115 protein-coding genes and 8 tRNA genes (2 of these 123 running past the window's edge) are annotated in these 111516 nt (G+C 60.0%); 55 read left to right on the forward strand and 68 right to left on the reverse strand.

Annotated features, from left to right (window positions below):
• The 4 genes from cysD to WBK19_RS03265 all read left to right on the forward strand — a co-directional run.
• Positions 1-877, forward strand: the 3' portion of a protein-coding gene (cysD, locus tag WBK19_RS03250; protein ID WP_511286906.1) for a sulfate adenylyltransferase subunit CysD. Its footprint begins 92 nt before the window's first position; the window shows 877 of its 969 coding nt (coding positions 93-969); the start codon falls outside the window, past its left edge; its stop codon occupies positions 875-877.
• Complete coding sequence (gene cysN / locus WBK19_RS03255; protein WP_511286907.1) at positions 877-2145, forward strand: sulfate adenylyltransferase subunit CysN; 1269 nt, start codon at positions 877-879, stop codon at positions 2143-2145. Before cysD ends, cysN begins: the two co-directional genes overlap by 1 nt.
• 174 nt (positions 2146-2319) lie before the next feature.
• Positions 2320-3135, forward strand: a complete 816-nt coding sequence (locus tag WBK19_RS03260; RefSeq protein ID WP_511286909.1) for a response regulator — start codon at positions 2320-2322, stop codon at positions 3133-3135.
• A 20-nt stretch (positions 3136-3155) separates the two neighbouring features.
• On the forward strand, positions 3156-4037 hold the full coding sequence (locus tag WBK19_RS03265; protein ID WP_511286911.1) for an HDOD domain-containing protein: 882 nt from the start codon (positions 3156-3158) through the stop codon (positions 4035-4037).
• Between the two features lie 99 nt (positions 4038-4136).
• Here the strand turns inward: WBK19_RS03265 and WBK19_RS03270 are convergent, their stop codons facing one another.
• Both WBK19_RS03270 and WBK19_RS03275 read right to left on the reverse strand, forming a co-directional pair.
• On the reverse strand, positions 4137-4577 hold the full coding sequence (locus WBK19_RS03270; protein ID WP_511286913.1) for an ankyrin repeat domain-containing protein: 441 nt from the start codon (positions 4575-4577) through the stop codon (positions 4137-4139).
• Positions 4574-6220: a nitroreductase family protein gene (locus WBK19_RS03275; RefSeq protein WP_511286915.1), complete on the reverse strand. Its 1647-nt coding sequence runs from the start codon at positions 6218-6220 to the stop codon at positions 4574-4576. Before WBK19_RS03275 ends, WBK19_RS03270 begins: the two co-directional genes overlap by 4 nt.
• A 163-nt stretch (positions 6221-6383) precedes the next feature.
• On the opposite strand from WBK19_RS03275, the gene WBK19_RS03280 reads away from it, so the two are divergent.
• Positions 6384-7121 carry a dinitrogenase iron-molybdenum cofactor biosynthesis protein gene (locus tag WBK19_RS03280; RefSeq protein WP_511286917.1) on the forward strand — a complete coding sequence of 246 codons (738 nt, stop codon included), beginning with the start codon at positions 6384-6386 and terminating at the stop codon, positions 7119-7121.
• A 16-nt stretch (positions 7122-7137) separates the two neighbouring features.
• Here WBK19_RS03280 and WBK19_RS03285 read toward each other — a convergent pair whose 3' ends face one another.
• Positions 7138-7398, reverse strand: coding sequence for a hypothetical protein (locus WBK19_RS03285; protein ID WP_511286919.1), 261 nt, complete (start codon positions 7396-7398; stop codon positions 7138-7140).
• 131 nt (positions 7399-7529) lie between these two features.
• Between WBK19_RS03285 and WBK19_RS03290 the strand changes: the two genes are divergently transcribed.
• Positions 7530-8093, forward strand: a complete 564-nt coding sequence (locus tag WBK19_RS03290) for a flavodoxin (protein ID WP_511286921.1) — start codon at positions 7530-7532, stop codon at positions 8091-8093.
• A 224-nt stretch (positions 8094-8317) separates the two neighbouring features.
• Complete coding sequence (locus WBK19_RS03295; protein WP_511286923.1) at positions 8318-9037, forward strand: hypothetical protein; 720 nt, start codon at positions 8318-8320, stop codon at positions 9035-9037.
• Positions 9038-9048: 11 nt separating this feature from the next.
• Here WBK19_RS03295 and WBK19_RS03300 read toward each other — a convergent pair whose 3' ends face one another.
• Genes WBK19_RS03300 through WBK19_RS03315 form a run of 4 tightly spaced genes read right to left on the reverse strand, consistent with a single transcriptional unit; the run spans position 9049 to position 11252 of the window.
• A complete protein-coding gene (locus WBK19_RS03300; RefSeq protein ID WP_511286925.1) occupies positions 9049-9453 on the reverse strand; it encodes a Rieske (2Fe-2S) protein in 405 nt (134 codons plus the stop codon).
• On the reverse strand, positions 9453-9830 hold the full coding sequence (locus tag WBK19_RS03305) for a bacteriohemerythrin (protein WP_511286927.1): 378 nt from the start codon (positions 9828-9830) through the stop codon (positions 9453-9455). Before WBK19_RS03305 ends, WBK19_RS03300 begins: the two co-directional genes overlap by 1 nt.
• Complete coding sequence (locus WBK19_RS03310; RefSeq protein WP_511286929.1) at positions 9830-10387, reverse strand: hypothetical protein; 558 nt, start codon at positions 10385-10387, stop codon at positions 9830-9832. Before WBK19_RS03310 ends, WBK19_RS03305 begins: the two co-directional genes overlap by 1 nt.
• A 28-nt stretch (positions 10388-10415) precedes the next feature.
• Positions 10416-11252 (reverse strand): SIR2 family protein, encoded by an 837-nt coding sequence (locus WBK19_RS03315; protein WP_494647827.1) that lies wholly within the window; start codon positions 11250-11252, stop codon positions 10416-10418.
• Between the two features lie 215 nt (positions 11253-11467).
• On the opposite strand from WBK19_RS03315, the gene WBK19_RS03320 reads away from it, so the two are divergent.
• Positions 11468-12652, forward strand: a complete 1185-nt coding sequence (locus WBK19_RS03320) for a CaiB/BaiF CoA transferase family protein (RefSeq protein WP_511286931.1) — start codon at positions 11468-11470, stop codon at positions 12650-12652.
• A 73-nt stretch (positions 12653-12725) separates the two neighbouring features.
• Here the strand turns inward: WBK19_RS03320 and WBK19_RS03325 are convergent, their stop codons facing one another.
• From WBK19_RS03325 to WBK19_RS03390, 14 genes are all read right to left on the reverse strand, one after another.
• The gene (locus WBK19_RS03325) at positions 12726-13373 is read right to left on the reverse strand and encodes a response regulator transcription factor (RefSeq protein ID WP_511286933.1); all 648 of its coding nucleotides are present in this window, start codon (positions 13371-13373) and stop codon (positions 12726-12728) included.
• Positions 13370-16258: an ATP-binding protein gene (locus tag WBK19_RS03330; RefSeq protein ID WP_511286935.1), complete on the reverse strand. Its 2889-nt coding sequence runs from the start codon at positions 16256-16258 to the stop codon at positions 13370-13372. The genes WBK19_RS03325 and WBK19_RS03330 overlap by 4 nt, the downstream gene beginning before the upstream one ends.
• Before the next feature lie 183 nt (positions 16259-16441).
• Entirely contained in the window at positions 16442-17818 is a 1377-nt protein-coding gene (locus tag WBK19_RS03335; RefSeq protein ID WP_511286937.1) for an OmpP1/FadL family transporter, read from the reverse strand.
• A 73-nt stretch (positions 17819-17891) separates the two neighbouring features.
• On the reverse strand, positions 17892-18908 hold the full coding sequence (locus WBK19_RS03340; RefSeq protein WP_511286939.1) for a 2Fe-2S iron-sulfur cluster-binding protein: 1017 nt from the start codon (positions 18906-18908) through the stop codon (positions 17892-17894).
• 71 nt (positions 18909-18979) lie between these two features.
• Positions 18980-19966, reverse strand: coding sequence for an aromatic/alkene monooxygenase hydroxylase subunit beta (locus WBK19_RS03345; RefSeq protein ID WP_511286941.1), 987 nt, complete (start codon positions 19964-19966; stop codon positions 18980-18982).
• A gap of 55 nt (positions 19967-20021) precedes the next feature.
• Positions 20022-20336, reverse strand: a complete 315-nt coding sequence (locus WBK19_RS03350) for an MmoB/DmpM family protein (protein WP_511286943.1) — start codon at positions 20334-20336, stop codon at positions 20022-20024.
• A gap of 160 nt (positions 20337-20496) precedes the next feature.
• Complete coding sequence (locus WBK19_RS03355) at positions 20497-20832, reverse strand: monooxygenase system ferredoxin subunit (protein WP_511286945.1); 336 nt, start codon at positions 20830-20832, stop codon at positions 20497-20499.
• A 47-nt stretch (positions 20833-20879) separates the two neighbouring features.
• Entirely contained in the window at positions 20880-21146 is a 267-nt protein-coding gene (locus WBK19_RS03360) for a toluene-4-monooxygenase system B family protein (protein ID WP_494647818.1), read from the reverse strand.
• A gap of 65 nt (positions 21147-21211) precedes the next feature.
• Entirely contained in the window at positions 21212-22717 is a 1506-nt protein-coding gene (locus tag WBK19_RS03365) for an aromatic/alkene/methane monooxygenase hydroxylase/oxygenase subunit alpha (protein ID WP_511286947.1), read from the reverse strand.
• A gap of 461 nt (positions 22718-23178) precedes the next feature.
• The gene (locus WBK19_RS03370) at positions 23179-23769 is read right to left on the reverse strand and encodes a DsrE family protein (protein ID WP_511286949.1); all 591 of its coding nucleotides are present in this window, start codon (positions 23767-23769) and stop codon (positions 23179-23181) included.
• A gap of 152 nt (positions 23770-23921) precedes the next feature.
• Positions 23922-25946 (reverse strand): c-type cytochrome, encoded by a 2025-nt coding sequence (locus WBK19_RS03375; RefSeq protein ID WP_511286951.1) that lies wholly within the window; start codon positions 25944-25946, stop codon positions 23922-23924.
• A gap of 101 nt (positions 25947-26047) precedes the next feature.
• Entirely contained in the window at positions 26048-26683 is a 636-nt protein-coding gene (locus WBK19_RS03380) for a response regulator transcription factor (RefSeq protein WP_511286952.1), read from the reverse strand.
• On the reverse strand, positions 26680-28395 hold the full coding sequence (locus WBK19_RS03385) for a sensor histidine kinase (protein ID WP_511287143.1): 1716 nt from the start codon (positions 28393-28395) through the stop codon (positions 26680-26682). Before WBK19_RS03385 ends, WBK19_RS03380 begins: the two co-directional genes overlap by 4 nt.
• 214 nt (positions 28396-28609) lie before the next feature.
• Entirely contained in the window at positions 28610-29419 is an 810-nt protein-coding gene (locus WBK19_RS03390) for an NAD(+)--dinitrogen-reductase ADP-D-ribosyltransferase (RefSeq protein WP_511286954.1), read from the reverse strand.
• A 305-nt stretch (positions 29420-29724) separates the two neighbouring features.
• On the opposite strand from WBK19_RS03390, the gene nifH reads away from it, so the two are divergent.
• From nifH to WBK19_RS03435, 9 genes are all read left to right on the forward strand, one after another.
• The gene (gene nifH / locus WBK19_RS03395; protein WP_511286956.1) at positions 29725-30606 is read left to right on the forward strand and encodes a nitrogenase iron protein; all 882 of its coding nucleotides are present in this window, start codon (positions 29725-29727) and stop codon (positions 30604-30606) included.
• Positions 30607-30699: 93 nt separating this feature from the next.
• Positions 30700-32172, forward strand: coding sequence for a nitrogenase molybdenum-iron protein alpha chain (gene nifD, locus WBK19_RS03400; RefSeq protein WP_511286958.1), 1473 nt, complete (start codon positions 30700-30702; stop codon positions 32170-32172).
• A gap of 137 nt (positions 32173-32309) precedes the next feature.
• The gene (gene nifK, locus WBK19_RS03405) at positions 32310-33878 is read left to right on the forward strand and encodes a nitrogenase molybdenum-iron protein subunit beta (RefSeq protein WP_511286960.1); all 1569 of its coding nucleotides are present in this window, start codon (positions 32310-32312) and stop codon (positions 33876-33878) included.
• 83 nt (positions 33879-33961) lie between these two features.
• Positions 33962-34189 (forward strand): putative nitrogen fixation protein NifT, encoded by a 228-nt coding sequence (gene nifT / locus WBK19_RS03410; RefSeq protein ID WP_511286962.1) that lies wholly within the window; start codon positions 33962-33964, stop codon positions 34187-34189.
• Between the two features lie 64 nt (positions 34190-34253).
• Positions 34254-34445, forward strand: a complete 192-nt coding sequence (locus WBK19_RS03415; RefSeq protein ID WP_226498256.1) for a 4Fe-4S binding protein — start codon at positions 34254-34256, stop codon at positions 34443-34445.
• 79 nt (positions 34446-34524) lie between these two features.
• Positions 34525-35256 (forward strand): dinitrogenase iron-molybdenum cofactor biosynthesis protein, encoded by a 732-nt coding sequence (locus WBK19_RS03420; RefSeq protein ID WP_511286964.1) that lies wholly within the window; start codon positions 34525-34527, stop codon positions 35254-35256.
• A complete protein-coding gene (locus WBK19_RS03425) occupies positions 35253-35516 on the forward strand; it encodes a DUF6129 family protein (RefSeq protein WP_511286966.1) in 264 nt (87 codons plus the stop codon). Before WBK19_RS03420 ends, WBK19_RS03425 begins: the two co-directional genes overlap by 4 nt.
• The gene (locus WBK19_RS03430; RefSeq protein WP_511286968.1) at positions 35506-36264 is read left to right on the forward strand and encodes a 4Fe4S-binding leucine-rich repeat protein; all 759 of its coding nucleotides are present in this window, start codon (positions 35506-35508) and stop codon (positions 36262-36264) included. The genes WBK19_RS03425 and WBK19_RS03430 overlap by 11 nt, the downstream gene beginning before the upstream one ends.
• A 15-nt stretch (positions 36265-36279) precedes the next feature.
• Complete coding sequence (locus tag WBK19_RS03435) at positions 36280-37248, forward strand: hypothetical protein (RefSeq protein WP_511286970.1); 969 nt, start codon at positions 36280-36282, stop codon at positions 37246-37248.
• A 114-nt stretch (positions 37249-37362) separates the two neighbouring features.
• Here WBK19_RS03435 and WBK19_RS03440 read toward each other — a convergent pair whose 3' ends face one another.
• From WBK19_RS03440 to WBK19_RS03465, 6 genes are all read right to left on the reverse strand, one after another.
• Entirely contained in the window at positions 37363-38049 is a 687-nt protein-coding gene (locus tag WBK19_RS03440; protein ID WP_511286972.1) for a response regulator transcription factor, read from the reverse strand.
• Entirely contained in the window at positions 38046-38945 is a 900-nt protein-coding gene (locus tag WBK19_RS03445) for an FHA domain-containing protein (protein ID WP_511286974.1), read from the reverse strand. The genes WBK19_RS03440 and WBK19_RS03445 overlap by 4 nt, the downstream gene beginning before the upstream one ends.
• Positions 38946-39218: 273 nt before the next feature.
• Positions 39219-39896, reverse strand: coding sequence for a response regulator transcription factor (locus tag WBK19_RS03450; protein ID WP_511286976.1), 678 nt, complete (start codon positions 39894-39896; stop codon positions 39219-39221).
• On the reverse strand, positions 39896-41161 hold the full coding sequence (locus WBK19_RS03455) for a sensor histidine kinase (RefSeq protein WP_511286978.1): 1266 nt from the start codon (positions 41159-41161) through the stop codon (positions 39896-39898). Before WBK19_RS03455 ends, WBK19_RS03450 begins: the two co-directional genes overlap by 1 nt.
• Before the next feature lie 399 nt (positions 41162-41560).
• Entirely contained in the window at positions 41561-42178 is a 618-nt protein-coding gene (locus tag WBK19_RS03460) for a 2OG-Fe(II) oxygenase (RefSeq protein ID WP_511286980.1), read from the reverse strand.
• A complete protein-coding gene (locus tag WBK19_RS03465; protein ID WP_511286982.1) occupies positions 42175-42858 on the reverse strand; it encodes a thiopurine S-methyltransferase in 684 nt (227 codons plus the stop codon). Before WBK19_RS03465 ends, WBK19_RS03460 begins: the two co-directional genes overlap by 4 nt.
• 459 nt (positions 42859-43317) lie before the next feature.
• Between WBK19_RS03465 and nifV the strand changes: the two genes are divergently transcribed.
• The 6 genes from nifV to nifM are packed head-to-tail and all read left to right on the forward strand — an operon-like array spanning position 43318 to position 47403.
• A complete protein-coding gene (nifV, locus tag WBK19_RS03470; protein WP_511286984.1) occupies positions 43318-44457 on the forward strand; it encodes a homocitrate synthase in 1140 nt (379 codons plus the stop codon).
• On the forward strand, positions 44450-45235 hold the full coding sequence (gene cysE, locus WBK19_RS03475; RefSeq protein ID WP_511286986.1) for a serine O-acetyltransferase: 786 nt from the start codon (positions 44450-44452) through the stop codon (positions 45233-45235). Before nifV ends, cysE begins: the two co-directional genes overlap by 8 nt.
• A gap of 4 nt (positions 45236-45239) precedes the next feature.
• Positions 45240-45782 (forward strand): hypothetical protein, encoded by a 543-nt coding sequence (locus tag WBK19_RS03480; protein ID WP_511286988.1) that lies wholly within the window; start codon positions 45240-45242, stop codon positions 45780-45782.
• 10 nt (positions 45783-45792) lie between these two features.
• A complete protein-coding gene (gene nifW / locus WBK19_RS03485; RefSeq protein ID WP_511286990.1) occupies positions 45793-46134 on the forward strand; it encodes a nitrogenase-stabilizing/protective protein NifW in 342 nt (113 codons plus the stop codon).
• Positions 46131-46589 carry a nitrogen fixation protein NifZ gene (locus WBK19_RS03490; protein WP_494647802.1) on the forward strand — a complete coding sequence of 153 codons (459 nt, stop codon included), beginning with the start codon at positions 46131-46133 and terminating at the stop codon, positions 46587-46589. The genes nifW and WBK19_RS03490 overlap by 4 nt, the downstream gene beginning before the upstream one ends.
• Before the next feature lie 4 nt (positions 46590-46593).
• On the forward strand, positions 46594-47403 hold the full coding sequence (gene nifM, locus WBK19_RS03495; RefSeq protein WP_511286992.1) for a nitrogen fixation protein NifM: 810 nt from the start codon (positions 46594-46596) through the stop codon (positions 47401-47403).
• Between the two features lie 298 nt (positions 47404-47701).
• On the opposite strand, the gene WBK19_RS03500 is transcribed toward nifM, so the two are convergent.
• From WBK19_RS03500 to WBK19_RS03520, 5 genes are all read right to left on the reverse strand, one after another.
• Positions 47702-47914 (reverse strand): hypothetical protein, encoded by a 213-nt coding sequence (locus tag WBK19_RS03500; protein ID WP_494647800.1) that lies wholly within the window; start codon positions 47912-47914, stop codon positions 47702-47704.
• 330 nt (positions 47915-48244) lie between these two features.
• Complete coding sequence (locus WBK19_RS03505) at positions 48245-48565, reverse strand: DUF5710 domain-containing protein (RefSeq protein ID WP_511286994.1); 321 nt, start codon at positions 48563-48565, stop codon at positions 48245-48247.
• 57 nt (positions 48566-48622) lie between these two features.
• Entirely contained in the window at positions 48623-49306 is a 684-nt protein-coding gene (locus WBK19_RS03510) for an HD domain-containing protein (RefSeq protein WP_511286995.1), read from the reverse strand.
• A gap of 3 nt (positions 49307-49309) precedes the next feature.
• A complete protein-coding gene (locus WBK19_RS03515) occupies positions 49310-50206 on the reverse strand; it encodes a hypothetical protein (RefSeq protein ID WP_511286997.1) in 897 nt (298 codons plus the stop codon).
• A gap of 113 nt (positions 50207-50319) precedes the next feature.
• Positions 50320-50394: transfer RNA gene (locus tag WBK19_RS03520), tRNA-Val, on the reverse strand.
• A 96-nt stretch (positions 50395-50490) separates the two neighbouring features.
• Between WBK19_RS03520 and gltX the strand changes: the two genes are divergently transcribed.
• From gltX to WBK19_RS03560, 8 genes are all read left to right on the forward strand, one after another.
• Positions 50491-51885 carry a glutamate--tRNA ligase gene (gene gltX / locus WBK19_RS03525; RefSeq protein WP_511286999.1) on the forward strand — a complete coding sequence of 465 codons (1395 nt, stop codon included), beginning with the start codon at positions 50491-50493 and terminating at the stop codon, positions 51883-51885.
• Between the two features lie 64 nt (positions 51886-51949).
• Positions 51950-52025, forward strand: a tRNA-Ala gene (locus tag WBK19_RS03530).
• A gap of 24 nt (positions 52026-52049) precedes the next feature.
• A tRNA-Glu gene (locus WBK19_RS03535) sits at positions 52050-52125 on the forward strand.
• Between the two features lie 17 nt (positions 52126-52142).
• Positions 52143-52219 (forward strand) — tRNA-Asp (locus tag WBK19_RS03540).
• An 88-nt stretch (positions 52220-52307) separates the two neighbouring features.
• Positions 52308-52383 (forward strand) — tRNA-Ala (locus tag WBK19_RS03545).
• Positions 52384-52414: 31 nt separating this feature from the next.
• A tRNA-Glu gene (locus WBK19_RS03550) sits at positions 52415-52490 on the forward strand.
• Positions 52491-52502: 12 nt separating this feature from the next.
• A tRNA-Asp gene (locus WBK19_RS03555) sits at positions 52503-52579 on the forward strand.
• Positions 52580-52694: 115 nt separating this feature from the next.
• Positions 52695-54203: a transglycosylase SLT domain-containing protein gene (locus WBK19_RS03560; protein WP_511287001.1), complete on the forward strand. Its 1509-nt coding sequence runs from the start codon at positions 52695-52697 to the stop codon at positions 54201-54203.
• 1 nt (position 54204) lies between these two features.
• Here the strand turns inward: WBK19_RS03560 and WBK19_RS03565 are convergent, their stop codons facing one another.
• The 5 genes from WBK19_RS03565 to WBK19_RS03585 form a co-directional block, all read right to left on the reverse strand.
• Positions 54205-56181, reverse strand: coding sequence for a dipeptide ABC transporter ATP-binding protein (locus WBK19_RS03565; RefSeq protein ID WP_511287003.1), 1977 nt, complete (start codon positions 56179-56181; stop codon positions 54205-54207).
• A complete protein-coding gene (locus tag WBK19_RS03570; protein ID WP_511287145.1) occupies positions 56182-57561 on the reverse strand; it encodes an ABC transporter permease in 1380 nt (459 codons plus the stop codon).
• Positions 57561-58538, reverse strand: a complete 978-nt coding sequence (locus tag WBK19_RS03575; RefSeq protein WP_511287005.1) for an ABC transporter permease — start codon at positions 58536-58538, stop codon at positions 57561-57563. The genes WBK19_RS03570 and WBK19_RS03575 overlap by 1 nt, the downstream gene beginning before the upstream one ends.
• Positions 58539-58613: 75 nt before the next feature.
• Complete coding sequence (locus WBK19_RS03580; protein ID WP_511287007.1) at positions 58614-58820, reverse strand: type II toxin-antitoxin system HicB family antitoxin; 207 nt, start codon at positions 58818-58820, stop codon at positions 58614-58616.
• A 195-nt stretch (positions 58821-59015) separates the two neighbouring features.
• A tRNA-Ser gene (locus tag WBK19_RS03585) sits at positions 59016-59103 on the reverse strand.
• A 27-nt stretch (positions 59104-59130) separates the two neighbouring features.
• Here WBK19_RS03585 and mltF point away from each other — a divergent pair.
• Positions 59131-60657 carry a membrane-bound lytic murein transglycosylase MltF gene (gene mltF / locus WBK19_RS03590; protein WP_511287009.1) on the forward strand — a complete coding sequence of 509 codons (1527 nt, stop codon included), beginning with the start codon at positions 59131-59133 and terminating at the stop codon, positions 60655-60657.
• Between the two features lie 41 nt (positions 60658-60698).
• Here mltF and serS read toward each other — a convergent pair whose 3' ends face one another.
• Entirely contained in the window at positions 60699-61982 is a 1284-nt protein-coding gene (serS, locus tag WBK19_RS03595; RefSeq protein WP_511287011.1) for a serine--tRNA ligase, read from the reverse strand.
• Positions 61983-62184: 202 nt separating this feature from the next.
• On the opposite strand from serS, the gene WBK19_RS03600 reads away from it, so the two are divergent.
• Positions 62185-64347 (forward strand): 4Fe-4S binding protein, encoded by a 2163-nt coding sequence (locus tag WBK19_RS03600; protein WP_511287013.1) that lies wholly within the window; start codon positions 62185-62187, stop codon positions 64345-64347.
• On the opposite strand, the gene WBK19_RS03605 is transcribed toward WBK19_RS03600, so the two are convergent.
• Genes WBK19_RS03605 through WBK19_RS03615 form a run of 3 tightly spaced genes read right to left on the reverse strand, consistent with a single transcriptional unit; the run spans position 64307 to position 67209 of the window.
• Entirely contained in the window at positions 64307-64897 is a 591-nt protein-coding gene (locus WBK19_RS03605) for a DUF4126 domain-containing protein (protein ID WP_511287015.1), read from the reverse strand. The genes WBK19_RS03600 and WBK19_RS03605 overlap by 41 nt on opposite strands.
• A complete protein-coding gene (locus tag WBK19_RS03610; protein ID WP_511287017.1) occupies positions 64897-66216 on the reverse strand; it encodes a replication-associated recombination protein A in 1320 nt (439 codons plus the stop codon). Before WBK19_RS03610 ends, WBK19_RS03605 begins: the two co-directional genes overlap by 1 nt.
• 6 nt (positions 66217-66222) lie before the next feature.
• Positions 66223-67209 carry an integron integrase gene (locus tag WBK19_RS03615; RefSeq protein ID WP_511287018.1) on the reverse strand — a complete coding sequence of 329 codons (987 nt, stop codon included), beginning with the start codon at positions 67207-67209 and terminating at the stop codon, positions 66223-66225.
• Between the two features lie 118 nt (positions 67210-67327).
• On the opposite strand from WBK19_RS03615, the gene WBK19_RS03620 reads away from it, so the two are divergent.
• The 10 genes from WBK19_RS03620 (at position 67328) to WBK19_RS03665 (ending at position 73794) form a co-directional block, all read left to right on the forward strand.
• Positions 67328-67786, forward strand: coding sequence for a hypothetical protein (locus WBK19_RS03620; protein WP_511287020.1), 459 nt, complete (start codon positions 67328-67330; stop codon positions 67784-67786).
• Positions 67787-68266: 480 nt separating this feature from the next.
• Complete coding sequence (locus WBK19_RS03625; RefSeq protein WP_511287022.1) at positions 68267-68665, forward strand: hypothetical protein; 399 nt, start codon at positions 68267-68269, stop codon at positions 68663-68665.
• Positions 68666-68671: 6 nt separating this feature from the next.
• Complete coding sequence (locus WBK19_RS03630) at positions 68672-68965, forward strand: hypothetical protein (protein ID WP_511287024.1); 294 nt, start codon at positions 68672-68674, stop codon at positions 68963-68965.
• 491 nt (positions 68966-69456) lie between these two features.
• Entirely contained in the window at positions 69457-69873 is a 417-nt protein-coding gene (locus tag WBK19_RS03635) for a DUF4279 domain-containing protein (protein WP_511287026.1), read from the forward strand.
• A 606-nt stretch (positions 69874-70479) separates the two neighbouring features.
• Positions 70480-70824: a hypothetical protein gene (locus WBK19_RS03640; protein WP_511287028.1), complete on the forward strand. Its 345-nt coding sequence runs from the start codon at positions 70480-70482 to the stop codon at positions 70822-70824.
• 88 nt (positions 70825-70912) lie between these two features.
• Positions 70913-71200, forward strand: a complete 288-nt coding sequence (locus tag WBK19_RS03645; protein WP_511287030.1) for a hypothetical protein — start codon at positions 70913-70915, stop codon at positions 71198-71200.
• 695 nt (positions 71201-71895) lie between these two features.
• A complete protein-coding gene (locus tag WBK19_RS03650) occupies positions 71896-72642 on the forward strand; it encodes an SAM-dependent methyltransferase (protein WP_511287032.1) in 747 nt (248 codons plus the stop codon).
• Positions 72643-72745: 103 nt separating this feature from the next.
• Entirely contained in the window at positions 72746-73177 is a 432-nt protein-coding gene (locus WBK19_RS03655; RefSeq protein ID WP_511287034.1) for a hypothetical protein, read from the forward strand.
• A 9-nt stretch (positions 73178-73186) separates the two neighbouring features.
• Complete coding sequence (locus tag WBK19_RS03660; protein WP_511287036.1) at positions 73187-73351, forward strand: hypothetical protein; 165 nt, start codon at positions 73187-73189, stop codon at positions 73349-73351.
• Entirely contained in the window at positions 73348-73794 is a 447-nt protein-coding gene (locus WBK19_RS03665) for an SRPBCC family protein (protein WP_511287038.1), read from the forward strand. Before WBK19_RS03660 ends, WBK19_RS03665 begins: the two co-directional genes overlap by 4 nt.
• On the opposite strand, the gene WBK19_RS03670 is transcribed toward WBK19_RS03665, so the two are convergent.
• From WBK19_RS03670 to WBK19_RS03690, 5 genes are all read right to left on the reverse strand, one after another.
• Positions 73795-74031, reverse strand: a complete 237-nt coding sequence (locus WBK19_RS03670; protein ID WP_511287040.1) for a thioredoxin family protein — start codon at positions 74029-74031, stop codon at positions 73795-73797.
• Entirely contained in the window at positions 74025-75467 is a 1443-nt protein-coding gene (locus WBK19_RS03675; RefSeq protein WP_511287041.1) for a permease, read from the reverse strand. Before WBK19_RS03675 ends, WBK19_RS03670 begins: the two co-directional genes overlap by 7 nt.
• A gap of 63 nt (positions 75468-75530) precedes the next feature.
• Complete coding sequence (arsB, locus tag WBK19_RS03680) at positions 75531-76598, reverse strand: ACR3 family arsenite efflux transporter (RefSeq protein ID WP_511287043.1); 1068 nt, start codon at positions 76596-76598, stop codon at positions 75531-75533.
• A 9-nt stretch (positions 76599-76607) separates the two neighbouring features.
• The gene (locus WBK19_RS03685; protein WP_511287045.1) at positions 76608-77021 is read right to left on the reverse strand and encodes an arsenate reductase ArsC; all 414 of its coding nucleotides are present in this window, start codon (positions 77019-77021) and stop codon (positions 76608-76610) included.
• Entirely contained in the window at positions 77021-77377 is a 357-nt protein-coding gene (locus WBK19_RS03690; protein WP_511287047.1) for an ArsR/SmtB family transcription factor, read from the reverse strand. The genes WBK19_RS03685 and WBK19_RS03690 overlap by 1 nt, the downstream gene beginning before the upstream one ends.
• A gap of 216 nt (positions 77378-77593) precedes the next feature.
• Here WBK19_RS03690 and WBK19_RS03695 point away from each other — a divergent pair, with 216 nt between their 5' ends.
• Positions 77594-77941 (forward strand): hypothetical protein, encoded by a 348-nt coding sequence (locus WBK19_RS03695; protein ID WP_511287049.1) that lies wholly within the window; start codon positions 77594-77596, stop codon positions 77939-77941.
• A gap of 19 nt (positions 77942-77960) precedes the next feature.
• Here WBK19_RS03695 and WBK19_RS03700 read toward each other — a convergent pair whose 3' ends face one another.
• From WBK19_RS03700 to WBK19_RS03710, 3 genes are all read right to left on the reverse strand, one after another.
• A complete protein-coding gene (locus WBK19_RS03700; protein WP_511287051.1) occupies positions 77961-78482 on the reverse strand; it encodes a hypothetical protein in 522 nt (173 codons plus the stop codon).
• A 111-nt stretch (positions 78483-78593) separates the two neighbouring features.
• Positions 78594-79955: a TIGR03118 family protein gene (locus WBK19_RS03705; protein WP_511287053.1), complete on the reverse strand. Its 1362-nt coding sequence runs from the start codon at positions 79953-79955 to the stop codon at positions 78594-78596.
• 174 nt (positions 79956-80129) lie between these two features.
• Positions 80130-81539: an alkaline phosphatase PhoX gene (locus tag WBK19_RS03710; RefSeq protein ID WP_511287055.1), complete on the reverse strand. Its 1410-nt coding sequence runs from the start codon at positions 81537-81539 to the stop codon at positions 80130-80132.
• Between the two features lie 348 nt (positions 81540-81887).
• Between WBK19_RS03710 and WBK19_RS03715 the strand changes: the two genes are divergently transcribed.
• The 5 genes from WBK19_RS03715 to WBK19_RS03735 are packed head-to-tail and all read left to right on the forward strand — an operon-like array spanning position 81888 to position 88269.
• Positions 81888-82970: an efflux RND transporter periplasmic adaptor subunit gene (locus WBK19_RS03715; RefSeq protein WP_511287057.1), complete on the forward strand. Its 1083-nt coding sequence runs from the start codon at positions 81888-81890 to the stop codon at positions 82968-82970.
• The gene (locus WBK19_RS03720) at positions 82970-86059 is read left to right on the forward strand and encodes an efflux RND transporter permease subunit (protein WP_511287059.1); all 3090 of its coding nucleotides are present in this window, start codon (positions 82970-82972) and stop codon (positions 86057-86059) included. Before WBK19_RS03715 ends, WBK19_RS03720 begins: the two co-directional genes overlap by 1 nt.
• Positions 86052-86354 (forward strand): DUF3240 family protein, encoded by a 303-nt coding sequence (locus WBK19_RS03725; protein WP_511287061.1) that lies wholly within the window; start codon positions 86052-86054, stop codon positions 86352-86354. The genes WBK19_RS03720 and WBK19_RS03725 overlap by 8 nt, the downstream gene beginning before the upstream one ends.
• Positions 86351-87643: a TolC family protein gene (locus tag WBK19_RS03730; RefSeq protein ID WP_511287063.1), complete on the forward strand. Its 1293-nt coding sequence runs from the start codon at positions 86351-86353 to the stop codon at positions 87641-87643. Before WBK19_RS03725 ends, WBK19_RS03730 begins: the two co-directional genes overlap by 4 nt.
• A 59-nt stretch (positions 87644-87702) precedes the next feature.
• Positions 87703-88269 (forward strand): hypothetical protein, encoded by a 567-nt coding sequence (locus WBK19_RS03735; RefSeq protein WP_511287065.1) that lies wholly within the window; start codon positions 87703-87705, stop codon positions 88267-88269.
• A gap of 27 nt (positions 88270-88296) precedes the next feature.
• On the opposite strand, the gene WBK19_RS03740 is transcribed toward WBK19_RS03735, so the two are convergent.
• Positions 88297-88497 (reverse strand): hypothetical protein, encoded by a 201-nt coding sequence (locus tag WBK19_RS03740; RefSeq protein ID WP_511287067.1) that lies wholly within the window; start codon positions 88495-88497, stop codon positions 88297-88299.
• 138 nt (positions 88498-88635) lie between these two features.
• Between WBK19_RS03740 and WBK19_RS03745 the strand changes: the two genes are divergently transcribed.
• The 4 genes from WBK19_RS03745 (at position 88636) to WBK19_RS03760 (ending at position 90612) form a co-directional block, all read left to right on the forward strand.
• Positions 88636-89019, forward strand: a complete 384-nt coding sequence (locus WBK19_RS03745) for an antitoxin Xre/MbcA/ParS toxin-binding domain-containing protein (RefSeq protein ID WP_511287069.1) — start codon at positions 88636-88638, stop codon at positions 89017-89019.
• Positions 88979-89710 (forward strand): RES family NAD+ phosphorylase, encoded by a 732-nt coding sequence (locus tag WBK19_RS03750; protein WP_511287071.1) that lies wholly within the window; start codon positions 88979-88981, stop codon positions 89708-89710. Before WBK19_RS03745 ends, WBK19_RS03750 begins: the two co-directional genes overlap by 41 nt.
• 135 nt (positions 89711-89845) lie before the next feature.
• A complete protein-coding gene (locus WBK19_RS03755; protein ID WP_511287073.1) occupies positions 89846-90226 on the forward strand; it encodes a GFA family protein in 381 nt (126 codons plus the stop codon).
• 14 nt (positions 90227-90240) lie between these two features.
• Positions 90241-90612, forward strand: a complete 372-nt coding sequence (locus WBK19_RS03760; protein WP_511287075.1) for a VOC family protein — start codon at positions 90241-90243, stop codon at positions 90610-90612.
• Between the two features lie 69 nt (positions 90613-90681).
• Here WBK19_RS03760 and lolA read toward each other — a convergent pair whose 3' ends face one another.
• The 3 genes from lolA to WBK19_RS03775 all read right to left on the reverse strand — a co-directional run bounded on the left by lolA (position 90682) and on the right by WBK19_RS03775 (position 94342).
• On the reverse strand, positions 90682-91302 hold the full coding sequence (lolA, locus tag WBK19_RS03765; RefSeq protein ID WP_511287077.1) for an outer membrane lipoprotein periplasmic chaperone LolA: 621 nt from the start codon (positions 91300-91302) through the stop codon (positions 90682-90684).
• A 65-nt stretch (positions 91303-91367) separates the two neighbouring features.
• Positions 91368-93662: a DNA translocase FtsK gene (locus tag WBK19_RS03770; RefSeq protein WP_511287079.1), complete on the reverse strand. Its 2295-nt coding sequence runs from the start codon at positions 93660-93662 to the stop codon at positions 91368-91370.
• Between the two features lie 14 nt (positions 93663-93676).
• Positions 93677-94342: a Crp/Fnr family transcriptional regulator gene (locus tag WBK19_RS03775; RefSeq protein WP_494650220.1), complete on the reverse strand. Its 666-nt coding sequence runs from the start codon at positions 94340-94342 to the stop codon at positions 93677-93679.
• A gap of 129 nt (positions 94343-94471) precedes the next feature.
• Here WBK19_RS03775 and trxB point away from each other — a divergent pair, with 129 nt between their 5' ends.
• Complete coding sequence (gene trxB, locus WBK19_RS03780; protein WP_511287081.1) at positions 94472-95428, forward strand: thioredoxin-disulfide reductase; 957 nt, start codon at positions 94472-94474, stop codon at positions 95426-95428.
• Positions 95429-95430: 2 nt separating this feature from the next.
• Positions 95431-96177, forward strand: a complete 747-nt coding sequence (locus WBK19_RS03785; protein ID WP_511287083.1) for a Smr/MutS family protein — start codon at positions 95431-95433, stop codon at positions 96175-96177.
• An 87-nt stretch (positions 96178-96264) separates the two neighbouring features.
• Here the strand turns inward: WBK19_RS03785 and WBK19_RS03790 are convergent, their stop codons facing one another.
• From WBK19_RS03790 to WBK19_RS03860, 15 genes are all read right to left on the reverse strand, one after another.
• Complete coding sequence (locus WBK19_RS03790; RefSeq protein WP_494650217.1) at positions 96265-96603, reverse strand: P-II family nitrogen regulator; 339 nt, start codon at positions 96601-96603, stop codon at positions 96265-96267.
• 24 nt (positions 96604-96627) lie between these two features.
• On the reverse strand, positions 96628-98244 hold the full coding sequence (locus tag WBK19_RS03795; protein ID WP_511287085.1) for an NAD+ synthase: 1617 nt from the start codon (positions 98242-98244) through the stop codon (positions 96628-96630).
• Between the two features lie 7 nt (positions 98245-98251).
• Entirely contained in the window at positions 98252-98800 is a 549-nt protein-coding gene (gene ppa, locus WBK19_RS03800) for an inorganic diphosphatase (protein WP_511287087.1), read from the reverse strand.
• 60 nt (positions 98801-98860) lie between these two features.
• Positions 98861-99646, reverse strand: coding sequence for a 3'-5' exonuclease (locus WBK19_RS03805; protein ID WP_511287089.1), 786 nt, complete (start codon positions 99644-99646; stop codon positions 98861-98863).
• Positions 99643-100542, reverse strand: a complete 900-nt coding sequence (gene cysM / locus WBK19_RS03810) for a cysteine synthase CysM (protein WP_511287091.1) — start codon at positions 100540-100542, stop codon at positions 99643-99645. The genes WBK19_RS03805 and cysM overlap by 4 nt, the downstream gene beginning before the upstream one ends.
• A complete protein-coding gene (gene rfaD / locus WBK19_RS03815) occupies positions 100535-101533 on the reverse strand; it encodes an ADP-glyceromanno-heptose 6-epimerase (protein ID WP_511287093.1) in 999 nt (332 codons plus the stop codon). Before rfaD ends, cysM begins: the two co-directional genes overlap by 8 nt.
• 9 nt (positions 101534-101542) lie before the next feature.
• The gene (gene rfaE1, locus WBK19_RS03820; RefSeq protein ID WP_511287095.1) at positions 101543-102478 is read right to left on the reverse strand and encodes a D-glycero-beta-D-manno-heptose-7-phosphate kinase; all 936 of its coding nucleotides are present in this window, start codon (positions 102476-102478) and stop codon (positions 101543-101545) included.
• A 3-nt stretch (positions 102479-102481) separates the two neighbouring features.
• Positions 102482-103801 carry a UDP-glucose dehydrogenase family protein gene (locus tag WBK19_RS03825; protein WP_511287097.1) on the reverse strand — a complete coding sequence of 440 codons (1320 nt, stop codon included), beginning with the start codon at positions 103799-103801 and terminating at the stop codon, positions 102482-102484.
• Between the two features lie 8 nt (positions 103802-103809).
• The gene (gene lapB / locus WBK19_RS03830; RefSeq protein ID WP_511287099.1) at positions 103810-104982 is read right to left on the reverse strand and encodes a lipopolysaccharide assembly protein LapB; all 1173 of its coding nucleotides are present in this window, start codon (positions 104980-104982) and stop codon (positions 103810-103812) included.
• Positions 104979-105260 (reverse strand): LapA family protein, encoded by a 282-nt coding sequence (locus tag WBK19_RS03835; RefSeq protein WP_511287101.1) that lies wholly within the window; start codon positions 105258-105260, stop codon positions 104979-104981. Before WBK19_RS03835 ends, lapB begins: the two co-directional genes overlap by 4 nt.
• Before the next feature lie 70 nt (positions 105261-105330).
• Positions 105331-105615, reverse strand: coding sequence for an integration host factor subunit beta (locus tag WBK19_RS03840; protein WP_117609136.1), 285 nt, complete (start codon positions 105613-105615; stop codon positions 105331-105333).
• Positions 105616-105627: 12 nt separating this feature from the next.
• The gene (gene rpsA, locus WBK19_RS03845) at positions 105628-107307 is read right to left on the reverse strand and encodes a 30S ribosomal protein S1 (RefSeq protein WP_226404481.1); all 1680 of its coding nucleotides are present in this window, start codon (positions 107305-107307) and stop codon (positions 105628-105630) included.
• A gap of 89 nt (positions 107308-107396) precedes the next feature.
• Positions 107397-109331: a bifunctional 3-phosphoshikimate 1-carboxyvinyltransferase/cytidylate kinase gene (locus WBK19_RS03850; RefSeq protein WP_511287103.1), complete on the reverse strand. Its 1935-nt coding sequence runs from the start codon at positions 109329-109331 to the stop codon at positions 107397-107399.
• A gap of 46 nt (positions 109332-109377) precedes the next feature.
• Positions 109378-111204, reverse strand: a complete 1827-nt coding sequence (locus WBK19_RS03855) for a polysaccharide biosynthesis protein (protein WP_511287105.1) — start codon at positions 111202-111204, stop codon at positions 109378-109380.
• Between the two features lie 57 nt (positions 111205-111261).
• Positions 111262-111516, reverse strand: the final stretch of a protein-coding gene (locus WBK19_RS03860; RefSeq protein WP_511287107.1) for a DegT/DnrJ/EryC1/StrS family aminotransferase. Its footprint extends 921 nt past the window's final position; only the last 255 of its 1176 coding nucleotides appear in the window; the start codon falls outside the window, past its right edge; its stop codon occupies positions 111262-111264.

The raw sequence follows: 111516 nt of genomic DNA on the forward strand, positions 1-111516 counted from the left end.
CCACATCATGCGCGAAGTGGCCGGCCAGTGTTCCAATCCGGTGCTGCTCTTCTCCGGCGGCAAGGACTCGATCTGCATGCTGCGCTTGGCCGAAAAGGCCTTCCGTCCGGGCAAGTTCCCCTTCCCGCTGATGCACATCGACACCGGCCACAACTACAAGGAAGTTGTCGCCTTCCGCGACAAGCGTGCGGCCGAACTCGGCGAGCGGCTGATCGTGCGTTCGGTCGAAGACTCAATGAAGCGCGGCACCGTTGTCCTCAAGCATGAAGGCGAATCGCGCAACAAACACCAGTCGGTAACGCTGCTCGAAGCCATCGAGGAATTCGGTTTCGACGCCTGCATCGGCGGCGCCCGTCGCGATGAGGAAAAGGCCCGCGCCAAGGAACGCATCTTCAGCTTCCGCGACGAGTTCGGCCAGTGGGACCCGAAAAACCAGCGCCCGGAACTGTGGAGCCTGTACAACGCCCGCAGCCACAAGGGCGAAAACATCCGCGCCTTCCCGATCTCGAACTGGACGGAAATGGACGTCTGGCAATACATCGAGCGCGAAGGCCTCGAACTGCCGAACATCTACTTCGCCCACAAGCGCCCGGTCGTCATGCGCCAAGGTTCCATAGTTCCGGTCAATGTGCCGCTGGTCGGCGGCGGCATTGCCAACCCGTCCAAGGACGGTGAAGAAATCATCGACCTGCAGGTGCGTTTCCGCACCGTCGGCGACATTTCCTGCACCGCCCCGGTCGAATCGGATGCTGACAACGTCAGCAAGATCGTTTTCGAAACCGCAACCACCACCATCACCGAGCGCGGCGCTACCCGTCTGGATGACCAGACCAGCGACGCCTCCATGGAACAACGCAAGAAAGAGGGTTACTTCTGATGACCGCCCACGTAGAAGACCACGGCCTGCTGCGCTTTTTGACCTGCGGCAGCGTCGATGATGGCAAGAGCACGCTGATCGGCCGCCTGCTGTTCGATACCAAGACCATCCTGGCCGATACCCTGTCGGCCATCGCCAAGACCTCGGAAAAACGCGGCATGGGCGCGGTTGACCTGTCGCTGCTCACTGACGGCCTGCAGGCCGAGCGCGAACAGGGCATCACGATCGACGTCGCCTACCGCTACTTCTCGACCGGAACCCGCAAGTACATCATCGCCGACGCGCCGGGCCACGAGCAGTACACCCGCAACATGGTGACCGCCGCGTCGACCGCCAACCTCGCCATCATCCTCATCGATGCGCGCAAGGGCGTCCTGACCCAGACCCGCCGTCACTCGAAGCTGGCCTCGCTAGTCGGCATCCCGCACCTGATCGTCGCCATCAACAAGATGGACCTCGCCGATTACTCGCAGGAAACCTACGAGCGCATCAAGGGCGAATACCTCGAATTCGCGGCCAAGGTCGGCATCGAAGACATCCGCTTCATCCCGCTCTCGGCGCTCAATGGCGACATGATCGTCGACCGTGGCGACAAGCTGAACTGGTACGAAGGCCCGACGCTGCTCGAGATGCTCGAAACCGCCCCGGCCGCCCATACCGAGCACACCGAGAAGTTCCGCTTCCCGGTCCAGTACGTCTGCCGCCCACAGGATTCTGCCAATCCAGAGCTGCACGATTACCGTGGCTTCATGGGCCGCGTCGAAGCCGGTTCGATCAAGGTCGGCGACGCCGTCACCGTCCTGCCCTCGGGCCGCGAGTCCACCGTCAAAGCTGTGCAACTCGGCGGCATCGATATCGGCGAAGCCTTCTGCGAACAATCCATCACCCTGCTGCTGGCCGACGAAATCGACACCTCGCGTGGCGACATGATCGTCAAATCCAGCGAAGTCCCGGCGGCAGTAAAGCAGATCGAAGCCACCGTCTGCTGGATGGCCGAAGCCCCGATGGACCGCGCCCGCACCTACCTGATCCGCCACACGACGCGCGACTCCAAGGCCAAACTGGCCGCCATTGACCACCGCCTCGACGTCAACACGCTGGAAAAAGTCCCAGCCGAAAAGCTGGCGATGAACGACATCGCGCAAGTCACCTTCAAGCTGGCCCAGCCGCTGTTCGCTGACCCCTACCTGGAAAATCGTGGGACCGGGGCGTTCATCATCATCGACGAGAGCAATAACAACACGGTCGGCGCCGGGATGATTCTGTAGGCGATTCCCACGGTCAACCGGAAAAAAAAGCCAAAATTGAAAACGCCTCCATCATGGAGGCGTTTTGATTTCTGCCTGTCCAATCTCCCCATTTCGCGGCTACCATAAGCGTTGCAAGCGATCTGACCGAATCACCCGAAACCTGAATTCATGGAAACTGCTGGGAAGTTCTGAATGCGTGTTCTGATTGTTGATGACAATGCCTCGATGCGAGACCTGCTGACCACCCTTCTGTCCAGCCAGGGCTACGAGGTGGTGGGTGCGCTGGAAGATGGCAACGGCGTCATGGAAGCCGTGCGCGAGCTGTCGCCGGAAATTGTCTGCCTCGACTACCAGTTGCCGGGGCGGGATGGCCTCGACATCCTGCGCGAAATCAATTCGTACCATCCGGAAATCGATGTGCTGTTCATCACCGCGACGGAAGGCCCGGGCATCGAGAGCCAGGCCGCCGATGCCGGCGCGGCCGGCTTTCTGCGCAAGCCGTTCGGCCAGAAACAGGTGATCGATGAGTTGCAGCAGGTTTGCGAAACCCGCCGCCGGGCTTCGCCGGAAATCGAGCCGGAAGCGGCCGGCAAATCGTCGGCAGCCCAGCCAGCTCAAGCGAATCCTGCCAAAGCCCCCGGCAGGCGGCCGACAGCCGTCATTGCCGACGACAACAGCTCAATCCGCCTGCTACTCAAAGGCCTGCTCACCGAGCTGGGCCTGCAGGTCGTCGGTCAGGCGGTCAATGGCGAGGAAGCCATCCGTGCTGCCGCGACCCACCAGCCTTCCGTACTGTTTCTCGACGTCAACATGCCCATCCTGAGCGGCCTCGACGCGCTGCCCAGAATCGTCGAGGCCAGCCCGAAAACTTCCGTCGTCATGGTGACCGGCGACACCTCGCGCACCATCGTCCAGCAAGCGGCCGGACTCGGTGCTCGCGGCTACGTCGTCAAGCCGGTTCGCCCGGCCTATGTCGAGAATTTTCTGAAACAGCTGTTCAACGCCTGAGCGATGAAAGGTTTACTGCCATGACCTTGATGATCGATTTTCCCTTCCCGGGCGTCGGCCCCTGGGTCGATCACTTCAAGACCATCGAAGTCCCGCTCCTTCGCCACACTGCCCACCAGCTCGACGAGTTGCGGGCCACCGCCGAGACGATCAACACCCGCAAGCTGGCGACGATCATCGCCCATGACCCGCTGATGACCGTGCGCCTGTTTCAAACCATGCAGGCGCGTCGAACCAAAAGCCAGTCGGCCGACATCACGACCATCGAGCGTTCGCTGGTGATGATCGGTACGGAGAATTTTTACAACAGCATCCAGAACCCGCCGATCGTCGAGCAGCAAATGAAAGGCTACCCGAAGGCCATGCTCGGCCTGCTCAAGGTCATCGCCCGCTCCCGTGTTGCATCGCAATGGGCCCGCGACTGGGCCCTACAGCGGCAGAACGTCAGCTTCGACGAAATCGCCTTGGCGGCACTGCTTCACGATCTGGTCGAAATCCTCATGTGGTGCTTCGCCCCGAACCTCGCCATCCGCGCCAAGGAGCGACTAGCCAGCGAGCCGGGACGGCGGAGCAGCCAGATTCAACTAGAAGTCTTCGGTGCCTCGCTCGACGAAATCGCCATTGAGTTGATTGCCCACTGGGGGCTGCCATCACTGCTTTGTTCGCTGCTCAATCCGGCCGACGCCGAAACAGCCAACGTCAGGAACGTCAAGCTCGCCGTCGATCTCGCCCGGCACTCAGCCAATGGCTGGAACGACCCCGCCTTGCCGGACGACTATCGGGCCATCGAAACCTTGCTCCACATCGGCCACAGTAATCTGCTCGAGCGCATCGGCGCCCCCGACGAGCAGGTCCAGGCGGCCCGCCAGGCCGAAGCGGAAGGCGATCCGCTGGCCTCTTAGGGAAGTGCCGCAGTCACTCCGGCCTTGCCAGGTTTGGGGTTGAATTGGCTGGCCGACACAGATTCCCCCCTGCCCCTTTTGTCCAGGGAATACCGGCCCTCAGGCGGCCTTGCGCAGCAACTTCAAACATTCCAGCGAAGCAGCCAGATCGAGCGCTGTCGAGTCGTCGAAATTCTTCAATGTCGGGTTGGCGCCTTTTTCGAGTAGCAGTTTGACGAGATCGGGCTTGCTGTTCGACGACACGTACATCAGGGCGCTGGCGCCATTGCCGTTTTGCTGGTCGATATTGACGCCGGCGGCGATCAGGCGTTCGATCAGTTCATGGCTGCCGTTGTAGCAGGCCAGCCACAGGGCATTGCAGCCGTCGGCGTTGAGGGCATTGAGATCGACGCCAAGCGCCAGCAGTTCATCGACGATGTCGAGCCGGCCGAGCTTGGCGGCGCGCATGAGCGGCGTGAAACGGCCGTCGGCTTGCGGGGCGTTGATGTTGTCGGGCTGAAAGCCGTGTTCGGTGAGGAAGGCTGAAAGTTGGGGGGTCATGGTTTCTCTTGTCGTTGGGGGTAAGGCGGACCGGTTTCAATGCGCGCGTCGGTGACGGGCGTGCCGACCGTGAAGTGATAGACGCTCTGGTAGCGCGGGCCGCTCAGGCCGACGAGCTGATGCACCGGATCGTCGAAGAAACAGCCGATGCCGGTGCCGCGCACTTCGGCGGCTTCGGCTTCGAGATAGAGCACCTGACCGACCAGCCCGGCTTCGCGCAGCAGTTCGCGGTAGCCGTGGCCGGTCGCCGTCGCGTCTGCGAATTCGCCGAGCATGCCGAGCGAGAAGGCGCTGGTCGAAGCGATGTCCTGATGACAGGACAGCGAGCGGGCCAAACGCTGCATTTCCTGCAGGCCCATTTCGGCAAGCTGGATGAGGCCGAGGTGTGGCGGGCAATCGGGGTCGAATTCGGCGACCGGACGGCGGTTGGCGAAGCGTTCGTCGGCTGGCAGCAGCGCGGCGGGCAACTCGGTAAACGCCGCCGGCGTGCGCGGCAGCAGGTAGAGGCCGCTGGGCAGACCATCGACGCGCAGGACGAAGAGCAGCAGGTGGATGCGCGGCGGCGTGGTCTGGGCCAGCCACGGCAATTGCGGCCGGGGCAGCACGGCGTCGAGCATGCGGTAGAAGGCGGGTTTCAACAGCGCATAGTGTGGATCGAAACGCTGGCCGCTGCGGCGCTGGCGGATGATCTGGGCGGTGCCGGTCGTCGTCGGATGCGGGACGAGGGACGGCAGTGGCGCAAAGCTCGTGGATTCCAGCGCGCTGAGCACCCCGCGGCTGGCGGCAGCGACCTGATCGATGGCCGGCCAGCGGTAGCCCGGTGACGGGTCGATGCGGGTCGGTTTGCCTTGCCAGTCGGCGCCATCGAGCCAGGCGGCGAGTGCTTCGGCCGACGGCGGCGTATTCAGGCCAGGGGCGCGAATGGCGAGCAGGATTTCCGGCTCTTCGGTTTCCGTGAAGGCGTAGCGCGAGGGCGGGAAATCGTCCGGCCGATCCAGCCCGAGGCAATGCTTCAGCGCCTCGGCCGTGGCGCCAATCGGCACGACTTCCCAGCCGAGCAGCGCGGCGGCGTAGGCCAGGGCACCGACGGCGTGGCCGATGTCGAGTTGGCAGTAGCGGAAGGCGCGTTCGCCGTATTTCCACGCTTCGCGCCACATGACGCTGGTCAGGCCGATGGCCAGCCATGCCTCGCCCGCCACTGGCGCCGTCAGCGCGCGGCCTTCGAGGGCGTGCTGTTCCGGATCGTAGTGCTGCAGGCCGGCGCCGACACCGGGCAGGCCGGCGCTCAGCACCCAGGCTTCGACCGGATGCAGGTTGCCGGACGACGGGTTGCAGCGCAGGGCCCAGCGGCTCGGCCCCCAGGTCTTCCACGCCGACAGCCCGAACGACAACTCAAGCAGCGCGCCTAGGCTGTCGAGGTCCGGCGCAATTTCATTTTTCGGCTTTTTTTCCAGTTGACCGTAGCAACGCTCGAAACGGTCGGCCACCAACGGCAACTCGAACACGGGCGCGCCCGGATAGTGGCGGAAAGCGGCCGGCTGGGCGTCCCAGTCCAGTTGGCCGGGGCCTTCGGCATAGGCTTCGAAACGATGCTTGGTGCGCGCGTGGTAGGCGCGTACGACTTCTTGTGAGGTATCCGACACGATGATGGGTTTTCCTTGGCGTTGGGTGGACTTCAGCAAGCCCCATGCCCGCGTGAAATCAGGCAGTTAGCCCAGTTTCACTGGCTGGCACCATCTCTGCAAGGGAATTGGAAAAACCAAACCTAAATTTAAATCCCAACCCCAATCAAAAACGGAGAATGTCATGGAAGAAGTCAGAAAACCGCCGGTCACCCGCGAAGCCGCGCTGCGCATCGCGCTGGCGTCGCGGGCCATGCCCAACGCCAGCCTGCCGGCGCTGATCCAATTGTTGCAACGCCGGCTCGGCGAGGACATCGACGAGGAAAAGCTGCGCCAGACGACAGTGACCATGCTCAAGACCGGCTTCGCCAGCGCCGACGGAGAGGAGGATGGCGAAGATATCGGCATCGGCCTCGAGTCGATGAAACTGGCCGTGCGCATCCTGTGGGGCGAAACGCAGGGCGACGATTCGCTGCCCAAGATCGAGGCCTATGAAGACGGCGAAATGCCCGGCTCGGTGCGCATCGCCATCGCCTCCGACAAGGGCGACCTGCTCTCCGGCCACTTCGGCTCCTGCCTGCGTTTTCTCGTTTATCAGGTATCGCCGACCGAAATCCGCCTGGTCGATATCCGCGACACCATGGACGCCGAGTTCGCCGAAGACAAGAACCTGTGGCGCGCCAAGCTGATCGGCGATTGTCACGTCTGCTACGTCGTCTCGATTGGCGGCCCGGCCGCTGCCAAGGTCATCCGCGCCGACATCTACCCGATCAAGATCCCCGATGGCGGGCCGGCCCTCGACATCCTCCAGCCCTTCCAGGTGGCCATGGTCGAATCGCCACCGCCCTGGCTGCTCAAGATTCTCGGCGTCTCGGCCGAGAAGCGACTGAAGAACTACAGCGCGGCGGAAATTGACGAATGAGTCATTTAACGGCGGCTCACGCCGCCACCCGCTCCATCTGCCGCGGCGCCAGTCCAACCTGGGTCAGGATGGTGCCTTCGTCGCCGTTCCACCACAGTGCCACCCAGGCAGCGCCTTCGCCATCGATGCGCTCGATGGCGCAGATGGCGCCGACCATGTCCCTGAACATCTCCAGATCGTCCTCATCGAGATCGGGATCAACGCTGACTTCGAGAACGCGGACCTTGTCGCCCATGCTGACGATCTGTCCCTTGCAATCAATGGTGGTGGCACTCATGGCGAACTCCGTTGGGGTTGGGTCTGCTGCCCTGTCGCAAAGTCGACGTCGGCAGCCTGCTTTCACCCATCTTCGCAACGGGCGTGCCAAGTCCACGCCGCACCAACCTCCAACCTCAATCAGGAACGACCATGAATAAAATCGGAATGTTTTTTGGCACCGAAACCGGCACCACCCGCCTCATCGCCAAGAAAATGCAGAAACAGCTCGGCGACGACGTCTGCGACAAGCCGGTCAACGTCAATCGCATCACCCCGGACGACATGCTCAAATACGACGCGCTGATCCTCGGCACGCCGAGCTACGGCATTGGCGAAATTCCCGGCAAGGGCGCCTCGTCCGGCTGCTTCGAGCCGAACTGGGAAGAATTCCTCGCCCTGTTGCCGGCCGATGTGGACTTCAGCGGCAAACGCATCGCCTTCTTCGGCCTCGGTGCCCAAGAACGATACGCCGACCGCTTCTGCAGCTCGCTATTCGCGCTGGTCGAGAAGTTCAAGGGCAGGGGCGCCGAAATCGTCGGCGACTGGCCAACCGACGGCTACACCTACGACCACTCCGCCGCCGAAGTCGACGGCCGTTTCATCGGCCTGCTCATCGACCAGCGCACGCAAGGCATGTTCACCGATGAGCGCATCACGACCTGGCTGGCCCAGGTCAAACCGCTGTTGCTGGAAAAGCTGACGGCGGAAGCCTGAGCGCGGAATATCAGCCGAGCTGACCATCGTATCTCATGTGCGGTGGTCAGCGGATATCTGGCGCCTGAGCAGCTCGGCACAAAGGCAATGAAAATGTCATTGGACAGACATCAACTCGGGCCGCGGTAAAATTCGAACTAAGCCCCTTCGATCCCACGACAATGACTAGGCATCCGTTCGTTCTATCCCGAAAAATTAAGCTCTCAGTGCGAACTGGGATCGAAATGCTGAAATCCGGGCGCTTCACAGAAACCGACGTGAAGGCATTGTTGATTGACCTTCGGGAAGTTGCTAAATACATGAGAGATCGGCTCTCATCAGAGACTAACGAATTCACGAGGAAGAACAAGGAATTCATAGAAGTTTGTGACTTTATCGCCCATGCGAGCAGAGATCGCGGGATCATTGAGACAAACGTACGCAATCATGTTCAGCGTCTGCATGCAGCCCTCGAAACATCAACCCTCGAGGAATTTCAAAACATCCCAGTTGAAAATGTTATCAACGCAAATGCGTTGGTGCTCGCACTGGGAGGGCTTGCGTTCTTTTGTTTCTCATCTACGGACAAAGATATATCCAACGAATTCGTCTCCCCTCTGATCGAACGCCAGTCGGAAATTGCTCTTTGCATACTCTCGTTGCTCCAAGACTCCATCATTGAACTGAAGGACGAGGAAGGTTTTGCGGCACTTCAACTCTATCCATATGAGGGGACCTATCACGTTTATTGCAGAGTGATCAACAGCAGGATTGAACGGGAAGCCAAAAGCCGAACTGATGGCCAAGGCAGGGTGATACTTGGCTTTCCTGTAATGGTTAGTGCAGCAAAGTCTCTGTTGTCCGCTGATGATTTAGGGATTGAGGATTCGAATTTTCCGTTTCCAATATTCGAGACCTACCGAGATGAACAAGGAAACCTCGCACTACGCCGTCTGCCGGTCTAGAAAAATCTTGCTTAACGAGCCAAAGAGCAGCTTCTAACACTCGGGGTAACGATTGCGCTAACGCGGAAGTCAGCAATCCCAACCTCTCCACCATCCTCATAGCACTCCACCGCCCGCAGGCGTTCGCCTTCGCACATGGCGCTGACCGAGGCGCCGGTTTGCGGGGTATAGACGATGCCGTGCATCGAGCAGCGCAGGTAGCGCCCGGTATGGTCAAAAACTTGCGGCTCTTCGCCATCGAGCCGGCGCGGCATGTGCACGCAGAGGTTGATGTAGGCGTAGACCTGGCTTTCGAAGCGCAGGAGCAGGCATTCTTCCTCCCGCCCTTCGAAAGTCATGGTCAGTTTGCGGTGCTCGCCGTCGGCCAGTTCGGCACTCGGGCAGACGGCAAACTTGGGCGCGATGCGGTCCGCCATCACGCCTTCTTCAAACACCCAGCCAGGGCCGAGTCCATCGTCGCCAGGTGACCGGCGAACCAGGTTGGCAGGTTGCGGGCGTATTCACGCGCCGTCCCCAAGCGGCCGGCCTTCACGCCACGGGCGAAGTGGGCCAGTTCACCGAGCACCCGCAGATGCTCGCTGTTGTGCTCGCCAATGGCGGGAAAACGGCAAGACTTCATGAGCTTGCCTTCGTGCTCGAAATGCTGGCGGGTGTGCTCGTGCAGACGGACGAACAACGCCGGGAAGTCCTCGTCGGAGGCGACGAGCAGAGCATATGCAAGCTCGACGAATTCGCGATGGGTGTCGTCCATGGCGGGAACACCCAGCGCGTGACGGGACTCGTCCCAGGCCATCAGACGGCGCCGTGTACTTCGCGCTTGGCGTTGTTGGTGGTCGTGAGGGCTTCTTCGATGGTCTTTTCGGGGTACTTGTACTTGTTGCCCTTTAGCGCATTGAAGACGGTGACGATCTTGTCAGCCGGGCCCTGACCCTTGAAGTCGCCCTTGTCAAGTGCGGCGAGGTCGATCAGTTCGTTCCAGCACAGGCCTTCGGTCAGCGAGACGAAGACGACCGTGCAGCCGTTGATGGTGGATACGAAAGACTTGGGAATGTTGACCGTGAACATCACGGCGATGGTCGCCGGTGTCATGTCGACGCCGAACTTTTCCATGAAGTGCGGCCAGTGCTGAAGCTCTTCGAGGGAACCGGAGATCAGCTTGAGCTCATCGCCCTGGGCAAGCACGGTGGCCTGCTTGAAGAGGGCGACCGGCGGCTTGCGACGACCCTGGTCGTCGGCGACTTCGCCTTCGATGACGACCAACTCGCCGCGATAGCCTTCCCAGCCGGCGTCGCTGGCTGCTTCCCTGAAGTTGGAGTTGAAAAAGTATTGTTCGTAACGATCAAGCAGCATGGTTCTTCCTTACAGGTTTGAATGGGGTTTACGCAGCGATGGCCGCACCGATCAGATCGAAGACGTCGGCTTCGATCACTTCGAGCTTCTGCTTCTTGCAGAAGCGGCGTTCCTTGTCGGTCGGGTTGGCGATCAGCGCCCAGCCGGCCGGTTCGGCGGCGGCGTAGATGACATCGGACAACACCATGCGCTCGGTGTCGCGGTTCATGCGCAGGCCCATGAACAGGTATTGCTTGCCCTTGCGCAGTTCCTTGACTTCCGGCGGGATCGAGAAGCCGCCCATCAGTTCGGTGATGAAGTCGACGTAGTCGGCGTCGGAAGCGATGTAGTTGGCCTCCGGCTTCGGCGTGCCCATCGGCTTGTAGAGGATGGGCAGGGCGGCGTTGATGACTTCGGTCTTCTGGTAGGCGACGCCATCCCAGAAATACAGTTTGTAGCGGAAATCGGTGCCGCCGAGGCGGGCGATGCCGACGATCAGGTTGTGCGGCACATCGGCGTAGGAGTCCTGCAGCTGCGTGTCGCGGTTGATGTCGATGACGTAATGCGGGGCGATGCCCTTGAGCCAGTCATGCACGGCACCACGCGTCCAGGCGGTTTCGCCGTAGGTGCGGTTGAGGAACTTGGTGACGGCGCTGCGGCCGCGCTTGAGTTCGACGTTCATCGCGGCACGCGGGAATTCGTACATGAGCTTCGGCGCCATCGGCTTGCCGTCGTTCATGGCGTAGATCAGCGAATCGCTGTCGGCCGGAATCGGCGCGCCGGTCGCCGCATTTTTCACATCGGCCAAAACGCCAGGGCCGAGGTAGGGAACAATGCTGCCATCCTTGAGGCCGGCCAGCAGTTTTTCGCGCAGTTCTGGGGTCATTTTGTTTGCTCTGAAAGGGGGTGTAGCCCTATTCAGCAAATTCCACGCCTGAATGCATTTCTCGATCTGGCCTGCCTTTCCGGGCGCACTGCCATTCAATTGTCGTGTTTGCGACAGTGTTTTTCGGGGGACGACCTACACTGCAGACGACGCCCAACCAATGCCCGTTGGGTGATATGTTCTTACCCCACCTGAATCCGTCTCTCGCCAAAACCATGCCAACCAACACTCAAAACCCATCCCGCGGCCCGCTGGCCGGCATCAAGGTCGTCGAATTCGCCGGCATCGGCCCCGGGCCGTTCTGCGGCATGCTGCTTGCCGACATGGGCGCCGAGGTCACGCTGCTTGAGCGCGCCGGCGGCACTTTCGCCTCGCAACTGTTCGGCGGCGGGCGCAAGGCCGTGGCCAATCGCGGCAAGAAATCGCTGTGCATCGACCTCAAGCACCCTGAAGCCAAGACGCTCGTTTTCAAGCTGATAGAAGGCGCCGACGTGCTCATCGAGGGGTTCCGCCCCAGCGTCATGGAACGCCTCGGCTTCGGCCCGGACGAATGTCTGGCGCGCAACCCGCGCCTGATCTACGGCCGCATGACCGGCTGGGGCCAGACCGGCCCGCTCGCCCCGCGCGCCGGCCACGACGCCAACTACGCGGCCATCGCCGGCGTGCTCGACACCGGCCGTCGCCACGGCGGCGCGCCGTGGGCACCGCCGACGCTGGTCGGCGACATGGGTGGCGGCGGCCTCATGCTGGCCTGGGGCATAGCCTGCGCCCTGATCGAAACGCAACGATCGGGCAAAGGCCAGGTCATCGACGCCGCCATGTGCGAAGGCTCCGCCGTCCTCGCCCACGGGCTGTTCAACCTTGAAGCGCTGGGCGAATGGAAAGGCGAGTGCGCCATCGACTCGAGCGCCCCGTTCTACGATGTTTATCAGTGTGCCGACGGCGAGTGGATCAGCGTATGCCCGCTCGAACCACAGTTCTACAAAACCTTCGTCCAACGCCTCGGCCTCGTCAACGACCCCAATTTCAGCGGCAAGCAGTACGACACGACGACCTGGCCGGCCATGAAGGAACGCCTCACTGCGATTTTCAAAGCCCAACCGCGCGACCATTGGACGACCCTGTTCGACGACACCGACGACTGCGTCTGGCCAGTCCTCAGCATGGCCGATGCGCCAGCCCACCCGCACAACGTCGCCCGCCAAGCCTTCGCCGACGTCGCCGGCGTCCTGCAACCAACTCCAGCCCCCCGCCTGTCGCGCACCCCCGGCGCCATCCAGAGCCCGCCCCCGCTACTCGGCGAACACTCGCGCGAACGCCTTGCCGCGCTGGGCCTGTCGGCAGGAGAGATTGAACGGCTGGCGACGGCTGGCGTGGTCAGTGATCCGGTGGTTTTCTGAATGCTACGGTCAACCGGAAAAAACGGCCAAAATTGAAATTACCTTTTGGCCGTAGTCATCTGCTTCTGGCTCTTTAGCCCGCCGGGGCTTTCTTGCCGACGCTTTTTAGCTGCTGAATGGCCAGCGTCAGCTCGGCAACGGAGCGCAGGTTCATTTTGCTCATCACGTTGTGTTTGTGGACTTTGACGGTGCTTTCCGTCACCGACAAATCGTAGGCGATGGCTTTGTTCTGCTTGCCTTGGGCCACGGCGAACATGATCTGTTTTTCGCGCGGTGTCAGGCTGTCAAAACGCTCGCATAAATCGGCCAGTTCGGTGCGCTCATTGACCGCGGCGCTGACCCGCGACAAGGCGACGGCGATGGCTTTCAGCAGATCGGTGTCGTCGAACGGCTTGTTCAGGAAATCAATGGCGCCAGCCTTCATGGCGCGAACCGCCAGCGGCACGTCGCCGTGGCCGGTGATGAAGATGATCGGTATTTCGACGCCCAACTCGGCGATTCTTTCCTGCAGCGCCAGACCGTCCAAGCCCGGCATGCGGACATCGAGAACGAGGCAGGCGAAATCGCTGAGCTTGTCCTTGGCCAGGAAATCGAAGGGGGAGGCGAAGACCTCGACGGCCATTCCCGCCGAGCGGATCAGACTGCTCAGGGATTCACGAACAGAGGCGTCGTCGTCGACGACATAGACGATGGGAAGTTGCGAAGTCAGGCTGGCAGTCATTGGCTGATTGGAATATTGAAGACGAAGTTTGCCCCGGCGCCGGCCGTTTCCAGGCGAAGTCGGCCACCGTGGTTTTCGATGATCGAGCGGCTGATCGCCAGCCCCATGCCGAGACCGTCGCGTTTGGTCGAGAACAGGGCGTCGAAAATCTTCTCTTTCATCTCGGGCGGAATGCCGGGCCCGGTGTCGCTGAATTTGAACAGCGCCCCTTCCTGCTTGTTGGCCGTGACGGTAATGGTCAGGACACGCTCGGCTAACGCCTGATCGCGCATGGCATCGACAGCATTGACGACCAGATTGAGCATGACCTGCTGCAACTGAACGAGATCGGCGTGCACGACCGGCAAGTCAGGCGCAATCGCGACGTCAACCTGGACGCCGGACTCGAGAAGCATGGTTTGCAGCATCTGCAGCAAGTCACCGAGCATGCTTTTGACGTCGAGCACTTCGCGCTTGATGCCGCCCATGCGGAGGAAACTCCGGATGCGGGTGATGACCTCGCCGGCCAGGCTGGCATCGCGGTTGACCCGGCGGAGGGCGGCGACCACCTCGTCGAGGTCGGGCGTTTCCCGAGCCAGCCAGCGCAACGCCGCCTGGCTATTGGTGGCGATGGCCGAAAGCGGTTGATTGACTTCGTGGGCGATGGAGGCGACCAGCTCCCCCATGGTCGTGAACCGCGCAACCCTGGCCAGTTCTGCCTGGGTGACGGCTAGCGAGGTCTCGGCCTGCTTGCGCGACGTGACGTCTTCAACGATGACGGCGAGCCGGGGGCCTTCGCGGTCAACGGCGGGAATCAGCGATACGCTGACGTTGGCCCAGAGGAAGCCGCCATCTTTCTTTTCGTAGCGTTTCTGCACGTGATAGTTGTCGATAACCCCGTCGAACAGACCATGCACGTTTTGCTTGGTCATCGCCCGCTGGGATTCCTCGGAGATATCGACAAACGAGACGCCAACGATGTCGGCCTGGTTGTAACCGAGCATTCTTTGCAGGGCCGGATTGGCGGTCAAAATCCGCCCTTCCCTGTCGGCCAGCGCGATACCGACCGCCGTGTTGTTGTACAACCCCTGCCAGCGGCGCTCAGATATCTGCAAGGCCACGAAGCCGTCCTGCAGGGATTTTCGGCTGGCGACGAGACCGGCGGTCAATTCGCAAACGTCGGAAGCCTGCGAATTGAGTTCCTTCTGAAGAATGTCGACAGTGCGTTTGACCATGACCAGATTGCGGACACGAGCCCGCAACTCCTGCGGCGAAAACGGCTTGGTCAGGTAATCCTGGACCAGTTCTTCGAGCAGCGTCTCGCGCAGCGCATCGTCGGCGCGGGCCGAGAGGACGAGCACAGGAATATTAGGGAAACGCTCGCTGGCACGAAGTTCCCTGACGAATTGCTCGCCGTCGAAATACGGCATCATGAGATCGGTGATGATCAGATCCGGCGGACTTTCCAGCGCCAATGAAAGCGCGATTGCACCGTTCTCGGCCAGCGTGACGTTGTAGTCGTCGATCAGTACGTCATAGAGAAAATGGCGCAGGTCGGGGTTGTCCTCGACGACGAGAATCCGGCAAACGCCCGGCTTGTCATCGCGGGCCGGCTGACTTTGCGGATCGCAAAAATCGATGGGTTGATAAGCGCCCATGCCCGTCTCTTCATTGCTCTCACGAACAAAAACGCCTTTGGGCGCGCGCATGGGCATTTCGACCTGGAAAATCGCCCCGCCGCCCGGCGCATCGAGAGCCACCACCGTGCCAAAGTGCAGTTCGACAAATTCCTTGACGATGTTGAGACCGAGGCCACTGCCACTGCCCGAAAGGCCATCCTGCCCTTGGGCGAAGCGGGAAAAAATCTGCTCCTTCATTTGCGGCGGTACGCCCGGCCCGTTGTCCTGCACGCTCAGCAAAAACCGCCGATTCGCCACACGGGTGATCGAACAGCTAATACGGCCACCGGCCGGCGTGAATTTGAAGGCGTTGGAGAGCAGATTGGCCAGGACGCGCGCCAATTTGGCCCGATCGACGTCGGCATACAGTTCATCCTCCCCCTCGATCAGCAAGGCAATCGATCGCTCTTCGGCCGCTGCGGCAAAACTGGCTGCGACATCCCGCAGCATGGCGCTGACATTGGCACAGACGTAGGCCAACGGCATTTGCTGCGCGTCGATGCGCGCCAAGTCGAGCAGATCGTTAACCTGATGCAGCAAGGACTGGGCATTACGCTTGATGGTCGTCAGCCGGAAGCGTTCCCGCTCGCCCAACTGCGTGGCTTCCTTGAGGAGTTGATCGACCGGCCCGAGAATCAGGGCCAGAGGCGTGCGCAGTTCGTGGCTGACATTGGCGAAGAATTTCGTTTTAAAACCGTCGATTTCGCGCAATTTCTCAAGCGCCAACTGCAACTCGCCGTTCTTGCGCGTCAGCTCGGCCTCGATGGCGATCTTTTCGGTGATGTTTCGCCCTTCGGGAAGCAGGAAGGCGACGCGTCCCTCATCGTCGTAAATCGGGGTCAGCGAAAAATCGACGAAGATCGTTTTTTCCCCATGGAGATCGCCATAGACTTCGACATCGCAGCGCACGAATTCGCCCCGCTTGGCGAGCTCAACCATCTCCCGAACACGCTGGCTCGAATCCTCGGAAACCGCCCACCAGCGCGCCTCCCAGAAAGGTTTCCCGACGACATCGTCAAGACAGACTCCCGCCCCCTCCAGAGCCGCCTTGTTGATCTCCAGCACGGTGCCATCAACATCAAGCAACCCAAGAAACTGGTACATGGCATCGAGAATAATGCGCGCCAGCTTTTGCCGGCGAACCTCGATGCTGTCGTCAGCAGCAAGCATCACGCCCTTTACGGAAGCTTGCAGGCTCTCGTTCCGAGCCATAAATTCAGTTCTCATCCACGCTCCAAAATCCACGTTCACGGCCGGCACGAGATGTTGTGCCTGGCCATTTCTCGACTATACGAGCAAAAAGTCGGCGATGTCTTTCCTTAACGGTTTCAGGCGGGAACTGCAGCCCCGCCAGAAAGCAAAAAAGGCGAGTAAAAACTCGCCAAAAGCCATCGGAGGATGGGTAAACCGTTAGAAGCTGTAGCGGAAGTTTATCGTTGCGTTGTTCTGGGCGTGCGTCACCTCGATCGGGGCAGAGGTATTCGGCAAACTCGTGTTGTCCATGGTTTCCTTGAAGGCATGGGAATAGGCGAAATCAAGCTTGCTCTGTTTCGAGAACGCATAGGTAAAGCCGGCCGAAAGATGCTTTTTCGGGGTTGCCGGAATGACGGCAAACAGGGTCGATGAAGACAAGGCCTGGCTGGCAAAACGCAAACCACCGCGTACCGTCAGGCTATCGTTGACCGCATAGGCGGCGCCCAGCGAGACAATGGTCTGATCCTTGTAGTCCTGCGGCAAGAGAATGTTGATGTCGCCCCCGGCATCGGCAACAAAGGCGACCTTGATATCCTTCATCACGTCCTTCCAGAAGACCCGTGAAATATCGGCGGCGACTGTCCATTGCGGGGTCAGGCGGTGGCTGATACCCAGATCAACGTGGGAGGGCATCTGGAAATCCTTGATCTGGATTTTCCCGGCAAAGGCGATTTGGCCGGCGACACCATCGATGGCCGTCAGCGTTGCCCGGCCGTCCATGTCGCTCATCTGGCTCTTGAGCGTGTAGGACGCACCCAATATGGTTTCCGGCGTGGCCCGATAGATCATCCCCAATTTGCCACCGTAGCCCCAGGCATCGACACCGCTGGCCAGGAACTTGTCCTTGGTCAGGCTGAAATGCGCGCCGCGCAGGTCCGGCAAGCCGCCCAGGGCACCGACCAGCGAACCAGTGGCCCGTCCGGCGCCGATCAGGCTGCCGACTTGATCGGCACCGAGCAGCAAATCAAGATTGAGGCCCTGCCACATCGCATCGACGCTGCCGCCGATAGTCAGCTTTTCGGTAACCTGAAAGCTCGCCGCGAATGGAATGTTCAGCACCAGCAAGCGACTCGAATTGTCGAGCCCGGTAGCCAGTCCGCCGGTGGCGCTGGACAGGAAGCTGCCATTGCCATATTCAGTACCCAGCCCACCCTGAGCAAAGGCGCCGACACCAAAGGACCAGCCGCCGATCCGTTTGGTGAATGCCGCCTCGGGTGCGACATACGGGCCCCGGTTGTTGGAATGCGTGTCGGAAGAAACGCTTTCGCCGGTTGTCTTGTTCGTGACCTTGATATCGGTCGTCACCAGATCCAGGCCAATCATGGCCTGGTCGCCGTCCGGCATCAGCGACAGCGTGGCCGGATTGGTCATCATGCCGGCCGGGCCGACGTCATGGGCTACCGCGGTGCCACCCATGCCGCGCGATACTGCGCCGAAACCTTCCAGGCGAAATACATCGGTCGCCTGCGCCAGTTGAGTTCCACCAGCCAGCGCCGAAACCAGCGCCGATACAACGAATTTTCTTGTAGTCATCCCTGTCATCTCCTCTGTTGTTGGAATGTGAAACAGTTGAATCCCCCCCGGTGCTAACCGGATGAAGCACGCTTCAGAAGAAGCGATCGAAATGAATCTGCTCGAAGGGCACCTTGTGGCCAACCATGAGCAGTTCCTGCAAGGCTTGGGTCATCGGTGGCGGCCCGGCGAAATAGAACTCGTAGCTCGCCAGTTCGGCTGGCAGGGAACGCGCCACGGCGTCATGGACAAACCCGGTCTCGCCATGCCAGTCGCCGTTGTCGCCGGGCAGCGATACCACCGGGACATAAATGATCCGGTCGCCGAAGCCGGCAAGGACGCGCAGCATCTCCTCGCCGCAGACATCACGTGGCGTGCGTGCGCCGTAGAAGAAATACAGTTTCCGGTCAGCCAGCAGCCCGGCCTCGACGGCTCCGCGCGTCAGCGAAATCATTGGCGCCAATCCTGAGCCCCCCGCGACGCAGACAATGTCGCGCGGCGATTCGGTGCGCAGGTAAGCCACACCGTAGGGCCCATCAAGGCCAATCTCGTCGCCCTCGGCCAGCTTCTCGAAAAGTGCGTGCGTACCCTGGCCATGCAGGACGCGGCGAATCTGGAAATGCCACTCGCGCTTTTCATTGGCCGTGTTCGACAAGGAATAGGCACGCGAGGCACCAAGGCCGGGCAGATCGAGCATGGCGAACTGGCCAGGCAGGAACTCGGCATCGTCCTCGGAGCGAAAGCGGAACTCGCGGATGTCGTGGGTGATATCGCGCGTGCCGATCAAATGGGCGCGTTGTCGTTTGGGCAGAACCTTCGGCTTGTATTCTGGCGCCGTCGCTGCCTTGATGGTCACCGGACCAAGCGCCCGGCATTGGCAGGCGAGATGGCGGCCACGTTTGCGGTCCCGCTCGGTGAGGCCCGGAGCATCGACCCACAGCGTCTCGACTTGGCCCTCAACGAGTTCGAACTTGCAGGCACCGCAGCCGCCCGAGTTGCATTCGTACGAAAACCCCAGCCCGGCGCGCAAGGCTGCGCGGACGATGGTGTCGCCGTCCTTCTGCTCGCAGACAGAGCCGTCTTTTTCATTACGGATAGTTGGATTGGTCATGGCAGCGCCAATGTATAGGTAGAGTTTGGCCCGCGCCAACGGGCGCTGGCCAAACTCAGGTTGCTTGACGATTACAGGCCGATGGAACGACGGAAGTCGCGCGTTGCCGCTTTGGCCGCTTCCGCGCCCGCTGCAACGTCGGGCAGGGTTGAGCAGTAGGCATCAATGGCCTTGTCGGCCAGCGGCTCCCATTTGGCGATCCAGCCCTGGATCAGTTCCAGATTGCCCGGGGTTTCCAGTGCCATCTTGACCATCGCCGAAATCCACCGACGATGGCGCGCTGCATCGAGCAGCTGAGCATCGGTCAGCAGGCCGAGCAGGGTGTCGCCGTTGTGGCGGGCGGATTCGCCGAGCTTGCGCAGCACGGCTTCATCGATTGCCGGCTTGGCGACGAGGTTGAGGACGACAATTGCCTCGCCCCAATCCCAAACGGTCATCGCCTTTTCCATGAGCTCGCGGAAGCCTTGCCAAACCGGATCGGTTTCCCAATAGGTGCGCTCGTCGACCGCAAAACCCTTGTCGGGGAAGGCGATTGACAGCTCCTTGGTGCGGTAGGCGGTGTGGCTGAGCCAGCGCAGGCTGTCGGCCATCTGGAAATAATTGCAGTTGGTGATGGTACTGGCCGGCGAAACCTGCCCGACGTAGGCCGAAGCCATCTGGATGGTATGGAACAGGTAGCGGGAAGGCGTATAGAAACGCGCCAGGGTGCCCGCCCAGCGGGGATCGAGCGCCTTGTCGTTCTCGCGCTGGTTGAACTGGTCGAAGAGGCCGAAAACATAGGTCTCCTGGCCATCCTGCATCATGTTGTAGGTGCGGTAGACGACTTCTTCCGGATCGCGGAAGGCGTTCCAGTCCGGGTGCTTGAGGGCGGTACCGAAGGTGTTCTTCTTGTACCAGGTGTTCATGAACATGTTGGGATCAAGCTCGTACGGCGAATTGGCATCCCGGTCGTTGTAGTGCAGGTTGGCACTGACGATTTCGTATTCGCTCGGCTTGCGACGGCGGGCGGCGAGATGGCTCCACGTCTTGAGCGGCTTCAGTACTTGAACTTCCGACATTCTTGTCTCCTTGAGTTTTTGGTGTTGGCTGGCCGGTGTTGCGTCCGGGCCGCCCTTACATCTTTTTCACGAAATAGAAACGGATGGAGTTGTCACCGCTTTCGATCTGGCCGGCGAAGGAACTCAAGTCCACTTCCAGGTCATTCATCTTGAACGGGCGACCCAGCTCGTCCTCGATGGTTGCGCGGTGCAGCACCATCTCGTGTTCGGTGTGGATGCGGATATAGGCGCGCTTGTCGTCAACAAAGACTTCCTTGCCCGGGTTATCGACCCTGGCTGCCTCGATGACCGCCATGGCCAGGTCCCCGGCACGCATGACCGGCCCGACCAGATTGTTGTGATAAGCCTGCGCGGAACTGGTAGTGCTCATTTTTTTCTCCTCGATTTCTTTCAAGTCTGGCGCGCCAATGTTGCTGGCCAGCCCGGAAGGGCAAGCCAGTTTCGGCTGCGCTTGTCCGCCGCCCAGTAAGCTTCCCAACCAATTCAAAATTCCCATGCGACTCGTCCTCTGATAAGTGAAGGAAGCCCGGTCAGGAATGGGCAAACAAAGCCTCGACACCTGCCGTCTCGACCAGGACATCGTCCCCGTCAATCTTGACTGGATACTCGGCCAGGGCGCAGTCATCGGGATTGATGCCCTTGCCGGTGCTGGCATCGAACTGCCACAGGTGCGCCTTGCAGATCAGCTTTTTGCCGTCGAAACTGCCTTCAATCAGGGGAATGTCCTGATGCGGGCAGATGCCCTGGAAGGCCTTGATGTCACCGCCCTCGGCACAGACCAGCAAAATTTCCTGGCCATCGACTTCGAACGACTCCATTTCCCCTTCCCAGAGGTCGTCGAGCGTGCATACCTTTTTGAAACCCATTCCTGACTCCTGATAATTCCTGTTTCGGGTGGCGACTCCGCAAGCACTCAGTGCTTCGGGGCCTCCCAGATGATTTCGACGGTCTCCGTCGGCTTCAGGCCGGATTCGGAAACCCGCATGGTGCGCGGCAGAAACTCGTCACTGTCCTGCCGACGCACGCGCAGGATCTGCCCCGGCCGCGCCCGGACGCGGCGGCCGACCGAATGCACGGCAGCAGCAGCAGCCACCTCGTCCATCGTGTTTTCGCTGTCGACCGCAACGAGTTGCAGCACGAAATCGCCTTCGAAGTTGGAAGTAATTGGAAACAACGCCATTTCTTGAATCTCCTTTGTTCTCTGGAAGCGGCGTCCGCAGACGCCGGCTTGCATGGCAGCTGCGATCAGCTGGCCTTTTTCTCAGCCCGCAGGGCCCGGTAGACTTCGGCCCAGGCGTAGTTGTGGGCATCGTCGCCACACTCGCCGGGAGCCAGGTTCATGTAATTGAGCGCCCCGCCCAGATCCATCGGCTGGATCATGCCGGCCAGGAAGCGGTCGACAATGCTCATATGGCCGGCGTAACGCTCCGGTTCCTGCTCGAAGCACCAGCGGTCAACTTCGGAACCGAAGTGATACAGGCGGCCGTTGTACTCGAGCGGGTAGTCCTTGACGTTCCATTTCTTGCCTGGCGTACCGATAATCGGCAGCTGGCACTGGTTGCAAACGTAAGGCAGGGTTTCCGGATAAGCCATGGCCATATTGCCGTCAACGACGTTGTCGATGATGACGTCCCAGCATTGACCGTAGGTGTCGTTCCAGCCGGGATACTTTTCTTCCAGCCAGGCCCGCTCGTCCGGCGTGACGCCGGCGGCCGGGTTCCACCACAGGGTCGGGCGCCAGAAATAGGAACCCATGTGCATGCCGTGATGGGTCTCGCCCAGGTCAGCGAGGAACTTGTCCCAGTACCAGGGCAGATCGAGGCCCATGTCGGTCAGGGCGCGCTCGAACTGGGCAACGATCCATTCCTCCATGAATTCCTTGAACGACTGCTTGCGGTGCTCAAGCGGCGTGTAGTAGTCCATGATCGGACCGGTCAGCACCGAGAACAGCTTCCAGGCGCCCCAGACAGCGATATCGACGCGCTTTTGCGCTTCGGCCTTCTGGCCGTTCTCGATGAGAATCTTGAGCGCCGGGCCGCCGATCTGGGCATGGCGGGATTCGTCGGTCTGGATGCTGGAAATCAGGTTGGCGAAGGTATGGTCGCCGGCCTCGGCTGCGTCAGCTGCCAGCCCGAGGAACTGCATGTTGGTGAAACCGGTCTCGAAGCTGAAGGTCAGCATGATGGAGACGCTGATCGCGTCGCGGGTCATCATGATGTCGTCAAAGAAGTGACGCGCCGCGATCATCGCCCACTCGTTGGTGTCGTAGGCCTTGAAGGCCCAGTCCATCTGGCGGTCCTTCGAAACGTGTTCGTGCGGGAAATACAACTGCATCTGGCCGTGACGGATTTCATCCAGGCAACCCAGCGTGGACATGTTGCGCATGCCCGGCGCCTTGGAGAAACGCATCATGCGCGCTTCGGCACTGGCGGCGGCGTATTCGCCGCGGGCGATGGCGCCGTAGTGCGCCTTCATCACCGACTTCCAGCCCGGATCGGCGTTTTCGAAAATACGGCTGCGCTCCAGCGCGGCCTTGACCGAATAAGCACCGGCATCCTTGTCGCGCTGGACTTTTACGTATTCCGGATAGGTCTGTTTGTAAGGCTCGTCGTATTTTTCCCAGGCATCCTGGGGCAAGCCGAAATCACCTGACATCAGCGGCGGAAACAGTTCATTTTCCGTCACATACGTGGGGGTCCAGTTCGTGGTCCTGGCCAGGTCATACCAGTCCATTCTGTTTAGTACAGCCATCAATGTCTCCTTCTTTGTAGCAGGATTGGGGATCCCGCACTTCCCGAATCAAAGCGATCTCTGTCGCCAGGGGCACGCGGCAAATTGAAAAATATCGAGATTCCGCATATGGCTAAAGTTACAAGGAATGAAAGAAGGGGAGTATTAGACTTTGGTTTAGATGGGGTGCTTTTGCGGGTGCTGATGGCGACCTGTCGACAAGACGCCATGCCTTGGCTGGCCTGCTTGGCGAGCCGATTTCGCGTTGCAGCCTGGCCTGCGTATTGCCACGGTCAACCGTAAAAAACGGCCAAAAATGAAATCGCAGGGAGGCTGTCAGCGCTTGGCTACGACACCTTCAAAAAACAACAGGCGCCCCGCGGCGCCTGTTTCTCTCCCTGCTTCGTGCCCTGCCCCGACAACGATCAAATCATGGGCATGGACAACTGTTTGCTGATCAAACGGTCAGTCGGCAGAGGTGTTCAATCGAGAATTTCCGGATGTTTTTGCAGGAATTCGCTGCGCTTGCTACGGTTGATAACCGAACCGGAAATGTAGGAGTAACCCTTCTTTTGCCACATCGCGAGATCGGTCATTGCCGCTGGAACGACAGTGACCAGATCATAGAAATCGCCCGGTTTGTAACCCCGGAAATTGGCTGCATTGCGGCAGACGCGCAACGTTACCCCCTGGTCAGTCAGCGCCTTGAGGCGATCATAGATGTCGGGATAAGCGGCTCGATTCAGGCGTGACAGCATGTGCAGCTCGTTGCCATGGGCCACCATCACGATATGGGATTGCTTGATATCGCCAAACTCTTTGAGGCCGTTCAGCTGGTTGTTGATGTAACCCAGTGCCTGATACATATCTTCGGGTTTTTCAAAGTTGAATTGATAAACCGTTTTTTGCGCCCCGAGCGGGGAATCGTCAAACTTTGACGGTGTATCCGGGCCAGCCCACGCGACAGTTGCGCAAAGCAAAAGACTACCAAGCAATTTTTTTAACATCCTTATCTCCTTTATTCCCTCGTTGGTCGGTTCTTGTCGTCTCCAAAATTCAAAGCGACGAAGCAAGTATATGGTCAGATTGCTGCCTGGTGAAAAGCAATGGCCAGTTGCTGAAAAACGCCAATTCAGCCCGAAAAACAGTGCATTTTTAACCGTTCGACGCCGGCCTGGTCAGACTCATGTCCAAAAAAAACGCCCCGTTTTCCGGGGCGTTCAGATCAGTAACGAGCGTCGGCCGGCTTCGGATCCTTTGGCCAATCCTTGACCTTGTCCGGGAAGTCCGGACGCGGCTGGTGGCTGAAGTACTCGGCCACATCAACCGCTTCCTGGTCGGCCAGCCCACCCTGACCGAGCGGGAACTTGCCGTGGAAGCCAATCGGCATGTTGCGCTTGACGAAGGCGGCGGCGGTGTAGGTCCGGGCCATCCCAGCGCCGATATTGAACGACTCATCACCCCACAGCGGCGGGTAAACCATCTTGCCGGCCGCGTTCTTCAGGCCCTCGCCGCTCTCGCCATGACATACCGCGCATTGATCGGCGTAGATCTTCTTGCCGTTGTCCGGGTCAGGCTTGATCGAGCGGTCGATCTTGCCCACGCCACGCCCGGCCACCTTGTCTTCCGGCTTGGTTTCACCCTTCATCCAGTCGAAGTAGGCGACCATCGCCTTCATGTCATCGGATTCCTTTGGCAGTGGCTTGCCGTTCATCGAGCGACGGAAGCAACCGTTGATGCGCTCCTCCAGCGTGATGATCTTGCCAGCCCGCGCGCCGTAGCTCGGGAAGAAGGCCGACACGCCGACGAAAGGCGATCCCTCGGCCACCGTCCCGGCATTTAGGTGGCAGCTCGTGCAATTGAGCTGGTCACCGACATGCTCGGGAAGCAAATCCTTGGTTTCCAGATGCAGCCGCATGCCGCGGACCAGTTGCAGGGCATTCTTGGCGATCAGCATATTGGCCAGACGCGGCGTTTCGAACTTGCTCGAACCCGTGGTCTTGGGGTCAAGTTCAGCCCGCATCTTGGCCACCATACCGGTATCAACAACAGGCGCACCATTGCCCCAGCTGGTCCGCACGAAACTCAGTATCTCGGCCAGTTCCCGGTCGGCCAGACGGGCAAAGGCCGGCATCACGAAGACGCGCGGATGGGTTGTCGTCGAGGCTGTCTGGCCGCCGGTCAGGATAATGTGCACCAGCGTCGAGGCATCCTTCGAACTGACCGTCGGATTACCTGCCAGCGGTGGGAAAACCTTGTCGACGCCACTACCATCGGCACGGTGACAATCTCCGCAGAACTGGATGTAACCCAGGCCGCCGCGCGTGCTGAACAGGTCGTCCGGCACTTTGGCGACAACTGCCTTCGGAGCGGGATGTGCCGCCTTGTCATGCGGCCCGGCCGGCAAGGACTTCAGGTAGCTGGCAATGGCCAGCAGATCATCGTCCCGGACATACTGAGTGCTGTGCATGATGACATCGGCCATGTTGCCGGAGGCCGTTGCATAGCGGTTTTGCCCGGTCTTCAGGAAGGTCTTGGTGTCCTCGACTGTCCATAGGTCACGCAGACTCAGGGCGCGCCAGGACTCCACCGTCTCGCCAGCAAGGAAAAGCGAACCGTTGCGGCCAGACTCGCTCATCGCCTTTTCCTGGAACAACAGGCCGCGTGGGGTATGACAGGCGCCGCAGTGCCCGAGGCCTTGTACCAGATAGGCGCCACGGTTCCAGCTGGCGTCCTTGGTGCTGTTCGGCACGAATGGCTCGTCGTCGAGGAACAGCCAGTTCCAGATCGCCAAACCCCAGCGCATATTGAAAGGCCAGTGCATTTCGGATGGTTTGTTGACCTGCTTGAGCGGTGCCAGCCCCTGCATCAGGTAGGCGTAGAGGGCCTGCATGTCATCTGCCGTCATCTTGGCATAGGACGGATAAGGCATCGCCGGATAGAGATTGTGGCCATCTGCCGCGACACCCTTGCGCATCGCCCGGTCGAACTGTTCGAAGGTGTAATTGCCGATACCGGTTTCCTTGTCCGGCGTGATGTTGGTGGAATACAACTTGCCGAACGGCGTTTCGAGCGCCCGGCCACCTGCCATCGGCGTTCCCTTTTCGGTCGTGTGACAGGCGACACAGTCGCCGAGCTGGGCCAGATAGCGACCGCGTTCGACTGCACCTGCGTCATTTTCGGCCAATGCCAGACTGCTTGCGGCGATTGCCAGCAGTGCCAGAAAGCCGCGTAGATAACCAATTTTCATGCTGTTCTCCCCGTAAATCATGTCAGCCTGAGTCTAGGGAGAGTTGCCCGGCAGCGCTATTCGGACATTGGGCTAGGGTAATAGCCGAAATCGGTTAACGCTTAGTCCAGCCCGCCGGGGTCGGCACGCAGGATGAGGCGGGCCAGTTCGGCTGCGCTGCTCGTGCCGGTTTTTTCCATGACATGCTGGCGATGGACGTGAACGGTGTTGTCGCTGATGTTGAGGATGCCTGCCACTTCCTTGTTGGCCAAGCCTTGGGCAAGCAGGCGAGCAACTTCCGATTCGCGGGCCGAGAGGCGGCCGAGAGTTGCCTGCGCCTCCTGGTGGCGCCGTGTCGTGGCGTAGCGCTCGCGGCTTAATTGCACTGCGCGCTCGACGGCGTCGAGAAACAGATGGTCCTTGAAAGGCTTCTGGAGAAAATCGACTGCGCCAGCCTTCATCGCCTGCACAGCCAGTTCGACATCGCCATGGCCGGTCATGAAGACGATGGGAAAGGCCGAATCGACCGCCTGCAACCGCCGTTGGAGCTCAAGGCCACTGATCCGCGGCATGCGGATATCGAGGACGAGGCAACCACCGCCGGGAGGAAACAGTGGCTGAGCCTCGAGAAAAGCTTCCGCCGATTCGTGCCCCACTGCCTGCCAACCCATTGATTCGAGCAAGAACAGCAGAGAACGGCGAAAGGGCGCTTCGTCGTCAATGACGTGAATGACCGGCTGTTCGACTGGAGAATTCATGTATTTCCTTCATTCGCACTTGGCGACATCCGAGCCAGAGGCAGACTGAACTTGAAAACCATGCCGGTCCCCTCCTCGGCCATACGCGCCTGCAATTCGCCGCCATGCGCCTCGATGATGGTCTTGCAAATCGACAACCCAAGGCCGAGACCGTCAGGCTTGGTCGTAAAAAAGGCTTCGAACAGGTGGTCGCGCACCTCTTGCGCTAGGCCAACGCCATGGTCGCGCACAGCGACTGCACAACGTCCCGCCTCGATGGCAAGCGATACGACAATCGGTTGGGCCACACCCATCGCCAGCTGGGCATCCCAGGCATTCTTGAGCAGATTGAGCAGGACCTGCTGGATCTGCAGCGGATCCACATCAACTCGCCTTGCTGTTTCGTCGAGCGTGTCGTTCAGCACGACCTCAGGTGCCCCGGCCAAAATTCCACGCATCAGCGCTGCCGTATCGCGAACCAGCGTCGCGATGTCACAAACTTCACGCACCCTGCTGCGTTTTTTGGCAAAAGCACGAATGCCTCCGAGAATCCCGGCGGCCCGCTCCGACTCCTCGGCTATTTCCTCTGCCGCCTGGCGCAGTGCTTCCGGTGTCAGCTGTCCACGATCCTGCCTGAGCAACAGGCTGCGCGCGTAATTGCCGATGGCTGCCAGCGGCTGATTCAATTCGTGCGCCAAAGTCCCTGAGAGTTCTCCGAGGATCGACAGACGGGATAAATGGTCCATTTGTTGCTGCCCTGATCGAACCCGTGCTTCCAGGCTGCGCCCCTCGTCAAGCGCCAGGGTCAGCTCTCTGGTTCTCCGCTGCACGATGTGCTCGACATGCAAGGTGTAGCCGCCCCAAGCGATCAAAACCAGCAACAATCCTCCCAGCCACGGCCAATAGAGGCGGAACAGCGAATTCCAGCTGGTTTCGCGGAGAAAAGCATAGGGGCCGATCTGCAATTCCTGGAACAATTGGTGGACCGGGTGATAATCCGCCGGAACGCTCCATGACTCACCATCTGCGTCAGTTTTCAGTGACAACAGGGCAAACAGCACGTCACGCGACAGCGCTGCCGGTGTGCCACTCGCTGCCGCGAAGGCCCACCCTGGGAACAAACTCGACGACACGCGACAAGTTGAGGCGCTCTGGCGTGGAGACAGCACCCGCAACACGCCGACAGGCACCACGCCGTCCCGCTCAAGGCTTTCGAGCAGGCAAGCCCGGAGTACGCCGGCATCGGCTCGACCACTGCGCACCGCCTCGACCACCTGCGTCATCGGAAAATCGGTGAATAGCGGTTTCACCCCACCACGCTCCGGATCGATGCCTAGCCGCCGCAATTCCGCCCATATCAACTGGTAGCCGCCAAAAGCATCGGGCGACACCGCCGCAAGGGTTTTCCCCTGCAATGCATCGAGCGATTGCAAGTCCTGCCGCTGATCAAGAACGATAACCGCCGAACCAACCACATGCCCAGGATCATTGGAGGACTCAGCCACCTGCGTGGCAATTCTGGAAATACCGCTTTTCGCCTCCAGCGTCACGTAGTGGCCTGGATTGGTCACGACGAAATCGAGCGATCCGGCATTCAAGGCCGTCGCCATGCCCTCGAGATTGAAATGCTTCAGAACAATGCGCTTACCCGGCAGCTTTTCTTCCAACCCATGGGCCAGCGATGACCAGTGGAACTCCGCCTCCTCCAGCCCTTGCCAGGCCAGAACGCCAATGCGTACATCCTCTTCGGCATGCGTCAGGCCGGCTATCAGGCAACAGCAGAGGCCAATTAATCTGAGTACAATTTTACGATTGGGAATTACCATCGCCCGATTCTAGCAATCCAAAGTTCTAATCGCTGCCCGCAAAACGCTTCGTTCCATATTTGCAGCAGCGGTTCCAGACAGGCCAGAACAAAGTCTGCGTGAACCGGAAACCGGCAAGGCGTCAAATTGTCGACAACGTGACATCGACAACCCCGCCGATCACCAGAAACTCATCCTCGCCCTGCAGCACGCCGGGTAGCAGGCCGCACTGGAAAAAGATCTTGGTCAGCGGAATATTCACTTCAAGTATGTAGTCGCCGAATTCGCAGGCGCGTTCGCGGCTGCAGGTGAATGAATTGAGGTTGTTGAGGAGGACCACGTGTTGTCCGCCCCGCCCCTTGCCCAGCACCTCATGGTCGGCCAGGCGATTGACGCCGCGATAGAGCGTGACGTGCCGGGCCCCTTGATGGCGTTGCGCCAGTTCAAATTGGCAGAAGGTGTACAGCAGATCGAACTGCGCTTCGAGTGCACTGGTGCCGTACAAGCCATGCGAGCGCATTTCCTGGTAGCGCCGGTAACCTTCACCGGCCGGATCACGCAGGGGCTGTCCGTGGTAACGCGGCATCAGGCCGAAGCGTGACTCGACCCAGCCTTTGAGCACGGCGCCCTCGCGGCTGTCGGAATCGAAGCTCCAGCCGCGAATCATCCGGATGTAGTTGGCCTTGGCCCGGCTTTTCCGACGCCCGCGCAGTTCACCGCTCAACCCCATTTCTTCAGGCCACTCGAGCTGGAAATGGACAGTCAGGTAATCGCGAAAGACGTCGGCCCGCGCGTCCGGTGCAGCTGCATTGAGGCGCCGGAACAGATCGCTGTGCAGCTCGGCGACGCCATCGATCAATAAGGGGCTGGGGTATTGCTGGTAAGTCAGGCCACCGAGGACGACGGCAGGCAGATTACAGCGATTGATCGGCAGGCGAGCCTCGCGCGGCAACGTCGCTTTGTGAGTTGATCCGGCCTGAAGGCCGGGACTGCCTGGCAAAGAGTCAGATAGGAGACTGTCGTCTCCTGAGGGTGGTTTTGTCTCGCTTGCGCTCGACGCTTTGTCGTCACCCCTACAAAGCGTAGGGATATTGTCGGATGTACCCGCCCCGACAATCACCGGCTCATTTTTTATTTTCATTTAATAATCAATCGATTACGGTCTGCCAGTCGACCTGGCACGCTACGTGCAAAAGGTGAGGTGCGACTCTCAAAGATTCCTTCGCAAATCGACTGACAGACTAAGGAGATTACACCATGGCTAAACTGCGTCAATGCGCCATCTACGGCAAAGGCGGCATCGGCAAGTCCACCACCACTCAGAATCTGGTGGCTGCACTCGCTGAATCCGGCAAGAAAGTAATGATTGTTGGCTGCGATCCGAAAGCCGACTCAACCCGCCTGATCCTGCATAGCAAGGCTCAGACCACCGTAATGCACCTGGCTGCTGAAGCCGGTTCGGTGGAAGATCTGGAACTGGAAGACGTCCTCTCCGTCGGTTTCGGCGGCATCAAGTGCGTTGAATCCGGTGGTCCGGAACCCGGCGTCGGCTGTGCCGGCCGCGGCGTTATCACCGCCATCAACTTCCTTGAAGAAGAAGGCGCGTACGACGAAGATCTCGACTTCGTGTTCTACGACGTTCTGGGTGACGTGGTCTGCGGTGGCTTCGCCATGCCGATTCGCGAAAACAAGGCTCAGGAAATCTACATCGTTTGCTCCGGCGAAATGATGGCCATGTACGCTGCCAACAACATTGCCAAGGGTATCGTGAAGTACGCGAATTCCGGTTCTGTCCGTCTGGCCGGCCTGATCTGCAACAGCCGCAACACCGACCGCGAAGACGAACTGATCATGGCCCTGGCTGGTCGCCTTGGCACCACGATGATCCACTTCGTGCCGCGTGACAACGCTGTTCAGCACGCTGAAATCCGCCGCATGACCATGGTTGAATACGATCCGAAGCACAAGCAATCTGACGAATATCGTCAGCTCGCCAACAAGATCGTCAACAACACCAACTTCGTCATCCCGACTCCGATCGAGATGGAAGAGCTGGAAGACCTGCTGATGGAATTCGGCATCATGGAAGCGGAAGACGAGTCCATCGTCGGTCAGACCGCTGCCGAACTGGCTGCCTAAGCAAGACCCTGCAAGCTACGGCGGGGGCATCGCTCCCCGCCACTTTCAACCAGTACGTCGGCCACAGATTGGTGGCGACGTCAGGAGGAAAACATGACAACTCTGTCTCGCGAAGAAACCGACGCCCTCATTGCCGAGGTGCTTGAGGTTTATCCGGAAAAAGCTCAGAAGGATCGCGCCAAGCATCTCGCGACCAATGATCAAACCGTTGAACAATCGAAGAAGTGCATCACTTCCAACCGCAAGTCCCTGCCGGGCGTCATGACCATTCGTGGTTGTGCCTACGCTGGCTCCAAGGGCGTGGTCTGGGGTCCGATCAAGGACATGATCCACATCTCGCACGGCCCTGTCGGCTGCGGTCAGTATTCCCGCGCCGGTCGCCGTAACTACTATGTCGGCACGACCGGCATCGACACCTTCGGCACGATGAACTTCACCTCCGATTTCCAGGAGAAGGACATCGTCTTCGGCGGCGACAAGAAGCTCGCCAAGCTGATCGAAGAAGTCGAACAACTGTTCCCGCTGCACAAGGGTATCTCGGTCCAGTCCGAATGCCCGATCGGCCTGATCGGTGACGACATCGAGTCCGTCTCCAAGAAGGCTGCCGCCGCCATCGACAAGCCGGTTGTCCCGGTTCGTTGCGAAGGCTTCCGCGGTGTTTCCCAGTCCCTCGGCCACCACATCGCCAATGACGCGATCCGTGACTGGGTTCTCGACAAGCGCGACGGCGCCGCCTACGAATCGACCCCCTACGATGTAGCCATCATTGGTGACTACAACATCGGTGGCGATGCCTGGGCAACCCGTATTCTTCTCGAAGAGATGGGCCTGCGTGTCGTGGCTCAGTGGTCCGGCGACGGCACCATTGCTGAAATGATGAACACGCCGAAGGTCAAGCTGAACCTGCTGCACTGCTACCGTTCGATGAACTACATCTCCCGTCACATGGAAGAGAAGTACGGCATTCCTTACCTGGAATACAACTTCTTCGGCCCGACGAAGATCATCGAATCGCTGCGCAAGATCGCTGCCTTCTTCGACGATTCCGTCAAGGAAAAGACCGAAGCTGTCATCGCCCGCTACAAGCCGATGATGGACGAGATCATCGCCAAGTACAAACCGCGTCTCGAGGGCAAGAAGGTCATGCTCTACGTCGGCGGCCTGCGTCCGCGTCACGTTATCGGCGCCTACGAAGACCTCGGCATGGAAGTCATCGGCACCGGCTACGAATTCGGCCACAACGACGACTACGACCGTACGATCAAAGAAATGGGTGATGCCACCCTGCTCTACGACGACGTCACCGGTTTCGAGCTGGAAGAGTTCGTCAAGCGCCTGAAGCCCGACATGGTCGGCTCCGGCATCAAGGAAAAGTACATCTTCCAGAAGATGGGCATTCCTCTGCGCCAGATGCACTCCTGGGACTACTCGGGTCCTTACCACGGTTACGACGGTTTCGCGATCTTCGCCCGTGACATGGACATCGCCCTGTCCAACCCGACCTTCAAGAACCTGACGCCCCCGTGGAAGAAGGTTGCTGCTGAAGAAGTCAAGAAGGCTGCCTAAGTTTCAGGAATTGGGAAAAAGTAGCGGCGGTGGGTGATTGCGGACTTCGCGTCCTTCACCCACCCCTCTACCGGAAACCCTGATCATCAACCTTTCGCCTGGCACCGCAGATGAGCGGACCGGGCAAGGAGATAGCAATGCAAACCGCAGACAACATCAAGCCCTGTTACCCGCTGTTCCGCGACGACGACTACAAGAAGAACCTCGCTGAAAAGCGCGAACTCTTCGAAGAAGGCCATGGCCCCGAAAAGGTCTGGGAAACCTTCGTCTGGTCGACGACCAAGGAATACCAGGACCTCAACTTCAAGCGCGAAGCCCTGACCGTTGATCCGGCCAAGGCCTGCCAGCCGCTCGGCGCCGTCCTCTGTGCCTCCGGCTTCCACAAGACCCTGCCTTACGTGCATGGTTCGCAAGGCTGTGTCGCCTACTTCCGCACCTACTTCAACCGTCACTTCAAGGAACCGTGTTCCTGTGTGTCCGACTCGATGACCGAAGATGCAGCCGTGTTCGGTGGTCAGAAGAACATGATCGACGGTCTGGAAAATGCCAAGGCCATCTACAAGCCGGACATGATCGCTGTTTCCACCACCTGTATGGCGGAAGTTATTGGTGACGACTTGAATGCCTTCATCAACAACACCAAGAAGGCCGGCAACATTCCCCAGGAATACCCGGTTCCTTACGCCCATACCCCGTCCTTCGTCGGTTCGCACACGACCGGTTGGGACAACATGGAAGAAGGCATCCTCCGCTACTTCACGCTGAATTTCATGGATGGCAAGAAGGTCGGTTCGAACGGCAAGATCAACATCGTTCCGGGCTTCGAGACCTACCTCGGCAACTACCGCGTCATCAAGCGCATGCTGACCGAAATGGGCGTCGATTACACGATGCTCTCCGATCCTTCCGAAGTCTTCGACACCCCGGCTGACGGCGAATTCCGCATGTACTCGGGCGGCACGACGATGGACGAAGTCAAGGACGCACCGAACGGCATCACCACCCTGCTGCTGCAACCGACCCAGCTGGAAAAGACGAAGAAATTCGTCGAAAACACCTGGAACCATGACATTCCGAAGCTCAACGTCCCGATGGGCGTCGAATGGACCGACGAGTTCCTGATGAAGGTCTCCGAAGTCACCGGCAAGCCGATCCCGGCCTCCCTGGAACTGGAACGTGGTCGCTGCATGGACTTGGTTTCCGACAGCCACGCCTGGCTGCACGGCAAGAAGTTCGCCATCTACGGTGATCCGGACTTCGTCATGGGCGTCGTCAAGATGCTGCTCGAAGTGGGTGCCGAGCCGACCCATATCCTCGCCCACAACGGCAACAAGCGTTGGGCCAAGGTCATGGAAAAGTTGCTCGCCTCCAGCCCGTTCGGCGTCAATGGCAAGGTCTATGCCGGCAACGACTTGTGGCACATGCGCAGCCTGTGCTTCACGGACAAGCCGGATTTCCTGATCGGCAACTCCTACGGCAAGTACATCCAGCGCGACACCCGCCACCTGGGTGAAGAGTTCGAAGTACCGTTGATCCGCCTTGGCTTCCCGATCTTCGACCGCCACCACATGCACCGCGCCACCACCATGGGCTACGAAGGCATGATGTCTGTAGTTACCCAGCTGACCAACGCTGTCCTTGAGCAACTCGACAAGGAAACGATCGGCATGGGCACCACCGACTACAACTTCGACCTGGTTCGCTAATCGGTCTTCGCAATGCCCCGCTACCGGCAACGGTAGTGGGGCATACGCGCGAACCTTGGCGACAACATCATTAGGGAGCCGAAATGGCCAACATCATGATCCAGCAAGGCAGCAGCGGTGGGCTGGTGTTCTACCTTCCGAAGCGCGACCTGGAAGCGTCCATCGAATCCATCGAATTCGACACCTCAGAAAAATGGGGTGGCGAACTCAAACTGGACAACGGTGGAACGTACTACATCGATCCGATCGCCAAACCGGCTCGCTTACCGATTTCGCTGAGAGCAAAGCGCCTCGGCGCTGCCGAAGACTAAGCCCGTTGAAACCTGCCCGCCCAGCCAGCCAAAGCCAGCCAGGGCGGATTTAAAGGAGAGCATCATGGCAATGAAAATCGACCCCGACATGTGCACCGCCTGCGGTGACTGCAAGCCGGTTTGCCCAACCAAGGCCATCAGTTCCGGCAAGATCTTCTTCAAGATCGATGCTGCCACCTGCACGGAATGCGACGGCCACAACGATTCACCGTTGTGTGTCGACGTTTGCCCGTCGGGTTGCATCAGCCCGGCCTGAGCCAAAGAGTCTTGAGCCGAACACCGGGGCAGCGAAACCTGCACCGGTGTTCCACTGAAGACCCTCTGTGGAGCACACCATGTCGAATACGCCAATTGCCTCTCGTGAAGCTGCTCTGCGCATTGCGCTCGCGGCCCGCGCCCTGAACGGTCTCGATGTTCGTGCCCTGGTCGGCGCGTTGATCGAGAAACTCGAAGCCCCGCTCACCGAAAGCAAGCTCGGTACGCTGACCGTCGAAGACCTGCGCGTCATCCTGGCCGGCGACTTTGCCGAACAAGGCTGCCACGTCGGCGTCGAAGGCGAAGCGCTCAAGGAAGCCGTCCGCCTGCTCTGGGGCCAGGGCGTCGAGAACAGCGATTTCCCGGCGGTCGATGCCTATACCGATGGCGACATGCCCGGCTCGCTACGTGTCGCCATTGCGGCCAATCGCGGCGAGACTCTGGACGGCCACTTCGGCTCCTGCGAACGCTTCCTGGTCTATCAAGTCAGTCAGGATGCCATCCGGCTGATCGACATCCGCACGACGGTCGAAGCCGATACGGCCGAAGACAAGAATGCCGCCCGCTCGGCGCTGATCAACGACTGCCAGATCGTCTACGTGCAATCAATCGGCGGCCCGGCAGCGGCCAAGGTCGTTCGCGCCGGCGTCCATCCGGTCAAGAAGCCTGAAGGCGGCAAAGCCCGCGAAGTGCTGGTCGAGCTGCAGGCTCGCCTGGCCAGCCCGCCGCCTTGGCTAGCCCAGATCATGGGTGTGCCATCCGCCTCGCTGGCGCGCTTCGAGGAAGATTTCGAAGAAGAGGAATCAGCATGATTACCCCGACACTCCTCGCCCGGGTCGGCGAAGCCGCCCTGCTGGATGGCACCGCCGCCGCGCTGCGCCAGCGCTTTCCCGAACTGCATTTTACCGAATGCAGCGAAGACGACGTTTCGCCACGCTATCGCCCGGCTTTCAGCATCGAAGGCTACGAACTTTTCTACATCTCCGGCGCCACCGGCCATTGCCTGGAAATCACCAACAACGCGGAAGCCGCCACCGGCATCCTGATTGCGTCCAAGGTCGATGACGAGTGAAAAGACCGCCGCCGATGCCGGCGTCGGAAAACTGGGCCTGTGTTCCGGCTGCCGTTTTTTCCCGGAATACCTGAACGGCCATCGATGCACACCGGGCGATGCCTGCATCCGCGCGCACAGCGGCCGGCAGATCGACCGCTTCCTGCGTGCCAACCCGGAACTGGCACACGAATACCTGAATGACATTTTCTGGGAACGGCGGGCCATTGCCACCCGATATGCCACGGTCGACGCCATTTTGGGGCTGAAAATGGACCCCGATGAAGTGGTCCGCCGCGTCGTCGCCATGCGTCTGCCGGTCGACGAGTTGATCGACATGGCCGCCGACCGCGACCGCGAGGTCCGGCTTTCCGTCGCCGCCCGCCTGCCCGAGGCGCTGCTCATCCGCCTGATCAACGACCCGGACTATTTGATCCGCGCCACCGTCGCCCGCCGCCTACCGCACGGCCAGTTAGCCAAGCTGACCAAGGATCCGGAACGCGAAGTACGCAAGGTCGTCGCCTCCCGTCTGCCGCCTTTTGCCCTGCACCTGCTGGCCGAGGACGACGAACCGGAAGTTCGCGCCATTGTCGCCGAGCGCGCCCTGCCCGGCCTGGCCGCCGCCATGCTGCAGGACAGCGAGTGGTGGGTTCGCCTGGCTGCCGTCGGCAACGCCCCCATCGAATTTTTGCGGCCACTGACCGCCGACCCGGAAATTGAAGTCCGCGAAGCCGCGCAAGCCCGGCTCGCCGAATCGGAAGCTGCCTGACCACAAGGGAAAGTCATGAAACAAGACCAGGGTTGGACCGAATACTGTAAATCACTGTCACCGGCGATTGTTGAAACCTGCGCCAAGACGCCGGTCAGCGCCGGCCCGGCCGCACTGGTCAAAGCCCTGAGCAACGCCCTGCCCGAATGGAAATTTCGCCACGCACTTGGTCGCGGCGGCTGGTACCGTCTCGGCGGCATCGTCGACGCCGCCGGCCAGCGCGTCAGCGACAGCCTTGAGAGCTGGGTCGAAAACGCCATCGACGAGCGCGACGGCGACATCAATCGACTGATCGATGACTATGCCAGTCAGCAACTCTACGCCACGCGACTGGTCGGCCAGACGCACTACCTCGTCGCCTCGGCCGGTGAAGGCAGCGACGACTTCCTGCAACTGGAAATCGAAGACCTGCAGGAAATGCGCGTCCATCAGCTTTTCGTCAACGAGCCGACGACGCTCGAAGAACTTGTCGATCCGCGCGGCGGCAATGACGCTCCCATTCCGGTCGGCCTGCCCTTCTACGCCTTCCGCCGCATCCAGCACGTCGGCAATTTCCTTAAGCGCATGCTGGCGCAAAAGCCGGAACCGGCCTCGATTCACCGCATGGTCGACGACTGGAGCAAGAGCAGCGCCGGCAGCGCCACGACTTTTTACAACCACTGGGTCATCGCCACCCGCGAACACCTCGACCGCTATCACCAGCCGGTCTTTCGCGCCCAGCCGATTGCCACTCTGGCTGGTGAACCACCCGAATTCGAAGCCAGCGCCGGAACCAGCGGCCTGAGCCTGCAGGAAGCATTAACCCGCTTCGACCGCGAAATCGGCTACCCGCTCGCCTGGTATTTCCACATGCTGAGCACCAAGGCGGTTCCCCACTGGGTAGCCCAGACCGTCGTCGAAGACGCGCTGGCCGGCTTCGCTTACCTGCCGCAACGCGATGTCGATGTCGTGCGTGGCTGGCTGCACCGGCCGTATTCGGTTTGAGGCTTCCGGAGAATTGGCGCAAACGGGTATTTCCAGCCTAGCGGAATCGGTACCTGCTTTGCGCCACAGGTGTTCCATTTCCCTGTCGCAACACCTCAGGATGCCAATGAAACCTCAGGCTCCCCTGATGGAATCCAGACGATATCCTTTGCCATAAACAGAAGAAAGGACAAGACCCATCTCGCCGTCCAGGGAAAGCTTTCTGCGTAGCCGACTCAGATGGGTATCGATGGTGCGAGTATCCACGAGCAATTCGCGCGACGAGATGCTCTTGAACAACTCTTCCCGACTGAATACCCGACCGACGTTCTGCAGCAACAAGGTAGCCAGATCGAATTCGCGCTGCGTCAACTCGACATCGCTGCCGTCCAGCCTGATGCGCCGCCCCTGCAAATCGATATCGACCTTACCCACGAGCAGGCGCTCACTTGAATGCGAAGGTCGGCGACGCAGCAGGCCGGCAACCCGCGCCATGAATTCCATGTAGCGAATGGGCTTCGGAACGAAGTCGTCAGCGCCCATGCGCAGAATATCCGCAGCGCTCTCCTCTTCAGCTCGTGCGGTGCAGAACATGATGGGCACATCCCAGCCGCAATGCTCACGAATGTATTTGAGCACCTCATCGCCGCTTATGTCCGGGAGAGTCCAGTCGATGATGAAAAAATCGTAGGTACTGGTTTGCACGGCGTTCAGGCAACTGCGCCCGTCCGCAAATACATCGACCTCGTAACCCTCGCTCCTTAACAGAGCCTCAAGTACCGCAGCCTGACTGCGGCTATCCTCGACAACGGCAAATTTCATAACGCTCCGCATATAACTTCAAATTTGACTGCATGGGACTCATCCCGGCGAAATTGATGACCGAGGGTAATCCAGCCATTCCCCCGGAGTCCGGCAAGTTCGCGCTTGATAACAATGACACTCCCTTCGCTGGGCGTGATGACTGTTCCGTTCGTGCTCTGGTCAACGAGCACGCAACGGCCACGTTGATTGATGATCCGACAATGACTGCGCGATGCTTTCGGGTCGTTGATGACGATATCGCTCTGCGGATTGCGGCCAATGCTGATGACGGGATGCTCATCGCCAAACTGAAACAGCCGACCGCCATGGTGCAGAATAATGCTCGGTTTGGCTGGCCGGGTAGTTTCCGTCCTGGATGGATCGATGGAAACACTGGCAACAGAAGCAATGGCATTGCCCTGCCAATTGATGGCATGGGCTGACGTTCCGGCAGCGGCATCGGGCACGGGGTAAAGTTTCTGCCGCAGTGGCGGTGACAAGCCTTTGAGCACTGCCCCGGATACCACTACACTTCCATCACCCAACATGCCTGCCAATCGGGCGGCAGTTGCTTCAATGGCATCCGTATTGCCATTGGAAATCTGCTCAGCTGTCCCGGCATGAATGCCTATCTGGACCCCCACCCGTGTTCCCGACATTTGGGGGATAACCGCGCAGCGCCGCTGCATCTCGCAGGCGCCCAGCACGGCCGCCTCAGCTGTCTCGAAAGCCGCCACCAAGCTTTGCGGTGCGCGGCTTATGACCTTCCCCTGATAGGACTCGGTGGCACGCTCCAGCCGATTGATGCGGCGACGAACCGGTTCGCCCTGCATCATGATCGCCGACGCCGAAATGTGTTCTGAATGCCCAAGGATGTCGGCCCGCACCAGATAAACGGGCCGCACCTTTTTCATCGGGATGTCCCTTGCGCCTTGAGATCGGAGATTGCTTTGCTGAAAGGATGTGACCACATTCGGTACCTGCTTTGGATGTCGATTCGCTCGGTCACATCGCAGATCTGACAACGTCAAGCATCGCCATACCCACGCCCACACTATGGGGCGATGACCAATTTTCAGTACGATGGTATAGAGCTGACCGAGGAGAGCAATTGCCCCAAAGGGCAAAATGGCGCAAAAAGTCCGGTCGACCGTGAGTTTTCACACACACCGGTGCTTCTTGGTTTCCTAAAGATGTCCTTCGTCGGCAATGCGGACAAGATCCGCCATCCCGCTGGCTCCAAGTTTTTCCATGGCGCGCTGCCGATGCAGCTTTACGGTGCGCAAAGCAATGGCAAGCTCTTCCGCGATCGCTGGATTGGTCTGGCCAGACACCACACGCCTTACGATGTCGCGTTCCCTGTCGGTCAGGGAATCAATCCGCGCCAGCAGATCGGTTTTCCGTTCACGCTGTATATGCCGCGCGGCGCTCACGCTCAAGGCACTGACCAGCGCGGCAAGCAGAATGTCAGCATCGATCGGTTTGATCAGAAAATCCAGCGCACCGGCCCGAAACGCGCTCACCGCCTCACGAGCACCGCTATCCCCACTCATCAGCAGCAAGGGCGTTTCGTCCAGCCCGGCAAGACGGCTTTGCAGTTCGAGCCCGTTTAGCTCAGGCATCTTTACATCGCACAGTACGCAGCAGGGGCCGGGAAAAGATGGCCGGTTGCTGGCCAATACCTGAAGATAGCTGAGCGCCGACGTATGCGTTTCGCAGGCGTAGCCCTCCATTTCGATCAAGGCTGCCAGTGCCGACAGTATTTCGGTGTCGTCGTCGATAACGACGATACGGCCACGAGCGCAGCGTGCGGCAAGCTTCTCGTCGCTCATCGTGACGGGCTGGCGGGAACGATTCTGAACCATCAATATTTCGCTTCAGGCAGGGCCGGCAAGTTGAGCTCAAATACCGCCCCGCCACCATCTGCATTCGCCACCGACAATGTGCCGCCATGCTGCACGGCAATGCTTCGGGAAATCGATATCCCCATGCCGAGCCCTTTCGGTTTGGTCGTAAAAAATGGCCTGCCGATCATGCTGAGTATTTCCGGGGCAAGAGCTGGCCCGGTGTCACGAATACGCAGAACGGCACGCCCATCTGCGCTGCTGCACGAGACCTGGATCTCGCGCCGAGGGACTTGCGAAAGCACCTCGATAGCGTTGCGAAACACATTGAAGACGATCTGTGACAACTGGATTGGGTCGCCCATCACCAGAACCTTTTTGGCATCCGCTTGAAACACGAAACTGACCTGACTGTTATCAGCCTCATGGGCCACCAGTTCGGCGATTTCGACGGCGATTCGGTTCAGATCAACCCGGACGTTACGCGATATGGATGGCCGGATGAAGTCGCGAATGCGCTCAATAATCTGCGTGGCGCGCTGCGTGTTATGGACTATTTTGTCGAGAAAATCGGTTGTTTGGTTGCTATCGAAGCGTCCCGCCTGCAGCCCACGCTTCGCCACCTGGGCGTTGGTCAGGATTGCAGTCAGTGGCTGAGTCAATTCATGACCCAGCGATGCCGACATTTCGCCGAGGCTGCGCTGACGATCGAGATGGGCGATCTGCTCGCTAAGTCGGCGATTTTCTTCATCGCGAGCCCGTTCTGCGGCGGCTTTCAGTTCGCGCCGCATCGAACGATCCAGCGCCAGGCCAACATAGCCGAAATGCCCGATCACCGAAGAGAGCATGACGGACAGCACGAGCAGTTGCGAACTGAGCCCTTGCGTCAACACGTTGACGCCAACCGTACTGCTCTGCACCGAATAGGCGCGAAACAGCCAGGCACAAGCCACCACAGCGTAGACCCAGGCGATCCATTTGGCGCTTCGGCTCTGCTCGTCACGTCCAATGCGCCAGGCGAGAATGGCAATGTAGCCAAGCAAGCTTGCCCCGACACAACTGTTGTATTGGGCACGTAGCAAGGCGTTCTGCAAACCCAGATGAATACCTTCGAAGATAAGGAACAGGATCACGATCGCAGCCAGAATCGAGCCTGGCCGCAGAGGTTCGCCAAGATCCAGACGCAAGGACTGGATGCGGGCAAAGTGGGAACACAGGATCATCAGGACGCCCAACGACAAGCTACCCCACTCCGGAAGAAATCCTTGCAAGCCCGACAGCACCATTCCGCCACCAGCCAGCAGACCGCCGCCACACCACAGGGCAACCTGGCGGGAGTGTTGTCCGGCCAGCACAACCCAGGTGATGGTGGGCAGAATCAGGTAGAGCAGCCCGACCATCAGCAAAGCGGTTCGAATATCAAGGAAAGTCATCTGGCTCAGGCGCTCAGCTCAGCGTAGCGGCGCAAACAAATCGTGGTGGTTTTCCAGACGGCAGATCACCGCAAACGCTCTTAGCGCGCTGCTGTCCAACCGGACCTGATTTTCCCATTGCCGCCTTCCCCATCCGCCGAATCACCACAACCTGCCACAGAAGGGATGGTAGACGGTTTATGCGGGGCGACAACTGCACCAAAGGGCAATACCAGAAAATTCCATACACATGACTTTACAGAGCAGACAACCTCAGGCCATACCCCTGACGCGAAACCAGCCGGCGATGCTGCGGCGTGAATGGCGGGCGGCGAGCACCTGATGCGGAAACGATTCGCTCAGGAAAATGATCATCGTGCCGAATTCCGGGTTGACCGTGGCGAGGACTGCATCGCCGGTTGGGGCAAAGAGGAGCAATTCGCCGCCGTCGGCAGCCTGCCAGGCTTCATTCAGATAATAAACAGTCGACAGAACGCGGTTCCGTGCCCCGGCCAGCACATCCGAATGCCGGGCGTAGCCGGCGCCTGAGCCGTAGATGGCGTAGTGGCACTCGTAATCAAACAAGCCGAGAAAAAGCGCCGCGTTCAGCCCGACGCGCAGCTCTTCCATCCACGCCAGATAGGCTTGATCGACGCTGTCCTGGCCATCGAGCCAGCAGATAACGTCACCGCGAATGGCGTCGATCCGCTTTTTGGCCAGACCGCGGCCAATCTTGGCAGCATGAAAGCGCCCGCAATCGTCATCCTGGCAACGGAGCAGCAATTGGGCGGAGAGTTTTTTCAGTAACGGCGCCCGCAGGACGATGTAGCCAACACGTTCCAGCTGCTCGGCAATGAGGCTCAGGTTGATCGTCGAACCGCATTCAGTCACCCGGGAGACAATTCGCGTTTTGGCGTCAGAACATAGACTTTCTGCTCGACTCGAATCGGCTGACAGATTGCCGAATCAGGATCAGGCTCGAAGATACTTTCAACATGGCTGAGCTCGATGTCGAAAGCGTTGGTGTACAGACTGGCAATTTCGTCGGCCACGGCAAAGGGCTGCCCTTGCGTTTCGCCCTCGTCCGGCTCCTCGGTGGTCAGCAGCAGCATGCGGCAACTGGCGGGCAGAATGCGCCGAAGTTGGGCGATGTAGTCGCCGCGAATGTCGTCAGGCAGGGCTGTCAGCGAGGCGCGGTCGAAAACGACGGAAATATCGCCCAGATCGGCCGCCGTCAATTTGAAGAAATCGCCGCACAGAATCTCGATTCGCCCATGTTCCCACAGCGTAAACTTGCCGACTTTCCGGCACGTCGGCTGCAGCTTGTTTTCACGGAAAAAAGCGCGGACAGCCAGCGGGCTGAGTTCAACGCCGATCACCTTGTGGCCTTGCTTGGCAAGCCAGAGTAGATCGAGGCTTTTTCCGCAAAGTGGGACAAATACCCGGTCTTCCACGGTCAACCGGAGATTTGGCCAAAATTCGACAAGATGCGGATTCACCGCCAGCTGATGAAAAGCGATCTCGTCGTCGCGCCAGGATTGTTGCCAAAGTTCGTTGTCACGCCCGGTCATGGCGGATTCTTCCCTTCAAATACAGCGTTGTTGAATCAGGAAAATGTTCTGATCGAAAGACACAACGCTTCATTGGTGGCCTGCTTCGCAATTGGCGGAACAAAATGAAAGCGCCGGATTTGTGTTCCTGGCTAGGCGCGAACCGGAGCGATAGCCTAACTATCGCGAGGATGGGCAACAACGCCAGGGACGCAAAGACCAGCTTTCATGTTTCGAAAATTGCGAAGCAGGCCACTAAAAGAGCCATGCAGGCCGAAAAGGCACTCGTGCGGTTGGGGTATTTTGGCTACCCGGTGACGACTAGCCTATCACCGAAATTGCCGGCACGGCGCGACGAAACAATTTGTCGCATTCGCTACATTGGCCCCACACCATCGCCAGCACAAAAAAACTTCTCCGTATTTTCAATAACTTGCAAATTGGCACCATCCTTGCTGAAAAGAAGCCGAGGAGATTTCCATGACCCAAGCGGCTTTCGTCACCATCAACGACACCACCCTGCGCGACGGCGAACAGTCAGCTGGCGTGGCGTTCTCGCTGGCCGAAAAACTGGACATCGCCCGCCAGCTCGCCGCCATCGGCGTGCCCGAACTGGAAGTCGGCATCCCGGCCATGGGCGACGAAGAGCGCGACTCCATCCGCGCCGTCGCCGATCTCAAGCTGGCCCCGCGCCTGATGGTGTGGAGCCGCATGCACCCGACCGACATCGCCGCCTGCGCCGATCTCGGCGCGCACATGATCGACATTTCGGTGCCGGCCTCCGACCAGCATCTCTCCTACAAGCTCAAGCAGGACCGCGCCTGGTTGCTGCGCGAACTGCCCAAGTTCATCGGCGCTGCGCTCAGCCTTGGCCTCGAAGTCGGCCTCGGCTGCGAAGATGCTTCGCGCGCCGACATGAATTTCCTCTGCGCCCTGGCCGAAACAGCCGAACGCGCTGGCGCCCGCCGCCTGCGTTTTGCCGACACCCTGGGCATCCTCGAGCCCTTCGGCACCTTCGACAAGATCAGCACCCTGCGCCGCAACACCGGCCTCGAAATCGAAATGCACGCCCATGACGACATGGGCCTGGCCACCGCCAACACGCTGGCCGCCTGCAAGGCCGGCGCGACGCATGTCAATACGACGGTCAACGGCCTCGGCGAACGCGCTGGCAACGCCCCACTCGAAGAAGTCGTCCTCGGCCTGCAAAAGCTTTACGGCATCGAAACCGGCGTCAGCCTCAAAGGCTTCCCCGCCCTCTCCAGCCAGGTCGCCAGCGCCTCCGGTCGCGCCGTGCCCTGGCAGAAGAGCATCGTCGGCGCCGGCGCCTTCACGCACGAAGCCGGCATCCACGTCGATGGCCTGCTCAAGCACCCGGACAACTATCAGGGCTACGACCCGCAGGAAGTCGGCCAGTCGCACCGCATAGTCCTCGGCAAGCATTCCGGCTCGCGCGCTGTGCAAGTGGTTTTCGCCGGCCTCGGGATCGAGCTCGGCGAGCGAGAAGCGCAGGCCATGTTGCCGCGCGTCCGCAACTTTGTCGCCGAACACAAACACGCACCGGAAACCGCCGATCTACGCGATCTTCTGACCTCCGTCCGGAGCCAACTCCATGTCTGAAGCGATGACCATGACAGCAACTGCACTGGCAGTCCCCGGCCTGTGGGCGACCCTCAAGGAAGACCTGGCCTGCGTTTTCCAGCGCGACCCGGCGGCCCGGTCGACACTTGAAGTACTGACAACCTATCCCGGCGTCCACGCCATCCTCACCCACCGGCTATCGCACCGCCTGTGGCTGGGCGGCTGGCGCTTTCCGGCGCGCCTCCTGTCCTTCGTCGGGCGGACGCTGACCAATGTGGACATCCACCCCGGCGCCACCATCGGCCGCCGCTTCTTCATCGACCACGGCGCCTGCGTCGTGATCGGCGAAACGGCTGAAGTCGGCAACGATGTCACCCTCTACCACGGCGTCACGCTGGGCGGCACCTCATGGAACAAGGGCAAGCGCCACCCGACGCTGGCCGACGGCGTCGTTGTCGGCGCCGGCGCCAAGATTCTCGGCCCGATCAACATCGGCGAACGTGTTCGCGTCGGTGCCAACTCGGTTGTCGTCAAGGACGTGCCGGCCGACCGTACCGTCGTCGGAGTTCCCGGCCGGATCGTCGACACCCGGGTCGGTACGGCACGCCCTGAAAACGGCATCAGCCTCGATCACAATCTGATGCCTGACCCGGTCGCCAAATCGATCGCCTGCCTGATCGAACGCATCGAAATCCTCGAAAGGGAACTGGCGGAAGTCCGCCATGAACCGGCACCACCCGATCATAGTGGCCAATGCAATACCTGCTCGGCCGGCGACCTGTGCTGCGAGCACGAGTCCATGCACTTGGTGAATTGAACCCATGGACCTTCTCGACTTCTCCGACTGCAAGCTGTATTTCGAGGACGAACTGCCCGCCGAGGCCGAACGTCTGATCGCCCAGGCCGCGCAGGACTACGGCGACCCGGCGGCCGAACTGGCCCTGCTGCGCGCCCATCTCCTGGCCCCCGAACATCTCACCGTTCTGGTCAGCCTGTATCGCTACTATTTCTATCAGCATCGCCTTGACGATGTGCTGATCGTCGCCGACCACGCCAAGCGCATCTCGGCCCGCCATCTCGGCATTCCCAACGACTGGCGGCTGATTGACGAAACCCGCCTCGGGTCAGCCGCGGCGACATCCTTCGGCCTGCTCCGCTTCTATTTGCTCGCGCTCAAGGCCGAAAGCGTCGTTCTGCTGCGCCTTGGCCGCATCACCGAATCGCGCGACCGCCTGACCAGGCTTGCTGCGCTGGACAGCCGCGACCACCTTGGCGCCGCCAAACTGCTCGAAGTCATCGACGAGTTCCAGAGCGAAAACCCGGCCCCGGCCGAAGAACCTTCATTAACCCTAGTTGCTGCCTGAGGAAACCATCATGGACGATACCCTGACCCTTGCCGAAGCCATGGAAGACCTGGTTTCCGCCGAAGACTTTCTCGACTACTTCGCGGTCCCCTACGACCCGGCTGTCGTTCACGTGAATCGCCTGCACATCCTGCAGCGCTTCCACGATTACCTGACGAAGCAGGCCCCCAACCTGCCGCCGGAAGAAGAGCTGCAGCGTGGTATCTACCGCCTCTGGCTGGAACGCGCCTATCAGGACTTCGTCACCTCGGATTCGCTGACCGAAAAGGTCTTCGCCGTCTTTCAAACCGTTTCCAAGCCTGATGGCGGCATGAGCTCCTTCGTGTCACTCGACAAGGTATTCCGCTCATGATGAACGCCAAGTGGGAGTACGGTGAGGCCGTGCGCCTCACCCGCAACGTCCGCAATGACGGCACCTATCCCGGTCTTGATCCGGGGGACTTTCTGGTGCGCCGCGGCAGCATTGGCTATGTCGTCGATGTCGGCACCTTCTTGCAGGACCAGATCATCTACTCGGTGAACTTCCTCGAGGAAGGCAAGATCGTCGGTTGCCGCGAAGAGGAACTGATTGGCGGGGACGATGAATGGACCCCGTCGCGCTTCGAATTCCGCGAAAAAGTCCGCGCCGCCAAGCAGCTATCGGTCGGCGGCCAGGTGCTGGTCGAACTCGGTGCCGTTGGCGAAGTCATCAAAGTGATCCGCGATGCCGCAAACGGCGTGACGTATCACATCCACTTCGACAGCCTGCCAGGGCGCGTCCTGCAGATACCTGAAGCCATCCTCGAACCGCACAAACCGGCGGAGTAAGCAAATGCAACACGGCTACCTTGAACTCAAGCTTGCCCACGAACTGTTCAAAAAAGCGCCCGACACGCTGAGCGAGGCCGAACAGGCTCGCCTTGATGAAGTCGCCAGCAAGCAGGCTCGCCTTGAACAACGCATTCTGGCCAGCGCCACCGCTGCCCAGGTCGTGGTTCCGGCTCCAACCATCGCCACCCGGCTCGACGAAATCCGCCAGCGCTATGCCAGCCCGGACGACATGGCGGCCGACCTCGAACGCAACGGCCTCAACGCCGACAAACTGGCCGAGGCCGTCGAACGCGATCTGCGCATCGAAGCCGTGCTCGACAAAGTCGCCTCAGCCGTTCCGGCGGTCACCGAAGTCGATGCAGAGATCTACTACCGCCTGCACCCGGAAGCCTTCGACCGCCCGGAAGCCCGCCGCCTTCGCCACATCCTGATCACCTTCTCGAATCCGATAGAGAAGGCAATCGCCGCGAAAACGCTTGATGATCTACGGTCAACCGGAAAAAACGTCGAAAATTTCAGTCAGGCTGCGCTCCGCCATTCGCAATGTCCGACCGCGATGGAAGGCGGAAAGCTCGGCACCGTCAAGCGCCAGCAGCTCTTCCCGGAGCTCGAACCGGCGGCCTTTGAACTTGCGGTTGACGAAGTTTCCGAAGTACTCGAATCGCCGATGGGCTTGCATATCCTGCGCTGCGACGAAATCCTGCCCTTCGGCATGATGCCCTTCGCTGAAGCCTGTCCGCGGATCATCGAAAAACTCACCGAAAAACGCCGCCGCGAAGCCCAGCGCGACTGGATCAAGGAACAACCCTAGCCGTGCCCCCGGCTGACCGACAAACTCGGTAGCCACAAAGCATGAAGCCCATGCGTTTTAGACATGGGCTTCTCAGATCTTTGACCAAGGCTCTCATGGCCTGGGTGTTCGGCGTTTTGCCGTTGGGATGCTACTCAGACTTCTTATCAAACTGCGGCGGACTATCAACCATAGAACCTCCAGTCATTTAACAAAAACTCCGTTCTGGTGAAACCTGTTACTACCCAGAACTCAACTTCAGAATACGCCTCTGATTTGGAAAGTCCAGTCTATTTCTTGGCCTTTCAAGCAAATCTTCCTAAGCCGGACTTCCTGCTCCGGATAGCTGTTGCGGCACCAGCGAACGCTCCGAGACAATCAGCCGCTTCCTTATTCCGGCCCCTATCTTTCGCTCGACTTCCCACATGGCCAAACCCTTGACCACTGCGACTTGTTCAATGGCGGTTACGACATCACCCAGTTTGGTGCAGAGATACTCAGCACCGCGTTCGATTGAAGACTTCACTTTCATTCGGCCAAATCTCCCGTGTGGTTTTGCGTCAATAATCCTACTAAAGTTGCATCGCGATTAAAACCAGAAAATATTGATCGACTCCCCGGCCAATCGTGAATCATAACGAAGCGCGGATGTACCGAGCTTCAGCAGCCTTGATGGGAACAATCGAGGGCGGACTTCTGGCTCGATCAGCGTCATCAATTGGTAACCATATTCACATTTACGGCGCCCCGCGAGTTGATGTGCATTGCAACGCTTTGTACCAGTTTGTAGCGATCACCCAGAACAGGCATGTTCGATGCTGGCATCGCACCGGGCGCCAGTGACAACCTCGTCAGACGCCAATTAGCAGATATTTTTCAGGAGCATAGGCTCACATTTTTGGCAAGAGTCCCACGGCAGACAATCGCAGACTTTCGGCTGCTCGACGTAATCGGCACCGACATGCACTTTGCCGCTCCCCTGTTGCCTGGGTGCCGAGATTTTTTTCTGCGGCGGCGCTTCGTCGCCACCAATACCGTCGTGGGCAACAGGTGACCATTTGGCAAAAGGCGCCATGTCAGCCTGCTGCTCGATATACCAGATCTTCCGGGCAGCATCCCAGCGCGCCCCCAGCTTCTTGGCTTGTTCCTTCTCTGCGAAGGGAACCTTCAAATTGATACGCATTTTGCTCCCGGTTCTGTGGCGTGTTGGGCGCGAATTATAGTGACCACATCGGAACCATTACACCGATCCGGAACCCGGTCCCCATTCTTCGAGGAATCGGTTAACAAACTCCTCCATGTAACGATGACGACTTTCTGCCAGCTCCTTGCCCGTCGTCGTATTCATGCGCGCCTTCAGCAAGAATAGCTTCTCGTAAAAGTGATTGAGGCTGGTGCCTTTCGCGGCTTTGTAGGCCTCTGCCGTAGCATGCATGACTGGCGGCACATCGGGATCGTACATCAGACGATTGGCGTGTCCGCCATAGGCAAAGCAGCGGGCAATGCCGATGGCTCCGATTGCATCCAGTCGATCAGCATCCTGCACACACTTGCCCTCAAGACAGGCCATCTCCGTCTTCACCCCCGCCCCTTTGTAGGAGATGGTTGCAACGATTCCGACGACCTGCTCGATAACGCTCAATGAAGCCCCCTCGTCGGCAAGCAGGCGCCCGGCTTGGCGGGGACCGACGGTATCGTCACCATCGTGGAATTTCCAGTCGGCGATATCGTGCACCAGAGCGCCCAACTCCACGACTTCCGGATTTGCCCCCTCGCGCTGAGCAATCTGTCTTGCCAGTTGCCAGACACGACGGATGTGGTGCCAGTCGTGTCCGGAGCTCTCTGCCTCAAACTTGGCTTTGATAAAACTTGCGACGCGCTCGACCAAATCCGACGCGTTGTATTGAGATGCATCGCCCGACATTCCCTAAACCCCAAGACTTTCGAAGTATGGCAAAAGCGCCTTGGCCGCCTCAATCCTGTCACGAACGCTGCTATCCGGATCATTCATGACAGCCATCAGGAAGCTCTTTGGATCTTCAAAATTACTGCCCAGACCAAGCGACGACCGCAGGCGATTTGCCGCGAAGTTTTGCGGACCCGCGTCACTACCTGAACGTGTGTTGCCATCCATTGAAGCGGAAAGAGCTGCATCCGCCTGAAGGAGAGTCAATACCCTCCGGAAATCCTCAGACTTGATACTTTCAAGACTAGCCAGCATAGCCGCCTGCTTATCCAGATTTGGCGCCATTTCCAACCATGTTTCCTCGACGAACATGCTTCCCATGCTGGGGTCGATGAATGCAGACCAGCGCTCAGCGGGTTCGTCCAGGGTCTGCATCAGCGGCAGGACCGTCAGCGCGTCAGCATTCGCACACGCTTCAGCAGCCGGCCGAAATTTCAGTCTCGACAAGGGGATATCGGCAAGATATTTAACCCGGAGCGCATTCAAGAAAAACTGCGCCTGCTGACATGGCACGGGCTCAGCCAGCGAAAACCAGATTTGATAACCATCCTCAACGGAAACGGAGATGGCTGGCGCCGGCAAGTCAAAATCTTCCTGAACACCTTGATAGAGGACAGCCAAATGATCCCAGTAGCTGCCTCTTTCAACGCTGATGACCATCGTGCGGAGCATTCCAGCCGGACTGACGAGGGTGAGTCCGACATTGCTTCCAGCCGTCAGTCGCTCGGCGAGGATATCTGGCGTCAGCTTCCCTTCGCCAACATAATCCCGTTCACCGTTATCGTTCCGCTGCCAACTCAGCCACTCCTGCTCAGGAAGAAAATAGAGCCGCGTCAGTTCCGCAATCAGTCTGTTCATGAATCACCTTAAAGGGATATCCCAAATGCGGATGCGGGACGCTGGAGTCACATCTACAAGCAACAAAAAACCCGCAAAGCATTGCGCTGTGCGGGTCTTTGGCTTCTCAGACTTGGTGGGCGGTACTGGGATCGAACCAGTGACCCCTGCCGTGTGAAGGCAGTGCTCTACCGCTGAGCTAACCGCCCACTTGAGAGGGGCGCATTTAACCATAAGTCGCCAAGCCGGTCAAACGCGGGTCGGCTAGAATAGCACCCTTTGTTTCCGCATAGATCACGCATCCCATGAAGCCTGTCCGCACTCGTTTTGCCCCCAGCCCCACCGGTTATCTTCATATCGGCGGCGCCCGCACTGCACTGTTTTCCTGGGCCTATGCCCGACGTCACGGTGGCACCTTCATCCTGCGCATCGAGGACACCGACGTTGCCCGCTCGACGCCGGAAGCCGTGCAGGCGATTCTCGATGGCATGCAGTGGCTTGGACTGGAACATGACGAAGGTCCGTTCTATCAGATGCAGCGTATGGAGCGCTACAAGGAAGTCATCCAGCAAATGTTGGCTGCCGGCAGCGCCTATTACTGCTACACCAGCCGCGAAGAACTCGACACGCTACGGGCCGAACAGGAAGCGAAGAAGGAAAAGCCGCGCTACGATGGCCGCTGGCGGCCGGAAGCAGGCAAGACCTTGCCGACGCCGCCGGCTGATGTCCCGCCGGTCATCCGCTTCAAGAATCCGAAAGATGGCGTCGTTGCCTGGGACGACCAGGTCAAGGGCCGCATCGAGATCGCCAACGCAGAGCTCGACGACCTGATCATCGCCCGCGCCGACGGCACGCCGACCTACAACTTCTGCGTCTGCGTCGACGACTGGGACATGGGCATCACCCACGTCATCCGCGGCGACGACCACGTCAATAACACGCCACGCCAGATCAACATCCTCGCTGCCTTGGGTGCCGAAGTGCCGACCTACGCCCACCTCTCGATGATCCTCGGCGACGATGGCGCCAAGCTATCGAAGCGCCACGGTGCTGTTTCCGTCATGCAATACGATGAGGATGGCTTCCTGCCCGAGGCAGTCATCAACTACCTCGCCCGCCTCGGCTGGTCGCACGGCGATGAAGAAGTATTCTCGCGCCAACAGTTCGTCGAATGGTTCGACCTCGACCATATCACCGCCTCGGCCGCCCAGTTCAATACCGAGAAGCTGTTGTGGCTGAACCAGCACTATATGAAACTGACACCGCCAGCCGAACTCACCGCCCGGGTCAAGGCCATCCTGTCGGCGCGCGGCGTCGACACCAAGGCTGGTCCTGATCTTGAAAAAGCCGTTGTTTTGTATGTCGACCGCAGCAACACGCTGAACGTGCTGGCCGATGCCGTCGAGGTTTTCTACACAAAGGTCAAAGCCAATCCGGAATTGCTCGCCCAGCACCTCTCGGCAGAAGCCCTTCCGGCCCTGGCGGATTTTGTTTCCGGCCTCGCCACCGTCGCCTGGGAAACGCCGGCGATCAGCGCACTGGTCAAGGAAGTCATTGGCAAGCACGGCTTGAAAATGCCCAAGCTGGCGATGCCGCTGCGCGTCATTCTGACCGGCCAGGCGCAGGCGCCGTCAGTTGACGCCCTGGTTGAGATGATCGGTCGCGACCACGTTGTCATGGCTCTGTCGAAACATCTCTGAAAAATCGCGAAAGGCCCTTTACAAGGACCAAGCAGGTCCCTATAATGCGGCCTTCTTTCGCGGCGGGGGTATAGCTCAGCTGGGAGAGCGCTTGCATGGCATGCAAGAGGTCCGCGGTTCGATCCCGCGTACCTCCACCAAAAGTGCGAAAGAAAATAGTCCGGGTCCCCATCGTCTAGAGGCCTAGGACACCGCCCTTTCACGGCGGTAACCGGGGTTCGAATCCCCGTGGGGACGCCAAGGTTTTGGTAGTAAATGGAGTGGTAGTTCAGTTGGTTAGAATACCGGCCTGTCACGCCGGGGGTCGCGGGTTCGAGTCCCGTCCACTCCGCCAACATTGAAGAGAACCGGATAAGTCCGGTTTTTTTTCGGGTAGGAGGCAAACGCCTCGTATCCAGATAGTTCGGCTGTCTCTCGAATGTGGGGGTATAGCTCAGCTGGGAGAGCGCTTGCATGGCATGCAAGAGGTCCGCGGTTCGATCCCGCGTACCTCCACCAAGCGCCGAACTAGGTAGTACTGAAAGTCCGGGTCCCCATCGTCTAGAGGCCTAGGACACCGCCCTTTCACGGCGGTAACCGGGGTTCGAATCCCCGTGGGGACGCCAAGGTTTTAGCGCGGAGTGGTAGTTCAGTTGGTTAGAATACCGGCCTGTCACGCCGGGGGTCGCGGGTTCGAGTCCCGTCCACTCCGCCAACTTCTTGAAGACCAGCCCAGGCTGGTCTTTTTAGTTCACCTGCGAAAAATGGACTTTCCCCACCGGGGTATAATCGCCGGCTTAGTCGACTCGTCAGTGCCAGGAGCCCAATTCATGCAGCATCGCAGCGTCCTGTCGCTCGTCCGCCAAATCTTTGCCGCAACGCTTGGCACAGCACTGTTGACGCTTTCTGCTCCGGCGCTGGCCGAAGACATGGACGTAACGAGCTTCCCCTCGCTGAGCATGCCGTCGCTGGCCGAACCGGGTCTGGTTGCCGACGACGTGCTGACTGTCCATGAAATACACTCGGTGCCGCCATTGCCGGCCACCATCGACCTCACGCAGCACTCGACCAATTTGTGGGAGCGCATCCGCAACGGATTCGCGATGACCGACCTCAACGATGATCTGGTCCTTTATTACCAGCAGTGGTACCAGAATCGTCCCGATGCATTGCGCCGGATGGTCACGCGCAGTCGCCCCTACCTGCACTACATCGTCGAGGAACTCGAGGCGCGCGGCATGCCGACGGAACTGGCCCTGCTGCCGATGGTGGAAAGTTCGTTCAACCCGAACGCCTACTCGCCGGCGCACGCGGCCGGCCTGTGGCAGTTCATTCCGGCGACCGGCAAGCGTTTCAATCTCGAGCAGAACTGGTGGCGCGACGAGCGGCGCGACATCGTTTCGTCGACCGGTGCCGCGCTCGACTATCTGCAGGCCATCTACGAGATGCACGGCGACTGGCATCTGGCCCTGGCCTCGTATAATTGGGGCGAAGGCGCCGTCAAGCGGGCTATCGGCAAGAACGAGTCGCGCGGCCTGCCGACCGACTACCCGAACTTGACGATGCCGAACGAAACCCGGCATTACGTGCCGAAGCTGCAGGCGCTCAAGAACATTCTCGGCAACCCTGCGCTGATGGCCCGCCTTGATCTGCCAATGATCCCTAACGAGCCCTACTTTGCGACGCTGGAAACCCGGCGCCCGATGGACGTCAAGACGGTGGCCCGCCTAGCGAACATGACGGAAGAGGAATTCCAGCGCCTCAACCCGTCGCACAACCGACCGGTCATCAAGGCGGCGACCCCCGTCGTGATTCCCGCCGACAAGCTCGACGCCTTCCGCGCCAACCTGCAAAACACGCAGTCCCCGCTGACGCAATGGCAGGCCTACACGCTGACCGCTCCGGAAAGACTGGACCGCATCGCCGCCAATTTCGACACAACGCCCGGCGAACTGGCCCGCGCCAACGGCCTCTCGGAACGAGTCCGACTCGGTGCCGGGTCGACCTTGCTGGTACCGGGCAGCGGTAGCTCGGCCAGCCTCAACATCCTGCTCAACACATCAACGCCACAGCACATCATCGAGCCGGAGCCCTCGGCGCGTTGCGGCAAGGCTGGCAAGGGCAAGCGCGTCGCGAAGAAGTGCAGCAAGGCTGAATCGAGCGTCAAAGCCTCGCCGATGGATGGTGGGAAGCAACGTGGAACTGGCGTCAGACAGGGCAAGACAGGAAAGTCAGTGACCAGGGCCGCCAGCAATGGCAACGCGAAAACCGGCAGCGCCAAACCAGCCAAAGGTGGCGCGACAAAACCAGCGAAGCCAGCGAACGGCAAACGCCGCTAAATTAGCCGGCGAGATGGCAATTGACGGTGTGCGTTCCTGAAATGCCGGTAACGGCTGGATAGCGTAGTCGGCAGACATCCATCGCCTGTGCGCAACGCGGATGGAAGTGGCAACCGCTCGGCGGATTGGCCGGCGATGGCGTTTCGCCGGGCAGACGGATAACCGTGCTGTGACTATCCAGATGCGGTGCCGGAACGGCCGACAACAAGGCTTGCGTGTAGGGATGCTGCGGCGAACGCAGGATTTCTTCCGCCCTGCCCTGCTCGACGATGCGGCCGAGGTACATGACGGCAACGTCATGGGCCAGATATTCGACTACGGCGAAGTTGTGGGTGATGAACAGGTAGGCAACGCCAAGTTCGGCCTGCAGTTTCTTGAGCAGATTGAGGATTTGCGCCTGCACTGAAACGTCGAGCGCCGAAGTCGGCTCGTCGCAAATGAGCAGTTCTGGTTGCACAGCCAGGGCGCGGGCGATGGCGATGCGCTGGCGCTGGCCACCGGAGAATTCGTGCGGGTAGCGGTCGATGGCTTCGCTCGCCAGGCCGACCTGCTGGAGCAATGCTGCGACCGCTGCCGCCCGCGCAGCGGAATCCGTCTCGACGCCGAGCGCGCCCATGCCTTCGGCGATGATTTCGCCGACGCGCAGACGTGGATTGAGCGAGGCGAACGGATCCTGGAAAATCATCTGCATGTGCCGGCGCACGGCACGCAAGCGCCGGCCTTTGAGGCCGACCAGTTCACTGCCGCCCAGCTTTACGCTGCCGGCCGTGGGCTGGATCAGCTGCAGCAGCGCCTTGCCGACTGTCGTCTTGCCGCAGCCTGATTCGCCGACCAGGGCCAGTGTGCGCCCGGCGGAAATGGCCAGCGAGACGCCGTCGACCGCACGGACGTGGCCGACAGTGCGCTGCAGGAAGCCCTTGCGGATCGGGAAATGGACTTTGAGGTCGCCAACTTGCAGGAAAGGCTTGCCGGGATCGATGTCGAGTTCGGTGACGGCATGGCGGGTTCCTTCGTCCGCTTCCGCCTCGCCTTGCCAGTGGCAACGGACGGTGTGGCCATCGGCGACCTCGCGCCACGGCGGAGAAACTTCACGGCAGACCGGCATGACGTGGGTGCAGCGGTCAGCAAAGCGGCAGCCGCTGGGCATGGCGGCGAGCGATGGGACCTGGCCGGGAATGGTAGTCAGCTTGAGGCCGCGCCGCGAGATTTCCGGCAGCGCCTCGAACAGCGCTTGCGTGTAGGGATGGCGCGGCTGCGTGAAGAATTCTTCGCGGCTGGCCACTTCGACCAGTTCGCCGGCGTACATGACGCCGATACGGTGGGCCATGCGGGCGACGACGCCGAGGTCGTGGGTGATGAGCAGCATGCCCATGCCACGGTCAACCTGAATTTTGGCCAATAAATCGAGGATCTGGGCCTGGACGGTGACATCGAGGGCAGTGGTCGGCTCGTCGGCGATGAGCAGTTCCGGCTCGCCGGCCAGGGCGATGGCGATCATGACGCGCTGCTTCATGCCGCCCGAGAGCTGGAACGGGTATTCGGTCAGCCGGCGTTCGGGATCAGCGATGCCGACCTGACGCAGCAGGTCGACCATGCGTTCGGTTGCCGCCGCGCCGCGTAGGTTCAGGTGGCGTTCGAGTACTTCACCGATCTGGCGGCCGACGGTGAGCACCGGGTTGAGGCTGGTCGCCGGTTCCTGGAAGATCATCGCCATGCGGCCGCCGCGGTAGGCGCGCATGTCGGCTTCGGAGAGGCTGAGCAGTGGCTCGCCTTCGAGGGCAACGCGGCCTTCGAGAATGCGCCCGGCGGCGGGCAGCAGGCGCATGACGCCCTGCGCCGTGGCCGACTTGCCGCAGCCGGATTCGCCGAGCAGGGCGAAGGTTTCGCCTTTGGAAATCGAGAAGGAAATGCCGTCGACCGCAGCCAGCGTTTTCTTGCCGGCAGTGAAGCCAAGACGGAGGTTGTCGACCTTCAACATTTACGCAGCCCTCGGGTCGAATGCGTCGCGCACGGCGTCGGCGAACAGGTTGGCGGCGAGGACGAGAATGAACATCGCCGCGAAGGCGGCGACCAGCGACCACCAGACGACCGGTTCGCGGCCGAGTTCCATGCGGGCGTTGTTGATCATGGTGCCGAAGCTGGTCATCGTCGGATCGACGCCGATGCCGACGTAGGACAGCACGGCCTCGGCCAGCACGAGCCCGGAGAAGTCCATGACCAGCGCGATGATGACGATGTGCATGAGATTGGGCAGGATGTGGCGGACGATGATGCGCCAGTTCGACACGCCGAAGGCCTGCGCCGCCTGGATGTATTCGAGTTCGCGCAGCTTGAGCGTCTCGCCGCGCAGCAGCCGGCACAGCCCCGTCCAGCTCGTGATGCCGAGGATGAAGCACAGGGCGAGCAGACGCAGATCGGCGCGCTCGGCGGCGGTCGAGAACCATTGCGGATGCGTGTCGATGACGACCTGCATCATGAGCACGGCGGCGGCGATGAGCAACACGCCGGGGATCGAGTTGAGCACGGTGTAGATGTACTGGATCACGTCATCGACCCAGCCGCGGAAATAGCCGGCGACGATGCCGAGCAACACCGCCATGGGCAGCATGACGAGCGTCGTGACGAGGCCGATGATGAGCCCGGTACGCACGCTTTTGAGGATTTGGTAGAGCACGTCCTGGCCGACCTTGTCGGTGCCGAAGACGTGGTAGTAGCCGGACAGCCAGAACAGCGGGACAGCAAAAACCAGCATGAGCAGCAGCGTGAGCAGCACGGCATCCCAGGCAAAGGCCGATTCACGCAATTTCAATTTTGGGTTTTTTTTCCGGTTGACCGTGGCAACCGCGCCGAACACGCCCAGCCAGCCGATAAAGGCCAGCGCGCCGGCCTTGAAGGCCGTCATGCCGGCATCAGCCGCAACGTCATCCTCGCGTTCGCCGAGATGCTGGCCGCCGTGCTTCAGTCGCGGATAGTCGCGCACCGTTCCCTGCCCCAGCACGTCGATGGTTTCCTTGGCGTAGAGCCGGGTGGCAAACGGTTCGGAATAAGTCTTCTCGTTGCGCGAACGCAGCGGCGCGGCCAGCGCATCGAGCACCGACAACACCTCGATCGCATAAACCGCCTTCTGCCCCGCTTTGCTTTCCAGCTGCGCCCGATAATGAAGCGAATCGAGCAGGCCGATCAGGATGAAGGCGAGCAGTACCGTTGCCGAGGCCATGCCGATCCGGTTCGCCCCGACCCGGCGCCAGGCGGCGAGCAGCGGTGGGCTTTTCGCGATCAGCACGCCAACGCCCAGCCCTGCAACGACCAGCAACCAGATCAGCATATCCGACCAGAGCACGACGACCTGAAAGCCCATCATTCGAAGCGTATCCGCGGATCGACCAGCGTGTAGGAAATGTCGGTCAGGATCAGGCCGACGATGTAGAGCACCGAGCCGATGAAGACCATGGAGCGCACCACCGAGAAATCCTGCGCGTTGATCGCGTCGATGGTGTAGCTGCCGAGGCCGGGGATGCCGAAGAAGGATTCAGTCAGCAGCGAGCCCATGAAGAGCAGCGGAATAACGACGACGACACCGGTCAGGATCGGAATCAACGCATTGCGCAAAATGTGGCGGAAGAAAACCAGCGTCTCGGGCAGGCCCTTGGCGCGGGCGGTACGCACGTAATCCTTGCTGACCTCCTCGAGGAAGATCGTCCTGTACCAGCGCGTCGACGAGCCAATGCCGGAAACGACCCCAATCAGCACCGGCAATATCAAGAAACGCCACGCCTCGAGCCCGGCCCCAAAGCCTGAAATCGGCACCAGCCGCCAGACTTTGCTGATCAGATACTGCCCGCCGATGATGTAGAACAGCCCGGAAATCGACATCGCCGCGACGCACAAAACAACGCCCCAGAAATCAAAGGCCGTGGCGCGGAAGAAGGCCAGCGTCAGCGCAAAGGTGATGGTCACGAACAGGCCGAGAATAAAGGTCGGCAAGGCAATGGCCAGCGAGGGCAGCATCCGGTTGCCGATTTCGCGGGCGATGTCGCGGCCATCCTCGGCCCGTCCGAAATCGCCGACGAACATGCGCGCCGATTTCTCGAAGAAAATGGTGTTGGTCACGCTGGCCAACCCGCCAGCTTCGGCGTTGATCAGCAACGGCTTGTCGTAACCGCGCTCCACCTTCCATTTTTCGATCGCCTCCGGCGTCACTCGCTTGACGCCAAGCTGCATGCGCGCCATGTCGTCCGGCGTATTGACGACGAAGAACAGCGCGAAGGTAACGAGGTTTACCCCAATCAGGATGGGGAGCGCGTAAAGCAGGCGGCGGATGATGTAAGCGAGCATTGGCCCGATTATGCCAAGAGCCGGCGAGAAGTGCTAAAACAAAGCTGGGCCGGGCAAATCGCCCGACGTGGCCGTCTACCGGGCACCGTCCTCATCGTCAGCGCCCTGCAGACGCTGATCGAGTCGTTCATCAGGATTGGCGAAGTAGCAATCCAGCGCCTCCTTGAGGTTTTCGATGGCTTCGGCCTTAGTCAGGCCATCGGTCACAATGTCCAGTTCGATGCAGCGGGCGACAAAGACGCCATCCTCAAGATCGACGGTGAAGTTCAGTTTTTCAGCCATGAGTGTGATTCTGAAATGGTTTCCGGATACCGCGACACAGCCCGGCCGTGCCATGCGTTTTACATTTCTTAATTTTTCTTGCCTTTGCAGACCAGGGTCGTAACGGTAAAGTGCGCGTCTCGCCGGGCTTCAATCAAGCGTATTTCGTGATGGACCAATAAAAAAGCGCCCCGAAAGGCGCTTGAAATTAGGTGCTGGCGGAGAGGGTGGGATTCGAACCCACGGTACCTTGCAGTACGCCTGATTTCGAGTCAGGTACATTCGACCACTCTGCCACCTCTCCGCAGCGGCCGGCATAATAGCACAACAGATGAACTGGATAAAACGCCTATCACTGCTCGCTGTCTGTTTTTTTGTCGCTACCTGCGGCTACGTCGGGTCGCGCCTGCCGCTGCCCTTTCCGACGCCGGCCCAGCACGACCTGGTGGTACTGATCCAGCCGGGTCTGCTGACCTATGCAACCGACGACAACGGTAACCCGACCGGGCTTGAATATGATCTGGCCCAGACCTTTGCCCAGGAACTTGGCGTCGCCGTCAAATTCGAGGTTGTCGAACCCGATCAGCTTGATGACCGTCTGGCCAGCAATGAATATCACCTTGCCGCCGCCTGGTTGCCCCCGGGAACCGACCCCGATGTTCAGGCCACCCCACCGATCTTTCTGACCCGCGACATCCTCGCCCAGAGCGATGCCTCGCTGCCGCTCACCGAGTTGCAGCAACTGGCCGACCAGACCGTCCACGTCATCGCCGGCTCGCGCCAAGCCGCCACGCTGAATCGGCTGGCCAAGGAAATCCCCGGGCTCAGAGTCGTTGAATTCAGCACGGGAGACATCCTCGAACTGCTCGAAAAGCTGGGCAGCCAGGGCATTCAATACGTCGCCATCGACGAAAACTTCGCAGACATCGCCAACCAGTTCGTCCCCAACCTGCGCACCACCCTGCCCCTCAGCCAGACGCAGCCGGTTGTCTGGCAGTTGGGCAAGCATCCAAACCCGGAATTGCGCGAACGGCTCAACACCTTTATCGAACGCGTCCAGCACGACGGCACGCTGGCCCGGCTGGAGGACCGCTATCTCGGCCATGTCCGGCGACTGACCCAGGCCGATGTGATCAAGTTCCTCGGCGAAGTCGAGACCACGCTGCCCAAGTTCCGCAAGTCCTTTCAGGCTGCCCAGGCATTGACCGGCATCGACTGGCGATTGCTCGCCGCCGTCGCCTACCACGAGTCGAACTGGGATCCGAACGCGACCAGCTACACCAATGTGCGCGGCATCATGATGCTCACTGAAGAGACAGCCGATCACCTGCAAGTCAGCAACCGTCTCGATCCGAGCGAAAGCATCCTGGCCGGCGCCCGCTACATCAACATGCTCAAGGAAGCGTTGCCGGAGGAAGTCAGCGAGCCGGATCGCACCTGGCTGGCGCTCGCCGCCTACAACATCGGCCCCGGCCATTTCAACGGCGCCCGGATGCTGGCCAAACACCTGAAAACCGACCCCAATTCGTGGTACGAGATGAAACGCGTGCTGCCCAAACTGGCCCAGCCCAAGTATTTCAGCATGGTCAAAACGGGCCGGGCGCGCGGTGGCGAAGCGGTCATTCTGGTCGAGAACATCCGCAGCTATTACGACATCCTGCTGCGCAACGCCTCACCCTTTGCCCCAACGCCGTCCGCCGCCGCTGGTCTGACGCGGCTGGTGCTTGAAATTGAAGAGCGGCGCAAGGCCTACGTCAAGCGGATTGCCGCCGCCAAGACGATCTCGGCGACGGAACAGGAAGAGACGGGGGAGGCTACGCTGCGTCTGCCGACCATTGGACAGGAAGTCAAAGACTGAACCTCTCCCCCTCTCAGGGGAAGGAGGCTGATCCAGTCAGCTTAGCTGGCGGAAATGACTTCCAGCCCGCCCATGTACGGGCGCAGCACGGCCGGAACGGTCACGCTGCCATCGGCCTGCTGATAATTTTCCAGGATGGCGACCAACGTGCGACCGACAGCCAGACCTGAACCGTTCAGCGTGTGGCACAACTCCGGCTTGTTCTTGTCGTTGCGGAAACGCGCCTGCATGCGCCGAGCCTGGAAAGCACCGAAGTTGGAGCACGACGAAATCTCGCGGTAGGTATTCTGGGCCGGCAGCCAGACTTCGAGGTCGTAGGTCTTGGCGGCGGAGAAACCCATGTCGCCGGAACAGAGGGCCATGCGGCGATACGGCAGCTCGAGCTTTTCGAGGATGACTTCGGCGTGGCGGGTCAACGCCTCGTGCGCTTCGGCCGATTGCTCGGGATGGACGACCTGGACCAACTCGACCTTGTCGAACTGGTGTTGGCGGATCATGCCGCGCACGTCGCGGCCGCCCGAACCAGCTTCGGAACGGAAGCACGGCGTGTGGCAGACGAACTTCAGCGGCAGCGCCTCGGCGGCGAGAATTTCGTCGCGCACGATGTTGGTCACCGGCACTTCGGCCGTCGGGATCAGGTAGAGCGGGTCCTGGTCGCCGCGCAGGACCTTGAACAGGTCTTCCTCGAACTTCGGCAACTGGCCGGTGCCGTACAGGCTGGCGGCATTGACGAGATACGGCGCGTAGAGTTCGGTGTAACCGTGGTCGGCCGTGTGAGTGTCGAGCATGAACTGGGCGAGCGCACGGTGCAGGCGGGCCAGGCCGCCCTTGAGCAGCGAGAAACGCGAGCCGGCGATCTTGGCGGCGGTGGTGAAATCGAGCTGACCGAGCTGCTCGCCAACGTCGGTGTGGTCCTTGACCGGAAAATCGAAGCTGCGCGGCGTGCCCCAGCGCTTGATTTCAACGTTGCCGGTTTCGTCGGAACCGACCGGCACCGACTCGTCAGGAATATTCGGCAGCGCGGCCAGAATGGCGTTGAACTGTTCGAGCAACTCGCCGAGGCGGGCTTCGGAAGCCTTCAACTCGTCGCCCAGGGCTCCAACCTCGGCCATCACCGCTGAAGCATCCTCGCCCTTGCCCTTCAACATGCCGATCTGCTTGGACAGCGAGTTGCGCTGGGCCTGCAGTTCCTGCGTGCGGCTCTGCAGCGTCTTGCGCTCGGCTTCGAGCGTCTTGAATTCGGTGAAATCGATGGGCTTGCCGCGCTTGGCCAGGCCTTCGGCCACGGCGTCGAGGTTGGAGCGGAGTTGTTGGATGTCGAGCATGGGGTTTCCTGAATTGCGGCGGCGGACCGGCATTGCTACGGTCAACCGGAAAAATCGGCCAAAAACGAAATTATACGCGAGGGACATGGGAAGCCGTGCCGGGCCGGCCAACGCATTTGAGCCCCCGCCCAGCCAAAATTAGGTACCATCCAAGCCATAAGAAAACACATCCGACCTTGCCCGCGCATTTTCGGAGGCCGCAATGGAAAACCCCGTTGCACGGCATTTGCCCAGCAGAGCCGTCTCGTTCTTTTGCCGTATCGCCGCTGCCGGCCTGATTGCCGGCGCCGGACTCTTCCCGGCTGCCCACGCCGGCGACCTGAGCAAGGCCGATATCGAACGCCGCTTCGAGCCGCCCCTGCACGTTCAGGACAAGCTCACGCAGATTCCCGCCTGGCCATTGACCAGCGAACTGGAGCCGGAAGCCGGCCCGGTCGGCTACGTTTTCGAATCGATCGATCTGGCGCCAGTCCCGGGTTTCGAAGGCACACCGATGAATTTCCTGGTCTCCATCGACCGCAAGGGAAATTTCATCAACGTCGAGCTGCTGCGCCAGCATGAACCAGTCTTTCTCGGCGGCCTGGGCGAAGCGCCCCTGCGCGAATTCGTCACCCAGTACGCCGGCCGCAACATCAAGCAACAGTTCCTGATTGCACTCAATGCGGCCCGCAACCGTACCGGCCCGGCCGACACGCGCAGCAGTCAGACGACGCTGGACGGCGTTTCGAAAGCCACCGCCTCGGTGCGCATCGTCAACCAGAGCGTGCTCGGCGCCGCGCTTGAAGTCGCCCGCGCCAAGCTCGGCTTTGCCGACCGCAGCAAGCACGGCCCGGCGGCGCAAGTACGCACCGATGTCGACGACCCCGTCGCCTTTGCCGAGATGCTCAAGAACGGCATGGTCGGCCGTTTGCACCTGAGCAACGCCGAAGTCGAAAAACTGTTCGTTGGCACCGACGGCGCCGAGGTGGACGAAGAAGGCCTGGCCCAGCCGGAGGCAGTGTTCACCGACATCTACATCGCCTACCTCAACACGCCGGGCATCGGCCGCGCCATTCTGGGCGACGCGCAATACAAGGAGGCCATGGCGCGCAATTTCGAGAACCGCCACCTGTGGTGGATCGCCTCAGCCGGGCGCTACCCCATCGTCGACGACAACTTCGTTCCGGGCGGCCAGTCTTCGCGCCTGAGCATGGCGCAGGACGGCCTGTTTCTCGAACTGCGCGACCAGGGTTTCGAGCCGAAAGACATCGCCGGGCCGCCCGAACTCAACACCTCGCGCCTCTTCGGCGTCTATGCCGAAGCCGGCCTCGACCCCGGCCGCCCGCTCGACCTGACGCTGACCATCACGCGCGCCAAGGGCATGATCCTGCCGACGCTCACGCACAAGACGGTCACTCTCAAATACGCCCCGCCCAGCCGCCTGTTCAGCTACCCGCCCGAACCGCTGCCGGAATGGGTGCTGGCCTGGCAACAGCGCTGGCTCGACCTGAGCATCCTGGGCGCCGCACTAATCCTGCTCAGCATTGCCCTCGCCCGCCCCCGATGGATTTCGGTCGATGCCCGCCGCCTGAAGCTTTTCCGCCTCGGCTTCCTGACTTTCACGCTGCTCTATGTCGGCTGGTATGTACAAGGACAGCTCTCCATCGTCCAGGTCACCGGCGCCCTCAAGGCGCTCAAATCCGGCCAGGGCCTGTCGAGTTTCCTCTACGACCCGATTTCGCTGCTGCTCATCGCCTTTACGCTGATCAGCTTTGTGATTTGGGGTCGCGGCACCTTCTGCGGCTGGCTCTGCCCGTTCGGTGCGTTGCAGGAGTTTGTCGGGCTGCTCGCCCGCAAGTTGCGTCTGCCGCGCCCGCATATTCCGCTGGCCGTCGCCAAAAAGCTCGAATGGGGCCGCTATGTCGCCCTCGCAGTTCTGGTCGGTGCCGCCCTGTTCCTGCCGCGTCAGGGCGAAAGCCTCAACGAGCTGGAACCGTTCAAGACGGCGATCACCGTCGGTTTCGACCGCAGCTGGCCGTTCGTCGCCTACGCCACCGCGCTGCTTGTCGCCGGCGCCTTCTATTACAAGTTTTTCTGCCGCTTCATCTGCCCGCTCGGTGCGGTCATGTCGCTCGGCGGGCGGCTGCGCCGTTTCGACTGGCTGACCCGCCGCGTCGAATGCGGCAAGCCCTGCCAGAGCTGCAAGGCCAAATGCGCCTACGACGCCATCGAACCGACCGGCGAAATCCGTTACGACGCTTGCTTCCAGTGCCTCGACTGCGTCGGCATCTACCACGATGCCAAGCGCTGCCCGGTGCTGCTCTACGAAAAGAAGGGGTTGGTTCTCACGCCGAAGGGCGTGATGGTCGCCGGATCAGGCGGCTGAGCAGGGACCAGAAGCGCGTCAGCAACCAGCCGGCGAGCACCAGAAAGACGACGAGCAGGCCAAGAAAGACCAGCGGCGACGCCAGCATGGCCCACAGCCCGCCGAGCACCATGCCCTCCTCGCCGAACGAGGCGACCCAGTTCGAGAACGGCTCGGGCGAGGTGTTGATGGCCAGCCGGCTGCCGGCCTTGGCGAAATGCGTACCGGCGGTAATCGTGCCGCCGATCAGCCCGGCCGCCACCGCCCACGCCGGATCTACCTCGCCCATGGCAAACGCCGCGAGCAAGGCCCCGGCCGGAATGCGGATGAAAGTCTGGAAGCCGTCCCACAGCGAATCGAAGGCAGGGATCTTGTCGGCAATCAACTCGGCGAAAGCCATCAGCCCGGCAACCCCAATGACCAGCGGGTTGTGCAGCACTGAAAGCGTTTCCGGCAGATGCAGGTAGCCGAGGTTGCTCAACAGGCCGGCCAAAAAAACCACCAGATACAAGCGCAAACCGCTCGCCCAGGCCAAGCCGGCGGACAGCGCGATGGTCTGGACCAGATCCATTATTTCTTGCCGGCCTTCCGATCCAGCTCCCGCAAGTGCGCCAGCTTCTGGCCGATCTGGCCTTCCAGCCCGCGTGGCGTCGGCTCGTACCAGCCCGGTTCTGGCATGCCGTCCGGCAGGTAGGTTTCGCCGGCGGCGTAGGCTTCCGGCTCGTCGTGGGCGTAGCGGTAGGCGTGGCCGTGGCCGAGGTCTTTCATGAGTTTGGTTGGCGCGTTGCGCAGGTGGTTGGGCACGGGGCGCGAGCCGTCCTGCTTCACGTAGGCGCGGGCGGCGTTGTAGGCGTTGTATCCGGCATTTGACTTGGCGGCGACAGCCAGATAGATCACCGCCTGGCCGAGCGCCAGTTCGCCTTCCGGCGAGCCTAGTCGTTCAAAGGTTTCGGCCGCGTCGTTGGCGATCTGCATGGCGCGCGGGTCGGCCAGGCCGATGTCTTCCCAGGCCATGCGGACGATGCGCCGGGCCAGGTAACGCGGGTCGGCGCCGCCGTCGAGCATGCGGGTCAGCCAGTAGAGCGCGCCGTCCGGATTCGAGCCGCGCACCGATTTGTGCAGGGCCGAGATCTGGTCGTAGAAGGCGTCGCCGCCCTTGTCGAAACGGCGCAGGCTTTGCGCCATCGTTTTTTCGATAAATTCGCCGTCGACCGTGGGAATGCCGGCCGTTCGCGCTGCCGTGCGCACTTGTTCGAGCAGATTGAGCAAACGCCGTGCATCGCCGTCGGCCAGGCCGATCAGGCGTTGGCGGGCAGCGGCGTCGAAGCTCAGGTCGGCCAGCGCCTGGGCGCAGGCGCGGTCGAAAAGCTGGCCCATCTCGGCTTCGTCGAGCGACTTGAGGACATAGACCGAAGCGCGCGACAGCAAGGCGGAATTCAGTTCGAACGACGGGTTTTCGGTGGTGGCGCCGATGAAGGTGAGCAAGCCGGATTCGACAAAAGGCAAAAATCCGTCCTGCTGCGCCTTGTTGAAACGGTGAATTTCATCAACGAAGAGAATCGTCCGCCGCCCCTGCGTGCGCCACATTTCCGCCTGCGCCACCGCTTCGCGCACTTCCTTGATGCCGGAAAACACGGCCGACAGCGCAATGAACTCGCATTGAAACTGCGTCGCCATCATCCGCGCCAGCGTCGTCTTGCCCACGCCCGGCGGCCCCCAAAGAATCATCGAATGCGGCTGGCCGGATTCGAAAGCCAGACGCAGCGGCTTGCCGGCGCCGAGCAGGTGCTGCTGACCGATCACGTCATCCGGCGTTTTCGGGCGCAGTTGCTCGGCCAGCGGGGCATGCCGGGCTTGCGCGCCGGCATTTGAAAACAGGTCTTCGGACATCGTTATTTACATTGCATCCAGCGGAGAAGTGACGCCGCGCCCACCCTTGTTGAGCACGTGCGTGTAGATCATGGTCGTTGCCACAGCGGCGTGGCCGAGCAGTTCCTGCACGGTACGAATATCGTAACCGGACTGCAGCAGGTGCGTGGCGAAAGAATGGCGGAAGGTGTGCGGCGTCGCCAGCTTGGCGATGCCGCTGGCCTGCACCGCCTTCTTGACCGCCCGCTGCAAGGCCTTTTCATCGACATGATGGCGCCGTTCCGCGCCGCTGCGCGGATCAATCGAGAAACCGGCCGCCGGAAAAACATACTGCCAGGCCCAGTCCGTCTCGGCATTCGGGTACTTTTTATCCAGCGCATTGGGCAGATAAACCGCCGCCCGGCCCTTGGCCTTGTCGTCTTCAAACAACTGGCGGCGCCAGCGCAAATGATCCTGCAATGGCCCGACCAGCGACTGCGGCAACATCGTCACCCGATCCTTCGCCCCTTTGCCGTCGCGCACCACGATCTCCCCGCGCGTGAACTCGACATCCTTGACGCGCAGCCGCACGCACTCCATCAAGCGCATGCCCGTGCCGTAAAGCAAACGCGCCATCATGCCGTGCAGGCCGTTCATGCGATCCAGCAAGCCGCCCACCTCCTGCCGCGTCAGGACCACCGGTAACCGCTGCGGCAACTTGGCGCGAACGACGCCATCAAGCCAGGGTAAATTGATCCCCAGCACCTCGCGGTAGAGAAAAAGCAAAGCCGACAAAGCCTGATTCTGCGTCGAAGCCGCCACCCGCCCCTCGACGGCGAGGTGCGTCAAAAATGCCTCAACCTCCACTGCACCCATGTCACGAGGATGCCGCTTGTCATGAAACAGGATGAATCGCCTTATCCATTGCAGATATTGCGTTTCGGTACGGATGCTGTAATGCTTCACCCGAATCCGATCCCGCACCTGATCAAGCAATTTTGGCGGCTGTGGTGTAGAAGTCGTTTCGTCAGACATGGCAGTTTCCAACGAGGAATTAAGAATCAAAATGTTATCAGCTTATTTTAGTTTTTATACACCACGCAGGCGGGAAGTAGACACCTGCCAAGGTGGCTACTAAACGTTAGAGGTCATCGTGGTTTGGCTCAAACGTATCGGCATAACACTTTGCCTTATTGTCGTCGCATCAGGAATCGCCTATTTCGCCTTAAAGAAATACGGAGAAACATACTCCTTTGCACCTGACGACCCGGAGCAAATTCAGCTCGCAGCAGAGCATGCACAATGTGCTGGTTACTACAGGGTTATGCGCTCGTCGCTGAAAAAAGAGCGCCCCGACTACGCTGAGCAAGAAAGGCAATACACCCAAGAGTTTGAACATCATATAAAAATGGGCCTCAATTTCTCACCAGACAAAGAGCTATTCAAGATTCAAATCGAGAAGGCAAGTTCTCAGTTCGGAGATGAGGTAATCAATGCCTCCAAATCTAAAAAGGTATCCGAGCTCGTAGATACAAAAATGCATCAGTGCTTTGACACGGTCTTTCGCGGCGGTGCTTTTGTTAAGCGCAAGCTCGAAGAAAGAAGCAGGTAGTCATGCTCAAAACCTCTAACACTGCGGTCAAGGCCGCTCCCTTCGGTCGCTGGACGCTGCGCGATAGAGCTCCGCGCAGCGCCCCTTACCTACAACGTTAGAAGGTTCGTCCATTTTGGTACTCAAGCCTCTCCCGCCTTCTCTCCGCAGTGTGCTGGTTTCACCAGTCCGGTTCGGCGCGGGTTGCCTCCGGCGGGCTGTTTCCGGGTTTTACGTGCTCGGCTCAGCCGCTGTCTCGTTTGCTACGGTCAACCGGAAATTTCAGCCAAAAACAAAACCTTCGGGGTTTGGGTTCTTCCCGACTGCTCGGCGGTTTCCGGTTGTCAGCGCCGGTCGCGGCTGCGTGCCATTCGCTGGCAGCACCGCTTTCCCGGCAAACCTTTCTAACACTACGCTCAACACCGGACGCCATGAAACAGCCGTCGTTTCCTCAACCTTCGGCGCGTGGCGCCGGTTAGCTTCACGTTAGAAGGTTCCTTTATGGTGCTCTGGCTTCTTTCGTCTTCTCTTCGCAGCGTGCTGGTTTTGTCAGCCCGGTTTGGCGTGGTGGGCTTTCGGCTGGCGTCTTCCGGGTTTTACGGAAACCGGTCGCTTGTTCTTGGCGCGGTGCTTGTTTTGGCGCGTCGGCTCAGCGGTTTCGGCGTTGCTACGGTCAACCCGAAATTTCAGCGAAATTCAAAAGCTCTGGGGTTTGGCGGGCTTTCGGTTGTCGGGCATTTTCCGGGGGCAGCGGCTGGGCTCGGCTGCTGGCAGTTCGTTGGTGCGGGCGCTTTCTCGGCTGTTTCTTCTAACACTACGGTCAAGGCCGCTCCGGCCTTCGGCCTCCGCTGGACGCTGCGCGATAAAGCGCCGCGCAGCGCCCCTTACCTACAACGTTAGGCACATATGAAAATCTGGCCTGGTCAAAATGAAGACTTCAAGCCTCCTCTCTTGTCGCCCAAGGAAAAAGGAAATCTGTGGCTGGGTCTTGCTGGCATCTTTTTCGTTGGTTCAGCCACTTCATATTTTTATCCCTCAGCCGCACCTGCTACCGGTCGCTGGGCATGGCTCCACAACATCTTCTTCAATCAATTTGGTCCATCGGGAAATTTTGTTCTTTTCCTGGTGCTGGGCTTTGCTGGTGTACTGGCCGCACTCAAGCAGTATTCCGCTCACTCAAGCGAAAAGGCGCTGCATTAATGCGTAATCAATCAGTGCCTAACAATGCGGTCAAGGCCGCTCCCTTCGGTCGCTGGACGCTGCGCGATAAACCGCCGCGCAGCGCCCCTTACCTACAACGTTAGAAGGTTCTGTCCATTTTGGTGTTCAAGCCTCTCTCGCCTTCTCTTCGCAGCGTGCTGGTTTTGCCAGTCCGGCTCGGCGTGGGTTGCTTTCAGCGGGCTGTTTCCAGGTTTTACGGGTCCGGCTCAGCCGCTGTCTCGTTTGCTACGGTCAACCGGAAATTTCAGCCAAAAACGAAACCTTCGGGGCTTGGCTGCTTCCCGGCTGCTCGGCGGCTTCCGGTTGTCAGCGCCGGTCGCGGCTGCGTGCCATTCGCTTGCAGCACGGCTTTCCCGGCAAACTCTTCTAACACTGCGGTCAAGGCCGCTCCCTTCGGTCGCTGGACGCTGGACGCTGCGCGAAAAAGCGTCGCGCAGCGCCCCTTACCTCCAACGTTAGGTGCCATGTCAATGGGTTCCACAGAAAGCGCATATGCATATTTCCGGGTCGCTGGCGAAGCCCTTCCTCTCGAAGAAATTTCGTCCGCACTTTGCATGGAGCCAACCGAGAGCTGGCGCAAGGGCGATCCGGGTCAGTGCAGCCCAAGTCGTCCCGACAGCGGCTGGTGCTTGTATAGCCAGCTCCCACGCACCAACCTACGCATCGACGAACACGTTGAAACGTTACTTTCTGTTCTGGAAAAGCACGCGACTACCATCCGCGCCTTCAGTGAGCGTTTCAAGACCTATCTCGTTTGTGTTGGCTACTATTCAGACTCAAGCCCTGGGTTCTTTTTGTCCAAAGATGTCATTGAACAACTCGCTAATCTCGGGCTGTCGCTCGACTGCGATCTCTACTGCAACAGGGGTGACCGCAATGGCACCTAACACTGCGGTCAAGGCCGCTCCGGCCTTCGGCCTCCGCTGGACGCTGCGCGATAAAGCGCCGCGCAGCGCCCCTTACCTACAACGTTAGGTGTCTTTCCGTGCAGCCGAAGCCATCTCGCCCCACATTTAGGTCAATCGCATTCCTGCTTCTCTCGTATGCGCTAGGCTTGGCTTTGTTCACTCACGGTTACTTTGGCTGGGTTGCAGGGACCATTCTCATTACGTCAAGGGGAAAACCCAGCTTCGTTGCCACACCATCTGGTGACACTGCCTTTTCCTTCTACTCCTACACAATAGGGTTTATGGGCATTGGTAGCATCATCACGTTGCTTGCTTTGTGGCTTACTTGGCTCATCTTTTTCTCTTCTTCGCCCAAGAAGCCATTCTTCATTTACACACTTTCTCAGCCCATTCGGGCGAGGCACAGTCTTTCAATACCAAATTGGTTGTTTTGGTTTGTCGTTGGCGCCTTTGTTTCGCTATTCGTCTATGCGGCCATCAAAGCTACCTAACATCGCGGTCAAGGCCGCTACGGCCTACGGCCTCCGCTGGACGCTGCGCAATAAAGCGCCGCGCAGCGCCCCTTACCTACAACGTTAGAAGGCAATGGCGACTCTGATCTACCTGTTACTCGTTTTGCTGGCGATTTGGCACATATATGGCGCCGCCATCACAAGCTGGCATATCGCGCGGTCAGATTTTTTTGAGCCTTGGCAGAAACAAGCACAGTATCTAATCGCATGGCTTGTACCTCTTCTCGGCACAGCTTTCATCCTTCGCATGCTTGGTCCGGAAGTTCGCAGCCGTCGCCCGGGCTGGTCATTGCTTGAGCCACTCATATTGGCATCCTTTGGCATCTCCGCTTCCAACGCAATCGAAGCAGCTAGCAACGAAGACTCGTCCTCAACTTCAACGCCAGATCAAAGCAGCACTTCCGGCAATGACGATTGAAAAACCTTCTAACATCCCGCTCCAGCCGACCGTCAAAAAGCTGCGCTTTTTGCCGTCGGCTGAGCTAGCACGTTAGGCATCACAAACCATGCGATACCACGACGGCAGTTCAGTAACCTTAGGGGATATTGTCTCCGTACCTGTTCCAGAAGGTTCAACGAACGGGCGAGTTGTAATGCTCGGCGATACTTATGAACACCTCGACATTGACCAACAGTTTCTTAAATGGGTCATAGCCGAACGTGTCTTGGAGCCGTCTTCGGTCGTTATCGAATGGATTGAAGACAATCCGTTCGAGCATGACGATCCGCAATATGCCCCTGTTGGCAACTACATGTTCACCACAATTGATGAGTGGGTGGTGCGCAATGCCTAACATCCCGGTCAAGGCGCGGACTATGGCCGCTGGGACGTCCCGCAAGCGGGCCGCCCCTTTCCCGGCAAACTCTTCTAACACTGCGGTCAAGGCCGCTCCCTCCGGTCGCTGGACGCTGCGCGATAAAGCTTCGCGCAGCGCCCCTTACCTTCAACGTTAGGCAGCAAAGGAAACCAATTGCTCGACCCGTATAGCCCTTTCGCCAAACAACAGGAGTTTCCCATTGGAACGCGAGTTTCCGTTTCAGGGGCCTGCGGGGGCTGGCGCAACGACTGCGAAGGAGTGATCTCAAGCGCGCCCGAACCGGTTCAAACAGTTCAAGGTGAAGATTATTTCTATTGGGTGCAGTTCGATACTCCACAGCACGATCTGAGCGACGATGGCCCCTATCGCAAAGCACAAATACTCAGTCGCTGTCTCACACATGCAGCCTAACATTCCAGTCAAGGCGCTCCCTTCGGTCGCTGGGACACGCGGCAAGCCGCGTGCCCCTTACTTAAAACGTTAGAGCTAATGGCTACCTACAACGTTAGGGCTCACATGCCGCAGGAAAGCGTAACGTTCGCTACCTCAAAGGAAGTCAAGAAGGCTCTTGCCGAGAACGAGGAGATCTTTCGTTACTGTCACTTCGAGACGGCTGAGCTTCAACGTTAGTCCCTGACCAAATCAACTCTCCTGCAAGGAGGCTATTCACAATGGACATCCCCCGAATATTCAACATCACAGAAAGCGCTCACCGCATCCATAACCCGTTCACACCCGACAAGTTCGCCACGCTCGGCACGGCGTTGCATCTGGAGCCTGGGGTGCGAGTGCTCGACCTAGGAAGCGGTTCGGGGGAGATGTTATGTACCTGGGCGCGCGATCACGGCATCGTCGGCACTGGCATCGACATGAGCCAGTTGTTTACCAAGCAAGCGAAAGTTCGTGCTGAAGAACTCGGCGTTGCACATCAAGTAAAGTTCATTCATGGCGATGCGGCGGGTTATGTCTCTGAGGAGAAGGTCGACGTGGCCGCCTGCATTGGCGCTACCTGGATCGCAGGAGGAGTGGCTGGCACTATCGAACTACTGGCGCGAAGCCTGCGTAGCGGAGGGATCATCCTCATTGGCGAGCCGTACTGGCGGCAATTGCCATCGACAGAAGATATTGCCAAGGGGTGTCTGGCCAACTCGATCTCTGATTTCCTCGTGCTTCCTGAACTTATCTCGTCTTTTGGCGCCTTCGGCTACGACGTGGTTGAAATGGTTCTGGCTAACCAGGATGGTTGGGACAGATACGAAGCAGCCAAATGGCTCACCATGCGCCGATGGCTTGATGCCAATCCCGACGACGAGTTAGCCAACGAGGTTCGCGCTCAGCTGACCTCGGAACCCAAGCGCCACGCAGCTTACACGCGTGAATACTTGGGCTGGGGTGTGTTTGCGCTGATGCCGCGGTGAGTAGTGGTGTCTAAAAACAACGGGTGGCAGACCACGGTTTATACCTTCCAGCCGACCGTCAGCCAGCTACGCTGCCTGGGCGGGTGTGAGTAGCTGGATGCTGATGAATTCCATCGCCGTTTCCGCGCTGTATCTTGCTTCCGCCCTGACCTTCGTCGCGGCCTTGCTGCATTACGCCTGCATCGCCTGGGGGGCGCCCGGTTTCCGCTTTCTTGGCGCAGGCGAGCCGATGGCGCAAATGGCCGAGCGTGGGCACTGGTATCCAACTTTTATTTCGATCGTGATCGGCACGGTGCTCGTGGTTTGGGCGGCATACGCCTTGTCTGCGGCGGGCGCGATCGCTCCGCTGCCGTTGCAAAGGCCGATACTTCCGGCCATCGCTGCCGTTTTCCTGGTGCGAGGGATCGCATTTCCGTGGCTGAAACCGATCTTTCCGGACAACAGCCCGTTGTTCTGGCTGATCACCTCCGGTATTTGCCAGGTCATCGGCAGCCTGTACGCGCTCGGCACCTACGCAGCCTGGGAGCGGCTGTAGGCTCGGCCCATGTCCGGAACCAAATACCTTGCCGCCTGGTTGGCGCTGTTGCTGGTTTCACGTTGCTACGGTCAACCGGAAAAAACGGCCAATGTTGAAATCGGCTTTGCCGCAACCTTCTGCCATGACTGCGGTCCATGCCAGACCACGAATGAAAAGGAGAAGGGACTATGACTACAGGAACGGTCAAGCTTCACCGCGTACTGCGAGCAGATCCGGTGCGCATTTATCGGGCTTTTCTCGATGCCGACGCGATGGCCAAATGGCTGCCGCCCTATGGGTTTACGTGCCGGGTGCAGCATCTGGACGCCAGGGTCGGCGGCTCTTTCCGGATGTCGTTTACCAACTTTACGACGGGCAACGGCCATTCGTTTGGCGGTGATTACCTTGAACTGCTGCCCAACGAGAAAATCCGTTACACGGACAAATTCGACGACCCGAACCTGCCCGGCGAAATGCAGACGACGGTGAGCCTGCAAGCCGTTTCCTGCGGCACCGAGTTGAGCATCGTGCAGGAAGGCATCCCGGCGGTCATTCCGACCGAGATGTGTTATCTCGGCTGGCAGGAATCACTCGAACAGCTGGCCAGGCTCGTCGAGCCGAACATTCCGGACTGACTAGCCAGCCTTCAGCCAGCCGAGCAGTTCTTCCTTGCTCGGCATACGACCGGAGACCTTGACCACTTCATCAACGACGAGCGCCGGCGTGGTCATGATCGGGTAGGCCATGATCTTGTCCATCTCGGTTACGTGTTCGAAGCTCGCCTCACGGCCGAGTTCGGACACGGCTTCGCGGGTCAGTTGTTCGAGGCGGTTGCACTTAGCGCAACCGCTGCCGAGAATCTTGATCAGCATGATTCACTCCTCAGTCTGGCCTTGCGGCCACGTTCGATCAGGTGCAGCGAGGTGACGATCAGCGCGACGAAGCCGATCACGCCCGGTGCCAGTATGAGCAAGGATGTGCCATCGACCCAGGCACCGTAGGTCAGGCCAGCCAGCGTCGAGAACAGCGCGACCAGGCCAACGTAAGTCCACGCCTTGAGCTTGCCGATAATCGCCGAGGTAATCAGGATGCTCTGCAGCGAAAGCTCGGGGTCGGCCATCAGGTAGGCGATGAGCGGCCCGGGGTGCATGCCCAGCGACAGGAACATCTTGGCGATGGGCACTTCGACCAGGGTCGGGAAGTACATGAAGACGCCGAAGACGACGCCGGCCAGGTTGGCGAGAACGGTATTGGCGCCGGCGATGCTGCGTATCCACTCGGGCTGGATGAAGACCCGGATGATGCCGACGAGGAAGACGCCAACGACGAGCAACGGGAAAATCTGCTTCACGAAGCGCCAGGTTTCCCATAGCCATTGCTGCACGTCCCACCCATCGAAACGCCGGGCCAGCGGCCAGATGGCGAGACAGAGGGCGGACACGGCGAGCGTTCGGCCGGTCACGGTGAGCAGCACGCCGGTTTCGGTGACGCGCATGCCGAGGGCGGCGAAGGCCAGGGTCAGCGCGGTGAATGTCAGGGCGACCGGGGTCAGGCGGTTGAAACCGTTGTCGACCTGGCCCAGCCCTTTCCAGGCAAAGACGCCGATGGCGCCGAGCAGGCCGATCAGGATCAAGCCCTGCAGGCTCAGCCCTTCGGCGCCGGCCGCCTCGTTGACCGGCACCAGCTGGTCGAGCCCGGCCTGAACGGCGGCGGCGCCAGCCCAGGGCATTTCGACGTGGAGCAGTCCGGCGGTCAGGAAATCGAGTTTCAGCGTGCCGGCAATCAGCAGGGCGACGAGGGCGCCAAGGAAGAGCAGCGTCCGGCCCGGAATGCCGCCGCCGGCCGCGAAGGTTTCCACGTCGGCCAGCCGGGCGACATCGCCTTCGCGATAGAGCGCGGCCATGATCATCCCGATGCCGATGCCGAAGGACAGGGCGAGCACGATGCGGGCAATGGCGAAGTCGGCGCCAAGCGCCACGCCGGTATAGGCCAGGGCCAGGATGTTGGCGGCCGGGGCGAAGAACAGGAAGGTGATGGCCGGCCCGAGCCCGGCGCCCTTTTTGTAGATGCCGGCAAACAGCGGCTGGATGGTGCACGAGCAGACGGCGAGCAGGCTACCAGCGCCAGCCGCGGCCGGATACGACACCCATTTCGAGGTATTCGGCCCGAGAAAGCGAACGATCGATTGCTGCGGCACCAGTGCGGACAGCGCACCGGCGATGAAGAAGGCCGGCACCAGGCAGAGCAGGACGTGGGCTGCCAGATAGGAAGCCAGGCTGGCCAGGCCGCCCTGTAATGCGGTGATCATCCATTCCACTTTGTGTGCCTCTTTTTCAGACCTTTTTTTGCTTCGCCTCGCGGCGAAGGCTCCCTAACCTGCTTCGTACCAGCCCTTCGACGCATTGACGACCTTGACGACGAGCAGCATAGCCGGCACCTCGATGAGCACGCCGACCACGGTGGCCAGCGCCGCCCCCGACTCGAAGCCGAACAGGCTGATGGCGGCCGCAACGGCCAGTTCGAAGAAATTGCTGGCGCCGATCAAGGCCGACGGGCAGGCAACGTTGTGTTTCTCGCCGACCTTGCGGTTTAGCCAATAGGCCAGCGCCGAGTTGAAGAAAACCTGGATCAGGATGGGCACGGCGAGCAGGCCGATGATCAGCGGCTGGCGCAGGATGGCTTCGCCCTGGAAGGCGAAGAGCAGCACCAGCGTGGCGAGCAAGGCGGTTATGGACCACGGGCCGATTTTCTCCATGGCGGCGTCGAAGGCGCCCTGCCCCTTGGCGAGCAAGGCTTTGCGCCAGAGCTGGGCGATCACGACCGGTATGACAATGTACAGCACAACCGAGGTCAGCAATGTGTCCCAGGGCACAGTGATCGCCGAGATGCCGAGCAGGAAGGCGACGAGCGGCGCGAAGGCGAAAACCATGATAGTGTCGTTGAGCGCCACCTGCGACAACGTGAACAGCGGATGGCCGTTGGTCAGCCGGCTCCAGACGAAGACCATGGCCGTGCAGGGCGCCGCGGCGAGCAGGATGAGGCCGGCAATGTAGCTGTCAAGCTGATCGGCCGGCAGCATTGGTGCAAACAGGTTGCGAATGAATAGCCAGCCAAGGAAGGCCATCGAGAACGGCTTGACCAGCCAGTTCACGAACAGCGTGACGCCGATGCCGCGAACGTGCTGCTTCATTTCGGCCAGGGCGCCGAAATCGACCTTGACCAGCATCGGGATGATCATCACCCAAATGAGCAGCCCGACCGGCAGATTGACCTGGGCGACTTCCATGCGGCCAATGGCCTGGAACAGAGTCGGCGCGAACTGGCCGAAAACGATGCCGGTGACGATGCAGAGGAAGACCCAGATGGTCAGGTAACGCTCGAAGAAACTCATCGGCGCGCCGGCGGCGGCCTTGGCGGTGATTTCACATTGGACGGTCATGGCGGCTCCTTACAGGCCCAGCGCGGCGCGCACGGCGGGGATCAGGCGGGCGCGGATATCGTCCCGGACGGCAATGAAACTTTCCAGCGGCTCGCCGTGCGGGTCGTGGAACGGCAGGTGAAGGCGCGGCACCGGGCGCGGGAAGATCGGGCAGGTTTCCTTGGCGTTGTCGCAGACGCTGACTACGAGGTCGATGGGCTCGCCCATGACGGCTTCGACATCCTTGGCGTATAGCCCCTCGGTTGGCAGGCCGGCCAGCTTCAGCGCCTCGATGGCGCCATCGGCCACCTTGGGCTGCGGCTTGGTCCCGGCCGAAATGCCGCGCACGAGGCCGGCCAGTTCGTGATTGAGGATGGCTTCGCCCATCTGTGAGCGACAGGAATTGCCGGTGCACAGCACAAGCACGGTCTTGAGATTCGACATCAGGCGGTCTTTCCGGTTTTGGCGCGACGCTTCTCGGTGGTGTCGCAGCAGGTGGTTTTGGACAGGCAGGCTTCGCCCTGGCAGCAATTGCTGGTCAGGAAGGCAATCAGTTCATCCATCGTGGCGAAGTTGGCCGAGTAGCGGATGAAGCGGCTTTCGCGTTCGCCGGCGATCAGCCCGACCCGGCTCAGATGCGCCAGATGAAAGGACAGCGTGGCCGGCGCCATGCCCAGTTGTTCGCCTATGGCACTGGCGTTGACGCCCGTCGGCCCGGCTTCGACCAGCAGGCGGAAGATGGCCAGACGGGATTCGTGCCCGAGGGCGGCGAGGAGTTCGGCGGCGTTTAAAGTTTCCATATTTCGAATATTATCGAATTATAAGGCTGATGCCAATCAGGACTTTTTGGCACCTACTGCGATTTCATTTTTGGCCGTTTTTTCCGGTTGACCGTGGCAAGCCCGGTTGGCCGCAAGATTGCTCTTTCACACTTCCGACAAAGACATCCGGCGTCCATTTGTGTCATCCTGCGGCTCAAAAGTATTTTCCCCAGCCGTCAAAACAGAGTTCGTGCCATGCAGAAAATCCGTAGTCGCCTCGTCATTCTTGCCATCATCGCCGGCAGCCTCGCCGGCTGCGCCTCGCTTGACGAGAAGACCGACGCCCCGGACAACATCGCCCCGGTAGTTGATGCCATTCCCGACCACGCGGCCGGCGACATCCAGAAAATTGCCGAGCTGGAGCGCCAGTTGGTCAAGGAACAGCGTCAGTGCTATGCCGAAAAACGCCGGCTGGACCTGTCGCTCAAGGAATCGCAGAAGCAGAACGAAGAATTGCAGAAAAAGCTCGACGATCTGCAGAAAAAGCTCGACGCCCTCCTCGCCATCGACCGCGACCTGCGCTACCGCAATCGCAACCGCTGAACGCGGCAAGCCGGTTATCTCAGGAATTATTCAGCTGCATCGGCGTGGTGCTTTTCAGTTTGAAGGCCAGCACCGACAACCCGAGCAAAACAACCAGATAGCCTGACATCAGGGCCCACAGCGGTGCCTTGCCGTAAGCCAGGCCATGGGCGAGGCCGAGGAAAGCGCCGTAGATCCAGCAGGCCAGGCTGACTGTTCCGGCAATGATCATGGGTGCGCGCTGTCCCTCGCGGAAACGGGGAAGCGCATAGGCCCGCATGGTTTCGGTCGAGATTGCCCAGATCGTGATCAGCGTGACCTTGGTCCACAGCTTGGGGTTGGACAGATAGGTTTCCGGACCGTTGATATACAGGCCCACGGCGATGATGGCAAAGCCGGATAGCCAGAGATGGCGGTCAGCATAACGAATGATGCGGTTGTGACTGGGGTCGTACTGGACACGGCCGAACAGCGCCAGATAGCTCTGGAAGACGAACAGGAAGCCGCAGGCAAAGGCGATGATGTGCCACAGCGAGGTGAGGGTTTTGAGAACTTCGAGCATGAGAGTTGCTCCGATCCGGTAGGCAATCGAGGGGGGCGGGACGGCCAGCCCGGTTCACGGAAAAGCCCGGGCGGAGAACCGCCCGGGTGTCGAACTGGCCGTGGCTGGCAGTTAAGTGCGTTTGCGGCGGGAGACCAGGCCAATCAGGCCAAGGCCGGCCAGCAACATGGCGTAGCTTTCCGGTTCCGGCACGGCGGCGACAGTCAGTTTGCCGAAGATGCCGTCACGTTCCTCATCGGGGCCGGCGGTGAAGTAAAGGCTCTTGGCATCGCCAAGGTGCACGCCGTTGCCGAAAGTCAGGCCCCAGATGCCATCGATGCTGATGACGTTGCCGTTGGCGTCAAGGAGATAACCGAGCGAAGCGCCGCTGACGCGGTCGTAGGCAGCGATGGTGCCGTCGCCGAAGTTGGCGATCAGCAGGGCACCGCTGAAAGCGCCGAAACCTTCCGGTGCGATGACCATGCCCCACGGATCGTTGAGCAAGCTGTGGTCCGTGTAGTCCTGCAACATGTTGCCGTCGCGGTCATAAGCGACGATGCGGCCGATGCCGGCACCGGGTACTTCTTCCGTCGGTTCGTCGATCTCCAGTGAATTTTCTACCCAGGCGACGTAGATCCGGCCATCGGAAAGCTGCTGCACATTGAACGGCATCCAGACTTCCGAGAGGTCGGCCGGACGGGCAAAGGGCGTCGAGGTCGAAATGTCGTTCCACTGGTTGTCGAAAGTCATGATGTTGCCGTTGGCAAAATCGGCGACGTACAGGCGGTTGTCGGCGACCTTGTTGCCGTTGGCATCGAGTGCCCAGTGGTCGGTGGTGAGCGCGACGCCGTTGAAGCCGGGGCGGCGCTGGCCAGCGATTTGCGTCCCAGGAACGATGCTGCTGGCCATCGAGTAGTCCTTGACGACAACGGCTTCGAGCATCCCGGGATCTGTCTTGGTGCGCCAGGCGTTGATGGTGCCGTCCTGGGTGACGAAGATGAACTTGGCAGAGCCGGAATCAGTCCCGTAGTTGCTGCCATTGGAGTAGTTGATGGCCGGGCCGCTGACAAAGAATTCGACAGGTTGGCCGGCGTAATCGCTGGCCGCGTTGTAAACCTGGCCGGTGACCTGTGCGACGCCGTCGGCACCGGTTTCGAGCAGTTGCTTGTCGTAGGCGCTGGTGACGATGGGGACGACCTTGAGGCCGTCCTGATAGAGCGGCAGACCGGGAACATCACCGATGTAGGTGGTGGTCGTACCGGTACCGGCATTGCTGGTCCAGAAGTGGCCGCCGGCGCCGGGCGGACGCAGGGCAATACCCCAGGGATTGACCAGATTCGGATCGACCATGATGGTCGGGTTGTATTTGGCGTTGTTGGCGACGAGGTTGGTTTGCTGGTAGGCATTGCTGCCTGCCGCGTACGCGCTGTGGGCGAATAGGCTGCTGACGGCCAGCGCGAGTACCGTGCAGTAGCGGGAAGCGAACTTGTTCATGGCGAAAGGCTCCAGTTTGACGACTTGGCTGGCAAACCTCGGCTGGCTGGGTCAGAAAATGCGAGAGGTCGCTTGCAGACCAGATGTCCGTGGCGCAAGCGACCTGAGTACGACGTTTGTCCGAAAAGACGGCAACACTTTCCGGGAGAGCGTCGCCGCCCTCCCGGTCAGGGCTTACTTGGCAGCGCGGCGACGGGCGGCAAAGCCGACCAGGCCAAGGCCGGCCAGGAACATGGCGTAGGTTTCCGGCTCCGGAACAGCGGTGATCTGGATCAGGCGATCGACACCGTCGTTCGGGTGCTGGATATTCACGTAGGCGACATTGGCGTTGAACTTGTCGAAATACAGACCGGTGAACTCGGAACCCGGCGTACCGTTCGAAGCCCAGCGGGCAATGCCTTCGCCAGCGTCGAGCAGGTCGCCGTCGTGGTTGATGTCCTTGGCATACCAGATGTCATCATCAACGCCGCCATTGCGGTCCTCGATGATGTAGAGGACGCCACTAGCATCAATCGCCAGATTGTCGGGGCTGGTCAGGGCGCTGCCTACCGCTTTACCCGTAGCTAGGTCGATGGTGTTGCGGTCTACGAACAGGCTGACGGCGGTGTTGCCGGCGGCGTCGATATTCATCACGAAGACTTGCTGCGCATCGGTGGTGGTGAAGAAGATGCCTTCGTTGCCGTTGGCCAGGGTCTTCACTTCCAAGTCTTCCGGACGGTTGTAGTTCGTACCCTTGAAAGCGGCAAGATCTGTAGTGGCGCGGCCATCGATGGCATCGTAGCTGGTCATCACCACGCCGGGCAGGGCAGCGCCGTTGGTGTCGGTCAGAGCAACCCAGGAGGCGGCACCGGTGCCGCCGAAAGCGGAACCGTCACCAACGCGCATGACGAAGCTTTGGCCCGAGGCAAAGTAGTCGTCACCGTTGGTGGCATTGGCGTTGTTCGACACGTACTTGTAGACCGAGCCACCGTTCAGCTCGTCAATGAAATACATGGTGTTTTGCTTGTCGAAAGCCAGGCCTTCGTGGGAGACGCGCGGGATGATATTGCGCTGGACGAAGTTGCCGCCATTGGCAGCAGCAGTCGTCGCGTTGGTGACTTCAAACAGACGGCCCTTGGTGCTGCCGTTACCCCAGGACTCTTCGGCGGTCAGGTAGCTGCCCCACGGGGTCCAGCGCGAGGCGTCGCCGGAAACGAAGTTCTGGCTGCCGGGAGCGACGATGGTCACGGTGCGGGTGTTGTAGTTGTTGTCCCACAGGTCGACGCGCTGGACGCCACCGGTGTTGGTTTCGAACGGCATGAACAGGTAACGGCCGGCATTCGTACCGGTTTCGTTGGCGGTGATCATGTCCCAGCTACCGGAGTTGCTGCCGGCAGCCTTGGCGAGCTGGGTAGCGCGGTCAGCGATGGTGACTTGGCTGAAGTTCGGGCTGGACAGGGTAATCGGCGTCGCCGGGGTGGAGGTCGGGCCGGCCGAGGCGGCCAGCGGCGTGAAGTTGCCGAAATAGGTGTCAGCGGCGTGGGCGCCGACAGACATGGCGGCAAGGGCGCCGGCTACGGCAATGTTGAGATACTTCTTTTGCATTTTGTGATGCTCCTGGCTGGCGAGAGTACGAAAAAAATTGCTGGCTTGAGGGGTGACGATCCGGCTTGTGACGAGCTGCGTCATACACACCCCGCGCATGCCGTCACGACGACCAGATCTTTTCCCCCTGCCCGCCTATGATGAAGGTCAGTTATTACAGGCAGATGTGTGTCAAGCAGCCAGCAACTAGTACTTTCGGACTATTCACGGACCAGCCCCGCCGATTCCTGCTCGTTATCCGGGTATCCGCGGCCCTGATTTGCCCATACCTGCCATACCGGAGCGCGACTTAAGCAAGGCTTAAGCTGGGCTGAATAAACTGCAAAAAACCTGTTACGGAAAAATCCCATGTCGCGTCGACCTTTCTTTTTTGGCCTTTTTTTCTTGTTGACCGTGGCAAGCCAGCTTCAGGCGCAGGAAAGCCGTCTCACGCTACAGCCGTCCCAACTCAAGTCGCTGGGCATTGAAACGGCCGTCGCCGGCGAGATGCCGGGCGGTCGCAATGGCAGTTTCCCGGCCCAGGTGCGCGTGCCCAATGAACAGATGCGCGTCGTCGCCGCGCCGGTTGGCGGCATGGTTGAAATGCTCGCCGTGGCGCCCGGCGCTACCGTCAAGCGCGGCCAGGTCGTCGCCCATCTGAGCAGCCAGCAAGCCCTTGAACTGCAACGCGATGCGCTGCAGGCCGGCAGCCAGTCCGCCCTGATGCAACAGAACCTGAAGCGCGACGAACAACTCTTTGCCGAAGGCCTGATCGCCGAAAGCCGGCTGCAGGCCTCCCGCGCCGCCGCTGCCCAAGCCGGGGCGCAGGCCAGCGAACGCCGTCAGGGCCTAGCCCTGGCCGGTGGCACGGCGGGCAAGCTGGGCGGCAAACTGGCGCTGACCGCGCCGATCGACGGCGTCGTGCTCGAACAGGGCGCCCAGCTCGGCCAGCGCGTCGAGACCTCGGCGCTGATCTATCGCATCGCCAAACTCAGCCCGCTGTGGCTGGAAATCCAGGCGCCGGTGGCCATCGCCGCCACGCTGCGCGAAGGCAGCGCGGTGAAGATTGCCAACAGCGAGGTGACGGGCAAATTGATCGCTATCGGCCGCGCCGTCGATCCGGCCAGCCAGACCGTGCTGCTCCGCGCCGAAGTCGGCAAGGGTGCCGAGACGCTGCGCCCCGGCCAGGTCATCGAAGTCGAAGTCGCCGCCCCGGCCGGCCAGCAGCAGCGCCTGCCCGCCGCGGCACTGGCCCGCAATGTGGGCAAGACCTTTGCCTTCGTCCAGACTTCCAGTGATGACAAGGGTGTCGTCTTTGAAGCCCGCCCGGTCCGCGTTGTCAGCCAGGGCGGCGACAGCGTCACGGTGGACGGCGTCAAGGCGGGCGAGAAGGTCGCCATCAAGGGCGTCTCCGGCCTCAAGGCCCTGCTCACCGGCGTTGGTGCCGAATAATGTTGGACGCCCTGATCCGTTTTTCGTTGACTCAGCGCCTGCTGGTGCTGGTCCTTACCGTCATGCTCATCGGCGCCGGCGTGCAGGCCTTCCTCGGCCTGCCCATCGACGCCTTTCCCGACGTATCGACGACGCAGGTCAAGATCATCCTGAAAGCCCCCGGCATGACGCCGGAAGAAGTCGAAATGCGCCTCGCCGTGCCGGTCGAGCAGGAACTGCTCGGCATCCCGCACCAGAAGCTGCTGCGCTCGGTGTCCAAGTACGCGCTGACCGACATCACCCTCGATTTCGAGGACGGCACCGACATCTATTGGGCCCGTCAGCAAGTTGGCGAGCGCCTCGCCGCCGCCATGGGCAACCTGCCGCCCGGGGCGACCGGCGGCATGGCGCCGATCACCACGCCGCTCGGCGAAATGTTCATGTTCACCATCGAGGGCGACCTCTCGCTGGCCGACAAACGCGCCCTGCTCGACTGGGTCATCCGCCCGCAACTGCGCACCGTGCCCGGTGTTGCCGATGTAAACAGCCTGGGCGGCGAGGTCCGGACCTTCGAAGTCGTGCCCAATCCGCAAAGTCTGGCCGCCCGCGGTCTGGCCCTCAAGGATCTGCAGGCCGTCCTCGAAGCCAACAACCGCAACGACGGCGCCGGCCGCCTCAACGATGGCGAGGAATCGCTGCTGGTCCGCGCCGAAGGGGCAATTGCTACGGTCGACGACGTCAAATCGATTGTTTTGCAGGCCAAGGACGGCACCGTGGTGCGCATCTCCGACGTCGCTGAAGTCCGCCTCGGCGCCCTGACCCGCTACGGCGCGGTGACCAAGAGCGGCCAGGGCGAGGCGGTGCAGGGCCTGGTCCTCGGACTGCGTGGGGCCAATGCGCAGAGCGTGGTGGCTGGCGTCAAGGCGCGGCTGGCCGAGATCGCGCCAACGCTGCCCGCCGGCGTTACCGTCGAAGCCTTCTACGACCGGAGCAATCTGGTCGGCCGTGCCGTCGGCACCGTCTCGAAGGCGCTGCTCGAAGCCATCGTCCTCGTCGTGCTGCTCCTGCTGGCCTTCCTCGGCAACCTGCGCGCCGCGCTGGTCGTTGCCCTGATGCTGCCGCTGTCGGCGCTCGCCACCTTCATTCTGATGCGCATGTACGGTCTGTCGGCCAACCTCATGAGTCTGGGCGGTCTGGCCATCGCCATCGGCATGCTGGTCGACGCGGCCGTCGTCGTTGTCGAAAACGTTGAAAGCCAACTGGCCGAGGCGCAGGAAAACCTGCCGACGCTGCACCTGATCTACCGGGCGGCGCGCGAAGTCGCCTCGCCGGTGACTTCGGGCATCGTCATCATCATCATCGTCTTCCTGCCGCTGCTCACACTGCAGGGGCTGGAGGGCAAGATGTTTGGGCCGGTGGCGCTGACCATCGTCTTCGCGCTGGCCTCGTCGCTGCTGCTGTCGCTGACCGTCGTGCCGGTGCTCGCCTCCTACCTGATCAAGCGCGGCGTGCATCACGAGCCGTGGCTGGTCAAAAAGCTGGCCGCCCTCTACGACCGCACGCTGAGCACCGCGCTGGCCAACAGCCGCACCTTCATGATCGCCGCGACGATTGCGCTGGCCGCGGCGGCCGGCGCCTTCCTGCTGCTCGGCAAGAGCTTCATGCCGACCATGGACGAAGGCGACATGATCATGCAGCTCGAAAAGCTGCCGTCGATCAGTATCGACCAGACCATCGTCATCGACAGCGCCGTACAGAAGGCGATCCTGGCGCAGGTGCCGGAGATCAAGTCCATCGTCGCCCGGGCCGGTTCGGACGAACTGGGCCTCGACCCGATGGGCCTCAACCAGACCGATACCTTCATGGTCCTCCAGCCGCGAGACACCTGGCGCAACCCTGACCCGGCCTGGCTGGCCGACCAGTTGCGTGCCGTCATGGCCGATTTCCCCGGCATCGGCTTCTCCTTCACGCAACCAATCGACATGCGCGTGTCGGAAATGCTGACCGGCGTGCGCGGCGATCTGGCCATCAAGATTTTCGGGCCTGATCTCGCGACGCTGAACCACCTGTCCAATGAAATCGTCGCGGTGATCAAGAAAGTCCCCGGCGCCGAAGACACCTTTACGCTCAAGAACGACGGCGTGCAGTACCTCAAGATTGCCGTCGACCGCCTGGCCGCCGGCCGCTTCGGCCTCAACGTTGACGACATCCAGAACGACCTCAAATCCCTGCTCGAAGGCCGCAACGTCGGCGTCGTCATCGAACAGGGCCGGCGCGTGCCGGTCGTCCTGCGCGGCCCTGCCAGCCTGCTCAATTCGCCGGCCGATTTCGAAGCCTTGCGCCTAAGCCTGCCGGGCGGCGGTAGCGTGCCGCTGGCCAGCGTTGCCAAAATCGGCCGCATTGACGGCCCGGTCAAGGTCGACCGCGAAAACGCCCAACGCTACGTCGTCGTCCAGTCCAACGTTCGCGACCGCGATCTGGTCGGCTTCGTCGACGATGCCAAGGCCGCCGTTGCCCGTGACATCAAACTGCCGGCCGGCTACCGGCTGGCCTGGGGCGGCCAGTTCGAGAATCAGCAACGGGCAGCCGCCCGTCTCATGGTCGTCGTCCCGGTCGCCCTGGCGCTGATCTTCTTCCTGCTCTTCTCGACCTTCCGCTCGGTGCGCCAGGCCCTGCTCGTTCTCTCCAACGTGCCGTTTGCCATGATCGGCGGCGTTTTCGGCCTGCTCATCTCGGGCGAATACCTGTCGGTGCCAGCCTCGGTCGGCTTCATCGCCCTGCTCGGCATTGCCGTACTCAACGGCGTGGTGATGGTTACCTACTTCAACCAGTTGCTGGCCCGCGGCATGGCGGTCGGCGAAGTCGTCGTCGAAGGCGCCAAACGCCGGCTCCGCCCGGTGCTGATGACCGCCAGCATCGCCGCCTTCGGCCTCGTGCCGATGCTCTTCGCCACCGGCCCCGGCTCGGAAGTGCAACGTCCGCTGGCCATCGTCGTCATCGGCGGCCTGCTCACCTCGACGGCGCTGACCCTCGTCCTGCTGCCCATCCTGTTCCGCCGCTTCGGCGTCAAAACCACCGTCTCCTTTACCGAGGGCCACCGCCATGGCTGATGTCCTGCTTTCGCTCACCATGCCCAACGATGTTGCCCAGCACGTCGAGGATCTCCTGCTCTCCCGCCCAGATCTCGTCCGCGGCTTCACCGCCACGATGGCTGAAGGTCACGGCGCCGTCGTCCCCCTGGTCGAACCGGCAGAGTTGGTCAGCGGCCACTCGCCGCGCCTGCAGATTCGCCTGGCCGGAACGGAAGAAGCCATGCGCGCAGTGCTGGCTCTGATCAAGACCGAGCTGCCGAGAGCCAATATTTTCTTCTGGCTGGTGCCAATCATCGAGATGGGGCGTTTATGAATTTCGATTTTGCCCATTTTTTCCGGTTGACCGTGGCAATCGGCATCGCCGGCACCAGCGGCATCGGTGGCACCGGTTTCGCTGCCGAAACGATGCCCAACTTGCCACCAACCGAAGTCGTCACCCGTGTCCTGCAGACCAACCTGTCGGTACAGGCCGCCGCCGGCCAGGTGCGCGTTGAGGAAGCCAACCGCAGCCGTCTGGAAGCCGGGCAGTACGAATGGAACGTCCGCCTCGGCGGCCAGCAGCGCCGGAGCAAGCCGGCGACCGGCACCGATGAGCGTTTCAACGAATGGAATGCCGCCATCGAGCGCCCGCTGCGCCTGCCCGGCAAGGGCAGGCTCGATGGTGAACTCGGCGCGGCCGGCGTGGCCCTGGCCGAAACGGCGCACGGCGATGCCCTGCACGAAGCCAGCCGCAACCTCCTCAAATCGTGGTTCACCTGGCTCAAGGAAAGCGCCTCCGCGGCGCAATGGGCCGAACAATTGGTCCTGCTCGACAAGCAGGCCAAAGCCATCCAGCGCCGTCAGCAACTTGGCGACGCCGCCCGTCTGGAGTCCATCCAGGCCGCAGCCGCCCTGGCCCAGGCCGAAGCCGCATTGGCTCAGGCCAAAGTGCGCCAGCAAACAGCCGGCGAAGACCTGCGCCGCCGCTACCCGGGCCTGCCGCTTGTTGCCGAGAACACGATTGCCGAGCCGACGCCCATCGACGGCAATGAAACCGACTGGATCAACGCCATCCTCGAACACAGCCACGAACTCGACCTCGCCCGCGGCGAAACCCAGCGCGCCCAGATCGTCGCCGGCCGCGCCAGCCGCGACCGGATGCCCGACCCGACCGTCGGCCTGCATGTCTCCCGCGAACGGGCCGGCGAGGACCAGATTTTCGGCGCCTACATCAGCATTCCGCTGCCCGGCGGCGCTCGCCGTGCCAGCTCCGATGCGGCGCTGGCCCAGGCCGATGTGGCCGGTCGGCGTGAAGCATTCACGACGCAAAAAATCACCGCCGAATCGGCCATGCTCTACCAGTCGGCCAACGCCGCCTTTTCGACTTGGCAGGCCAGCCGCAGCGCCGCCGAACGCCTGGTCCAGGCAGCCGACATGACCGCCCGCGCCTACCAGCTCGGCGAAGGCAGCCTCAACGACCTGCTCACCGCCCGCCGACTGGCCAACGAAGCCCAGCTATCGGCCCGCCTGATCCAGCTCGAAGCCCTTGAGTTGCGCTACCGCCTGCTACTCGACGCTCACCGGCTGTGGGTCATGGAAGAAGAAAAGCACGCCGGCGACTGAGCCTTTCCCGGCGCCAGCGACGTATCATGGCCAGACCCCACTCCGGATGAGGCCACACCATGATCCAGAATCTGCGCCAGCTTGCCAGCCTGTTCTGCGGGCTTGTCGCCATCGCCCTGGCGACGCCGGCCACCGCATGGGAACTGAGCGGCAGCAAGCTCGTCAAGCTGCACACCCGGGACGGCCAGTCGATAGCGATTGGCCATGTAGACTTCACGCCCGAGGGGGAACAAAGCAGCTTCAAGCTCCATCTCGACCACGCCAAACTCAAGGATTTCTTCCTCTCCATGAAGGAATTCAAATGTCTGGAAGGCGAGGAAATCCATTGCCACGTGCCCTATCCCTACGCCAATCCGGGCACCGTGAGCCGCAATGACCTGCGCTGGCTGGAGCATTCGCTGCTGTTTCTCTACAAGCAGCCCAAGGATTTCGGCGCCCGGCTGTGGAATGGCCTTTACTACGAGATGGTGCTGACTGAAAAAGGCATCGTCGGCACGCCGCAAGCCGTCGATCTCGTCCAGATCGGCGCCCCGCCGGCTGACACCTCGATCCCGCCTTACGGTCCGGGTGACCGCAGCGACATACCGCCGGACTCGCGCTGGATACGCAGCCTGAGCATCGAGTAGGGCGACCTCAATCCAGAGCGGAAACGCTCAGTTATCGACCTTCTGCCAGCCTTTCGCCTGCATGCAGGCGTGCATCCGGCGCACGCTGGCGTTGGTAACCACGCCGTCGGCTGTGGTGTAGACCTGCTGCTTGCAGAAAATTTCGTCGCGCGTGTAGTCGCCGTCGAGCGCCCCGCGTTTTTCCCAGTGCCACGACGAACAGCCCGCCAGGCCAATGAAGGCAATCATCAGTAATTTCATGGCGCAAATTTTACGCTGTTCGCTTCAGTGCGCCTTGCCAGCACCGCGCTACCACTTATTCAAAAACAACTTTTAATTTGCCATTTATTCTATAGAATAAACACAAGACCATCAGGAAACGCCATCATGCCGACCGCCTTGCAAGCCCATCCGCTCTCCGACCGTTCCCGCGTTCTGTCGACGGCCGTGGCTGAAGCCGCCAGACGCCTCGGGCTGGGTTCCACCGATCTCAACGCCATCATCGGCACGAGCCAGCCTTCGGCCTCGCGCCTGCTCAACGGCAAATACTTCATCCCGGAAGGCAGCAAGACCTGGGAGCTGTCGGCCCATTTTGTCCGCCTCTACCGCTCGATATCCTCGCTGGTTGGCGGCAACGACGATCTGGCCCGGAGCTGGCTCAAGTCCGGCAATCAGGCTTTCGACAACCGCCACCCGCTGGAAGTCGTCAAACGCGTCGAGGGGCTGCTCCATGTCTGCGAATACCTGGACGCCCACCGCGCTCGCGTCTGAAGCCCGGCCCTGGTCGGGCAAGGGCTGGCGCGCCGTCGAGGCACTGCACCGGGTGGCGACGATGACGCTGGTGCACGGCGATCTCGGCGACCAGTCGCTGCTAGAAGATATTCTCGAAGAATCAAAGCCCGTCCTGCCGCGTGAAGCGAACGGCTTGCACTGGCTGCTCGCCACCCCCTTCCGCTACTGGCCGAAACCGCCATCCGGCTCGCGTTTCCGGGCACGAACCGATCCCGGCGTGTTCTACGGCACCGACGAGGAAAAAACCGCCTGCGCCGAATGCGGCTACTGGCGCCTGCGCTTCTGGCTGGACAGCGAAGGCCTAGCCGGGCGCGAAGCGTCGATCCCGATCACGCTTTTCGAATTCCACGGCGCCACACCGCACATGCTCGACCTGACCGAGCCGCCACTCGTCGCCGACCATGCCAACTGGACCGATCCGGTCGACTACGGCGCCACCCAGACAATCGCCGGCACCGCCCGCGTAGCCGGCATCCAACTGATCCGCTACCAGTCGGTGCGCCACCCCGAAGGCAACTGCCTGGCCATCCTGATGCCACAGGTATTCAAGGGCGTCGATGAAGCATTCCGTAACGTCCAGCATGGCTGGACACTGTGGATCAAACCGCCCGGCCTGACCGTCTGGCAGCGCGAACTGACCCCGGAAAGCCACGTTTTTCGCTTCGTTTGATCAGCGAATTCGTCGCCGGATATTTGCCCAAAAAAATCCTTCCATACAGGGAACCAGCGGGCGGCCCCACACTCAAAGCAATGCCGGCCTATGCCATTCGACTTTATCTGCCGGCAATCTGGCACTCAATGACGAATGGCTACCACTCTTGAACAGGGGATGACATCGATGATCTACAAAGGTAGCTGTCACTGCGGCAAGGTTGCGTTCGAACTGGAAGGTGATATCGCCGGTGCCGTTGCCTGCAATTGCTCGATCTGTTCGCGCAAGGGTTCACTGCTCTGGTTCCTGCCGCGCGAGAAACTGATCTTGTTGACACCGGAAGACGCGGCCAGCACCTACACCTTCAACAAGCATGTGATCCAGCACCGTTTCTGCCCGACCTGCGGCATTCATCCCTATGCAGAAGGCGTCGATCCCAAGGGCAGGAACATGGCAGCGATCAATCTGCGCTGTGTCGAAGGTCTCGATCTGACATCCATTCCGGTCACTGAATTCGACGGTCGATCTATATAAATACGGAGGTAATCATGAACAATCCGGTAGGCTGGTTTGAAATTTACATCCAGGAAATGGAGCGCGCGAAAGCCTTCTATCAGGCGGTTTTCGACGTTGAACTGACCCGTCTGGAAAGCCCGCCGGACATCGAAATGTGGGCCTTCCCGATGCAACCGGCTGGCTATGGCGCGCCCGGCGCCCTGGTCAAAATGGAGGGATGCGGCGCCGGTGACAACAGCGTCCTGGTTTATTTCAGCTGTGCTGATTGCGCCGTTCAGGCGGCAAAAGCGGTCAAGGCCGGTGGAAAAATCCACAAGGAGAAAATGGCCATCGGCCAATACGGCCATATCGCGCTGGTTGTCGACACGGAAGGGACGATGATCGGCCTGCATTCGATGCAATAAGCAATCCGCAGGCTTTCAATTTTGGCGGTTTTTTACGGTTGACCGTGGAAACCTGGCTTTCCGGCTAGCTTACTCACCCACCACATCAGCGCCGGCTGGCGGGGTAAACTTGAAGGTGCTGGCGGGCAAAGCGGGGTTGCGTTCGATCTTGTTGAAGCGAATGTGCGTCGTCTGGCCAAAGCTGTCCTGCAATTCCATGGCCCTGAGGTCGTTGCCGGCAAAACCGAGGCGAACCGCCTCGAAACCGCTGTCACCAGCCTTCGGGATGGCTTCGACCCAGACCATACCTTCGGCTTCGCCGGCTTCCTTGAGCATGAAGTTCTTTTCCAGCTCGTTGCTGCCGGAGAGCAGCGCCGCTGGCGAGCCGCCGATGGCCTGGCCGGCCTTGCGCACGGTGACCTGTTGCAGATCCGGATCGTGAATCCAGACTTTTTCGCCGTCGCCAACGACCAGTTGCGGATAAGGCTTGAGGATTTCCCAGCGCAGCTTGCCGGGCCGCGAGATAGCGACCGTTCCTGACGACTGTTGTGGCTTGCGGCCATTCTTGCCGATGACCATCTGCGAGAAATCGGCTTTCAGCGTGCGCGTGCTTTTCAGGAAATCATGCAACTGATCGACCGCGCCAGCGTGGGCCAGCAGCGGGAACAAGGCCAACGCTACGGTCAACCGGAATTTTTGGGCAAATTTCATATTTGAAGCTTAGCGGGTTGGCGCGGGCCGTGCTGTTTCAGGGTGTAACAAATTGCAGGAGAAAATCACTCCGCCGGCTTTTTCATGAGTACTTCGCGCCCGCCACGACCATCCATGGTCGACACCAGCCCGGCCTTCTCCATCGCCTCGATCAAGCGGGCAGAACGGTTGTAGCCAATGCGCAGGTGGCGCTGGACCAGCGAAATCGAGGCGCGCTGGTTCTTGAGCACGATATCGACGGCCTGATCATAGAGCGGGTCGCTCTCGGCATCGCCGCTCTCACCGCCTTCGCCACCGCCCTCTTCGTCATCGCCGCCGGAACCGTTGAGGATGTCCTCGATGTACTCCGGCGCACCGGTTGATTTCAGGTGCTCGACGACGCGATGCACTTCGTCATCGGAGACGAAGGCGCCATGAACGCGCGTCGGATAGCCGGTGCCCGGCGCGAGGTAAAGCATGTCGCCCTGGCCGAGCAGCGCTTCGGCACCCATCTGGTCGAGAATGGTCCGCGAGTCGATCTTGCTCGACACCTGGAAGGACAGGCGGGTCGGGATATTGGCCTTGATCAGGCCGGTGATCACGTCCACGCTTGGCCGCTGCGTCGCCAGCACGAGGTGAATACCGGAAGCCCGCGCCTTCTGGGCCAGGCGGGCGATCTGCTCCTCGACTTTCTTGCCGACGACCATCATGAGGTCGGCCAGTTCGTCGATGATGACGACGATGAAGGGCATGGTCTTCAGCGGCTCCGGCGTTTCCGGCGTCAAGGTCAGCGGGTTCGGAATGTGTTCGCCGCGCTTCTCGGCGTCGCGGATCTTGGTGTTGAGACCAGCGATGTTGCGCACGCCCATCGCCGACATGAGCTTGTAGCGCTTTTCCATCTCGGTGACACACCAGTGCAGCGCGTTGGCCGCCTGCTTCATGTCGGTGACGACCGGTGCCAAGAGGTGCGGGATGCCTTCGTAGATCGACAGTTCGAGCATCTTGGGGTCGACCATGATGAGGCGAACCTGATCCGGCTCGGCCTTGTAGAGCATCGACAAAATCATCGCATTGACGCCGACCGACTTGCCCGAGCCGGTCGTCCCGGCCACCAGCAAATGTGGCGTCTTGGCCAGGTCGGCGACCACCGGCAGGCCGCCGATGTCCTTGCCGAGGCAAACAGTCAGCGGGCTGGTCATGTCGTTGTACGGCTTGCTCGAGATGATCTCCGAGAGCTTCACCATCTGCCGCTTGGGGTTGGGCAATTCAAGCGCCATGCACGACTTGCCGGGCACCGTTTCGACGACGCGAATGGAAACCATGGCCAGCGCACGGGCCAGATCACGGGCCAGATTGACAATCTGGGCACCCTTGACGCCGATCGCCGGCTCGATTTCATAGCGCGTGATGACCGGGCCGGGCATGGCGGCCAACACTTTGACCTGGACTCCGAAGTCGGCCAGCTTGCGCTCAATCAGGCGCGAGGTGTATTCCAGCGTTTCGGCACTGACCGTCTCGGTGGCCGGCGGTGCCGGATCGAGCAGGTGCAGCGGCGGCAGTTGCCCGCCAAAGATGGCTTCCGGGAACAGCGCCACCTGCTTTTCGCGCTCAATGCGGGCTTCGGCCTTTTTCGACACCGGCACATCAGGCGACGGTGTTTCGATGATGATCGGATCGTGCAATTCGACGCGCTGTTTTTCTTCCTTGACGACGACTTCGCGCTTCTGCGCGACTTCCTTGCCGATCTGCCGGTCGCGCCAAGCATCGACGCGTCCGTAAAAAAAGCCGAGAAAAGTTTCGAGAAAGACGCCAAGTTGCTCGAAGGCCCAGACCCAGGACATACCGGAAAATATGCTCCAGCCGGCCGCCATGACGGCGAGCAGGGATAGCGTCGCCCCGGTATAGCCCAACTGGGTGGATAGCAGGCGGCCAAGCTCTATGCCGAGCATGCCGCCCGGCGCCAGCGGCAATGCCGCCTTCAGCGAATAAAAACGCAGCGCCTCAAGCGATGAACTGGCTACCAGCAGGAAGGAAAACCCACCCAGCGCAATGAACAGCGGATGCTGCTTATGGTCTTCGGGCGAGTGATATTTGCGGAAGCCCCACCAGACAAACATGCCGAGCAGAACAATCCACCACCAGGCAGACAGCCCGAAAATGTAAAGCATCAGATCGGCGATCCACGCCCCGGCCCGACCAGCCGGATTGTGCAAGGTAGCCGAGCCGACGGCATGCGACCAGCCCGGGTCCTCCTTGCTGAATCCCCACAGCGCCATGATCAGGAACAAGGCGACAGCGCCAACCCCCAACCAGCGCGATTCCTGCAGCAGTGTGCCGATCTTTTCCGGCAGCGGGCTAGGCGCCGCGGCCCGATTCACCATCCGAGCACCCACCGTCAGGCGACTCCGGGAATGACCAGAATGTCATTCTCATAACGGATGTAACCGCTCAATTCCAGATCGCGCATGACCTTGCTGACCATCTCGCGCGACGCACCAATCATTTTCGCCATATCCTGCTTCGACATCTTTTTCTTCACCACACGATTGCCGTCCACAATCTCCGACATATCGAGCAGGAGACGGGCTACACGGCCATAAACGTCCAGCAGGGCAAGGCTTTCGATCTTGCGATCGGCCTCGCGCAAACGCAGGACAAGAATCTTCATCAACTTCTGGGCGACCTGGAAATTGTCCTGCATGCAGCGCTGCAGCGAATCCTTGTCGAGAAACAGCAACTCGCAGGCTTCGGCGGCGACGACGTTGGCCGACCGCGGACTGCCGTCGATCAGGCCCATTTCGCCGAAGAACTCGCCGGGGCCCAGCCAGGCGAGAATGATCTCGCGTCCTTCTTCGTCGGTATTCGTCACCTTCGCCCGACCGCTGATCAGGACATATAGGGAATCCGTGCTGTCGCCGGCCCGCACGACGGAAGCACCGCGTTCGACACGCTTGCGACCGGCAACTCTGGAGAGTTTTTCCAGTTCATGCTCGTCCAGCCCGGAAAACAAGGGGACATTGCGCAAGACTACCAAGCTCAAACCACATGGGGTTGCTGACATAAATCAGTTTCCGTTCATAGAGTTACGAAATGATTATAAACCGCTTTCCCAAATTACATAGGAACTTCGAAAAAATTGCAGGCTCAGAGAACGCTATAATTTTCCCATTAATCACCCAAGAGGATGACCATGTCCCAAAACGCCCGTCACAACCCGCTCATCATTCTCGGCTCCGGCCCTGCCGGCTACACCGCCGCCGTCTACGCCGCCCGCGCCAACCTCAAGCCGGTGCTGATCACCGGCATGGCCCAGGGCGGCCAGCTCATGACGACGACTGACGTCGACAACTGGCCGGCCGATGCCGACGGTGTCCAGGGCCCCGACCTCATGGCCCGTTTCGAAGCTCACGCCCGCCGCTTTGAGACTGACATCGTCTTCGACCACATTCATACCGCCAAACTGACCGAAAAGCCTTTCACGCTGATCGGCGACTCCGGCACCTACACCTGCGATGCGCTGATCATCGCCACCGGTGCTTCAGCCATGTACTTGGGCCTGCCCTCCGAGGAAAAGTTCGCCGGCAAGGGCGTTTCGGCCTGCGCCACCTGCGACGGCTTCTTCTACCGCAACAAGCCGGTCGCCGTCGTCGGCGGCGGCGATACGGCCGTCGAGGAGGCACTCTACTTGGCCAATATTGCCAGCCATGTGACACTGATCCACCGCCGCGACAAATTCCGCGCCGAAAAAATCATGCAGGACAAGCTGTTCGAAAAGGAAAAGGCCGGCAAGATCACCATCCTTTACAACAACGCGGTAGACGAGGTGCTTGGCGACGACTCAGGCGTCACCGGCCTCCGCATCAAAAACACGCAAAGCGGCGCCACGCAGAACCTCGAGGTGCACGGTGTATTCATCGCCATCGGCCACAAACCGAACACCGACATGTTCGCCGGCCAGCTCAAAATGGATGGCGGCTATCTGATCACCGAGGCTGGCCTCAAGGGCAATGCAACGCAGACCAGCATCCCGGGCGTTTTCGCCGCTGGCGACGTCGCCGACCAGATCTACAAGCAGGCCTGCATCTCGGCCGGCACCGGCTGCATGGCGGCGCTCGACGCCGAGCGTTACCTCGACGCGCTCGCCTGAATTTGATCGATCCGGAAGACCTTGCTGCCTTCCAGGCGGAAGTGGCTGACATCAAGCCACTGCCGCCGGTCAATCGCGTTCAGCTGACCAAGCCGAAGCGGCCAGTTCCACCCCGGCCGCAGGCCGATCAGAAAGCCCCGGCAGAACGCAAGAAGCCGCGCCAGGAGGCCCTGCCGGCACACTGGGCTGTCCCGTCCAAGGCACCTGAAACCACCCCGCTCCCACCAGAGCAGGCGGTATTCCGCGCCGCCATGGCCGGTGTCCAGCAACTACCCCCGCCCAATCTCGTTGAGCACGGCAAACGGCCACCGCCGCCCCGCCCGCTCCAGCATCTTGCCGACGAACAGGCCGCCCTTCATGAAAGCCTGCACGGCTTTATCAGCCTGCAGGACCGCCTGGAAGGCGGTGACGAACTGCATTATTTGCGCACCGGACTGGCCCAGAACGTTCTGCGCGACTTGCGCCGAGGACGCTGGGTGATCCAGGATGAAATCGACCTGCATGGCCTGAATCGGGATGAAGCGCGGCATCTGCTCGCCGGCTTTCTGGCTGAATGCCTGCATCACGGCAAGCGTTGCGTCCGGGTCGTGCATGGCAAGGGCCTGGGTTCGCCGCAAAAAACCTCGATCTTGCGCCAGCTCGTGCGCGGCTGGCTGTCCCAACGGCAGGAAGTGCTGGCCTATTGCCAGGCCAAGCCGCCCGATGGCGGCGAAGGCGCGCTAATCGTTCTGCTGCGCAACCAGAAATAACGAAGGGCAGCCGAAGCTGCCCTTTTCATTTTTTGCCGTTTTTTCGGGTTCACCGTGGAATTCAGTTCCCCGGCAGAAGCGACTCGATCAGATCGCCGCTTCGTTGGTTTCGCCGGTACGAATGCGCACCACCTGTTCAACCGAGGTAACGAAAATTTTGCCATCGCCGATCTTGCCGGTACGCGCAGCCTTGATGATGGCCTCGATGGCCGGCTCGACATTGTCGGAATTGACGACGATCTCTATCTTGATCTTGGGCAGGAAATCGACCACGTATTCGGCGCCACGATACAACTCGGTATGCCCCTTCTGGCGACCGAAACCCTTGACCTCAGTGACGGTCAGGCCGGCTATACCGATTTCGGACAGGGCCTCGCGCACTTCGTCGAGCTTGAACGGTTTAATGACAGCTTCGATTTTTTTCATGGGCTGATTCCTCTTTGCAGGTTCTTAAAATTCGTCTGAATATCGATTGGTAATAGGATACCGCCAATCCTTGCCAAAACCACGCGTCGTTATGCGAATGCCAATCGGCGCCTGGCGGCGCTTGTATTCGGCAATATGAAGCAGACGAACAACCCGCCGCACCGCGTCTTCAGGCAGTCCGGCTGCGATGATTTCGCGCGGGCTGCGGTCTTCTTCCATGTAGGCGCGGACGATGGCATCGAGCACTTCGTACGGTGGCAATGAATCTTGGTCAGTCTGATCGGGTTTCAGTTCCGCCGATGGCGGCCGGACGATGATGTTTTCCGGAATCACCGGGTCGCCCTGGCACAACGTATTACGGTAGCGCGACAGGCGATAGACCAACGTCTTGTAGACGTCCTTGATCACCGCAAAGCCACCGGCCATGTCGCCGTACAGCGTGCAATAGCCAACCGCCATTTCCGACTTGTTGCCGGTGGTCAGGACCAGCGACCCCGTCTTGTTGGAGATGGCCATCAGGATATTGCCGCGAATGCGCGCCTGGATGTTCTCTTCGGTCGTATCGGCCGGCAGGCCGACGAACAAGGGGTCGAGCATGCTGCCGTAGACCTCCATCGCCGGCGCAATGGCAATCTCGTCGTAGCGCACGCCGAGAACGCGGATCATCTCGCGTGAATCATCGAGGCTCATCTGCGCCGTATAGGGTGACGGCATCATGACCGCCCGCACCTTGTCGGCACCCAGCGCATCGACGGCGACACAGAGCGTTAGCGCCGAGTCGATACCGCCGGACAGGCCGATGATGGCACCCTTGAACCCGGTCTTGCCGATATAGTCACGGACGCCTAGCACCAGCGCCTGGTAGGCTTCGGCCTCGATCGACAACTCTTCGGCCAGCTGTTCGGAATAGAGGTGGCCGGCATCGAAATCAACGATGCCCAGCGCTTCCTCGAACGAGGGCAAGCGCATGCAGCATTTTTTCCGGGCATCGAGCGCGAACGAAGCGCCATCGAAGACCAGCTCATCCTGGCCGCCGACCAGATTGCAGTAAATGGCCGGAATGCCCGTGGCGTCGATGCGGTCGCCAAGCACCTGGGCGCGCTGCTGATGTTTTTCGAGATGGCAGGGCGAGGCGTTGAGGACGAGCAGCAGTTCAGCACCCGCCTTGCTCGCCAGTTCGGCCGCCCCCTCTTCCCAGATATCGGCACAGATATTGATGCCGCAACGGACGCCACCGAGGGTGACGACACAGGCTTCAGCACCCGGCTCGAAATAGCGTCTTTCGTCAAAAACTTCGTAATTCGGCAGGCGAATCTTGCGGTAAACCGCAATTTTCCGACCATTTTCAATGACCGTCGCCGCGTTGAAGCAATGGCCCTCGTGTTCGGCTGGATGGCCGACGATAACGGCGATGCCATCGATCCGGCTGGCCAGATCATCAAGCGCCCGATTGCAGGCCCGGTAAAAATCCGGGCGCAGCAACAGGTCTTCGGGCGGGTAGCCGCATAACGCCAATTCAGGCGTCAGCAGCACCTGGGCGCCGCGGGCTTTCGCCTCGACGGCGCACTGGATGATGCGTTCGACGTTGCCCGTCAGGTCACCGACGGTGGCGTTGAACTGGGCAACGGCGATACGCAGCATGACGTGCTTAGTAAGCCGGCTTGTCTTTCGCGTCGTTGTAACGCTGAATGCCGGTCAAAATCTCATTACGGGCTGCATCAATGCCTTCCCAGCCATTGACCTTGACCCACTTGCCCGGCTCGAGATCCTTGTAGTGCTCGAAGAAGTGCGCGATCTGCTTGCGCAGCAGTTCCGGCATGTCTTCGTAGGTCTGGACGTCCTTGTAGAGCGGGGTCAGCTTGTCGACCGGCACGGCCAGCAGCTTGGCATCCTCGCCACCTTCGTCAGTCATCGACAACTGACCAAGCGGGCGGCAACGCACGACAACGCCCGGCGGCAGGGAAAACGGGCTGACGACCAGCACATCGACCGGATCGCCGTCGCCAGCGATGGTGTGCGGAATGTAGCCGTAGTTGCAGGGATAGTGCATCGAGGTCGACATGAAACGATCGACGAAAATCGCGCCGCTTTCCTTGTCGACTTCGTATTTGACAGGATCGGAATGGGCCGTGATTTCGATGATGACATTGAAATCGTTGGGCAGGGACTTGCCGGAGGGGACGTTGTTAAGAGCCATCGTTATCTCTCTGCGGTTGGGTTTGAGAACTTGTAATTATAACGTCGAGGCGGCGCTTATTTACTGCCAGGCGGCGAGAAACTCTTGCCAGTGCGGGGCGCCGATTTTGCCAAGCTGGGCCTTGACGAAATCGCATTCGGCCAGTTCTTCGGCGGCGGTCAGCTCGCCGCGCATGCGGCGGAAGCGGTTATAGACCAGGTAGGTATTGATGACATCAGTTTCACAGTAATCGCGAATCTCGGCGCTCTTGCCAGCCTGCCAGGCCTCCCAGACCTTCCCGCCATCCATGCCGAGCTTGCCAGGGAAACCATAGAGCTTGGCCAGATCATCGAGCGGCGCGTTGGCGCGGGCGTTGTAGAGTGCCAGCAGATCCATAAGATCGAGATGACGCATGTGATAGCGGCTGATGTAGTTGTTCCACTTAAAATCACGCGAGTCGGCGTAGTCGCCATCGCCAAGATCCCAGTAACGCGGCGCCGCCACACCATGCAACATGCCGCGATAGTGCAGCACCGGCAGGTCGAAACCACTGCCGTTCCACGAAACAATCTGCGGCGTGAATTTCTCGATACCGTCGAAGAAACGCTGGATGATGGCGCCTTCGTTGAGGTCCGGCTCGGACAGCGACCAAACTTTCAGTCCCTCGCTGGTACGCAGAACACAGGAAATAGTAACGATGCGCTGCAGGTGCAATTGCAGAAAATCGTGGCCCGTCTTGGCGCGCCGCTGCTGGAAAGCGAGCTCGGCCACTTCATCGTCGGAAAGCCCGGCAGGCAGGTCGTTCAGCCGGCGCAGGCCGGCGACATCCGGAATGGTCTCAATATCAAAGACGAGAACAGGCTTCATGCCGGAAAAACGCCAGTCGACAGGTAGCGGTCACCACGGTCGCAAACAATGGTGACGATCACGGCATTTTCCAGCTCCTGCGACAGGCGCAAGGCCACCGCCAAGGCGCCGCCAGAGGAAATGCCGGCAAAGATGCCCTCTTCCATCGCCAGTCGGCGCGTCATGGCCTCGGCATCGGCCTGACTGACGCTTTCTACACGGTCAACCCGATTTTTATCGAAAATTTTAGGCAGGTAGGCTTCCGGCCATTTGCGGATGCCGGGTATCTGGCTGCCATCTTCGGGCTGGCAACCGACAATCTGGATGTCCGGATTCTGCGTCTTTAGGAAGGCCGAGGTGCCCATGATGGTACCGGTCGTCCCCATGCTGGAAACGAAATGCGTGATCTTGCCATCGGTGTCGCGCCAGATTTCCGGGCCGGTGCCCTCAATATGGGCGAGCGGATTATCCGGGTTGCCAAACTGGTCGAGGATGATGCCCTTGCCTTCGTCGCGCATTTTTTCGGCCACATCGCGGCACAGCTCCATGCCGCCGTCTTTCGGCGTCAGCACCAGTTCGGCGCCGTAAGCGCGCATGCTCTGCCGGCGTTCGATGCTCTGGTTCTCGGGCATGACCAAAATCATCTTGTAGCCCTTGATGGCAGCAGCCATGGCCAGCGCGATGCCGGTGTTGCCGGAAGTCGCCTCGATCAGCGTGTCACCCGGCTTGATGTCTCCACGCGCTTCGGCATGGACAATCATCGACAGCGCCGGACGGTCCTTGACCGAGCCGGCCGGGTTGTTGCCTTCGAGCTTGGCGAGAATGACGTTGCCGCGCCGGTCGTTGTCGGCCCCCGGAATGCGCACCAGGCGAACCAGCGGCGTGTTTCCAACAAAATCCTGCAGGGTTTTATACATTTTTATGGAGCCACTCGATGTATTGGGAGACGCCCTCCTCAACCGTGGCCATCGGTGCAGCGTAGCCGGCGTCGCGCAGGCGCGTCAGATCGGCCTGGGTGAATGCCTGATACTTGCCTTTCAGCGCCTCGGGGAAGGCGACGTATTCGAGCAAGCCCTGTGCCCGCAGTTCGTCGAGACCCAACGGCGCTTCGCTTTTTGCCTTCCGGCAGCCGTTGACCGCAGCAACCGCCACATCGTTGAAACTCTGCGCCCGACCGGAGCCGAGATTGAAGATGCCGGATTTTTCCGGGTGATCAAGGAAGTACAGATTGACCTTGGCAACATCGCCGACAAAGACGAAATCGCGCTGCTGGCCGCCGTTCTCGTAGCCGTGCGAACCTTCGAACAGCTTGACCTTGCCATCGGCCTTGAACTGGTTGTAGTTGTGGAAGGCGACGGAGGCCATGCGCCCCTTGTGCGTTTCGCGCGGACCATAGACGTTGAAGTAGCGGAAGCCGACGATCTGCGAAGATGGGTCCTGCGCCAGCTTCTGGCGAACGATCTGGTCGAACAGGAACTTCGAGTAGCCGTAAACGTTGAGCGGCCCTTCGTATTGGCGCTCTTCCTTGAAAACATTGCTGGCGCCGTAGGTGGCGGCGCTGGAGGCATAGAGGAACTGAACATCCTGATCGAGACACCAGTCGAGCAAAATGGATGAATAACGGAAGTTGTTTTCCATCATGTAGCGACCATCGGTTTCCATGGTGTCTGAACAGGCACCCTCGTGGAAAATGGCATCGATCTCGCCATCGAAATGGCCGGCCTGAATGCGTGCGATGAAATCGTTCTTGTCGATGTAATCGGCAATTTCGCAATCGATCAGGTTCTTGAACTTGTCAGCCTTGGTCAGATTGTCGACCGCGATGATCTTCGTTACGCCCCGCTCGTTGAGCGCCTTGACGATATTGGAACCAATGAATCCGGCAGCGCCGGTAACGACTGTGTACATGATTATTCCTTACAGGGCTGCGGCAAGTTCTTCACGGCTGACAACGGCGGTACCAAGTTTGCCGACGACGATGCCGGCGGCGATGTTGGCGACACGAATGGCTTCGGCCCAATCGGCGCCAGCGGCGATCATGACGGCCAGCGTGGCAATCACGGTGTCCCCTGCACCGGAGACATCGAAAACTTCGCGCGCCAGGGCCGGCTGATGGTGGATTTCATCGGCAAAAAGGGTCATCCCCTCTTCGCTACGGGTAACCAGCAAGGCTTCGAGACCAAGCTCGCCGCGCAACTTGCGCGCCTTGGCAGCCAGTTCGTCATCAGAGGACCAGCGTCCGACAACCTCTTTCAATTCGGAACGGTTGGGCGTAATCACGGTAGCACCTGAGTACTTGCCCCACTCATCGCCCTTGGGATCGACGAGGACCGGCTTGTCGTGGGAACGGGCGATGCGGATCATTTCGGCGATATGCGTCAGCCCGCCCTTGCCGTAGTCGGAAAGGACAACAACATCGGACTGGACAACCCGGGTTTCAAAATCAGCCAGCTTGGCCTGCAGCACTTCGTGCGAAGGCGTCGTCTCGAAGTCGATACGTAACAGTTGCTGCTGGCGCCCGATGACGCGCAACTTCACTGTAGTGTCGATTTCGCGGTCAACGTGCAAATTAGCATCAATTTGACCTTCTTCGAGCAGGCGCCCCAGCGTACGCCCCGCTTCGTCGTCACCAACCACCGACAGCAAGGCCGAAACCGCACCGAGCGAAGCGGCGTTGCGGGCGACGTTGGCCGCGCCGCCTAGCCGCTCTTCCATGCGCTGGACCTTGACCACCGGCACCGGCGCTTCCGGAGAAATTCGGCTGACCTCGCCAAACCAGTAACGATCCAGCATGACGTCGCCAACAACCAGCAGGCGAACCTGCGAAATCTTTTCCAGCATGCTGCTGCTCATTGATCAGCGTCCGATTGCGAAATACTCGATGCCTGTAGCACGCACGAATTTCGGGTCATACAGGTTACGGCCGTCGAAGATCACCGGGCTCCTGAGCGTTGCCTTGATGGCCTCAAAATCCGGACTACGGAATTCCTTCCATTCTGTAACGATCAGCAGCGCATCCGCGTTGTTGAGAGCCCCCATCGGGTTTTCAGCGTATTGCAGACGGCTGTCATCACCGTAGATGCGCTGAGTTTCATGTATGGCAACAGGATCGTAGGCCGTCACGGTGGCGCCGGCGGAGAACAGGTCGGCAATCAGTTCACGGCTGGGCGCTTCGCGCATGTCGTCGGTATTCGGCTTGAAGGCCAGGCCCCACAGAGCGAAATGCTTGCCCTTGAGGTCGCCAAAACGGGCCTTGAGCTTGCGGGTCAGCACGTGCTTCTGGGCATCATTGGCTTCCTCGACGGCGGTCAGCACCTTGAGGGTGATGTCGGCGTCGTCCTTGGCCGTCGCGATGAGTGCCTTGACGTCCTTGGGGAAACAGGAGCCACCATAGCCGCAGCCCGGATAGAGAAAGTGGTAGCCAATGCGCGGATCAGAGCCAATGCCCTGACGAACCATTTCAATATCGGCGCCAAGCACTTCAGCCAGATTGGCCAGTTCGTTCATGAAACTAATGCGCGTTGCCAGCATGGCGTTGGCGGCGTACTTGGTCAGTTCGGCGCTCTTCACATCGGTAATGATCAAACGTTCGTGATTACGCTGGAAGGGTGCGTAAAGGGCACGCATGAGGTGAATGGCCTGCTCTTCTTCGGCCCCGACGACGATGCGGTCAGGACGCATGAAGTCTTCGACGGCCGCGCCTTCCTTGAGGAATTCCGGATTGGAGACAACGCTGTAGGGAATTTCGACACCGCGTTTGGCGAGTTCGTCCGCGATGGCGGCCTTGACCTTGGCACCGGTACCCACCGGCACGGTGCTCTTGTCGACGATGACCTTGTAGTCAGTCATCAAACGGCCGACATTGCGGGCCGCACCGAGAACGTACTGAAGATCGGCCGAACCGTCTTCATCAGGCGGCGTACCAACCGCGATGAACTGGATCGTGCCGTGCAATACCGCTTTTTCAACGTCGGTGGTGAAGTGCAGACGGCCCGCGGCGACATTGCGGCGAACCATCTCCTGCAAACCGGGTTCGAAGATGGGGATACCACCTTCTTCGAGAATACGAATTTTCTCGGGATCGACGTCCAGACAAAGGACGTCATTACCCACTTCAGCCAGACAGGTGCCACTGACCAGACCGACATAGCCGGTGCCGACAACGGTGATTTTCATAAGGCTTCCTACAAGGATTGATCGAATTCTTCACTGCGACGCGGCGGGTAGGTTTCCCAACCACCACAAGCCGGACAACGCCAATAAAATTGGCGGGCTCTGAAACCGCAATTATCGCATCGATAGCGCGACAGACGTTTCGTATAGGTCTGGATAATGGTTCGCGCCAATTCGACATCCGGACGAACCTCCGGCGCCACTAACGGCAAACGCGCACTCATCAGTTTTTCCAGGCCAAGCAAGGTGGGATTACGCTGCAATTCGGCGCGCACCAGGCGATAGGACGCCTCGACACCTTCACTCTCAAGGACCAGTTGATAGACCACTTCGAGCAAATCGAGGGAGGGGTAACGCTCGAGATAACCACTCAACAGTGCGATACCCTCAGCAGGCCGTTCCAGCTTGCGGTAAGCGTCCAGGAGTCGTTGGGCAACCAGCGCCATATACGCCGGATCCTGCTGTTCAATACGCTGCCACGCTTCAATAGCGCCATTGAGATCCGCCTCCTGAATCAAAAGATCCCCTTGCAACAGGCTGGCCCGAACACACTTTCTGTTCTCCTGGGTAGCCACCTCCAGGTATTCACGTGCGGACTCCGGACGGGAGCGCATGATTTCATTGGCGGCCAACTCGCAGTAGTACTCGGCGATATCGCGATGCGAGGCGACATCCGGGAGTTCACGAGCAATTTCGACGGCCTTCAGCCACTCTTTCTCGACCTGATAGATCTCCAGAAGATTGCGCTTGGCCTCTTCCTCAAAGTCGGTTCCCAGCAATTTATTGAAAATTTCTTCAGCCCGATCGAGCAGTCCCGCCTTCAGGTAGTCCTGCCCGAGCTCGGACAGCGCCTGCAAACGGACCTTGTCGTCAAGGTCAGGCAAGTCGATGAGGTTCTGGTGCATGCGTATGGCACGCTCCGTTTCGCCACGCCGGCGAAACAGGTTACCGAGCGCAAAATGCAGCTCAACGGTCTGCGAATCGACTTTGGCAACCTCGAGAAATGAGTCGATTGCCTTGTCCGGCTGCTCATTGAGCAGGAAATTCAAGCCCTGGAAATAGGAACGAGGCAGGGTACGCGACTCATGCACGACCTGCTGCATGTCTACGCGGGCAGCGATCCAGCCCAGAGCAAAAAAGGCCGGTATTAGCAGCAGTTGCCAGTATTCGAATAATTCATTCATGCGTTTGGCGGCACTTCCGAAGTAAGCGAAGCTGGCTTTTCCACAGCCTCACGTTTCAGGCGCGAGATTTCCCGACGCTGCCGGAAAATAACGCCAAGCAGCGACAGCGCGCCAAGTATCACGCCACCAATAAAGAAGGCCAGCAAGGCGATCACCAAGGGCGTCTGCCAGACTGTTCCTGGTAGAAGGCGAAGGCTTGCCGGATCGGTGTTCTGGGTCGCGAATACAACCAGAAAGACAAAAATAATGGCCCGTATGGCCCAAGTCAGTGCTGTCATGACATTCAATAAAAAAGGGCAGTGAAATCATTCACTGCCCTGAATCTACCACATTGGGCCAAGCCCGACGTCAGATCGCCTGATCGACCCTTTCGCGCAATTCTTTTCCAGCCTTGAAGTGGGGAACCCACTTGGCCGGGACGCCAACCTTTTCCCCTGACTTGGGGTTACGGCCAGTACGCGGCGGCCGATAGTTGAGCGCAAAGCTGCCGAATCCACGGATCTCGATGCGATCCCCTCGCACAAGTGCTTCGGACATCGCATCGAGAATCATCTTGACCGCAAAATCAGCATCTTTCGCCACCAACTGGGGAAACCGCTCCGCCAGCCGGGCGATGAGCTCAGATTTGGTCATGCTATTGCCTTATCAGCCTTGCTGGTTAAGCTTGGCCTTCAAAAGAGCACCCAGGTTGGTCGTACCGGAAGCAGCGGCAGAAGACTCAGCAGAAAGTTTCTGCATGGCTTCGTGCTGTTCGGCATTGTCCTTGGCCTTGATGGAAAGGTTGATACCACGCGTCTTGCGATCCACGTTGATGATCATGGCTTCAACCGTATCGCCCACCTTGAGGTGCTGCGACAGGTCATCGATACGATCACGCGAGAATTCAGAAGCACGCAGGTAACCTTCGTTCTCACCATCCAGGGTCAGCACTGCGCCGCGAGCGTCGACCGTCTTGACAGTGCAGTTCACGATGCTGTTCTTTTCGTGGGTAGCGATGAAGTTGGTGTACGGATCACCTTCCATCTGCTTGATACCGAGGGAGATACGCTCCTTCTCAACGTCGATGCCGAGGACCAGCGCCTCAACTTCGTCGCCCTTCTTGAAGTTGCGGATGGCTTCTTCGCCGGTCGCCGACCAGGACAGGTCAGACAGGTGAACCAAACCATCGATACCACCAGGCAGGCCGATAAAGATGCCGAAGTCGGTGATCGACTTGATGGCGCCCTTAACCTTGTCACCCTTCTTGTGGTTCATCGCGAAGTCGTCCCAAGGATTGGCTTGGCACTGCTTCATACCCAGAGAGATACGACGACGTTCTTCGTCGATTTCCAGGATCATGACTTCGACTTCGTCGCCGAGCTGGACAACCTTGGACGGATGAACGTTCTTGTTGGTCCAGTCCATTTCGGAAACGTGAACCAGGCCTTCAATGCCTTGTTCGATTTCAACGAATGAACCGTAGTCGGTCAGGTTGGTGACCTTGCCGAACAGGCGGGTACCAGCCGGGTAACGGCGGGCAATACCAACCCACGGATCGTCGCCCAGTTGCTTCATACCCAGAGAGACGCGGTTCTTCTCAGCATCAAACTTGAGGATCTTGGCGGTAACTTCGTCACCAACATTGAGCACTTCGCTCGGGTGGCGGACACGGCGCCAAGCCAGGTCGGTAATGTGCAGCAGGCCATCGATACCGCCGAGGTCGACGAATGCGCCGTAGTCGGTGATGTTCTTGACGATACCCTTGACGGTGGTGCCTTCCTTGAGGTTCTCGAGGAGCTTTTCGCGATCTTTGTCAGCGGTGGCTTCGAGCACGGCACGGCGGGACATCACGACGTTGTTGCGCTTGCGGTCAAGCTTGATGACCTTGAACTCCATGGTCTTACCTTCGTACGGCGTAGTGTCCTTGACCGGACGCATGTCGACGAGGGAACCCGGCAGGAACGCACGGACACCGTTGGACATGACGGTCAGACCGCCCTTGACCTTGCCGGTGATGGTGCCAGTAACCAGGGAGTTGTTGTTCAGGGCTTCTTCCAGGAAGTTCCAGGCAGCGATGCGCTTGGCGCGATCGCGGGACAGGCGCGTGGCGCCGTAGCCGTCTTCCAGCATTTCGATAGCCACTTGGACGAAATCGCCCACCTTGACTTCGAGTTCGCCCTGATCATTCAGAAATTCTTCGAGCGGAACATAGGATTCCGATTTCAGGCCGGCATTGACCACAACGAAATTGTGATCGATGAGCACCACTTCTGCAGTGATGACTTCGCCTTGACGCATTTCCTGGCGAGCCAGGGATTCTTCAAATAGTTGAGCAAAAGATTCCATTGACGGAGAGAACTTTCATGCCACGAATCGTGAAATTCACAGCGGGTTAGGGTTTAAAACAAATTACCGACCACCTGGCCGGCAACACCTTACTGCAACGCTTCCCTGCTCCAGACCAACACCTGATTCACCGCCTGTTCGATGGTGAGATGCGTGGTGTCGAGCAGCTTGGCATCTGCCTCTTGCCGGAGTGGAGCAACGCTGCGCTGCGAATCGCGCTCGTCACGTTGCTTCAAGTCCAACAGAAGGTCCGCGAGATTAGCAGAGAATCCTTTTTCGATCAACTGCTTATAACGCCGTTCTGCGCGCGCTTCGGCACTTGCTGTCAGGAAGACCTTGAGCACTGCGTGAGGAAAGACGACCGAGCCCATGTCACGCCCGTCGCCAATCAAGCCGGGCAGTTTGTTGAAAGTCCGCTGGCGGAACAGCAGCGCTTCCCGTACAGCAGGCAGGGCCGCAACTATTGAGGCCCCCGCCGAGATTTCTTCTGTACGAATGGCGTCACCGACAAGCTCACCATTTAGGCGGATATCGCCGCCTGAAAACTCGACGTTGAGTTCGGCGGCAATGGCCGCCACAGCAGCCTCGTTCGCCCAATCAACAACAGCCTGTCGAGCGGCTAGCGCGGTCAACCGGTAAAGTGCACCGGAATCGAGATAAGCGTAACCAAGTGCTGTAGCCACCCGCGCTGCTACAGTTCCCTTGCCGGAAGCCGAAGGGCCATCGATGGCGATGACCGGCGCTGCTTTGGTGACCGCCGCAAAGCGCTCAAAATAATCCGGGAAAGTCTTGGCCACGCACTTTGGATCGTTAATGCGCAGCGGCGTACCGAAAGCGGCCAATGAGAAACACATTGCCATGCGATGGTCGTCGTAAGTATCAATGGCGGCTGGTTTGAGGTTAGCTGGAGTAACACTAATGAAATCCTCACCCTCTTCGACCACAGCACCCAATTTCCGCAATTCGGTCGCCATCGCCGCGATGCGGTCAGTTTCCTTGACCCGCCAACTGGCGATGTTACGTAGCGTGGTCGTACCCTTGGCGAACAGCGCGGTCGTCGCCAGCGTCATCGCCGCATCGGGAATGTGGTTGCAATCGAGGTCGACAGCGGCAAGCCCACCTTGCGGAGCACATGCGGCCATCCAGTTGGGCCCCATCTCGATTTTCGCCCCCATTTTGGCCAACGCCTCAGCAAATCGAACATCACCCTGAATTGAGTCGCGCCCAACACCCTCGACTCGAACCGGCCCACCGCCAATGGCCCCCATAGCGAGGAAATATGAGGCCGATGATGCATCGCCTTCAACGTAAATCGTTCCCGGCGAGACATAGCGACTACCAGCCTGCACCGTAAACCGCTGCCAGCCATTACGCTGAACCTGCACGCCAAAACGCGCCATGGTCGCCAGCGTAATCTCGATGTAGGGTTTTGAAATCAGCTCGCCAACCACGTCGACCGCAACCGTCTGCCCAGTCAGCGGCAAAGCCATCAGCAAGCCAGTCAAAAACTGGCTGGAGACATCGCCACGCACCTTGACCATCCCCCCTGGGACAATATTTGCCGGCTTCAGATGCAGCGGCGGATAACCCTCGTTGCCAAGATAAGTGATATCCGCCCCGACTTGTCGCAGGCCATCGACCAGATCGCCAATCGGCCGCTCATGCATGCGCGCCACGCCCTTGAGTACATAGTCGCCTCCAGCCAGCGCCAGCGCTGCCGTCAATGGACGAAACGCTGTCCCGGCATTGCCGAGGAAAAGCTCTGCCTTTTTTATTGAAAACAGCCCCCCCCCCTTGATCAGCCAGTTCTCGCCCCCCAGATGGGTAACGCCGACGCCGAGAATCTTCAGCGCATCCAGCATCCGCTCAGTGTCATCCGACGCCAACAGATCGCGGACTTCGGTTGTGCCTTCGGAGAGCGCCGATAACAACAGCACCCGGTTGGAAATACTTTTCGAACCGGGAAGGCGGACCGTGCCACCAGCAGAGATCAATTCGGGAAGATCGAGAAATTCAGTACTCAAGGAAAACTCCGTTTTTACAGAGGGGAAAGCCTGTCATCGCTGCTGATCAATTCACAACGTACTCAGGCACAAAACACTTCAAACCGGCCTTGACCTCGCCAGCGTCGCGTACGCCGGGAGCCAGCCAGAGCAGTAGTTTCTGATATTCCGAATCACTCATGCTGTCAGCCAGCCGGGCAATTCGCAGCTTGTGGTGCGGCGTAGGCAAGGTGGTTTCGTCATCGGCCAACAGCTCTTCATACAGCTTCTCTCCGGGTCGTAAACCGGTGAATTCGAGCTGAATTTCATCCTCGGAAAACCCGGAAAGCCGGATCATGTCGTTGGCCAGATCGACAATTCTCACGGGTTCCCCCATGTCGAGCACAAAAATCTCGCCGCCCAGCCCCATGCAACCAGCTTGCAACACCAACTGTGCCGCCTCGGGGATAGTCATGAAATATCGGACGATATCCGGGTGGGTTACCGTCACCGGGCCTCCCCGCGCAATCTGTTCGCGAAACTTGGGTATGACGCTGCCATTACTCCCCAACACATTGCCGAAACGGACAGTGATGAAACGCGTCTCGCCCCCCTCCTGGATCGCTCGACAAAGGCGCTCCGCCAAGCGTTTGCTCGCCCCCATCACATTGGTCGGATTGACCGCCTTGTCCGTGGAAATCATGACAAATTTGTCGACGCCAGCCCTTTGCGCCGCCCTAGCAAGGGTCAGTGTTCCCAGTGCGTTTGTGCGCACAGCCTGCCAGGCATTGGCATGTTCCATCAGCGGCACATGCTTGTACGCCGCCGCATGGAAAATTACAGCCGGGCGCTCAGCCGAGAGAATTTCTGCCACACGCTCACCATCACGAACATCACCTGCCCAGCAACTACGCGCCAGTCCGGGGAAGGACTGCGCCAACTCCTCATCGATCCGATACAGCGCAAACTCGGATGACTCCAGCAATATGAGCCGGGTCGGTGAAAATCGGGCAATCTGCCGGCACAATTCGGAACCAATGGAGCCTCCGGCACCACTGATCAAGACAACACGATTGCTCAACAAGCCATGCAGGCCGGCATCGTCCAGCGAGACGGCTTCGCGACCAAGAAGATCCTCCAATTCGACGCGCCGGATATTCGAGACAGACAAACGCCCCGCCAGCAAATCATCGTAGGAAGGCATGGTCATCACTGTCAACCCAGCGGCCGATGCCAAATCAACTACTCGCCGCCGCTCAACCGGTTTTGCATCCGGCAAGGCCATGACGACATGCTTGACACCATATTTCTCAGCCACCTTCGGCACCTCGGAAAGTGGCCCGGATACCGGCAAACCTCTCAACCGACGCCCCATCTTGGCGGGATTGTCGTCAACTAGAGCCACCGCATACCAGAGTCCACTACGGCTCAACTCACGCAGCAATGAATCTGCAGCCTCTCCAGCGCCAAGAACCAACACGGGCTGGCCACGCATCTTCGCTGGGCCGTATAAACGATGCTCCTTCCAGCTACGATAGACAAAACGACTGCCGCCCATCATCAAAGCCAGCAACAACGGGTGCAAGACCAACACTGAACGTGGAACGGGGCCGAGCCTGACAAAAATAACCGCCATCATCGTCAGCACTGCACCCGCCGCTATGGCAGACAGAATGTGCTGCAAGTCGGAAAGGCTGGCAAATCGCCAGAGTCCGCGATAGAGGCCAAACACGAAAAATAGCCCGCCGAACAGCGGCAGCACCCAGAGCAGTGAATGGAGTGCAGAATCAGCAAATTCTTGAGGAACATCGAAGTTGAAGCGCAGCATGAAGGCCAGCATCCAGGCCGCAACGACTGCCAGCAAATCGTGAATGAAAGCTGCAAAAGTCCGCGGGTTTACATTCAGACTGCTCATACGTGACCGCCCAACAATTGATCTGGCTGGCTTCCAAAGCACTTGCCGGAGAAGGTATTAAGCAATCGCACGCGCCATCACCTCGGTCAGCACATTGCATGTCTTTTCAATTTCTTCTCCGGTCAAAGTTGGGTGAACCAAGAACATCAAACTGGTTTCCCCCAATTCCTTGGCAACAGCCAAGCGCTGCTGTGGCCGCCAAGGCGTATCGTCAAAGGCCCGTTCAAGATAGACCTCCGAACAAGACCCTGAATAGCAAGGCACACCACGAGCAGAAATCTCTTCAATGATGCGATCCCGACTCCACGCCGG

Source organism: Azonexus sp., assembly GCF_049652925.1.
GTDB lineage: Bacteria > Pseudomonadota > Gammaproteobacteria > Burkholderiales > Rhodocyclaceae > Azonexus.

Bases quoted from the DNA above. Each gene is read 5' to 3' on its own strand.
- WBK19_RS03510 (WP_511286995.1), bottom strand. From the start codon at position 49,306: ATGTCGGGCGATGCATCTCAATACAACGCGTCGGATTTGGTCGAGCGC.
- WBK19_RS03350 (WP_511286943.1), bottom strand. From the start codon at position 20,336: ATGAGCACTACCAGTTCCGCGCAGGCTTATCACAACAATCTGGTCGGG.
- ppa (WP_511287087.1), bottom strand. From the start codon at position 98,800: ATGGCTCTTAACAACGTCCCCTCCGGCAAGTCCCTGCCCAACGATTTC.
- rfaE1 (WP_511287095.1), bottom strand. From the start codon at position 102,478: ATGAGCAGCAGCATGCTGGAAAAGATTTCGCAGGTTCGCCTGCTGGTT.
- nifH (WP_511286956.1), top strand. From the start codon at position 29,725: ATGGCTAAACTGCGTCAATGCGCCATCTACGGCAAAGGCGGCATCGGC.
- WBK19_RS03675 (WP_511287041.1), bottom strand. From the start codon at position 75,467: ATGATCACCGCATTACAGGGCGGCCTGGCCAGCCTGGCTTCCTATCTG.
- WBK19_RS03730 (WP_511287063.1), top strand. From the start codon at position 86,351: ATGAATTTCGATTTTGCCCATTTTTTCCGGTTGACCGTGGCAATCGGC.
- WBK19_RS03420 (WP_511286964.1), top strand. From the start codon at position 34,525: ATGTCGAATACGCCAATTGCCTCTCGTGAAGCTGCTCTGCGCATTGCG.
- WBK19_RS03335 (WP_511286937.1), bottom strand. From the start codon at position 17,818: ATGACTACAAGAAAATTCGTTGTATCGGCGCTGGTTTCGGCGCTGGCT.
- WBK19_RS03710 (WP_511287055.1), bottom strand. From the start codon at position 81,539: ATGCAAAAGAAGTATCTCAACATTGCCGTAGCCGGCGCCCTTGCCGCC.
- WBK19_RS03630 (WP_511287024.1), top strand. From the start codon at position 68,672: ATGAAAATCTGGCCTGGTCAAAATGAAGACTTCAAGCCTCCTCTCTTG.
- WBK19_RS03375 (WP_511286951.1), bottom strand. From the start codon at position 25,946: ATGAAAATTGGTTATCTACGCGGCTTTCTGGCACTGCTGGCAATCGCC.
- lapB (WP_511287099.1), bottom strand. From the start codon at position 104,982: ATGAATGAATTATTCGAATACTGGCAACTGCTGCTAATACCGGCCTTT.
- WBK19_RS03355 (WP_511286945.1), bottom strand. From the start codon at position 20,832: ATGGGTTTCAAAAAGGTATGCACGCTCGACGACCTCTGGGAAGGGGAA.
- mltF (WP_511287009.1), top strand. From the start codon at position 59,131: ATGAACTGGATAAAACGCCTATCACTGCTCGCTGTCTGTTTTTTTGTC.
- WBK19_RS03660 (WP_511287036.1), top strand. From the start codon at position 73,187: ATGTCCGGAACCAAATACCTTGCCGCCTGGTTGGCGCTGTTGCTGGTT.
- WBK19_RS03285 (WP_511286919.1), bottom strand. From the start codon at position 7,398: ATGAGTGCCACCACCATTGATTGCAAGGGACAGATCGTCAGCATGGGC.
- WBK19_RS03265 (WP_511286911.1), top strand. From the start codon at position 3,156: ATGACCTTGATGATCGATTTTCCCTTCCCGGGCGTCGGCCCCTGGGTC.
- WBK19_RS03290 (WP_511286921.1), top strand. From the start codon at position 7,530: ATGAATAAAATCGGAATGTTTTTTGGCACCGAAACCGGCACCACCCGC.
- WBK19_RS03430 (WP_511286968.1), top strand. From the start codon at position 35,506: ATGACGAGTGAAAAGACCGCCGCCGATGCCGGCGTCGGAAAACTGGGC.
- WBK19_RS03805 (WP_511287089.1), bottom strand. From the start codon at position 99,646: ATGAAGCCTGTTCTCGTCTTTGATATTGAGACCATTCCGGATGTCGCC.
- nifD (WP_511286958.1), top strand. From the start codon at position 30,700: ATGACAACTCTGTCTCGCGAAGAAACCGACGCCCTCATTGCCGAGGTG.
- nifW (WP_511286990.1), top strand. From the start codon at position 45,793: ATGGACGATACCCTGACCCTTGCCGAAGCCATGGAAGACCTGGTTTCC.
- WBK19_RS03480 (WP_511286988.1), top strand. From the start codon at position 45,240: ATGGACCTTCTCGACTTCTCCGACTGCAAGCTGTATTTCGAGGACGAA.
- WBK19_RS03330 (WP_511286935.1), bottom strand. From the start codon at position 16,258: ATGAGAACTGAATTTATGGCTCGGAACGAGAGCCTGCAAGCTTCCGTA.
- WBK19_RS03645 (WP_511287030.1), top strand. From the start codon at position 70,913: ATGCGATACCACGACGGCAGTTCAGTAACCTTAGGGGATATTGTCTCC.
- WBK19_RS03790 (WP_494650217.1), bottom strand. From the start codon at position 96,603: ATGAAAAAAATCGAAGCTGTCATTAAACCGTTCAAGCTCGACGAAGTG.
- WBK19_RS03775 (WP_494650220.1), bottom strand. From the start codon at position 94,342: ATGTCAGCAACCCCATGTGGTTTGAGCTTGGTAGTCTTGCGCAATGTC.
- WBK19_RS03745 (WP_511287069.1), top strand. From the start codon at position 88,636: ATGCCGACCGCCTTGCAAGCCCATCCGCTCTCCGACCGTTCCCGCGTT.
- nifK (WP_511286960.1), top strand. From the start codon at position 32,310: ATGCAAACCGCAGACAACATCAAGCCCTGTTACCCGCTGTTCCGCGAC.
- WBK19_RS03315 (WP_494647827.1), bottom strand. From the start codon at position 11,252: ATGACCCCAGAACTGCGCGAAAAACTGCTGGCCGGCCTCAAGGATGGC.
- WBK19_RS03825 (WP_511287097.1), bottom strand. From the start codon at position 103,801: ATGAAAATCACCGTTGTCGGCACCGGCTATGTCGGTCTGGTCAGTGGC.
- WBK19_RS03320 (WP_511286931.1), top strand. From the start codon at position 11,468: ATGCCAACCAACACTCAAAACCCATCCCGCGGCCCGCTGGCCGGCATC.
- WBK19_RS03750 (WP_511287071.1), top strand. From the start codon at position 88,979: ATGTCTGCGAATACCTGGACGCCCACCGCGCTCGCGTCTGAAGCCCGG.
- WBK19_RS03515 (WP_511286997.1), bottom strand. From the start codon at position 50,206: ATGAACAGACTGATTGCGGAACTGACGCGGCTCTATTTTCTTCCTGAG.
- WBK19_RS03465 (WP_511286982.1), bottom strand. From the start codon at position 42,858: ATGACCGGGCGTGACAACGAACTTTGGCAACAATCCTGGCGCGACGAC.
- WBK19_RS03840 (WP_117609136.1), bottom strand. From the start codon at position 105,615: ATGACCAAATCTGAGCTCATCGCCCGGCTGGCGGAGCGGTTTCCCCAG.
- nifT (WP_511286962.1), top strand. From the start codon at position 33,962: ATGGCCAACATCATGATCCAGCAAGGCAGCAGCGGTGGGCTGGTGTTC.
- WBK19_RS03690 (WP_511287047.1), bottom strand. From the start codon at position 77,377: ATGGAAACTTTAAACGCCGCCGAACTCCTCGCCGCCCTCGGGCACGAA.
- WBK19_RS03610 (WP_511287017.1), bottom strand. From the start codon at position 66,216: ATGTCCGAAGACCTGTTTTCAAATGCCGGCGCGCAAGCCCGGCATGCC.
- WBK19_RS03705 (WP_511287053.1), bottom strand. From the start codon at position 79,955: ATGAACAAGTTCGCTTCCCGCTACTGCACGGTACTCGCGCTGGCCGTC.
- WBK19_RS03450 (WP_511286976.1), bottom strand. From the start codon at position 39,896: ATGGTTCAGAATCGTTCCCGCCAGCCCGTCACGATGAGCGACGAGAAG.
- WBK19_RS03360 (WP_494647818.1), bottom strand. From the start codon at position 21,146: ATGGCGTTGTTTCCAATTACTTCCAACTTCGAAGGCGATTTCGTGCTG.
- WBK19_RS03500 (WP_494647800.1), bottom strand. From the start codon at position 47,914: ATGAAAGTGAAGTCTTCAATCGAACGCGGTGCTGAGTATCTCTGCACC.
- WBK19_RS03600 (WP_511287013.1), top strand. From the start codon at position 62,185: ATGGAAAACCCCGTTGCACGGCATTTGCCCAGCAGAGCCGTCTCGTTC.
- nifV (WP_511286984.1), top strand. From the start codon at position 43,318: ATGACCCAAGCGGCTTTCGTCACCATCAACGACACCACCCTGCGCGAC.
- WBK19_RS03670 (WP_511287040.1), bottom strand. From the start codon at position 74,031: ATGCTGATCAAGATTCTCGGCAGCGGTTGCGCTAAGTGCAACCGCCTC.
- WBK19_RS03435 (WP_511286970.1), top strand. From the start codon at position 36,280: ATGAAACAAGACCAGGGTTGGACCGAATACTGTAAATCACTGTCACCG.
- WBK19_RS03575 (WP_511287005.1), bottom strand. From the start codon at position 58,538: ATGCTCGCTTACATCATCCGCCGCCTGCTTTACGCGCTCCCCATCCTG.
- WBK19_RS03380 (WP_511286952.1), bottom strand. From the start codon at position 26,683: ATGAATTCTCCAGTCGAACAGCCGGTCATTCACGTCATTGACGACGAA.
- WBK19_RS03305 (WP_511286927.1), bottom strand. From the start codon at position 9,830: ATGGCCTGGGACGAGTCCCGTCACGCGCTGGGTGTTCCCGCCATGGAC.
- WBK19_RS03665 (WP_511287038.1), top strand. From the start codon at position 73,348: ATGACTACAGGAACGGTCAAGCTTCACCGCGTACTGCGAGCAGATCCG.
- trxB (WP_511287081.1), top strand. From the start codon at position 94,472: ATGTCCCAAAACGCCCGTCACAACCCGCTCATCATTCTCGGCTCCGGC.
- WBK19_RS03755 (WP_511287073.1), top strand. From the start codon at position 89,846: ATGGCTACCACTCTTGAACAGGGGATGACATCGATGATCTACAAAGGT.
- WBK19_RS03625 (WP_511287022.1), top strand. From the start codon at position 68,267: ATGGTGCTCTGGCTTCTTTCGTCTTCTCTTCGCAGCGTGCTGGTTTTG.
- WBK19_RS03700 (WP_511287051.1), bottom strand. From the start codon at position 78,482: ATGCTCGAAGTTCTCAAAACCCTCACCTCGCTGTGGCACATCATCGCC.
- WBK19_RS03270 (WP_511286913.1), bottom strand. From the start codon at position 4,577: ATGACCCCCCAACTTTCAGCCTTCCTCACCGAACACGGCTTTCAGCCC.
- WBK19_RS03770 (WP_511287079.1), bottom strand. From the start codon at position 93,662: ATGGTGAATCGGGCCGCGGCGCCTAGCCCGCTGCCGGAAAAGATCGGC.
- WBK19_RS03605 (WP_511287015.1), bottom strand. From the start codon at position 64,897: ATGGATCTGGTCCAGACCATCGCGCTGTCCGCCGGCTTGGCCTGGGCG.
- WBK19_RS03835 (WP_511287101.1), bottom strand. From the start codon at position 105,260: ATGACAGCACTGACTTGGGCCATACGGGCCATTATTTTTGTCTTTCTG.
- WBK19_RS03640 (WP_511287028.1), top strand. From the start codon at position 70,480: ATGGCGACTCTGATCTACCTGTTACTCGTTTTGCTGGCGATTTGGCAC.
- WBK19_RS03615 (WP_511287018.1), bottom strand. From the start codon at position 67,209: ATGTCTGACGAAACGACTTCTACACCACAGCCGCCAAAATTGCTTGAT.
- WBK19_RS03310 (WP_511286929.1), bottom strand. From the start codon at position 10,387: ATGCTGCTTGATCGTTACGAACAATACTTTTTCAACTCCAACTTCAGG.
- WBK19_RS03260 (WP_511286909.1), top strand. From the start codon at position 2,320: ATGCGTGTTCTGATTGTTGATGACAATGCCTCGATGCGAGACCTGCTG.
- WBK19_RS03795 (WP_511287085.1), bottom strand. From the start codon at position 98,244: ATGCTGCGTATCGCCGTTGCCCAGTTCAACGCCACCGTCGGTGACCTG.
- WBK19_RS03280 (WP_511286917.1), top strand. From the start codon at position 6,384: ATGGAAGAAGTCAGAAAACCGCCGGTCACCCGCGAAGCCGCGCTGCGC.
- WBK19_RS03560 (WP_511287001.1), top strand. From the start codon at position 52,695: ATGCAGCATCGCAGCGTCCTGTCGCTCGTCCGCCAAATCTTTGCCGCA.
- WBK19_RS03565 (WP_511287003.1), bottom strand. From the start codon at position 56,181: ATGTTGAAGGTCGACAACCTCCGTCTTGGCTTCACTGCCGGCAAGAAA.
- WBK19_RS03720 (WP_511287059.1), top strand. From the start codon at position 82,970: ATGTTGGACGCCCTGATCCGTTTTTCGTTGACTCAGCGCCTGCTGGTG.
- WBK19_RS03650 (WP_511287032.1), top strand. From the start codon at position 71,896: ATGGACATCCCCCGAATATTCAACATCACAGAAAGCGCTCACCGCATC.
- WBK19_RS03855 (WP_511287105.1), bottom strand. From the start codon at position 111,204: ATGAGCAGTCTGAATGTAAACCCGCGGACTTTTGCAGCTTTCATTCAC.
- cysN (WP_511286907.1), top strand. From the start codon at position 877: ATGACCGCCCACGTAGAAGACCACGGCCTGCTGCGCTTTTTGACCTGC.
- WBK19_RS03580 (WP_511287007.1), bottom strand. From the start codon at position 58,820: ATGGCTGAAAAACTGAACTTCACCGTCGATCTTGAGGATGGCGTCTTT.
- WBK19_RS03655 (WP_511287034.1), top strand. From the start codon at position 72,746: ATGAATTCCATCGCCGTTTCCGCGCTGTATCTTGCTTCCGCCCTGACC.
- gltX (WP_511286999.1), top strand. From the start codon at position 50,491: ATGAAGCCTGTCCGCACTCGTTTTGCCCCCAGCCCCACCGGTTATCTT.
- nifM (WP_511286992.1), top strand. From the start codon at position 46,594: ATGCAACACGGCTACCTTGAACTCAAGCTTGCCCACGAACTGTTCAAA.
- serS (WP_511287011.1), bottom strand. From the start codon at position 61,982: ATGCTCGACATCCAACAACTCCGCTCCAACCTCGACGCCGTGGCCGAA.
- arsB (WP_511287043.1), bottom strand. From the start codon at position 76,598: ATGACCGTCCAATGTGAAATCACCGCCAAGGCCGCCGCCGGCGCGCCG.
- WBK19_RS03300 (WP_511286925.1), bottom strand. From the start codon at position 9,453: ATGGCGGACCGCATCGCGCCCAAGTTTGCCGTCTGCCCGAGTGCCGAA.
- cysE (WP_511286986.1), top strand. From the start codon at position 44,450: ATGTCTGAAGCGATGACCATGACAGCAACTGCACTGGCAGTCCCCGGC.
- WBK19_RS03635 (WP_511287026.1), top strand. From the start codon at position 69,457: ATGGGTTCCACAGAAAGCGCATATGCATATTTCCGGGTCGCTGGCGAA.
- WBK19_RS03760 (WP_511287075.1), top strand. From the start codon at position 90,241: ATGAACAATCCGGTAGGCTGGTTTGAAATTTACATCCAGGAAATGGAG.
- cysM (WP_511287091.1), bottom strand. From the start codon at position 100,542: ATGTATAAAACCCTGCAGGATTTTGTTGGAAACACGCCGCTGGTTCGC.
- WBK19_RS03425 (WP_511286966.1), top strand. From the start codon at position 35,253: ATGATTACCCCGACACTCCTCGCCCGGGTCGGCGAAGCCGCCCTGCTG.
- WBK19_RS03735 (WP_511287065.1), top strand. From the start codon at position 87,703: ATGATCCAGAATCTGCGCCAGCTTGCCAGCCTGTTCTGCGGGCTTGTC.
- WBK19_RS03295 (WP_511286923.1), top strand. From the start codon at position 8,318: ATGCTGAAATCCGGGCGCTTCACAGAAACCGACGTGAAGGCATTGTTG.
- lolA (WP_511287077.1), bottom strand. From the start codon at position 91,302: ATGAAATTTGCCCAAAAATTCCGGTTGACCGTAGCGTTGGCCTTGTTC.
- rpsA (WP_226404481.1), bottom strand. From the start codon at position 107,307: ATGGAATCTTTTGCTCAACTATTTGAAGAATCCCTGGCTCGCCAGGAA.
- WBK19_RS03570 (WP_511287145.1), bottom strand. From the start codon at position 57,561: ATGGGCTTTCAGGTCGTCGTGCTCTGGTCGGATATGCTGATCTGGTTG.
- WBK19_RS03365 (WP_511286947.1), bottom strand. From the start codon at position 22,717: ATGGCTGTACTAAACAGAATGGACTGGTATGACCTGGCCAGGACCACG.
- WBK19_RS03505 (WP_511286994.1), bottom strand. From the start codon at position 48,565: ATGCGTATCAATTTGAAGGTTCCCTTCGCAGAGAAGGAACAAGCCAAG.
- WBK19_RS03490 (WP_494647802.1), top strand. From the start codon at position 46,131: ATGATGAACGCCAAGTGGGAGTACGGTGAGGCCGTGCGCCTCACCCGC.
- WBK19_RS03325 (WP_511286933.1), bottom strand. From the start codon at position 13,373: ATGACTGCCAGCCTGACTTCGCAACTTCCCATCGTCTATGTCGTCGAC.
- WBK19_RS03685 (WP_511287045.1), bottom strand. From the start codon at position 77,021: ATGTCGAATCTCAAGACCGTGCTTGTGCTGTGCACCGGCAATTCCTGT.
- WBK19_RS03345 (WP_511286941.1), bottom strand. From the start codon at position 19,966: ATGTCGGAAGTTCAAGTACTGAAGCCGCTCAAGACGTGGAGCCATCTC.
- WBK19_RS03440 (WP_511286972.1), bottom strand. From the start codon at position 38,049: ATGAAATTTGCCGTTGTCGAGGATAGCCGCAGTCAGGCTGCGGTACTT.
- WBK19_RS03455 (WP_511286978.1), bottom strand. From the start codon at position 41,161: ATGGTGCTGTCGGGCTTGCAAGGATTTCTTCCGGAGTGGGGTAGCTTG.
- WBK19_RS03715 (WP_511287057.1), top strand. From the start codon at position 81,888: ATGTCGCGTCGACCTTTCTTTTTTGGCCTTTTTTTCTTGTTGACCGTG.
- WBK19_RS03445 (WP_511286974.1), bottom strand. From the start codon at position 38,945: ATGAAAAAGGTGCGGCCCGTTTATCTGGTGCGGGCCGACATCCTTGGG.
- rfaD (WP_511287093.1), bottom strand. From the start codon at position 101,533: ATGTACACAGTCGTTACCGGCGCTGCCGGATTCATTGGTTCCAATATC.
- WBK19_RS03415 (WP_226498256.1), top strand. From the start codon at position 34,254: ATGGCAATGAAAATCGACCCCGACATGTGCACCGCCTGCGGTGACTGC.
- WBK19_RS03740 (WP_511287067.1), bottom strand. From the start codon at position 88,497: ATGATTGCCTTCATTGGCCTGGCGGGCTGTTCGTCGTGGCACTGGGAA.
- WBK19_RS03340 (WP_511286939.1), bottom strand. From the start codon at position 18,908: ATGACCAATCCAACTATCCGTAATGAAAAAGACGGCTCTGTCTGCGAG.
- WBK19_RS03695 (WP_511287049.1), top strand. From the start codon at position 77,594: ATGCAGAAAATCCGTAGTCGCCTCGTCATTCTTGCCATCATCGCCGGC.
- WBK19_RS03725 (WP_511287061.1), top strand. From the start codon at position 86,052: ATGGCTGATGTCCTGCTTTCGCTCACCATGCCCAACGATGTTGCCCAG.